The sequence below is a fragment of the Burkholderia sp. L-4 genome (assembly GCF_056856535.1).
In genome coordinates this window covers 1751267-1866609 of record NZ_JBXEOX010000001.1, presented here as the reverse complement: position 1 = coordinate 1866609, position 115343 = coordinate 1751267, and the positions used below count along the sequence as shown (strand labels likewise).

The window sequence follows — 115343 nt, the reverse complement described above, 5'->3', positions numbered from 1 at the left end:
GTCGCGCCGTTCGCCGCGGCGCGCTGGGGCTGGCTCGCCGCGCTGGCCGGCTGGGCGCTGCCGGCCGCGGTGGCCGCGCTCGCATGGCCGCTCGCCAGCCGCGGCGGCGACGGCTTCGCCGCCGGGCAGGTCTCGACGTCGAATGCACGACCGTCGCGTTCGGCGCGTGCGTGGCGGCTCGCGCTGTTCTTCGGGATCGCGACGGGCGCCTACACGCTCGTGCTCGCTTGGCTGCCGCCGTATTACATGCGGCTCGGCTGGTCGCCGACGGCGGCCGGTAGCCTGCTCGGCGGCGTGACGCTCGCGGAAGTTATCGCGGGGCTGACGATCTCGGCAACGATCGACCGCCTGCCCGACCGCCGGCCCGCGCTGCATGCGGCGATCGCGTCGCTGTTCGCGGGGTTGCTGGCGATGCTGGCCGCACCCGGCGCGTTCGCGCTGCCGGCCGCGCTGCTGCTCGGCGCGGGGATCGGCGCGCTGTTTCCGCTGTCGCTGATCGTCACGGTCGACCATGCGGCAACGCCGGCCGACGCTGCATCGCTGACAGGGTTCGTGCAGGGTGTCGGCTATCTGGTCGCCGGGTTGTTCCCGTTCGCGGCCGGGCTCGTGCGCCAGCATCTCGCGGACCTGACGCCCGCGTGGATCGCGATGGCGTGCCTGTGTGTCGCGCTGTTCGCGCTGGCGGCCGGGTTTGCGCCGCGGCTGGCGCGGCAGACGGCGCAGGCCTGAGCGGCCCGTCCGCCGGGCCGGCGTGATCAGCCCGCGCTCGCGTACAGCGTCGAATCCGCGAACCCGTCGGCATCGAGCACGCGCCCGATCAGGATCAATGCGGTGCGCTCGATCTGCGTGCCGCGCACCTTGTCGACGATGTCCGCCAGCGTGCCGGTCACGCGCTCCTCGTCGGGCCAGCTCGCGCGATAGATCACCGCGACCGGGCAATCCGCGCCGTAGTGCGGCAGCACTTCGTCGACGATGCGCGCGAGATGGCGCACGCCGAGATGGATCGCGAGCGTCGCGCGGTGCGCGGCGAGCGAACCGAGCGCCTCGCCTTCCGGCATCGTGGTCTTGCCCGCGAAGCGCGTGAGGATCACCGTCTGCGCGACGCCGGGCAACGTCAGCTCGACGCCGAGCGTCGCCGCGCACGCGGCCGTCGCCGTCACGCCCGGCACGATTTCGTACGGAATCCCGAGCGCCTTCAGCCGGCGGATCTGCTCGCCGATCGCGCCGTACAGCGACGGGTCGCCCGAATGCACGCGTGCGACGTCCCACCCTTGCGCATGCGCGTCCGCGAGCAGCGCGACGATCGCGTCGAGGTCGAGATCGGCCGTGTTGACGACCTGCTCCGCGCGATGACCGTCGAGCACGGCCGCGGGCACCAGCGAGCCCGCATACAGGATCACCGGGCACGTACGCACGAGGCGCTGGCCCTTCACCGTGATCAGCTCGGGGTCGCCGGGCCCCGCGCCGATGAAATACACCGTCATCGAAAATTCTCCGTCAATACGTTGGATGATCCGCTGCGCGGCGTCAAACGCGCGCGGCCGGATCGAGTGCGTCGAGCAGTGCCGCGACCGAATCGAACGCCCGGTCGGCATCGGGCAGCGACGGCCGGCGCAGCATCACGACCGGTACCCTGCGTTCGCGCGCGACATCGAGCTTGGCCTCGGTGGCCGCACCGCCGCTGTTCTTGCTGACGACGACGTCGATGTCCGTCAGCGCGAACAGCGCACGTTCGCCGTCGAGCGTGAACGGCCCGCGCGCGGCGATGACCTGCGCATGCGCATTGCCGGGATGTGCGTCGAGGCAGCGCACGAGCCAGAACTGGTGTGGCGGGATCGTATCGAGGTGCGCGAGCGGTTCGCGGCCGAGCGTGAACAGCGGCCGCCTGAACGGCGCGAGCGCGGCCTCGATGCCGGCCCAGTCGTCGACCATCCGCCAGTCGTCGCCCGGTTGCGGCGTCCAGGGCGCGCGGCGCAGCGCCCATAGCGGTACGCCCGCGTCGCGCGTCGCGGCAGCGGCGTTCGCGCTGATTTGCGCGGCATACGGATGCGTGGCGTCGATCACGAGGCTGATCTCGGCGTCGCGAAGATACGTGGCCAGGCCGGCGGCCCCGCCGAAGCCGCCGACGCGCACGTCGCAGCGCAGGTCGTCCGGCACCTTGCCGAGACCGGCCAGGCTGTAGACGTGATGCGGGCCGAGCGCGCGTGCGATCTTCAGCGCGTCGCCGGTGCCGCCGAGCAGCAGGATGCGCATGCTCATCGCGCTTCCCCGACGAAGCGGCCCTGCCGGTCGATCGCGAACATCTCGACGGCGACCGACGGCGGCACGATGTCGCGTGCGACCCGCAGCGCCTGCGCGCAGACGAGATCGCCGAGCGGCACGCCGTCGGCCAGGGCGAGCTTCAGCGCTTCCTGGCTCGTGTTCGCGGCGCGCATCGCGGCCTGCAGCGCCTCGCTCGCGCCGGCTTCTGCCGCCCATTGCGCGAGCAGCGGCAGGTCGATGCTCGAATGGCGGCTGTGCAGGTCGAGATGGCCCGCCGCGAGCTTGCTGAGCTTGCCGAATCCGCCGCACATCGACAACCGCGCGACCGGTGCGCGGCGCAGGTGCTTGAGCACCGCGCCCGCGAAATCGCCCATCTCGATCAGCGCCATGTCGGGCAGGCCGTAGTGTGCGCGCATCGCGTCCTCGCTCGCGTTGCCCGTGCACGCGGCGATATGCGCGATGCCGTTGGCGCGTGCGACATCGATCCCCTGGTGGATCGATGCGATATAGGCCGAACACGAGAACGGCCGCACGATGCCCGTCGTGCCGAGGATCGACAGCCCGCCGACGATGCCGAGGCGCGGGTTCATCGTCTTCAGCGCGAGCGCCTCGCCGCCCTCGACGCCGATCGTCACGTCGAAGCCGCCTGCGTAGCCGTGCTCGGCTGCGAGGGCCTCCAGATGCGTCGTCATCATCTGGCGCGGCACCGGGTTGATCGCCGGTTCGCCGACCGGCAGCGTCAGCCCCGCGCGCGTGACCGTGCCGACGCCCGGCCCCGCGTGAAAGCGCACGCCGGGCACGGCCGCGAGCGCGACACGCGCGAAGATCAGCGCGCCGTGCGTGACATCCGGATCGTCGCCGGCATCCTTGATCGTGCCGGCTTCCGCGCCTTCGGCCGTGAGGCGGCAGAACTCGAGCCGCATCATCACGCGCTGCCCTTTCGGCAGCACGATCTCGACCGCGTCGTCCGCCCGGCCCGCGAGCAGCAGCCGCGCAGCCGCGAGCGACGTCGCGGTCGCGCAGCTGCCGGTCGTGTAGCCGAACCGCAGCGGCGCGGGCTGTTCGGGGGTTTCGTCGCGCATCACGCGTCCGTTGCGTTCGCCGGGTTCGATGCGCCGGCTATGTCGATCACATCGGCCGTCTCGACCCTGTCGGCCGCGTCGGGCTTGCGCACGTCGTACAGCGTGACGGGCAGCGGCTGGCGCCACGTGTCGAAGCGGCCGAGCGGTTCCGCATGCGCGAGCGACACGCGCGTGAGCGTGCCGCCGTGCGCGTCGCGCCACGCGGCGAGCGCCATCTCGCCCTGCAGCGTGACCGCGTTCGCGACGAGCCGGCCGCCGGGTTTCAGCGAGGCCCAGCACGCGTCGAGCACGCCGGGCGCCGTCGCACCGCCGCCGATGAAGATCGCGTCGGGCGTGGCGAGCCCTGCCAGCGCGTCGGGCGCGCGGCCCGCGACGAGCTGCAGGCCCGGCACGCCGAGTGCGTCGCGGTTGTGTTCGATGAAGCGCTGCCGTTCCGCATGCGCCTCGACCGCGATCGCCTGGCAGGATGGATGCGCACGCATCCATTCGATGCCGATCGAGCCACTGCCCGCGCCGACGTCCCACAGCAGCTCGTCGGGTACGGGCGCGAGGCGCCCGAGCGTCATCGCGCGCAAGTCGCGCTTGGTGAGCTGGCCGTCGTGGCGGTATGCATCGTCGGGCAGGCCCGGTGTGAGCGCGCGGCGCGGCGCGTCGGGGCCGGCCCGGCAGTCGAGCGCGACGAGATTGAGCGCGGCCGTTTCGGCGACTTTCCAGTCCTGCGCGAGGCCGTCGACGCGCCGTTCGAGCGGGCCGCCCAGATGTTCGAACACGCTGATGCGCGTCGGCCCGAAGCCGCGTGCGGCGAGTTCGGCCGCGACGGCGGCCGGCGTGCGGCCGTCGGCGCTCAGCACGAACAGGCGCCGGCCCGGCAGCAGATGACGCGCGAGCGTCGCGAGCGGACGGCCGACGAGCGACACCGCGCCGACATCCTGCAGCGCCCAGCCGAGGCGTGCGGCCGCGAGGGACAGCGACGACGGCGCGGGCAGCACGCGCCATTCGTCGGGAGAAAGCTGGCGCGCGAGCGTCGCGCCGACGCCGAACAGCATCGGGTCACCGCTCGCGAGCACGCAGACGGGCGAGCCGCGCCGCGCGAGCACGCCCGCGAGATCGAACGGCGACGGCCACGCTTCGCGCGCGGCCGGCAACCGCGCGGGCAGCATGTCGAGATGCCGCTTCGCGCCGACCACGCGCGTCGCGCCGAGCAGCGCGCGTCGCGCATTGCGCCCGAGCCCCGCGTAACCGTCGTCGCCGATGCCCACTACCGTCAGCCACGCCGTCATGCACCCTTCCCCATCGTTCGATTTCATCCAGTGTGTTGCGATGCGCGGCCGTTGCGCCGCCGCGCGTCGATCCGGCGATTGCCGTCGGCGCCGACTGCCCGGCGCGGGACGCGCCAGCGGTGTCGGCCAGGCCCGCGCGATCCGCATGGCGAACAGCTGGCCCCGCCCAGTTTCATCGTCGCGGACACCGGCGTGTCGCCGATCCAGTGCCGAGCCGCCAATCGTACCATCCGCGCTGCCGCGCGCAGGTCGTCGCAGCCATGCTGCGACACGGTTGCGACGCACATGGCCGATGTCGGGCCGGTGCCGAAATCGGGTATCCTACGGCCGTTCGTTCGCCGGTGCCCTTCGGGGCCGAAGAGGGAACACAGGGCGCGCCGCGCGCCGCTGTGGCTGCCCCCGCAACTGTAGACAGCGAGCCGATCTCCCCCTCATGCCACTGGTTTCACCGGGAAGGCCGGGAGCCGGCGCCGACCTGTCAGCCAGGAGACCTGCCGGCCAGAAAGTGCGTGCGTGCCAGTCGGCGTCGGGCGGGGTGTACCGATGCGTTGGCCGCGGCGCGACACTGTCCCGGTATCCCGTTGAGTTCCGCCCCCGATTCGATTCCTGCGTCGCCCGTCGTGCGCCCGTCGGCCTGCCCGGGGCTCGTGCGCGTGGTCGCGGCCGCCGATGGCGGGCTGTGCCGGGTCAAGTTACCGGGCGGCCGGCTCGATGCGCGCCAGGCGCGTGCGATTGCCGCCGCCGCCCGCGCGTACGGCTCCGGCGCGATCGACGCGACCAATCGCGCGAATCTCCAGCTGCGCGGCATTCGCGACAGCGCCGCCGATGCGCTGACGCGCGCATTGCTCGAGGCGGGGCTCGGCCCGCGCGTCGACGCTGCCGCAGGCGCGGTCGACGAGACGGCCGCGCTCGCCGCGAGCGACGACGTCCGCAACCTCTTGCTCAGCCCGCTCGCCGGGCACGATCCCGCCGCGCTCGTCGACAGCCGCGCGCTCGCGATGCCGCTGCTCGACATGCTGGCCGGCGAGCCGCGCCGCGGCGAGCTGTCGCCGAAATTCTCGATCCAGCTCGACGGCGGCGAAGCGGTTGCGGCGCTCGATCATCCGCACGACATCTGGCTGGCCGCATGGCGCCGCGCAGACGGCGCGGTGCGCCTCGCGGCCGGGCTGGCCGGCTGCCCGCCGGCCGCGCGGGACGACCGGCCCGCATCGGTCGACGTGTCGCCCGATCAGGCCGTCGCACTGGTTCGCGCATTGCTGCTCGCGTTCCTCGATCTCGCACCGGCCGAGGTCACGCGGATGCGCGGGGTGCTCGCGACCGCCGGCGAATGCGCGTTGCTCGCACGCGCGCAGCACTACCTGCCCTTCCCGCTCACGGCCGATCCCGCGCTCGCCGGCTGGCGGCGCACGCGCACCGACCCGGCGCTGCGTTTCGGCATGCGCGCGTCGCGCGATGCGGCACGCTGCAGCGTCGGCGCGCAATGCGTGCTCGGGCGGCTCGACGCGACACGACTGGAACGGCTCGCCGCGCTGGCCGAAGCCGACGGCGACGGCACGTTGTCGATGACGCCGTGGCAAGGCGTGTTTCTCCACGGCGTGCCGAACGAACGCGCCCCGGCCACGTTGGCGGCACTGGCGTCGCTCGGCCTCGTCTGCGCATCGTCCGACCCGCTGGCGACCCTCGTCGCCTGCACCGGCAGCACGGGCTGCGCGAAAGCGCGGGCCGACACGAAACACGACGCGCTCGCCCTCGCGGCGTGCCTCGGCCATCCGGTCGACGTGCACCTGACCGGCTGCGAGCGCCACTGCGCGTTGCCGCATCCCGCGACGCACACGCTCGTCGCGGTGGCGCCTGCGCACTACGACCTTTACCGGCGCGACGCGGCCGCGGGCCTTGGCGCCCCGCTCGCGCGCCATCTGACGATTGACCAGGCCGCGGCCCGTTTGACGGACGCGCGGCACAGCCAGGACACCACCGATGCTTGACTACATTCGCGACGGGCAGGAAATCTACCGCCAGTCGTTCGCGACGATCCGCGCCGAGGCCGACCTGTCGCGCGTTCCGCCCGACCTCGAGAAACTCGCGGTGCGCGTGATCCATGCGTGCGGGATGGTCGACGTCGTCTACGACCTGCGCTTTTCGGCTGGCGCCGGCACGGCCGGCCGCACCGCGCTCGCGGCCGGCGCGCCGATCCTGTGCGACGCGAGAATGGTCGCCGAAGGCATCACGCGCGCGCGGCTGCCGGCCGACAACCGCGTGATCTGCACGCTCGGCGAGCCGGAGGTGCCCGATCTCGCGCGCCATCTCGGCAACACGCGCTCGGCGACGGCGCTCGAACTGTGGCGTCCGCATCTCGCGGGCAGCGTCGTCGTGATCGGCAATGCGCCGACCGCGCTGTTCCACCTGCTCGACATGATCGACGCCGGCGCGCCGCGTCCCGCGTTGATCCTCGGTTTTCCGGTCGGTTTCATCGGCGCGGCCGAATCGAAGGCGATGCTCGATGCCGACAGCCGCGGCGTGCCGTACGTCGCGCTGCTCGGCCGGCGCGGCGGCAGCGCGATGGCCGCCGCCGCGGTCAACGCACTGGCGACGGAGGTCGAATGACGACCATGCGCGGCCGGCTGTTCGGGGTCGGTGTCGGCCCCGGCGATCCCGAACTGATGACGATCAAGGCGCTGCGCGTGCTGCAGGCGGCGCCCGTGGTCGCGTATTTCGTCGCGAAGGGCAAGAAGGGCAATGCGTACGGCATCGTCGAAGCCCACCTGCTCGACGGGCAGACGCAACTGCCGCTCATCTATCCGGTGACGACCGAAGTGCTGCCGCCGCCGCTCTGCTACGAGACCGTGATCGCCGACTTCTACGACACGGCCGCCGAGATCGTCGCCGCCCATCTCGACGCGGGACGCGACGTCGCGGTGATCTGCGAAGGCGACCCGTTCTTCTACGGCTCGTACATGTACCTGCACGACCGCCTCGCGCCGCGCTACGACACCGAGGTGATCCCGGGCGTCTGCGCGATGCTCGGCGGCACGGCCGTGCTCGGCCAGCCGCTCGTCTATCGCAACCAGAGCCTGTCGGTGCTGTCCGGCGTGCTGCCCGAGCATGAACTGCGCGAGCGGCTCGCGCGCGCCGACGCGGCCGTCGTGATGAAGCTCGGTCGCAATTTCGACAAGGTGCGGCGCGTGCTCGACGAACTCGGGCTCGCGAAGCGCGCGCTGTACGTCGAGCGCGCGACGATGGCGAACCAGCGCATCGTGCCGCTCGACGCAGTCGATCCGATGGCGTCGCCGTATTTCTCGCTGCTCGTCGTGCCGGGGGAAAAATGGCAAGGATGACGACCCCGCCGGCCATCGTGATACTCGGTGCCGGCGCGCTCGACACCGCGCGACGCATCCAGGCGCGCTATCCGGGCGCTAGCGTGCATGGCCTCGCGTCGCGCGTCGATGCCGACGTGCGGTTCGACGAACTCGGTGCGCACCTGCGCGAACTCTACGCACGCGGCCTGCCGATCGTCGCGCTGTGCGCAGCCGGCATCGTGATCCGCTGCCTCGCCCCCGCGCTCGCGGACAAGGGCGTCGAGCCGCCCGTGCTCGCGGTTGCGGAAGACGGTTCGGCCGTCGTGCCGCTGCTCGGCGGGCTGACGGGCGTCAACGTGATCGCGCGCGAAATCGCCGCATGCGTGGGCGTCGCGCCGGCGATCACGACCAGCGGCGAACTGCGTTTCGGCGCATGCGTGCTCAATCCGCCCGACGGGTATGCGCTGGCCGATCTCGCGCAGGGCAAGCGCTTCGTGTCCGACCTGCTCGCGGGCGCATCGACGCGTGTCGACGGCCCGGCGGCGTGGCTCGACGATGCCGCGCTGCCGCGCGACGACGCGGCCAAGCATGCGATCCGCGTGACGCCCGACGCATGGCGCGGCACGCACGACGAACTCGTGATCCATCCTCGCAGCGTGGTGGTCGGCATCGCAGGCGATGCCATGCACGCGCACGAGGCGCTTGCCACACGCATCGCCGCCATGCTCGACGCACAAGGTCTCGCGCGGCTGGCACTCGCGGCCCTCGTCGCGCCGGCGTCGTCGATCGGCGAACCCGCGCTGGAGGAAGCCGCGCGGGCACTCGACGTGCCGCTGCGTTTCGCCGATGCCGACGGCAGCACGCCCGCCGATGCAGCCGCGCTGCTCGGCCGCACGTTGCGTGTCGCGCATACGCTGCGTCCGGTATCGAACGGTCTCGCGTGCGCGGTCGCCTCGCATCCGGTCGATCCCGCCACGCTCGGCCGCGCGCGCGGCCGCCTGACGGTGCTCGGCCTTGGCCCGGGCGGCGCCGCGTGGCTCACGCCGGCCGCTCGCGCCGCGCTCGCCGAAGCGACCGACATCCTCGGCTACACGACCTACGTGAACATGGCCGGCCCGTTCCGCGGCGACCAGCGCGTGCACGGCACCAACAATCGCGAGGAGATGCAGCGCGCGCGCCATGCGTTCGAACTCGCGGCCGAAGGCCGGCGCGTCGCGGTTGTGTCGTCGGGCGACCCCGGCGTGTTCGCGATGGCCGCAGCCGTGCTCGAAGCGCTCGACGAAACGCGCGACCCGCAGTGGGCCGCGGTCGACCTGCGCGTGGAGCCCGGCATCTCGGCGTCGCTCGCGACGGCCGCGCAGGCCGGCGCGCCGCTCGGTCACGACTTCTGCGCGATTTCGCTGTCGGACAACCTGAAGCCGTGGGACGTGATCGAGACGCGCCTGCGGCATGCGGCGCAAGCCGACCTCGTGATGGCGTTCTACAACCCGATCTCGCGTGCGCGGCCGTGGCAGCTCGACCGCGCGCTCGACCTCGTGCGTGCGCATCGCGCGGCCGATACGGTGGTCGTACTCGGCCGCGACATCGGCCGGCCGGGCGCGACGCTCGCGACGACGACGCTCGGCGCGCTGCGCGGCGACCAGGTCGACATGCGGACGATGGTGATCGTCGGCTCGTCGACGACGCGGCGCTTCGCGATCGGCAACGCGCGCGAATGGGTCTATACGCCGCGCTGGTATCGCTGATCGCGGTTACCGCGGCAGCGTGACGGTGCGCGCGTCGGCATGCGTAAGGCCGGATGCGCCGCCGGTACGCCAGAACCGGTACACGAGCACGCCGACCGCGGCCTGCGCGACGACTACGAACGCGACGCAGCCGGCCCAGCCCCAGCGATGCCAGCCGGGCACCGGCAGGATCGAGCCGAGACTGCCGCCGAAGTAATAGCAGGACAGGTAGATGCCGATCGCCGTCGAGCGTGCGCTCGACGCCGCCTGCGAAATGAACGTGTTCGCCGACGCCTGCTCGACGAATACGGCGGTCGAGCTGAGCGCGAGGCCGGCCAGGATCACCGGCACGCTGTCCGACAACGTCAGCAACGCTCCGCCGATCGCGAGCGCGGCCGCGGCGAGCCCCGGCGCGCGCGGGCCGCGATGCCGCGCGAGGCGCCCGGCCAGCGGCGTCACGACCACCGCGACCAGGAACACCGCATAAATTGCGCCGATCTCGACCGTGTCGAAGCCGAACGGTGCGCGCGTGAGCCGCAGGCCGATGAACGTGAACGTCGCGACCTGCGACGCGAGCACGCATGCGCCGATCGCGAATGACGCGAGCAGCGGGCCGCGCATGACGAGCCGCGACGACGGCCCCGCCTCCGCATCGTTGCCGGACGCCTGCCGCGCAACCGCACCGGATGCAGGCAGGCTCGCGTAGATCGCGACGCCCGTGACGAGACACAGCGCCGCGACGACATCGAGCGCATGCCGCCAGCCCCACATCGACGTCAGCAGGTTCGTGACGAAGCGGCCGGCGAACCCGCCGAGCGTCGTGCCGGCGACGAACAACGCACCGATCTCGGCCGACGTGCCGCGATCGAAGCGCTCTCCGATATAGGCGATCGACAGCGCGAAGATGAACGGCATGACCAGCCCGGCCGCAAAGCGCGCACCGAGAAACGACGCGAAACCCGCCGCATGCGCGGACCACACGACCGGCAGCGCGACGGCCACCGCCGCCAGCGAGATCGCGATGCGACGCTCGATGCGCGCGGCCAGCACGCCGACGAACGGCGCGATAATGGCGACAGCCGTCGTGGTCGCGCTGACGCCCTGCCCCGCGCGTTCCGCGCTGACGCCGAACGTCGCCGCGAGTGCGTGCAGGATGCCCTGCGTCGAATAGAGATTGAGAAACGCGGCGAAACCGCAGAGAAAGAACGCAATGCGTGTGGTCCTGTCGTTCATCGGAAATGCCTCGTCATCGATGCCGCCAGTCTGACGAGCGCGCCACGCGTGCGCCAATACCGTTTTCACCGCCATTGATACCGGAACGACAACAATGCTCGACCTGCGCCGCCTCCGCTATTTCGTGGTCGTCGCCGACGAACTGCACTTCGGCCGCGCGGCATTGCGCCTGCGCGTCGCGCAGCCACCACTGACGCGCCATATCGCCGCGCTGGAAAGCGAGCTCGGCGTGCGGCTGTTCGAGCGTTCGACGCGCGCGGTGCGGCTCACGCCGCAAGGCGAACTGTTCCTCGAGCATGCACGCCACGTCGTCAGCGCGGCCGCCGAAGCCGAGGCGAGCGCGCGCAAGATCGCGCAGGGCATCGCCGGGCGCATCGTGATCGGCTACGCGAGCGCGATTCCGATGTCGGACACGTTCCCTGATGTGATCCGCGCCGCGAGCCGCACGATGCCCGACGTCGAACTCGCGTTCCGTGAAGCAGCGACCGCCAGCCAGCGCCGGCAGATCGCCGACGGCGCGATGGACGTCGGCTTCGGCTGGGCGTGGGACGGCGCGCCCAGCGTGCCGGTCGCGTCGATCGTCGTGTCGCGCGAGCCGCTCGTCGCGGCCGTGCCGGCCGGCCATCCGCTCGCGGGCCGTGCGCGCCTCGACGTTGCGGAACTGGCCGACGCCACCTTTGTCACCTTTCCGCCCGGTTACGGTTCGGCGTTGACCGCCGCGCTGGACGACCTGTGCGCGCGTGCCGGATTCTCGCCGCGGATCGGCGCGACCGCCGCGCAAATCACGACGCTCGTGTCGCTGGTCGCCGCCGAACGGGGGATCGCGATCGTGCCGGCCTTCACGGCGACGCTGCAGCGCGCCGGTGTCGTCTACGTGCCGCTCGCCGGCGCGCGCGCGGTCGAGCAGATCGTGTCGTGGAACGCGCCGTTTTCGTCGGCGTGCGTCGAGCGCTTCGTTGCGCTGGCTCGTTCGCTGGCGCAGCCGGCATCGACGTAAGCGGCACGTATCGCGCCGCGGGCACCGATCGGGAAAATCGCCCGCCCCGCGTTGCACGACCGTGTCGAATCGGCAAGATCGTTACGTATCGGGAATCAAATAACAAAAAGAACACCTAACCATTCACTATTCGGCGCGAATCCTCCAAGATGAGCACGCTGCCGGCCGGGCACGCCCGGTCGCCCGGCCGGCAGCGATACGCAGGCCAGCGTATCCCTCTTCCACTCGGAGAACACAATGAACAACAATCTGTTGCCGCGTTTCATCCCGCGTGCACTTGCCGCGGGTTGTCTGCTTGCCGTGGCGAGCGTGTCCCAGGGTGCCGGCGTCTATGCGCCCTTCGTCGACGTGACGCTCTATCCGACGCCGCTCGTCGATCAGATCGGCGTCCGGCAAGGCATCCAGCAATTCACGCTCGCGTTCGTGGTCGCGGGCAACGGCTGCGTGCCGTCGTGGGGCGGCGTGCAGCCGATCGGCAACGGCGCGAGCGGCGGCCTCCTGACCGCGCTGTCGACGTCGATCGCGAGCTACCGCGCGAAAGGCGGCGAAGTCGCCGTCTCGTTCGGCGGCGCGAACGGCACGCCGCTGATGCAGGCGTGCTCGACGGTCCCCGCGCTGAAGGCGGCCTACCAGACCGTGATCGACACGTACGGCCTCACGCACATCGATTTCGACATCGAAGGCGCGTCGCAGCAGGACACGGCCGCGGTCGCGCGCAACTTCCAGGCCGTCGCGCAACTGCAGTCCGACTACGCGGCGAAGGGCAAGCCGCTACACGTCACGCTGACGCTGCCGACGATGCCGACCGGGCTCACGCAGGACGGCCTGAACGTCGTCAACGCGGCGCTCGCGAATCGGGCCGCGTTCGACGCGGTCAACGTGATGGCGATGGATTACGGCCCCGCGAACTTCGACATGGGCGCCGCCGCGATCAGCGCCGCGCAGGCGCTGTACGCGCAGCTCGACACGGCGTTCAAGTCGGCCGGCCAACCAAAAACCCATGCGCAGCTCTGGCAGATGGTCGGCGTCACGCCGATGATCGGCGTGAACGACGTGCAGGGTGAAACCTTCACGCTCGCGAATGCGCAAAGCGTGGTGAACGCGGCGATCGGCAACGGCTACGGTTTCTTCGGCAACTGGTCGGTCGGCCGCGATCAGGCGTGCCCGTCCGGTGGCACGTATGCGTCGCCGACCTGCTCGGGCGTCGCGCAGCAGCCGTACGCGTTCGCGACGATCTTCAAGCAGATCGACGGCAAGTGGGGCGCGGGCGTCACGCAGGATCCGAACTACGGCGGCGGCTCGGACGGCGGCACGCCGCAGCCCGGCGCGCCCTGGGCGGCCGGCCAGGTCTATACGGCCGGCGCGACGGTCACCTACCAGGGCACGACGTACCAGGCGCAGTGGTGGACCCAGGGCGACGTGCCCGGCCAGGCGGCCGTATGGAAGCCGGTCGGCGGCGGCTCGCCGGTGTGGTCGGCGACGACCGCCTACCCGGGCGGCACCTGCGTGATGTACCAGGGCGCGAAGTACTGCGCGAAATGGTGGACACAGGGCGACAACCCGAGTGCGGGCGGCGTGTGGGTGAAGTCGTGATGCCGCGACGCGCGCGCGCGTGACGCGCGGCGGGCCGCTTCCGGCGCAGCAGGATCGTGCGCCGGCGGGCGGCCCTACCCGCGCGCGTGCTCGGCCAGCAGCCGCGCCTTCGCGTCGACGAGCAGCGCCGCGTGCGCGTCGCGCTGCTGGCGGATCCGTTCGGTCGGCCCGACGACCGACAGCCCGTACCAGTCGCCGTCGAGCGTCAGCGCGACCGCGATCGCCGACAGCTCGGGCGCGCTCTCGCCGAAGTTCTCGGCCCAGCCGAGTTCGCGAAACCGCGCGGTCTGCGCGACGAGCGCCGGCAGGTCGGCCACCGTCGCGTCGGTAAAACGTTCGAACGGCAGTTGCATGCCGAGCGCCTGCTGCGCGTCGCCGGCGAGTTCCGCGAAGATCGCCTTGCCGATCGAGTTCGCATGCAGCGGGCGCAGCTCGCCCGGCTGGCGCGTATAGCGGATCGCCTGCTCCGACTCGACGACGTCGAGATACGTGACCGACACGCCCTGGATCTTGCCGAGCACGGCTGTCTCGCGGCTCGCGTCGCGCAGCGCGACGAGGTGCGGGTGCACGATGTCGACGACGGGATCGGTCGCGTCGATCGCGGCGGCGATCGTCTGCAGGCGCCGCGTCGGGTAGTAGCCGCCGCGCTTGCGCACTTCGTACAGATAGCCGCGGCTCACGAGCGTGCGCGCCATCGCGAGGCAGCTCGACGGCGGCACATCGAGCAGGCGCGCGAGTTCGGCGAGCGGCAGTGGCCGCCGTTCGGCGGCGAACAGCTCGAACAGGTCGAGCGTGCGGGCAACGAGTTTGACGTCCATGACGAGCGCTTGAATCGAAACGGGAAACCGCGCGCCGGGCGAGCCGCCGCGCGTCAGTACGACTTCGGCAGCCCGAGCACCTTCTCCGCGATGTAACACAGGATCAGTTGCGGACTCACGGGCGCCAGCCTCGGAATCATACACTCGCGCAGGTAGCGCTCGACATGGTATTCCTTCGCGTAACCCATCCCACCGAGCGTCGCGACCGCCGTCTGGCACGCCTGAAACGCCGCTTCCGCGCCGAGGTATTTCGCCGCGTTCGCCTCCGCGCCGCACGACTGCCCCGCGTCGTAGCGCGCCGCGGCCTTCATCACCATCAGCCACGCGGCCTCGAGCTGCATCCACGCCTGCGCGAGCGGATGCTGGATCGACTGGTTCTGCCCGATCGGCCGACCGAACACGACGCGCTCGCACGCATACTGCGTCGCGCGGCGCAGCGCGGCCTGCCCGAGCCCGATCGCCTCCGCCGCGATCAGGATCCGTTCGGGATTCAGCCCGTGCAGCAGGTAGCGGAAGCCGTCGCCTTCGTTGCCGATCAGGTCGTCGCGCGACACGCGCAGGTTGTCGATGAACAGCATGTTCGAATCGACGGCCTTGCGGCCCATCTTCTCGATCTCGCGTACCTCGACATGCGAACGGTCGAGGTCGGTGTAGAACAGGCTCAGCCCGTCGGTCGGCTTCGCGACCTGGTCGAGCGGCGTCGTGCGCGCGATGATCAGCATCTTGTTCGCGACCTGCGCGGTCGAGATCCAGATCTTGCGCCCGCTGAGCACGTAGTGGTCGCCGTCGCGGCGCGCCTGCGTGCTCAGGTGCGTGGTGTCGAGGCCCGCGTCGGGCTCCGTCACCGCGAAGCACGCCTTGTCGCGCCCGGCGATCAGCGGCGGCAGGAAGCGCGCCTTCTGCGCGTCGTTGCCGAACACCTGCACGGGATTCAGCCCGAAGATGTTCATATGCACGGCCGACGCGCCGGACAGGCCGGCGCCCGATGCGCTGATCGTGCGCATCATCAGCGCGGCCTCGGTCATCCCGAGACCGGCGCCGCCGTGGGCCGGGTCCATCGCGATGCCGAGCCAGCCGGCTTCGGCGAGCGCCGCGTGAAAGTCGGCCGGAAAGCCGCCCACGCGATCGCGTTCGAGCCAGTAGTCGTCGCCGAAGCGCTCGCAGATTTTCTCGATCGCGCTTTCGATCGCGCGCTGGTCGTCGGTCAGGTCGAACTGCATGGACTGCTCTCCCGGGAAACGTGAACGGCCCGGCCGTTCATAGCGGAAACACGCCCGTCGCGACCGCGGCGAACACCATCAGCACGGTGGCGGCGAACAGGAACGGAATCGTGAATTTCTGGTGCTCGGCGAGCTCGACGCCGGTCAGGCCGACGATCAGGAACGTCGCGGGCGTCAGCGGGCTCACCGGAAAGCCGGTCGTCATCTGGCCGAGCAGCGCGGCCTGCGCCATCTGGATCGGCGGCACGCCGAGCAGCTTGCCGCTCTCCGCGAGCACCGGCAGCACGCCGAAGTAGAACGAATCGGGATCGAACAACAGGCTGAGCGGCATCGACAGCAGCCCGAGTACGAACGGCATGTGGCGCGCATGCTCGACCGGCACGTGCGCGACGACGACCTCGGCCATCGCCTTCAGCATGCCGGTGCCGGACATGATGCCGGTGAATGCGCCGGCCGCGAGCAGCACGCTCGCCATCATCAGCGCGGCCTTCGCGTGCGCGTCGATCCGCTCGCGCTGCGCCTGCACGTCCGGGTAGTTGATCACGAGCGCGGCGACCGTGCCGAGCATGAACATCACCATCGGGTCGACGATGCCCGACACCAGCGTGACGAGCACGACGAGCGTCAGTACGACGTTGATCCCGAAGCGGCCCGGCCGGCGCAACGCGCGTTCGGCGTCGGTCAGCTCGCGCGGCGCGATCGCCAGCGACGCGGCGCCGGCGCGGTCGAGCCCGAGCCGTTTCGCCTCGCGCACGCCGAGCACGTAAGCGGTGCCGAACACGAACGCGAGCCCGACGATCTGCACCGGAATCATTGGCGTGAAGATCGCCGAGCCGGGGATGTGCAGCGCCGCCGAGGCGCGCAGCATCGGCCCGACCCACGGTAGGAAATTGACGCCGGCCGCTATCGACGCGACGCACGCGAGAATCCGCCGGTCCATCCCGAGGCGCGTGTAGAGCGGCATCATCGCCGGCAGCGTGACGAGAAACGTGACGGCGCCCGAGCCGTCGAGGTGGATCAGCAGCGCGAGCAGCGCCGAGCCCATCACGATGCGCGGCGGATGGCAGCCGATCAAGCGCAGTACGCCGGCGATGATCGGGTCGAGCATCCCCGCATCGGTGAGGATTCCGAAAAATAGAATCGCAAAAACGAACATCCCGGCGATCGGGCAGATGTTCTGTACGCCGTGCACGACGAACTTGCCGGTCGTCAATCCGAAGCCGGCCGCGAGCGACGCGGCCACCGGCACGACGATCAGCGCGACGAGCGGCGACAGCCGCTTCGTGATGATCAGGCCGAACAGCGCGACGATGGCGATCGCGCCGATCCATGCAAGCATGATGCGTCTCCTCTTCAGCCGGTACGGCGTCTTCCGTGCGCAAGCCGGCGTGATGTCCGAATGATGGCGTGCCGGCCCGCGCGGCCGGCGACCGCGATGCCGGTCAGTCCCCGCGATCGTCGTGGTGGCCGTCGCGGTCCGCAAACACCTGCGCCGCGTGCTCGTTCAGCGCGGGCGGCGGTCGACGGTACGTCGCCGGCGTGCGGCCGAGCTTGATCGGCGACGCGATGCCGCGATGCCGGCCCAGCGTCACCTTCATCTCCCGATGCGCGACATGCGGATGATCGAGCGCCGCATCGAGTCCGAGCACCGGCGCGCACGGCACGCCGCGGCGCATCAACTGCTCGGCGAGCGCCGCGCCGTCATGTCCGGCCAGCGCCGTTTCGAGCAGCGCACGCAGTGCGGCGCGGTGCGCGCTGCGCGCGCGGTTGTCCGCGAAACGCGGATCGTCGAGCCAGCCGCGCGTGCCGAGCACGTCGCACAACACGGCGAACTGCCCGTTGTTGCCGACCGCCAGGAAAATGTCGACGCTCGCCGTCGGAAAGCTGTCGTACGGCGTGATGTTCGGATGCGCGTTGCCGGTACGTACGGGTGCGTTGCCCGAATGAAAGAAGTTCGGCGTATGCGGATGCAGGATCGACAGCGCGCAGTCGAACAGCGTCGATTCGACGAACTGGCCGCGGCCGCTCGCATCGCGCTCGCGCAGCGCCATCAGCACGCCGAGCGCCGCGTTCAGACCCGTGACGAGATCGACGATCGGCACGCCGACGCGCAGCGGTGCGCCGCCCGCTTCGCCATTGACGCTCATCAGCCCCGCGAGCGCCTGGACGGCCGCGTCGTAGCCGGGCAGCCCGCCCAGCGGCCCGTCCGCGCCGAACCCCGACACGCGGCAATGGACGAGGCGCGGAAACCGCGCATGCAGCGCGTCGAAGCCGAGCCCCCAGCGCTCCATCGTGCCGATCTTGAAGTTCTCGACGATGGCGTCCGCGTGTTCGAGCAGGCCCAGCAGCCGCTCGCGGTCGGCCGGCTGCGTCAGGTCGAGCGCAACGCCGAGCTTGTTGCGGTTCACGCCGAGGAAATACGATGCGGTGTCGCCGTCGAACGGCGGCCCCCAGGTACGTGTCTCGTCGCCGGACGGCGGCTCGACCTTGATCACCTCCGCGCCATGGTCGGCGAGGATCTGCGTCGCGTACGGGCCGCCCAGCACCCGCGACAGGTCGATGATGCGCAATCCCGCCAGCGCGCCCTGCTGCTCGTGTTCCGCCATGCGTCCCGCTCCTGGTTCCGGTTGATCGGACTGTCGGCACCGGCGGGCCAATGCCTGCGGCGCGCCCGTCGGACTCGACGAATAATTCTTGTGTGTGAATTTATATTCACACTCAGGAATTTCATTGTCAAGCCCGGATACACCCGGCGTGCCGCGCGGATAACGTGGTCGAGCGCAAGTGGGGACGACACCGAATGCGGGCCGGTTGCGAGGTCGGCCCGCCCTTCGTTAAGCTGGCGGAAACGTTCATCCCGAAAATAGTCAGGCGAAGCATTCATGAAACGGATATGGCTGGCGGCCTTCATGCTGGCGTCGACGCTCGGCGCCGCGCGCGCGCAAACCCAAACTTTCCATTTCGGCGAAGGACAGACGCGCATGCCCGCCGCGGCACCGCAGGCCGGCGCGCCCACGGCCCGGCACGCGCCGTCGCCGCATCACCGGCGCGCCGTTCACAAACGTCGCCACTCGCGCCATGCGAAGCCGACGCGCAACGGCATCTATACGCACGCGTAACGCGGCGCCCGGCGCCATGCACGGAACTGTCACGAATGGGGGGTAACCTCCACGCGGCAGCTTGTACGCCGTCGCGCCCCGTTGCCGGACAACCCGCCGCCGCCGCGCACTTCCCCACGATTCATTACCTGCTTTGCCGAACATGAGCACCGGGCCGGATACCCTCGCCGTCACCAAGGAACGCGCCACCATCGTGTGCCGTCAGCGCGGCAGCGTGCTGCTGGTCGCCCGCACGGCATCGCGCTGGTCGCTGCCGGGCGGCACAATCCGGCGCGGCGAGACGCCGCTCGAAGCCGCGCGGCGGGAGCTTGCCGAGGAAACGCGGCTGGAAGGGCTCGCGCTCGACTACGCGGTGCAGTTCGGCGGGCTGACGAAGCTCCATCACGTGTTCGTGGCCGAGGTGCCGGCGCACCTGACGCCGCGCGCGAGCAACGAGATCGCCCGCTGCAAGTGGTTCGCCGCCGACCGGCTCGACACGCTCCATGCAAGCGTGCCGACGCGCAAGATCATCGAGCTGCTGCGTCTCGACTGTTTTTCGGCGATCGTCAACGGCCCGCTTCGTTGAGGGCCGTGCTGCGCACGCCGGTCACGCGCGCAGGAACGGCCCGGCCTTGCGCTCGAGCAGCGCGACGAGTTCGGGCTGCATGAAAGCGTAGCGGTCGGGAATCTCGAGGCAGACGATCTGCTTGCCCTTCAGATGCGCACCGAACAGCGTGGACAGCCTTGCCTTGTGCGCGCGCTCCATCACGAACACGATGTCGGCCCAGTCGAGCTGCTCGGCGGACAGGCGGGCGTCGGCATCGGGCGCGAGGCCCGCGGAGTCGGTTTCGATGCCCGGCCATGCGGCGAACATCGTTTCGGCCGTCGGGCTGCGCAGCCGGTTGCGGCTGCAGATGAACAGTGCCCGTGTCATGTCGCTTCGCGCTTGGCCGCGGGCGGCCCGCTTACCCTTGCGGAATGGTGTCCGGCCGCACGTACGCGAGCATGTGCGGCACGTAGTCGGCCTTGCCGAGATCGACGCCGTGATGGCGCAGGATCGCGTACGCGGCAATCGCGTGGAAGTAGAACTGCGGCAGCGCCCAGTCGCGCGCGTATTGTTCGCCCGTCATGTCGAACGCGGTCCCGTTCGGCAGTTCGAGCGCGATCGGCCGCGCGGCGCCCCCATCGAGCGCATCCGGCGCGAGTTCGCCGAGAAATGCGAGCGTGCCGGCGACGATCGACTGCGCGTCGCCCGGCGAACCCGGCTGCGCATCCGCGTTCCATCCCGCTTCACGCAACGACAGCAACGCAGCCGGCAACGCTTCGCCGCGCAGCCGGTAGACGGGTTCCATCGCCTGGAAACACGAGAAGCGCACCTGGGCGGCGAGCGGGTACATGTCGGGCGCGAGCTTCAACGTCGTCACCGCGTCGGGTTCGATCCCCGCGGCCTGCCGGTGCGCGACGGCCTTGTCGAGCCATGCGGACTGCGCGCGCAGCATCTGGGTGAAGGTCGGAACGAGAAGTTGGGTCGGTGACACGCGTGCGCTCCTGTATTGTGGTTTGCGTCACGATAGCAGCGTCGGCGCAACCCTGCATCCTGGACAGGCGCGAAGCGCGCGCACCGCTGCGCATCGGCGGACGATTCATACACCACGTGTGCGCGCTTCGGTTCCATCTGCGCATACGCGGCAACGCGTGCCTGCCGACATGCAGCCTCACGGCTTGCCCTGCCGCGCCAGGAACCGGTCGAGCTGCGACGCAAACGCCTTGCCGTCGCGCGCGCTGAACGGCGCCGGCCCGCCCGTGTCGATGCCCGCGCTGCGCAACTGGTCCATCATCGCGCGCGTCGACAGGCGCTCCTCGATGTTCTCGCGGCTGAACCAGTTGCCGCGCGGGTCGAGCGCATGCGCGCCCTTGTCGAGGACGGCGGCGGCCAGCGGGATGTCGGCCGTGATCACGAGGTCGCCGGCTTCCGCCAGCTCGACGATGCGCGCATCGGCCACGTCGAAGCCGGCCGGCACCTGGACGGCCTTGATGAACGGCGACGGCGGTGTGCGCAGGAACTGGTTCGCGACCAGCGTCACGCTGATTTCGGCACGACGCGCGGCGCGAAACAGCATGTCCTTGATGACGGCGGGACACGCGTCGGCATCGACCAGTACTTGCATGGCGGGGTTTTCCGGTAGGCATGAGCAGAAGCGGCGATCATAGCGCACCGCCGGCCGGCCCTCAGTGCGCGAGATCCGTGCGAAGCGCGTCGGCCGTCAGCCACTGCGCGCCCCAGGCGGCGGCGAGCCGCGCGCCCTGCCCGATCCGCACGGCCGCATCGTCGAAGTCGACGAACACGACGTGGTCGGCCGACGCGGGTTTCGGCGGCGTTTCGCGCGTGCGTCCGTCGGACAGCACCCACAGCCAGCGCTGCTTGCCGGGCTCGCGCCGTGCGTCGCGCGCGAGCAGCTGCGCGGCCGCGGCGATGCCGTCCGCGAGCGGCGTGCCGCCGCCGCCGTCGACCGGTTCGAGCCAGCGTGCGTTCCACCAGCGCGGGACGGCCGGGCCGAAACGCCGGGCGGCGCCTTGACCGCCGAAGCAGATCAGCGCGGTTTCGACCCGATCGCGCGCGGCCCGATCGAAATACGCGACGATCAGGCCCTTCGCGAGCGCGAGCCGGTCGTTCGACAGCATCGACGCCGAACAGTCGAGCACGAAGCAATGCAGTGCATGCGGCGTCCCTGCGCGTTTCCGGAACCGCACATGTTCGTGAAGCAGCGGGCCGCCGCGTTTCGCGGCGAGCGTCGCCGGCCACGCAACGGTCGTGCCCGCGCGGGCCGTGCCCGGTACGTGCGCGGCTGCGCCTGACTGCCATCGAGGACCGCGAACGGCGTTCGCGGCGGCGCCGGCTCGATGGCTCAGCGTTTTTTTAGCGGCAGCGGCACCACGCCTTTCACTTCGCGCAGGCCGGCCGGCTCGGGCGGCAGATAACCCCAGTCGCTCTGCGCGGCGGATGCCTCGCCTCGCGTCTCGTCCTGCCGGTTGTCGTCCCGCTGGCGCGCATCCGGCGGGGAACGTTCGTCGTGTTCGCCGCCGTGTTGCGACGACCCGTGCGACGGCGGCGTATCCGCATGGCGCCGGTGCCGCAGCACCGCTTGCGCCACACGCTCGACATGCGACACCGTCACCGCGTCGGCCTGCTCCAGCGCAGCCAGCGCGCGCGCGGCGCGCAGCATCACGAGGTCGGCGCGCAACCCGTCGACGGCCGCGTCGATGCACAGCGCGCTGACGCGCGCATGGACTGCATCGTCGAAATCGAGCGTCGCCAGCCGCGCGCGCGCCGCATGGATCCGGTCGCCGAGTTCACGCTGGACGGGCGCATGACGTGCACGAAATGCGTCCGGGTCGAGATCGAACGCGAGTCGCGCCTTCACGATCCGTTCGCGCTGCGCGGCGTCGAAACAGTTCTCCAGTTCGACCATCAACCCGAAGCGGTCGAGCAGTTGCGGGCGCAGTTCCCCCTCCTCCGGATTCATCGTGCCGACCAGCACGAAGCGCGCGTCGTGCGCGTGCGACACGCCGTCGCGCTCCACGATGTTCACGCCGCTCGCGGCGACGTCCAGCAACGTATCGACGAGCCCGTCGGCGAGCAGGTTCACTTCGTCGACATACAGCACGCCGAGGTGCGCGCGTGCGAGCAGGCCCGGCCGGAAGCGCACGCCGTTTCCGGCCAGCGCATGCGCGAGATCGAGCGTGCCCGTCACCTGCTCGTCGCTCGCCGACAGCGGCAGCGTGACGAACTGCCCTTCCGGCAGCAGTTCCGCGAGGCCGCGTGCGGCGGTCGATTTCGCGGTGCCGCGCGGGCCGCTCACGAGCACGCCGCCGAGCGACGGGTCGATCGCGGCGAGCAGCAGCGCCTGCTGCAGCGCGTCCTGCGCGACGAGCGCCGCAAACGGAAAGACCGCGCGGGCGCGGTGCGTCGTCGGATCGGTCATCGCCGCCCCCCTTCCTGAAGTTGTTCGCTCGCGAGCCAGACCGCTTCGATCCGCTCGCGATAGTCGCCCGGCTGCTGCCACAGGCCGCGCTGCATCGCCTCGACGAAGCGTTCGCAGATGCCGTGCAGCGCCTTCGGGTTGTGCCGTTCGAGAAATGCACGGGTGGCGTCGTCGAACAGGTACGCGTCGGCGACGAGCGCGTACTGGTGGTCGGACAGCACGCGCGCGGTCGCGTCATAACCGTACAGGTAGTCGACGGTCGCGGCCATCTCGGCCGCGCCCTTGTAGCCGTGACGCTTCACGCCGTCGAGCCATTTTGGGTTGACGACGCGCGAGCGGATCACGCGCGCGATTTCCTCGCGCAGCGTGCGCATCGTCGGCGCGACCGGGTTCGCATGGTCGCCGTGGTAGATGCTCGGCTGCTGCCCGGACAAGTGCCGCACGGCCGCCGTCATCCCGCCCTGGAACTGGTAGTAGTCGTTCGAATCGAGGATGTCGTGCTCGCGGCTGTCCTGGTTCTGCACGACGACGTCGATCGTCGCGAGCCGCTCGCCGAAGACGTCGGCCGCCGCGTCGCCGGCACTGTTCTGCGCATACGCGTGGCCGCCCCACTGGCGATACGCATCGGCGAGATCGGCGTCGGTCTGCCAGCGGCGCTGGTCGATCAGGTCCTGCAGGCCCGCGCCGTAGCTGCCCGGCCGTGCGCCGAACACGCGCCAGCCGGCGCGGCGCCGCGCTTCGTCGGGCGTCACCCCTTGCGCGATCCATTTCGCGCGCTCGCGCTCGACGCGCGCGCGGATCGGGTTCAGTTCCTCGGGCTCGTCGAGCGCGGCGACGGCCTGCACGGCCGCGTCGAACAGGTGCATCAGGTTCGGGAACGCGTCGCGGAAGAAGCCGGACACGCGCAGCGTCACGTCGATGCGCGGCCGGTCGAAGATCTCGATCGGCAGGATCTCGAAGTCGGTCACGCGATGGCTGCCGTGCGCCCATTTCGGCCGGACGCCGAGCAGCGCGAATGCCTGCGCGATGTCGTCGCCGCCCGTGCGCATCGTCGCCGTGCCCCATACCGACAGGCCGATCGCGCGCGGATAGTCGCCGTGATCCTGCAGATGGCGCTCGATCAGTTGCTGCGCGGATTTCAGGCCGAGCGACCACGCGGCCTGCGTCGGCACCGCGCGCGTGTCGACCGAGTAGAAGTTGCGGCCGGTGGGCAGCACGTCGGGGCGGCCGCGCGACGGCGAACCGCTCGGCCCCGGCGGCACGAAACGGCCGTCGAGCCCGCGCAGCAGCTGGCGCATTTCCTCGCCGCCGCACGCGTCGAGCGCGGGCAGCAGCGTCGCGCGAACGCGCCCGAGCACCGCGAGCGTGTGGGGCCATTCGCCGGGCGGCGTCGCGTCGGCACCCGTGTTTCCGCCGTCGGCCGCGCACAGCCCGTCCAGCCATTGTTGCGCGAGCCATTCGAGGCGCTCGCGCGTATCGCCCGCGTGGCGCCACGGCGATGCGTCGAGCGCCTGCAGGATCGCCGGGCGCGGGCCGACCCACGGCGCGGCCCAGTCCGCCGACAGCGGATCGAAGTCGTCGCCGAGCGCGAGATCGCGCGCCAGCGCGCCGATCAGCCCCGCCCGCGCGCCCTTGCCATCGCCGACCGGAAAACGCGCGAGCGCGAGCAGCGTGTCGCGGCGCTGGCGAGCGGCCGGCGATGCGCCGAACACGTGCAGCCCGTCGCGAATCTGCGCTTCCTTCAGTTCGCACAGCCACGCGTCGACGCGCGTGAGCAGCGCATCCTCGTCGCCCGCATCGCGCGGCGGCGACACGCTCAGTTCGTCGTGCAGGCGATGCTCGGCGATCGTCGCGAGGATCGTCTTGCGCAGCAGCTTCGCGCGCCGCGCGTCGACCATCAGCGCTTCGTAGTATTCGTCGACCTGCCGCTCGAGATCCTGCAGCGGCCCGTAGTTTTCCGCGCGCGTGAGCGGCGGCATCAAGTGATCGATAATCACGGCCTGCGCGCGGCGCTTCGCCTGGCTGCCCTCGCCCGGATCGTTGACGATGAACGGATAGAGATGCGGCAACGGCCCGAGCGTCAGGTCGGGCCAGCACGCGTCGGACAGCGCGACGCTCTTGCCCGGCAGCCATTCGAGGTTGCCGTGCTTGCCGAGGTGGATGACCGCGTCGATGCGATACGCATCGCGCAACCAGAAATAGAACGCGAGATACGCGTGCGGCGGCACGAGATCCGCATCGTGATAGCTCGCGTAGTCGTTCTCGCCGCGCGAACGCGACGGCTGGATGCCGACGAACACGTTGCCGGCGCGCCAGCCGGCGATCGTGAAACGTCCATGGCGCAGCGTCGGATCGGCTTCGGGCGGCCCCCAGCGCTGGTTCAGCGCGTCGCGCACGGCGGCCGGCAGCCGCGCGAAGCGCGCGATGTAGTCGGCCAGCGGGAAGCTCTGGAACGCGGGTCGCAATGCATGCACGGCCGCGTCGTTGGTCACGCCTTCGGTGAGGCGCGCGATCAGCGCGTCTCCATCGGGCGGCAGGTCGGCCAGCGTGTAGCCCGCGTCGCGCAGCGCCGCGAGCACGCGCAGCGCGGATGCCGGCGTGTCGAGCCCCACGCCGTTGCCGATCCGCCCTTCGCTTTGCGGGTAGTTCGCGAGAATCAGCGCAATGCGCTTGTCGGCGTTGTCGAGCGTGTGCAGCCGGCACCAGCCGCGCGCGAGCGCCGCGACGAACGCGATCCGCTCGGCGTCCGGCTGATAGCGCACGACGTCGACCTCGGTATGCGGGCAGCGATACGCGAGCCCCTTGAAGCTCACCGCACGCGTGACGATGCGCCCGTCGACTTCGGGCAGCGCGATATGCATCGCGATGTCGCGCGCATGCAGGCCCTGGTTGTCGGCCACCCACGCGTCGCGGTTGCCGCCGGACAGGATCACCTGCAGCACCGGTGCGTCGCCGGCGAGCACGTCGTGTTCGGGGCTGTCGATCGCGCCGGCCGCGAACGCGGTCGTGTTCAATACGAGCGCGACGCCGTGCGTGTCGCAAAGTTGCGTGATGACTTCGCGGCTCACCGCATCCTTCAGCGACGTCACCGCGATCGGCAACGGATTCAGCCCCTCGGCGATCAGTGCGTCGGCCAGCGCGTCGAACACGGCCGTGTTCGCGGCCTGCCAGTGCGCGCGATAAAACAAGATCGCGACGACGGGCGCGCCGGGCGTCCAGCGCGGCCGCCAGTCGTCGACGCTCGCGCGGTCGCGCGCCGGGTGATACAGCGCGGCGGCCGGCAGCGGGCGCGGCGGCTCGGGTTCGGCGCCGAAACCGAGCGTATGGAACGCGATGCTGCGCAGCAGCGCGTCGGCATTGTGCACGCCGCCCTCGCGCAGATAGCGCCACCACAGCCGGCACAGCGCCGGCGTGACGGTGCTCTTCGCGACGAGGTTCGGATCTTCCTGCAGGTCGCCCGAGAACATCGCGAGCTGCTGCCCGCGCTTCGACGCGAGCGACACGGCCTGCTCGATCCCGTACGGCCAGTACGCTTCGCCGCCGAGATGATCGATCACGACCGTTTTCGCATGACGCAGCACGTCGTCGACGTAGAAATCGACGGACGCCGGCTGCCGCAGGAACGTGACGTTCGCGAGCCGCACGCTCGGGAACCCGGCCGGCAACCGCGGCACGACGCTCGCGAGCAGCGACAGCGTCGTGTCGGCCGAACTCAGGATCACGATGTCGGCCGGCTGCTGGTCGATCCGGACGACGCCCTGCGTATCGTCGACGAAGCCGCCCGGCGTGGTGCGCAGCAGATGCATCGTGCGTTACGCCTGTTGCGGCTCGGCCGCGCACGCGGCGTCGAACGCGCGTTGCAGCGCGGCCGCGTCGAGATCCTCGCCGATCAGCACGAAGCGGCTCGCGCGCGTTTCGCCGTCCTGCCAGCGTCGGTCGAAATAGCTGTCGAAGCGGCGGCCGACGCCCTGGATCACGAGCCGCATCGGCGCGCCGGGCAGCGCGGCGAACCCTTTCGCGCGGTAGATCGTGTGCGCTTCGACCACGCGCTGCAGCGCGGCGATCGTCGCCTCGCGCGTGCCGGCGTCGCCGGACACGACCACCGAGTCGAAATCGTCGTGATGGTGATCGTGATCACCGTCGTCGGCCGAGCCGTGATGATCGTGACGCAGGTGGATCGTTTCTTCCGATGCCGATTCGAGGCCGAGCAGCATCGCGAGATCGAGCTCGCCGCGCGTCGCGCGCACGATCTTCACCTGCGGCGGAATCTCGTCGCGGATCGCGGTTTCGATCCGGGCGAATTCCGCGTCGCCGACCAGATCGGCCTTGTTCACAATCACCAGATCGGCCGACGACAGCTGATCGGCGAACAGTTCGTGCAGCGGCGATTCGTGGTCGAGATTCGGATCGGCGCGGCGCTGCGCGTCGACGGCCTGCGGGTTTTCCGCGAACTGGCCGCTCGCGGCGGCCGGCCCGTCGACCACGGTCACGACCGCGTCGACCGTGAAGCTGTTGCGGATCGTCGGCCAGTTGAACGCCTGCACGAGTGGCTTCGGCAGCGCGAGGCCCGATGTCTCGATCAGCACGTGGTCGATGTCCGCGCGCCGTTCGACGAGCGCCTCCATCACCGGGTAGAACTCTTCCTGCACGGTGCAGCACAGGCAGCCGTTCGCGAGTTCGTACAGCTGGCCCGACGCTTCGCCCTGCGCGCCGTCGGCGTCCTCGCAGCCGATGCCGCAGCCCTTGAGGATCTCGCCGTCGATGCCGAGCTCGCCGAATTCGTTGACGATCACCGCGATGCGGCGGCCCGCGGCGTGCTGCAGGATGTGGCGCATCAGCGTCGTCTTGCCGCTGCCGAGAAAGCCCGTGACGATCGTGACGGGAAGCTTGCGTAGGGTCATGGTAGGTCCGGTGTCGAAGAGGGAATCAGGACGGGATCGTCGCGTTGGCGGCGGCGAGGCCATTCATCGGGCGACGCGCAGGCAGACCGCCGCGCGATCCGCGCGAACAACCGCGCGACGGGCGGAACAACGAATCGGACATGGTGCTTCCTTGCGAACGGTCGACATCGTGAATGCCAACACGGCTGCCGCCGGCCCTGCCCGCGCCGCCTGCCGTTCGCCGTCTCGGCCCGGCGCGTTCGCGCGGGGGGCAGATCGGCGGAGGAAGCGGAACACCCCGGGCGTCGGGCCTGCTGCGGCCGTGGACGATGCGCCGCCTCCCCGCGGCGCTGAACCCCAACGTTTAGGCCGGTATCCGGGCTGGCGAACACGCCGCTTCGCCTTCCCGGATGCGCGCGGCATCCAGTGGCGGTCGTCCGCCTGCACGCGGCAGGCGGCGAAGCGGCGCTGCATCGCGCTCGCGCGCGACACGTTCGCTTACCGTTGCGGGGGCAGCACAGGTTGGCTCGACTGCGGTGCAGGCAGGCTCCCTGTTTCCCGTTTAACTGCGCGCGCCGGAGCGGCACGCGCGAGCACCAAAACGCGTGCGAGTGTAGGCGGCGGGGCCGGGAGCGTCAAGGCGGCACGGGGCGCCGGACTGCGTTGCGCACCGCCGGCGCACCGTGCCGGAGGCCGGCCGTGGCCGGTTCGCGCGGGCGAACCGCTGTGCTATCGTATGCGCCGCGTTCGGTGCTCGCATGCGCATTCCGCGCATGCAGTTAAACGGGAAACAGGAGGCGGACGACCGCCCGGCCTGTGCTGTCCCCGCAACGGTACGCCGCCCGCGCGCCGCGCTCCCCGCGCACGCGCCCAGGCCGCCCGCGATGCCACTGCCCTTCACCGGGCGGGAAGGCTGCGGCCTGGCAAGCGGCCAGCCCGGATACCGGCCGACGCAAGGGGCGAGCCCGATGCTCGCCGAACGCCCGATCCGCGGGGGACGGATGGGGTGCGCATTCCGCCCGCGTCCGCGCGGGCTTCGTCCGATCCGTCATGCACTGCCTGCCCGCCGGCCGCCGATGTGCCGCCCGCCTGTTCCTTTCCACTGTTTCGACACGGTGCGTGCCGTGCCGCGTGCGATGAGCCGCGCGTGGCTCATCGGCGCCGGCCCCGGCGATGCGGACCTGCTGACGCTCAAGGCCGTGCGTGCGATCGGCGCGGCCGACGTGCTGCTCGTCGACGATCTCGTGAATCCCGACGTGCTGCGCCATGCACGCGCCGACGCGCAGGTCGAGCACGTCGGCAAGCGCGGCGGCCATGCGTCGACGCCGCAGGAAGCGATCGTCGCGCACTTGCGGGCGGGCCGCAGCGTCGCGCGGCTCAAGGGCGGCGATCCATTCGTGTTCGGCCGCGGCGGCGAGGAACTGGCCGCGCTGGGCGCGGCGGGTTTTGCGGTCGAGATCGTGAACGGCATCACCGCAGGCATTGCCGCGCCGGCCGCGCTCGGCATCCCGGTCACGCAGCGCGGCGCCGCACAGGGCGTGATCTTCGTCACGGGCCACGGCGCGGGCGCCGACGAGCCCGACTGGCACGCGCTGGCGGCCACGCGCATGACGATCGTGATCTACATGGGCATTCGCCGGCTCGACGCGATCACCGCCGCGCTGCGCGGCGGCGGCCTGCCCGGCGATACGCCGTGCGCGGCGATCGAGCATGCGACCCGCCCCGAGCAGCGGCAGGTCCTCGCGACGCTCGACACGCTCGTCGAACGCGTCGGCGCAACCGGCATCGGTTCACCGGCCATCGTCGTGATCGGCCGCGTCGCGGCGCTTGCCGACGATCCGGCCGTGCGTGCGGCGCTCGGCGGCCGCGCATGATGCGCGTCGCGCTCGGCATCGGTTTTCGCGCGGGCGTCACGGCCGCGCAGCTCGATGCCGCGATCCGGGCGGCGCTGGCGCGTTACCCGGCCGCCGAACCGGCGCTCGTCGCGACGCTCGCCGACAAGGCGTGTGCGCGGGCGCTGCGCATGCTGTGCGCGCGCCGCGGCTGGCCGCTCGTCGCGTTCGACGCGGCGCAGTTGGCGAGCCGTCCCGAACTGGCCGCGAGCGGCCCGTCGGACGCCGCGCTGGCGCGCTTCGGGGTGGCGGGCGTGGCCGAACCCTGCGCGCAGCTCGCGGCGCCGCATGGCAGGCTGCTGGGCCCCAAATCCATCCGGGACGGCGTGACGGTTGCCCTCGCCGGCCCGCTCTGAACCCTTTGTTTCGCTTTCGACAGGACGATTTCCGATGAAGACCGATGCCGAATCCCATCAGCGAATGACCGAACGCCGCCGCGCCGGCCACGAGAAGAAGCAGGCCGCCGCCACCCTGGAAAAGGGCCTGCTGATCGTCAATACCGGCAACGGCAAGGGCAAGAGCACGGCTGCGTTCGGCATGGCCGTGCGCGTGCTCGGCCACGGCATGCGGCTCGGCGTCGTGCAGTTCATCAAGGGCGCGCTGCATACGTCCGAGCGCGACTTTCTCGGCGCGGTCGCGGAATGCGATTTCGTGACGATGGGCGACGGCTATACGTGGAACACGCAGAACCGCGACGCCGATATCGCGACCGCGCGCAAGGGCTGGAACGAGGCGCGCCGGATGATCGAGAGCGGCGACTACCGGATGGTGATCCTCGACGAGCTGAACACCGTGCTGAAGTATGAATACCTGCCGCTCGACGAAGTGCTCGCGACGCTCGTCGCGCGTCCCGCTTCGGTGCACGTCGTCGTCACGGGGCGGCACGCGCCCGATGCGCTGATCGACGCGGCCGATCTCGTCACCGAAATGCGGCTCGTCAAGCACCCGTACAAGGAGCAAGGCGTGAAGGCGCAGCGCGGCGTGGAGTTCTGAGCGTGCCGGCCTGCCCCGCGCTGTTCGTCAGCGCACCCGCGTCGGGCCAGGGCAAGACGTCGGTGACGGCCGGTCTTGCACGGCTGCACCGCCGGCTGGGCCGCCGCGTGCGCGTGTTCAAGACCGGGCCCGACTTTCTCGATCCGATGCTGCTCGAGCGCGCGAGCGGCGCGCCCGTGCATACGCTCGATCTCGGGATGGTCGGCGAAACCGGCTGCCGCGCGCTGCTCGCCGATGCCGCGCGCGACGCGGATCTGATCCTGATCGAAGGCGTGATGGGGCTGTTCGACGGCACGCCGAGCAGCGCCGATCTCGCGGCCGCGTTCGGCGTCCCGGTCGTCGCGGTGATTTCGGCGAAGGCGATGGCGCAGACGTTCGCGGCGATCGCGTTCGGGCTCGCCCGGTTCAGGCCGGCACTGCCGTTTCACGGCGTGCTGGCAAACCGCGTCGGCTCCGCGCGGCATGCGGAACTGCTGCAGCAGGCGCTGCCCGGCGACCTCCGCTGGCTCGGACACGTGCCGGCCGATGCGGGCATCACGCTGCCGGAGCGGCATCTCGGCCTGCATCAACCGGCCGACATCGACGATCTCGATGCGCGGCTCGAGCGCGCGGCCGACGTGCTCGTGCGGACGGCGCTCGCCGAATTGCCGCCGGCCGTCGCGTTCGCGGCACCGGACGCCGCGGCGCCGCTGCCGCGCGCGCTTGCGGGCAAGCGGATCGCCGTCGCACGCGATGCGGCGTTCTCGTTCATCTATCCGGCGAACCTCGCGCTGCTGGATGCGCTCGGTGCGGCGGTGCGGTTCTTCTCGCCACTCGCCGACGAACCGGTGCCCGACGATTGCGACGCGCTGTTCCTGCCGGGCGGTTATCCGGAACTGCATGCGGCGACGCTCGCGGCGAATGCCGGGACCGCGCGGACGATTCGCACGCACGCGGCGGCCGGCCGGCCGATCGTCGCGGAATGCGGAGGGATGGTGTATCTGTGCGAATCGCTGACCGACGTGGACGGCGTGACGACGCCGATGCTGGGCGTGTTGCCGGGTCATGCGACGATGCAGCGCCGGTTCGCGGCGCTCGGCATGCAGCAACTCGAGACGCGCAACGGGCCGATGCGCGGCCATACGTTCCACTATTCGCGGTTCGCGACGCCGCTGGTGCCGGTGGCGAGCGCCGCGCGCCCCGACGGCGCGCCGGGCAGCGGCGAAGCCGTCTACCGCTGCGGCGCGATCGTCGCGACGTACATGCACATGTACTGGCCGTCGAATCCGGAGATGGCGGCGGCCCTGTTCGGCGGCACGGCATTCTGACGGAACAGCCTGCGTGCGTGCCGCGACGTCAGGGCTTTTCGCGCCCCGGCGCCTCCGAGCGCGACGTCCGGATCACGGTGCCGTCGGGCGAGAAATGCGCGTTGAACATCGCGTCGCCCGATACGCCGCCCTCGGCCCAGTGCCAGCTCCACACCTCTTCATGGCTCAACGCGTATTGCGCGACTTCGGTCGGTTTGCCGAGCAGTTGCCGCACGTCGTCCTTCGACATGCCGGGCACGACCTTCGCGATGTTGGCCGCGGTCAGCGCCTGCGTGATCGACACGAGCCGGCCGTCCGGCCCGAAATCGAGCATGTAGGTACGCGTGCCGTACGGGCCGCGCGGGTACTCGAAGCGCTGCGAGCCGTCGTCGCCCTGCCTGACCATCTCGGGCTTGCCCGCCTGGCGGAGCACGTCCTCGGTCGTCGAGACACCCGGCTGCAGTTTGCCGAACGCGAGCGGGTCGGGCTTGATCGAATTCACCGCGTCCGCCACCTTCTGGTCGTCACACCCGGCCGCCAGAACGCCCACCGCACAGGCCGTCAGCACGGTCAGAAGCTGTTTTCGCATGTCATTCACACCTGTATTCATCGAGCCGATCCGGCGTCGCGCGCAGCGTAGCACGCGACCTGTCCCGCCGATGTCAAGGAGCGTCAAATCCGAGCACATCCGTCGCGGCCGGAAAAGCTCATGCGAGCCCGGCAACGACGACGTTCGCGAAACCGCGTCATACCAGAAACGCCTCGGCCAGCTTGACCCAGTACGACGCGCCGGTCGGCAGCGCCGCGTCGTTGAAGTCGTAGCCCGGGTTGTGCACCATGCAGCCGCCCTCCCCGTCGCCGTTGCCGATGATCAGGTAGCAGCCCGGCCGCTTTTCGAGCAGGAACGCGAAATCCTCGCTGCCGGTGAGCGGCACCATCCCGTCGATCAGGTTTGCATCGCCGACCCACTCGCGCGCCACGCCGCGCGCGAACGCCGTCATTTCCGCGTCGTTGACGAGCACCGGGTAGCGGCGCTGGTAGTCGATCGTCGCGGTCGCGCCGAACACGGCGGCCTGCGCGTGGACGACTTCCTTGATGCGCGTTTCGAGCAGGTCGCGCACGTCGGGCTTCAGCGCGCGCACCGACAGGCGCATCTGCGCGCGATCGGGAATCACGTTCGGCGCGTCGCCTGCGTGAATCGCGCCGACCGTGACGATCGCCATGTCGAGCGGCGATACGTTGCGCGACACGATCGTCTGCAGCGCCAGCACGATCTGCGCGCACACGACGACGGGATCGATCGCCTTGTGCGGCACCGCGCCGTGGCCGCCGCGGCCTTGCACGTCGATGACGACGGTATCCGACGACGCCATGAACGGCCCCGGCAGGAAACCGAATTGGCCGGTGGGGAAGCCCGGCATGTTGTGCATCGCGAAGATCGCATCGCACGGGAACTGCTCGAACAGCCCTTCGTCGAGCATCTTCTTCGCGCCGCCGAGCCCTTCCTCGGCCGGCTGGAAAATCAGGTTCAGCGTGCCCGAGAAACGGCGCTCGCGGGCGAGATGCTTCGCGGCCGCGAGCAGCATCGCCGTGTGGCCGTCGTGGCCGCACGCATGCATCTTGCCGGCGATCGTGCTCTGGTACGGCAGCCCGGTCGCCTCGTGGATCGGCAGCGCGTCCATGTCGGCGCGCAGGCCGAGGCGCCGCGCGCCATCGCCCACCTTCAACTGCCCGACGACGCCGGTTCCGCCGAGCCCGCGATGCACCGTATAACCCCACGACTGCAACTGCTCCGCGACGAGGTCGCTCGTCGCGAATTCCTCGAAACCCAGTTCGGGGTGGGCATGAATGCGGTGCCGGATCTGGATCATTTCGTCGGCCAGGCCTGCTGGGATCACGCTGTGCGTCACGGTGTCGTCTCCTGAAGTACGGTGCGGAACATGCAGGCAACGATAGTCGATTCGACGGCAACCGGACAGACGGAAAGTCGTCGCGGTGGCAACCTGGAGTTGCCGGATGCGGGCACGACTCGCGCCGCAGGGGCCCGACCATCCGGACGACTGCCCGGCGTGCCGTCGACACGCAAAACTGCGCGCTTCACATCGATGGTTCGTATGAGAGGAAAGCGTGGCCGCTCATGTAGAGAAAATAGTGCCTTTACATCAAAGGCTGGCGAAATCCTGTTCACTTTTTGACGCTTGTACGTTTTTTGTGTGCGCTGATGCAAAAGTGAACAAGCGATCCTTCCTGATGCGCAAGAACACCACGCTCCCGAGGTCGAAACAGCACCTTCTCGACGAAGCCTGCCCTGCGTTCGGCCGCGCAACCCGGCGCTTCGATGCGCGGCCCGTGCGCGTGCCGACGCCGCGCGCCCGTGCCGTCACGGCAAGCGGAAAGTGTCAAAGAACGTATCGCGCTCGATCACCGTGAGCGCCGCGCGCTTGTGCGGGAAATCGAATTCCTTCAGCGTGTAGAACCCGAGCCGGTGCATGTACGCGATGTGCCGCACGTGATCGACGCGCGGCTCGCCGACGAGCCGCTGCGTGCGCGGTTCGTCGACGAACATGTAGTGCAGCACCCCGCTCCACCACGCATGCAGCTTGCCGGCGCTCTGGAAGCGCGAGTCGCCGATCAGCAGGTGCAAGCCGCGGTCGTAGTCGTGCGCGTCGTAGAACGGCGCGAGGCGGTCCTCCTTCGCCCAGTAGAACTCGAAATAGCCGAACGGCGTATCGTCGAAATAACCGATCATCGGGTGCATGTGCGGATCGGCGAGCCGCTCGGCAAGGTAGGCCGCGTGCTCGTCGCGCGTGCCGCGCTGGTCCCAGAAATGCGCGACCCGATCGAGGTTCATCCAGCCGCTGAACAGGTCCGCATGCGCGTCGACGTCGACGGTGCGCAGGCTGAAGGTCATCCCGACCTGCGGCATGTAGCGCGCATAGATCTCGCCGGCCGGCGACGGCGGGCGCACCGGATGCCGGTGGCCGTTCGTGATCGCGTAGCGCAGCGGCATCCCGCCCGACGCGGGCGCCTTCAGCCACGGCCGCGGGTTCTGCCAGAACGTCGTGCGCGACACGGTGAGCCGCAGCGTGTCGCCCACGACCTGCGCGCCGTCGATCACGCCCTCGCGCACCGCGCGCGCGACGTACGACTCGACGGCTGCCGCCTCCGCGCCGGCGAGCGGCACCGAGATCGTCGCGATGTCGTACCGCGTGTCGGTGTTGAACAGCGCGACGAACGCCGCGAGCAGCTCGTCCGGCGCACCGTCGGGCCGCCAGGCGTCGAGCGTGTGCTCGACGACCGCCACGGCCTGCCCCTGCGCGGCGCCGTCGAGCGCGGCAGCCACTTCGCCTGCGACGGCGTCGGCGGCACCGGCCGGTTTCGTCAGCGTGTCTTCCATCACAGTACTCCCGCGTCGTGGCGGTCGGCGAGGACATGCAGCCCCCGCTCGAGCGCCGGGAACAGGCTGCGCTGGAAGTTGTTCCAGCGCAGTTCGAGAATCGTGTCGTCCGGCGCGATCGGCGTGTCGAGCACGTCGCAGATCACCTCGCCGGAATCGATGCCGTTGTCGACGTAGTGAAACGACGCGCCCGTCATCGTCACGGGCTCGACGGACGACGTCGTACCGCTCGCCCAGTCGACCCGTTCGCCGCGCGCGCCGTGCAGCGCATCGAGCGTCGCCCACGCGCCGCGCCGCTGGTACGGCGAATCGTCGGCCGTGATGCCGGGGTGGATGTTCGCGATGCGCCGGTGAAAGCGCGCGCCCGGCCGCACGAGCTCGTCGAGGATCACGAGCAGCCCGTCGAGCACGACGATGTCGGCGTCGAGGTCGAGCAGGCGCTCGAGCAGGCGGCGCTCGAACGCCTGTTTGCCGGCCACACGCTCGCGCGCGTCGCGCGGCAGCCGCCGGTACGTCGACGGAATCGCGCTGAACAGCGCGTCGACCGGCGTGCCCTGCACCGTCAACCCCTCCGGCAGGATCCACGGGCGGCCCGGCGTGCGCGCGAAGCCGTAGTCGGCCACTTTCGCGCGGTCGGCCGGCGAGCCTTCGTCGTCGTCGACGATCACGCCCTTGAGCGTGTAGCGCTCGCCGAGCGGCGAATCGTTCAGGCGTTCGACGAGGAATTCGAGCGGCGCCTTCATGTAGCGCGTGCCGCCCCGATAAGCGACCGGCTGGCCGGCGCGATCGGCCGCGCCGTTGCGCAGCGACTGGATGTAGACGAGATTTTTTTTCGGCATGGATGCGTCGAGGAAAAGCGGACGAAGGCGCCGCGGCCCGCCCGCGCCGGCCGCGAAGGCCGGCCGGCGGGCCGCGGCGCGCAACGTCACCAGTTGTATTTCGCGGTCGCGATCACCGTGCGGTCGGTTCCGAACACGCAGACGTTGTACGACTGGCAACCGCTGATGTAATGGCGGTTGAACAGGTTCGTCCCGTTCACGGCGAAGCGCCAGTTACGCACGTCGTAATGCAGCCCCGCGTCGAACAGGGTGACGCTCGACACCGTCAGCGAGTTGTCCGCCGCACCGGCCGACGCGCTCTGGTAGCGGATGCCGCCGCCGAGGCCGAAGCCCGCGAGCGGCCCCGTGTGCCACGTCCAGTCGGTCCACAGCGACGCCATCTGGCGCGGCCGCGGAATGTCGACCGGCCAGTTGTTCAGCGACACGTCGTTGGCCTGCACGTTCTTCACGTCCTGGTAGACGTACGACGCGATCACCGACAGGTTGCGCGTGACCTTGCCGGTCGCGCTCAGCTCGATCCCGCGCGAACGCACTTCGCCGGTCTGCACCGACTTCGTGCCCGTCGGGTCCTGGCCCGGCAACGCCGACGTGAGCACGTTGGTCTGGTTGATCTGGTAGATCGCCGCGTTCAGCATCAGGTTCTTGCCGGGCGGCTGCCAGCGCAGGCCGGCCTCGATCTGCTTGCCGCGCGTCGGCTGCGGCAAGCCGCCGCCGACCAGGTTCACGCCGATCAGCGGATTGAACGACGTCGCGTAGCTGACGTACGGCGACAGCCCGTAATCGCCCTGGTACGTGAGGCCGACGCGGCCGGTGAATGCCGTGACGTCCGCCTTCGTCGACGTGCCGCCCGCGCGGTCGTCCATCCGCATGTTGACCCAGTCCTCGCGGCCGCCGAGCGTCAGCGTCCAGCGGTTCCACTTGATCTGGTCCTGCGCGTACAGGCCGAACGTGTTCATCGTCGTGTACGTGTTCGTACGGAACGTGGTGTCCGGATTCGAGAACACCGACAGCGTGACTGGCGTATAGACCGGGTTGTAGATGTTCAGCGGCGACGCGGCGGCGAGCCATTCGCTGTCGGTCGCGGTCTGGCGGTTGTACTGGAAGCCGAGCAGCAGCGTGTGCTGGAGCGGGCCCGTTGCAAACCGGCCTTCCAGGTTGTTGTCGATGTCGAAGCGGCTGTAGTTCATCTGGAACACGCCGGCCCAGCGCGACACGTCGGTCGTGCTGCCGTCGACGAAGCCGTTGCCGAACACCGAACCGTTGTCGAGCGACAGGTGCATCAGGCGCGTGTTCTGGCGGAACGTCCACGCCGGCGTCAGGTTTCGTTCGAACTGGTAGCCGACCGACCACTGCTTCTTGCGGTAGTAGTTGAAGTTCGGGTCGCCTTCGTAGACGTCCTTGTTGATTTGCCCGTTCGGGTTCGGCAGCACCGTGCCCACCGCCGGGACGAAGTTCGACGAGATGTCGCCCCAGTCCTGCAGGTACGTCGCGGACAGCGTCAGCGACGTATCCGCGTCCGGGCGCCAGCGGAACGACGGCGCGAGCGCGACGCGCTGGTCGTTGTTCGGACCGGTCAGCGCGTTGCCGTCGCGCGCGACGCCGACGAACCGGTACGCGTACTTGCCGTCCGGGTCGAGCTTGTCGCCGACGTCGATCATGAACTGCTTGCGCGCGTAGTTGCCGATTTGCACCCCGGCCTCGCGCACGCGCTCGCCGTCGGCGAGCTTGGTCTGCACGTCGATGATCGCGCCCGGGTCGCCCGCGCCGTACAGTACCGAGGTCGGCCCGCGCAGCACGCTGATGCTGTCGATCATGTACGGATCGACACGCCAGCTGGCGAGGTTGATCGTGTTCGGCACCTGCAGGCCGTTCACGTAGGCCGTCGGCGTAAAGCCGCGCAGCGCCGCATACCAGTCCGAACGGTTGTCCGAACCGTACGACGAGAAGCCCGGCACGTAGCGCAGCGCCGCGTTCACGTCGGTCGCGCCGGTCATCTCGATCTGCTGCGCGGTGACGACGTTGATCGTCTGCGGGATCTCGTTGATCGGCGTGTCGGTCTTGGTACCGGACCGGCTGCGCTTCGCGACGAGCCCGACCGTGCCGTCGCCGGCCGAGGCCGCGTTGACGGTGATCGCCGGCAGCGTGCCGTTCTGCGCGCTGGTCGACGAACCGGCCGCCGCGCCGTTCTGTGCACTGCTGGCCGACGCCGCGACGCCCGCGTTCACGGCCGGCGCCGTCTGGGCGTATGCGTGCCCTGCCGCCGCCGTACCGAACGCCACGCTCGCCGCGGCTGCGATCGCACGCAAACGCGTGCCTGTTGCCCACTCCATCTTTCTCTGCTCCACTTTTTTCATGCGGTCTCCGACCGCGCCTTTGTCAAAGAGCGAAAGCCATCCGGCCCGCGCTCACCCCGTTTTCCGGTCGTTTTTCGTGCATTGCCCGGGCCGCGCCTTCGTCATGGGCGGGCGCGATCCCGTCTTCGAGCGACGCGCAGATTTCGTCCGCGCGGCGCGCCAGTACCGACAGCAGCGTGTCGGACAATCCGTGGCTGTCTTCGCAGCAGCCTTGCAGGTAGATGCGCGGCGCGAAGTCCGCGGGCGTCGCGAGCAGGTAATCGCGCGTGACGTCGCCGCGCGTGAGCGCATCGCCGAGGTGCGGCGCCAGCCCTTCGAGCAAGGCCGAGTGCGTGTCGCGGCGGTAGCCGGTCGCGAGCACCAGCGCGTCGAAGCGCTCGACGCGGGTGGCGCCGCTCAACCGGTCGCGCAGCGTCAGCTCGATGCGGCCGTCGGCCGTGCGCACCGCGGCCTCGATCGCGCTGTTCGCAAGCAGTGCATGGCGCGGCGTGCCGTCGATGCGCTGCAGGTACAGCATTTCGTAGATCTGCTCGATCAGCGGCCGGTCGACCACCGCGTAGTTGGTGTCGCGGTAGCGCTCGAGCAATGCGCGGCGCGCGTCGTGCGGCTGCGCATAGACGACGTCGGTGAACTCGGGACTGAAGATCTCGTTGACGAACGGGCTGTCGTCGGCCGGCTTCAGCGCGCCGGCACGCATCACGAGGCTCGCGTCGACATGCGGGAAGCGGCGCGCGAGATCGATGAACACCTCGGCCGCGCTCTGCCCCGCGCCGATCACCGCGACGCGGCGGCGCTCGCCGTCGGGCGATGCGACGAGCCGGTCGATGTCGGTCAGGTACGACGACGAATGGATCACGCGGTCGCGGCCGAGCGCGGCGAACGCGTCCGGAATCGCGGGCGTGCCGCCGACGCCGACCGACAGCGCGCGCGTGACGCGCTGGCGCTCGTGGCCCGCCGCGTCGCGCGACAGCACGCGCAGCGCGTCGATCTTCGCGCCGTCGCCACGTACCGGCTCGATTGCCAGCACGGTCTCGCTGTAGTGCACGCGGTCGTCGAATGCGTCGGCGACCCAGCTCAGGTAGTCGTGGAATTCGACGCGGGTCGGATAGAAGTTCTTCAGGTTGACGAATTCGTTCAGCCGGCCGCGCTCGAACAGGTAGTTGATGAACGTGTAGCGGCTTTTCGGATCGCGCATCGTGACGAGATCCTTCAGAAACGAAATCTGCATCCGGCAGTCGTCGAGCAGCATCCCGCGATGCCAGCCGAATTCCGGCTGGCGCTCGACGAAGCAATGGGCGAACGTGCGCGCGCCGCTGCGCTCCGCGAGGCGCACGGCCAGCGCCAGATTCGACGGCCCGAAGCCGACGCCGATCAGGTCGAATACGGTTTCTCTCTGCATGTCTCAGCTCCCTTGTCGGTGAATCCGGCCCGTCAGACGTGACGGCCGGAGAAGAACGTCTCGCGCAGCGTGCGCATCCACAGCGGCTGCGCGTCGGCCAGCGCGAGACGGCGCTGCCGCGCGAAGCCATGCCGCGCGAGATGGTCGGCAACCCGCGCGTGGCCGGCCGGAACGGCACAGCCGACCGCTTCGGTACGCGGGTCGTCGAGAAACAGGTAATGCACGACGGACGGCAACCAGCCGGCCACGCAATGCGGGCCGCGCCAGCGCGACTCGCCGACCAGCATCCGCAGCCCGCGGTCGTAGTCGCGCGCCGCGACGTGCGACGCGAGCGCGTCTTCCTTCAGCCAGAACGCTTCGAAATACGCGAACGGCTCGCCGTCGAAGCAGCCGACGAGCGGCGTCACGTGCGGATCGGCGTCGAGGGCGGCGCCTGGCGCGCCGTCCGTGCCGCGCGGCGCGGGGTGCGCACCCGGCCAGCCGTCGCGCACGCGCGGTTCGTCGAACCAGCGCGCGAGCCGCTCGGTGTCCTCCGCCGGCTGCCAGCCGCGCAGCGTGAAGCGCACGCCGAGCGCCGGCAGGTCGCGCGCGTAGACGTCGCCGCGCGGCGCGGGCGGTCGGCGCGGGTGGCGCCGGCCGTCGGTGAGCATCGGCAGCGTCGCGCACGGCAGATGCGGGCCGACGAGCCACAGGTCGGCCTGTTGCGCCCAGCCGTCACGCATGCAGCGGCCGCCGTCGGCGAGCACGCCGCTCGCGCGCAGCGCATCGAGCGCGACCGCCGGCCATGCGGCCGGGTCGAGCCGGATCGCCGCATGGCGCGCGCTGTCCGAAAACGCCGCGGCCAGCGCCGCCAGCAGCGCGCGCCGCTGGTCGGCCGGCGCCGCGCGATGGTTGTATGCGACGAGGCGCAGCGCACCGTCGTCGCCGAGTTGCGCGCGCAGCAGCTGCGCGCCGATGCCGTCGCCCTGCGCGACACGGATCTCCGTGCCGTCGCGCAGCGCGAACAGGCCGTCCGCGAATGCGAGGCGGTACGTATCGAGCATCGTGAATCCGTCCGGACGCACTTCAGCCAGCATGGCGCGCCTCCTGTGCTGTTTCCGCACGCGCATCCAGCCGTGCACCGAGGGCTGCGAGCGTCGGCGACGCGAACACGTCGGCGACCGTCAGCGCGTGACCGGCACGGCCGGCCGCGTCGACGAAGCGCACGACGTCGAACGACGTCGCGCCGGCTTCGAACAGGTCCGCATCGGGCTCGGGTGCGGCGGTCGCGAACGTGTCGGACCACAAGGCCGCCAGCACCGCCGCCGCATGCGACGACGGCGCGTGGCCCCGTGCTGCCGCGTGTGCATGCGCGCCGAACGCGGCGTCGCGTGCGTCCGGCACGCCGAGCGCCGCTTCCGACGCACCGGCGAAGCGGGCAACTTCATCGTGATAGACATCGACGAGCGCATCGACGAAACCGCGGTCGAGCAGTTCGTCCGCATACGAGAACGCAGCGCTGACGCGCCCGTCCGGATGCTCGACGACGTCCAGCTCCAGCGTGAACACGACGCGATGGCGCACGTCGTCGAATTCGGCGAGCGACAGACCGGCCCAGTCGCGCGCGGCCGCGCCGGTCGGACGCAGGTAGTTGAACATCACCTGGAACAGCGGATTGGCCTGCGCGGCACGCGGTGCGCGCAGCGCGGCGACGACGTCGGCAAACGGCACGTCGGCATGCGCATACGCGGCGAGCGCCGTATCGCGCACCTGCGCGAGCACGTCCGCGCGGCGGTCTGCCGGGTCGATCCGCGTGCGCACGACGACCGAGTTGATGAAGAGACCGAGCGCGTCGCGGGCCGCATCGCCGGTGAGCGCGCGCGTCGACGCCAGCACGCCGACCGGCTGGTCGGCCGCGCCCGTCACGCGGAACAGCGCGGTATTGAGCGCCGCGTGCAGCAGCATCGGCAACGTGGCGTGCGCGGCCGATGCGGCGTCGCGTGCGGCGCGGATCAGGTGCGCATCGAATTCGAATGCGAGACGGGCCGCTCGCCATTGCGGATGGGCCGGCGCGTCCGCACGCTGCGGCAGCACGCGCGACGGCAGATCGGCCAGCGCATCCTGCCAATACGCGACGCGGGCCGGATGGCACGGCGCGGGCAGCACGAGCGGCGCGGCCGGCTGGATCGCGTCCAGCGCCGGCCGCGCGTCGCCGTGCGCCCGAGCGACATAACGCGTGCGCACCGCATCGAGCCACAGCTCGATCGATTCGCCATCCGACACGATGTGATGGATCGTCACCGACAGCACGTGGTCGTCCGTGTCGAGCCGCAGCACGCGGGCACGCCACAGCGGCGCATCGGCCGCAAGGTCGAACGGCGCGAGGGCATCCTCGTCGGTCAGTGCGGCGGCTCGGACAAGCGCATCGGCCTGGGCCGACAGGTCGATCACGGGCAGTTCGACGCCAACATCCGCGTCGATCCGCTGGCCCGGCAGCGCGCCGTTGCGCGCCACGAGCCGCGCGCGCAATGCCGGATGAACGGCGGCGGCATCCGCGAACGCCGCGCGCAGCGCATCGACGTCGAGCGGGCCGCGCACGCGCAGCGCAACCGGAATGTTGTACGCGGCGCTGTCCGGCTGCGCGCGCCACAGGAACCACAGGCCGAGCTGCGCGGGCGACAGCGGCCACACGCCATGCGCGTCGGGCTTGGCCACCGCGACGCCCGGCGCGGCGGCGCCGGCATGCGCGGCGCGCGGCGCATCGGCTACCTGCCGCGCGTACTGTGCGAGCACGGGCGCCTCGAACAGCGCGCGTACCGGCACGTCGCGGCCGAGCCGTTCCGCCACGCGTGTCGCGACCCGCACGGCCGCGAGCGAATGGCCGCCGAGATCGAAGAAGTGATCGCCGCGGCCGACGCGCTCGAGATTCAGCACGTCGCACCAGATCGCCGCGAGCGCGGTTTCGTCGCCGTCGCGCGGCGCCTCGTACGCGCGTTCGACGCGCACCGGCGCCGGCAGCCGCCCACGGTCGACCTTGCTGTTCGCGTTGCGCGGCAGCGCGTCGAGCACGATCAGTTGCGCGGGCACCATGTAATCGGGCAGCGTGCGGCGCAGGTGCGCATCGAGCGTCGCGGCTTCGACCGGCTGCGCGGCGGCCCGCGCATCGGCGGTCAGCTCGACATACGCGACGAGCTGCGCGAGCGCACCCTGCCCGTGCACGACCGCGCACGCTTCGCGCACCGCATCGTGCGCGGCCAGCTGCGCCTCGATTTCGCCGAGTTCGATGCGCAGCCCGCGCAGCTTCACCTGGTGGTCGACGCGGCCGATGAAGTCGAATACGCCGTCCGCGCGGCGGCGCACGAGGTCGCCGGTGCGGTACAGCCGCGCGCCCGCCGCGCCGTACGGGTCGGGCACGAAGCGCTCCGCCGTCAGTGCCGGACGGTCGAGATAGCCGCGCGCGACGCCGATCCCCTCGCCACCCAGATACAGTTCGCCGATCACGCCGACCGGCAGCGGATGCAGCCGCGCGTCGAGCACATGCGCGGTGCGCGCGCCGACCAGCGTGCCGATCGGCAGGTACGCGGCGTCGCCGAGCTTCGCCAGATCGTCGCCGGGCCGGAACATCCACAGCGTCGGCGTGATGACCGTCTCGGTCGGGCCGTAGCCGTTGACCACGCGCACGTTCGGCAGCGCACGGCGCAGCATCGCGAACGCTTCGCGCGACGTCGCCTCGCCGCCGACGGTCAGCGAACGCAGCGTCGGCGGCGCACCGTGCTGGAGCGCCCATTCGGCGAGTTGCGCGGCGCAGCCCGGCGGCACATAGGTCATCGTCACGCCGTCGCGCACCATCATCGCGCAGGTCTGCGCGGGCGGCCACAGAACGTCGGCCGTCACCGACACGGCGGCGCCCGACATGTATTGCGAAAACCACCCTTCATGCGCGCCGTCGAAGTTCACCGACTGGAACAGCAGGAACACGTCGCGCTCGCCCGCGCCGTAGCGCTCGGCAATCGCGGCGCAATGCAGCGCGAACGATGCATGGTCGACGATCACGCCCTTCGGCTTGCCGGTCGAGCCCGACGTGTAGATCGCATAGGCCGCGTGGCCCGGCAGCACGTCCGGCAGCACCACGTGCCCGGCCTCGTCGAGCGCATCGATCGCATCGGCGCGCCAGACGCGCAGCGCCGGCAGTTCGGGCAGCGACGCGGCGCTCGCGCCGTCGGTCAGCACGTGCGCGATGTTCGCGTCGCCGACGATCTGCGCGAGCCGTTCGCGCGGATGCGCGGGATCGAGCGGCACGAACGCGGCGCCCGACTTCAGCACCGCGATCAGCGCGACGAGCAGGTCGACCGAGCGCTGCAGCGCGACGCCGACGCGCATCTCGGGCCGGACGCCGGCCGCGACCAGATGGCGGGCGAGGCGCGCCGCGCGTGCATCGACTTCGCCGCGCGTCAGCGCGCGGTCGATATCGGCGACACCGCGCGCGTGCGGCCGCGCTTGCGCATGTGCGGCGATACGCGCATGCACGGGCACGAACGGTTCGGCACCGGTCACGCCGGCCGGCGCGTTCCATGCAAAGAGCTGGGCACGCTCGTCGGCGGGCAGCCAGTCGAGATCGCCGACCGGCATGTCGGGACGTGCGAGCGCATCGGTCAGCAGCGTGACGAATCGCGCGGCCAGCCGCGCGATCGCGTCCGCGTCGAACAGGTCAAGCGCGTAGATGAAAGCGGCGTCGAATGTGCCGTCGGGCGTCGCCTCGACGGACAGCGTCAGGTCGAATTTCGCGGACGGCGTGCCGGACGGCAGCAACGCGGCCGACGCCGCGCCGAGCGCCGGCAGCGCGCGCCGCTCGCCATACGCGGCCATGACCTGGAACAGCGGATGATGGCTCGCGCTGCGCGGCACGCCGAGCGCGTCGACCACCTGCTCGAACGGCACGTCCTGGTGCATCTGCGCGTCGACGAGCGCGCGCTGCGTGCGTGCGACCAGCGACGAGAAATCGCCGTGCGCGGGCACGTCGACGTCGATCGCCAGCGTGTTGACGAAGAAGCCGATCAGGCCGGCGACTTCCGCGCGTTCGCGGTTCGCGGCCGGCACGCCGACGCAGATCCGCGCGTCGCCGGTCGCGCGCGCGAGCAGCGCATCGAGCGCGGCCAGCAGCACGGCGAACGGCGTCGCGCCCGATGCGGCCGCAAACGCGCGCAGTTGCGCGCCGACGCGCGCGTCGAGCGAAAACACATGACGCGCGCCGCGTGCGCTGCGGCGCGCCGGCCGCGCGGCCGCGCCCGGCAGCGTCAGCACGCCGCGCTGCGGGTCGAGGCGCTCGCGCCAGAACGCGAGCTGACGGTCGCGCTCGCCGGCATCGAGCCAGCGGCGCTGCCACAGCGCGTAGTCGGCGTACTGGATCGGCAGCGGCGCGAGCGGCACCGGCCGGTCGGACGCATACGCACGATAGAACGCCGCGAGTTCGTCGAGCATCACGCCGGACGACCAGCCGTCCGACACGATGTGATGGACGGTCAGCGCGAGCCAGTGATGCGTCGCGTCGAAGCGCACCAGGTGCGCGCGCACGAGCGGCGCCGTGCCGAGATCGAACGGCTCGGCTTCGTCGGCCGTCGCGACGGCCTCCGCGCGCGCCGCGCGCTGCGCGGCCGGCAACGCTTCCAGGTCGGTCTCGCGCCACGGGCAGCGCAGCGGCGCGTGGATCGTTTGCGCGACACCGTCCTGCGCTTCGTCGAAGGTCGTGCGCAGCGCTTCATGACGTGCGATCAGCGCATCGCACGCGAGACGCAGCGCGTGCACGTCGAGCGGGCCCGTCAGCGCGAGGCGCTCGGTGATGTGATACGCGTCGGGCGCGTCGATCAGCCGCGCGTGCAACCACAGCCGCGTCTGTGCAAACGAAGCCGGCACGCGCTCGCTGCGCGGCGCGCGCGGCGGAATCGGCAGCACGCGGAAATCGATGCCGGCCGCGCCGAGCTTGTCGATGAAGACCGCGCGCTGCGCGTCGGGCAGTTGCGCGAAACGCGTCGCGAGCGCGAGCCAGTCGGGTTGAGCCTTCGTCATCCGTCGTCCTTATTGGGTTTCCAGTTCGCCGAGCAGCGCGTCGATCGCGCTCGCCGCATCGGTCTCGCCGCGCGCCGCGCAGGCCGCGTCGATCGCTTCCGCGCAGCGCGCCAGCGTGCGCGTGTCGAACAGCGTGCGCAGCGGCAGCGCAAGACCCCAGTGCAGGTTGGCCTGCGCGTGGGCCTGCGTCGCGAGCAGCGAGTGGCCGCCGAGCAGGAAGAAATCGCCGTCGCGGCCGATCGCGTCCACGTGCAGCACGCGCTGCCAGATTGCCGCGAGCGCGCGTTCGGTGTCGGTCGCGAGTTCGACGGCTTCGGCCGTGTCGCGCACCGGCGCGGGCAGCGCATGACGGTCGCACTTGCCGTTCGGCGTGACGGGCAACGCGTCGAGCTCGATCAGTTGCGACGGCACCATGTACGCCGGCAGTTGCGCGCGCAGTGCGTCGAGCAGCGCCGCGCGGTCGAGCGGGCCCGCATCGCCGCGGGCCAGGTAGCCGATCAATTGCTCGTCGCGCACGATCACGACCGCATCGTTCACGCCGGGCGCCGCGCGCAGCAGCGCTTCGATCTCGCCCGGCTCGATCCGCTGGCCGCGCAGCTTCACCTGCGTGTCGACGCGGCCAAGGTAGTCGAACGCGCCGTCGGCGCGCCGGCGCGCGAGGTCGCCGGTGCGGTACATGCGCGCGCCCGGCACGAACGGATCGGGCACGAAGCGCTCGGCGGTCAACGCCGGGCGGCCGAGATAACCGCGCGCGAGACCGGCGCCCGCCAGGTACAGTTCGCCGGTCGCGCCGGCCGGTACCGGCTGCCACGCGGCGTCCAGCACGTGCAGCTGCAGGTTCGCGATCGGATGACCGATCGGCACCGCGACCGCATTCGCGTCGTCGGGGCCGCAAGTCCAGTGCGACACGTCGATCGCGGCTTCGGTCGGTCCGTACAGGTTCACGAGCGTGGCATTCGGCAGCAGCCGCGCCATCTTCGCGACGAGTTCGGGCGCGAGCGCCTCGCCGCTCGCGACGATCAGGCGCACGCTGTCGCATTGCGCGGCGGCCGAGAAGTCGTCGAGATGAGCGGCGAACGCGGCCAGCATCGACGGCACGAAATGCAGCACCGTCACGCCGTGCGCGTGGATCGCGGCCGCGAGACGCGCCGGGTCGCGATGGTCGCCCGGCGCGGCGATCGCGAGCTTCGCGCCGATCGCCAGCGGCCACACGAATTCCCAGACCGACACGTCGAAACCGAACGGCGTCTTGTGCAGCACGACGTCGTCGCGCGTCAGCCGGTACGCGTGCTGCATCCACGCAATCCGGTTCGCGAGTGCGCCGTGCGTGTTGCCGGCGCCCTTCGGCTTGCCGGTCGAGCCGGACGTATAGATCAGGTAGGCGAGCCGTGCGTCGTCGATCGCGGCGGAGCCGCTTGCGGGCGCGCCGTCCGCTTCGTCCGCCGCATCGGCAAGCAGGTCCGCCACCGTCAGCAACTGCGTGTCGGCGCCTTCACCCAGCGCGGCCTCGACCTGCTCGCGCAGATGGGCCTGTGTGATTGCGACGGCCGGCCGCGCGTCGCGCAGCAGGTACGCGATGCGCTCGGCCGGATAGTCGGGGTCGACCGGCAGGTACGCGGCGCCGGCCTTCAGCACGCCGACGAGCGCCATCACCATGTCGAACGAACGCTCGACGCACAGCGCGACCGGCGTGTCGGGCCGCACACCGCGCCGGCGCAGCGCGGCCGCGATGCGCGAGGTTGCCACGTCGAGCTCGCGATAGGTCGCACGATGCACGCCGCCATGAACGTCGGCGTATTCGAGTGCAATCGCGTCCGGCGTCGCCCGCGCCGCCTCGGCGAATTGCAGGTGCAGCGGCTGCCGTTGCGCGATCGGCCAAGCATGCGCGGTGTCTTGCGCATGCGCCAGTGCGTCGCGGGTGGCGGCGTCGGCGATCGACAGCGTGCCGAGCAGCGCGTCCGGCGTACGGGCCAGTGCATCGAGCGCACATGCGAACGCACGATGCCAGGTCTCGACCTGACGCGCATCGACACGTGCGGCGTCGTAACCGTAGTCGATCGTCAGTTCGGCGCCGCTTTCGATCACGAGCGTCAGCGCGAAATCGGTTGCCTCGATGCTGCGCACGCCGCTCAATGCCAGCGCGCGCGGATCGGCGTCGCGCGCCGTGTCGTCGACCGGGTAGTTTTCGAACACGACCAGCGTATCGAACAGTGCGCCGCCCGCCCCGCGCGCCCAGCGCTGGATGTCGGCCAGCGGCGTGTGGGCATGTTCGGCGGCGGCCGCGTTCTCGCGCTGCAGCGCCTGCAGCCAGTCGGCCGCGCGTTGCTGCGGCGCCGGTGCGGTGATGACCGGCAGCGTGTTGATGAACAGACCGAGCACCGAGTCGACGTCCGCGAGCGCGTCGGGACGGCCCGCGACGGTCGCACCGAACGCGACCGCCGGCTGGTGCGTCATCCGCTGCAGCGCGAGCGCCCAGGCGCCCTGCACCAGCGTGTTGACGGTCAGCTTCAGCGCACGCGCCGTCTGCGCGACGCGCGCCAGCGCGTGCGCATCGAGCGTCGCACGCCACGTGACCATCTCGGCCTCGGCGCGGTCGGCCGACCGGTCGGCAATCAGCGTCGGTGCATCCAGGCGGGCAAGACGCCCGGTCCAGAAACGCTCGTCGGCGTCGCGGTCGCGCGTGCCGAGCCATGCGATGAAGTCACGGTAGCGCAGCGCCGGACGACTCGCGAACGGCGACACGGCATCCGGGTCGCGATAGTCGCGCAGCACATCCGCGAGCAGGCGCGCCGTGCTCCAGCCGTCGAGCAGCACATGGTGACGCGTCCACACGACGCGCCATGCGTCGTCCGACACGCGAATCAGCGTCAGCCGCATCAGCGGCGGCTCGCGCCAGTCGAAGCCGCGCGTGCGGTCGGCCGCGAGCCAGGCGTCGAAATCGGCGTCGAGCGTGTCGCCGCGCTCGCGCCAGTCGAGCTGCTCGACCGGGATCCGCGCATGGCGGTGCACGCACTGCAGCGGCGCGGCTTCGTCCGGCATCACGCTCGTGCGCAGAATGTCGTGACGCGCGATCGACGCGTCGAACGCCGCCGCGAGCCGGTCGGCGTCGAGCGCGGTCGCGGTCGCGACGAGCTGGTTCACGTAGCTCGCGTGGCCCGGTGCGAACAGCGCGTGGAACAGGATGCCCTGCTGCATCGGCGACAGCGGATACACGTCGTCGATCGCGCGCCAGTCGAGCGGCGTGCGTTCGATCGCGGCCTGCGTGAGCCCGGCGGCCTGCGCGAGCGGGAAATCGCCCGGCGTCGCGCCGGCGCCGCGATGCGCGATGCGCGACGCGCACGCGTCGACGAGTTCGCGCAGTGCCGACGCGAAGCGTTCGGCCAACGCGTCGATCGTCGCGCGCTCGAACTGCGGCGCACCGTAGACCCAGTGCACCTTGAGCGTACGCGCGCCGTCGCGGTCCGTATCGAGGTATGCGTGGATCGCGAGCGTGTTGCCGAGCGGCCCCCGCGGATCGCGCTCGACGCCGGTGCCGCCGAAGCGCGGTACGAGCGTGGCATCGCGCGGCGCGTCGAACTGGCCGAGATAGTTGAACGTGACGCGCGGGCGCGGCACGGCGGCCAGCGCCGCGCGCGTCGCCGCATCGCCGTAGTGCGCGAGCACGCCGAAGCCGAGCCCCTTGTGCGGCACGGCGCGCAGCGTGTCCTTGACCGCGCATAGCGTGTCGCGCGCGGTCGCCGCGACCGGCAGCGTCACCGGGTAATGGCTCGTCAGCCAGCCGATCGTCCGGCTCGCGTCCGCATCGTCGAACAGCGCTTCGCGGCCGTGTCCTTCCAGTTCGACGCGGCACGCAGCGGCGTCGCGCGCGCCGGCCAGCGCCAGCGCGAGCGCCGCGCCCAGCAGCTCGATCGTCTGCGTGCGATAGGCGGCATGCGCGTCGGTCAACGCGGCGCGGGTCAATGCCGCGTCGATCGTCTGCACGACGACGGCCGCATCGGCGTTCGTGGCCGTTGCGTCCGGATGATCGGGGACGACGTCGTCGCCCTGCGCCATGCCGGCCCAGTATGCGGCCTCCGCCGTGAACGGCGAGCCCGGTTCCGTCGCGGCACGCGCGAGCCGCGCGGCCCATGCGTCTGCGCGCAGGCCCGGCTGCGACAGGCGGACCGGCGTGCGTTCGCATGCGGCGCGGTAGGCCGTGTCGAGGTCGTCGAGCAGGATGCGCCACGACACGCCGTCGACGATCGCGTGGTGAATCGCCAGATACAGCTGCGTCGAGCCGTCCGGCAGGCGCGCCGCGCATGCACAGGCGAGCGGCCCGCGGCCGAGGTCGAGACGGCGCTGCAGCGCGTCGAAGCGTGCGAGCCCGTCGGCTGCGTCGCGTGCGGCGACTTCGACGAACGGCAATGCGTCGTAGGGCTTGGCTGCCTCGCTTGCGCGCCAGACGCCGTCCGCGCCGCGCGCGAAGCGCTGGCGGAACACGTCGTGATGCGTCAGCAGCGCGTCAAATGCGCGCGCGAATGCGTCGGCGTCGAATGCACCGCGCACGTCGAACGCGACCGACTGGTTCCAGTGGCCCGGATGCGGAGTATCGAGCGCGAAGAAGCGCTGCTGCGCGGGCGTCAGGACCGATGCGGCCACCGGCGTCGCGGCAGCGCTCGCGGGCTGGACGGCGGCGGCCGCATCGTCGGTCTTCGCGATGCGCGCGAGTTCGGCCACCGTCGGGCCGTCGAACAACTGCTTCGGCGTGAAGCGCACGCCGCGCTTGCGGGCACGGGCGATCACCTGCAGCACGAGGATCGAATCGCCGCCGAGTTCGAAGAAATTGTCGTCGCGGCCGACCTTCGGCGCTTTCAGCACGGCCTGCCAGACGTCGGCGAGCACGGTTTCGACCGCACCGCGCGGCGCATCGCCGGACGCAACCGCAACCGGCGCGGCAGCCAGCTCGCGCAATGCCGCGCGATCGATCTTGCCGTTCGCCGTCACCGGCAGGCGAGCCAGCGCGACGAACTGCGCGGGCACCATATAGTCGGGCAGCTTCGCGGCAAGTGCCGCGCGCACGGCGGCTTCGTCGAAGGCCGCGTCGTCGCGCATCACGACGAACGTCGCGAGCCGCAGGCGGCCGTCGTGCTCGATCGCGAGCGTTTCGGCCTGCGCGACCGGCGCGGCCGCGCGCACGGCCGCACTCACCTCGCCCGGCTCGACGCGGTAGCCGCGGATCTTCACCTGGTCGTCGATACGGCCGAGGAAGGCGAGACGGCCATCCGTGCGCAGTCGCACGCGGTCGCCCGTGCGATACAGCCGCGCACCGGGCGTGAACGGATCGGGCACGAAACGCTCGGCGGTTTGCGCCGGGCGCCCGAGGTAACCGCGCGCGACGCCCGGCCCGCCCAGATACAGCTCGCCCGTCGCGCCGGCGGGCACGCAGGCGCCGAACGCGTCGAGCACGAGCGCGCGCGCATTCGGCAGCGGCAGCCCGAGCGGCACGCCGCTCGCGGGGTCGCGCGCATCGGCGGCGATCGACGCGGTGTCGCACGCGATCGCGCCGACCGTCGCTTCGGTCGGCCCGTAATGGTTGATCACGCGGCAGGCCGGCGCGAGCGCGGCCAGGCGCGCGACGAGCGCCCACGTGAGCGTCTCGCCGCCCGTCACGAGCGCGTGGCGCGGCAGCACGTCGGCCGGCACGCGCGCGTCGAGCAGCGCCTGCAGGTGGCTCGGCACGATCTTCAGCACGCCGACTTCACGGCGGCGCATTTCGTCCGCGAACTGGTCCGGATCGAACGCGCAGGCGGCCGGCAGCAGATGCAGCGTGCGGCCGGCGCACAGCGCGCCGAACAGCGTCGTATGGCCGAGGTCGGCCGCGACGGTCGACACCATCGCGAACGAGGCGTCGGGTGCGAACGCGAGTTCATCGAGCATCCCCTGCACGTAGTCGGCCAGTGCGCCGTGCGACACGACGACGCCCTTCGGCGTGCCGGTCGAGCCCGACGTGTAGATCAGGTACGCGCCCTGCTCCGGATGCGGCGCGACGCGCACGCCGGCCGCGTGGGCGAGCGTCGCATCCTGCGCGAGCGTGTCGACGTCGAGCGGCTGCGTATCGATGCCGGCCGGCCACGCGGCCGTGTCCGCCACGAGCGCCCAGCGTGCGCCGCAGTCGGCCGCCGCGGCACCGAGTCGTGCGGCCGGCTGCGCGGGATCGAGCAGCACGGCGAGCGCGCCGGCCTTCAGCGCGCCCAGCAGGCCGACGACGAAACGTGCCGACCGTTCGACGCAGACGATCACGGGCGCCTCGGCGGCCACGCCGCGCTGCGTTAGTGCGCGGGCGACGCGGTTCGACGCGTCGTCGAGCTCGGCGAACGTCAGCGAGGTCGATGCGTCGGACAGCACGACGCGATGCGGGTAGGCAGCCGCCTGCCGCGCAAACGCGGCGACGACGTCGGCATGCTCGATGCGCAGTGCGCGCCCGTCGCGCGGCTGGCGCGAGCTTGCCGACGCGTCGCACGGCAGTACGGCCGTCGGGTGTTGCGGATCGTGCGCGGCCGCGCCGACGAGCGCCGCATAGCTGTCGAGCCAGGCACGCGCGGTGTCCGCGTCGATGCAGTCGGTCGCGTACGCGGCGACCAGTTCGATCCCGTTCGCGTCGTCGGTGAAATCCACCGCGAAATCGAAGCGCGCGGCGAGATCGGGCCCCGGCGTCGCGACTGCCGTGGCGCCCGGCAGCACGCTGTCGTGCCGCGCATCGAACTGTTGCGCGAACTTCACCCGCAGCCATTCGTCGCCGCGCTTGACCGGCGGCTTCACCGCATCGATGACGCGCTCGAACGGCACGTCCTGGTGCGCGACCGCATCGAGCGCCGCCGTGCGCGCCGCGTCGACGAGCGCGCGGAACGGCAGCGTGGGCGCCACTTGCACGCGCAGCGCGACGGTATTCAGGAACAGGCCCAGCAGCGCGCGCGTTTCGGGGCGCTGGCGATGCGCGACCGGCACCGCGACGACGACATCCGTTGCGCCGGTCAGGCGCGACAGCCACGCGTCGAGCGCGGCGAGCAGCACCGTGAAGACGGTCGCCTGCGCATCGCGTGCGAGTTGCCGTACGTCGGCCGCGACCGCGTCGGGCAGGCGCACCGACACGCGCGCACCCTGCAGCGTGCGCACGGCGCCCGGCTGGCGGTCGACCGGCAGCGCAAGCGGGCCCGGCACGTCGCGCAATGCGCCGCGCCAGTAGTCGAGCTGGCGCTCGCCCTCGCCGCCGGCCAGCATGTCGCGCTGCCAGTCCGCGTAGTCGGCGTACTGGATCGGCAGCTCGGGCAGCGACGGCTCGCGGCCCTCGGCGTACGCGCGGTACGCGGCCGACAGTTCGTCGAACGCGCAGCGCGAGCTCCAGCCGTCGGTGATCGCGTGATGCGCGGTCAACAGCAGGCGGTGGCGGTCGTCGGCGAGCGCGACGAGCGTCGCGCGCAGCAGCGGGCCGCGCGCGAGGTCGAACGGCTCGGCCGCGTCGCGCTCGGCGAGGCGCGCGGCTTGTGCGTCGCGCGCGGCGGGCGGCTGGTCGCGCAGGTCGATATCGGCGATCGGCACCGGCAGATGCGCATGAATCCGCTGCATCACGATGCCGTCGTCGTTGTCGACGAGCGTCGTGCGCCACGCCTCATGACGCCCGATCACGTGATCGAGCGCGCGCTGCAGCGCGTCGCGCGCGAGTGCACCGTCGATCGTCCAGTGCGCGGCGATGTGATACGCGGCGCTCGCGTCACGCGTTTGCGCGAGCACCCAGAAGCGCTGCTGCGCAAGCGAGGCCGCACGGTCGACATGCGGCACGCCCGATGCCGCCGGATCGGCCGCGGCGCGACGCGCGGAAATCGCGGCCAACGGCTCGCCGGTCTCGCGTTCCGCCCGATCGACCGTCCCGGCCAGTTCGGCCAGCGCCGGATCGGCGAACAGCGTGTCGAGCCGCAGGTTCACGCGCAGGGTCGCCCGAATCGCGGCCTGCAGCTGCATCGCGGCGAGCGAATCGGCGCCCAGCGCGAAGAACCGGTCGTCACGCGACGGGATGACGTCAAGGCCCAGCAGCGTCTGCCACAGATCGGCCAGTTGTCGTTCGGTCGGCGTACGCGGCGTATCGCCCGCACCTTGCGTCGTGTCGCGCGCGGCGGCAATCCGTTCGCGCAGCGCGGCACGGTCGATCTTGCCGTTCAACGTATACGGCAACGCATCGACCCGCACGAAGCGGTGCGGTTGCCACGCGGCCGGCAATTGCGCGGCCACGTGCGCTTTCAGCGCCGCATCGTCGGCCGCCGCGCGCAGCGCGACGCACGCGATCAGCCGCGTCGGTCCGTTGCCGGTTTCGGCGACCACGGCCGCGTCGGCCACGGCCGGGTGCGAGCGCAGGCACGCGGCGATTTCCGCCGGCTCCACGCGCACGCCGCGCACCTGGACCTGATCGTCGAGGCGGCCGAGATAATCGAATGCGCCGTCGTCGCGCAGCCGCGCGAGGTCGCCGGTGCGGTAGACGCGCGCGCCGGGTTCACCCTGCGCATCGGGAATGAAACGTTCGGCCGTCAAGGCCGGGCGACCGTGATAACCGCGGGCGACGCAGACGCCGCCGAGCAGCAGCTCGCCCACGCCATCGGCCGCGGCGCCGTCGACGCGCGCGACGCGCGGGCCGATCACGCGGCCGATCGGCAGCGATGCATACGCGTCGTCGGCCGCCAGCACGGGCGTCTCGCCCGGCTCGACCGGCCACAGCATCGGCGAGATCACGGCCTCGGTCGGCCCGTAGCCGTTGATCAGTCGTACCGACGGAAATGTGCCGCGTACGAACTCGAATGCCTGTTGCGGCAGCGCTTCACCGCCGAACGCGAGCACGCGCAGCGCCGGCGGCACGCCGTCGCGCGCGGCGACGGCCGCGAATTCGCGCAGGTAGGCAGGCGGGAACGCGGCGACGTTGACCGACTCGCGCACGAGCAGCGCATGCGCGGCGTCCGGCGCGAACGGCTGCGGCGGCGCCACGACGATGCCGGCGCCGACGGCGAGCGGCGCGAGCCAGCATTCGTGCGCGGCGTCGAAATTGACCGATGCGAAATGCAGCAGGCGGTCGCCGGCCTCGATCGGCAGCGCGGCCGCGAGCGCGGCGCAATGCGCGGCGAGCGGTCCGTGCTCGACGACGACCGCCTTCGGCGTGCCGGTCGAGCCCGACGTATAGATCATGTAGGCGGCCGAACGCGGGTGAACCGTCACGGCTTCGTCGCCGGCGACGAGATCCTGCTCGCCCGATGCCGCCGCCGGATCAAACGCATGTTCGAACGGCGTGCCGAGCGCCGCGCGGCCGGCCGCGTCGACGATGCCGTGCCGCAGTTGCGCATCCTGGACGATCCAGTCGAGGCGCGCGGCGGGATGGCGCGGATCGAGCGGCACGAACACGCCGCCCGCCTTCAGCACGGCCAGCAGCGCGACGAACAGTTCGCACGAACGCTCGACGCAGACGCCGACCCGCACTTCCGCGCCGACACCGGCCGCGCGCAGTTGCCGGGCCAGGTACGCCGCCCGCGCGTCGAGCGCGCCGCGCGACAGGCGCAGGTCATTCTGGAAAGGAACCGCGATCGCGGGTGCGTCGGGCGCGATGCGCGCCAGTTCGCGGATTCGGTGATGCAGCGCAGTCGGGAAACTCGTCATGTGCGTGAAGTCCTTCGGTCCGGCCGCTTCGGCCAAGTCTCGGGGCCGCTTGGGGCGGCTTCACTGGTGTGACGAACGACGCGGCCGATTTTTTACCGTTTTGCACGCAAAGTGCGTGCGGCCGCATTTTTTTGACGGTGCCGCTAAATATTTGCGTGCCCCGTTCGTCTATCAGGGAGGAAGCCGGAACGGGGCCCCGCCTCGCCCGCCGCTTTCGCGTCAGATTCACCGTTTCCGCGTTTTTGCCTGCCTTCCCTTTACCGACGTTGCCGATGACAGCCGCCCACGAGCCTTCCTCCCCGCCGTCCCTCGACGCCTCTCCCGGCCGCCCCGCGGCGCGCCTGATCCTTGCGCTGCTGCGCGAAAGCCGCGTGTCGCTCACGCTTGCGCTCACTGCGTGCGTCCTGAATGGTGTCGCGAGCGTGCTGCTCGTCGCGACGCTGAACCGCGCGCTCTCTCAACCGGGCGCGGCCGATGCATCGCTCGCGTGGCGCTTCGCCCTGTGCGCGGTGATCGCGCTCGTCACGCGGATCGTGTCGGGCACGCTGTTCGCCCGCCTGTCGCAGGACACGATGGCGCGGTTGCGCGTCCATCTCGCGCGACGCGTCGGCGCCGCCGAATTGCGCGACATCGAGCGGATCGGCGCGGCGCCCGTGCAGTCGGTGCTGACCGACGACGCGACCAACGTGTCGATGCTGTTCTTCGCGCTGCCGAACCTGGTCATGCACGGTTCGATCGTGTTCGGCTGCCTCGGTTATCTCGCCTGGCTGTCGTGGCCCGTGTGCCTGCTGGCGCTGGCCGCGATCATCGCAGGCTCGCTCGGCTATCACACCGGCGACCGCCGCGCGATCGCGTCGCTCGAGGCGGCCGGCCACGCGCAGGACCGCCTGTTCGGCTATCTGGGCTCGCTGTTCTCCGGCGCGAAGGAACTGAAGCTGCACGACGCGCGTGCCCGCCAGTTCGTCGACGGCCAGCTCGGCGCCGCGATCGGCGAAGTGCGCGACCACCGCCGCCGCGCGTTCAGCGCATACGCGGTCGGGGTCGGCTGGATCATCTTCCTGTTCTACGTGTTCCTCGGCGTCGCGTCGTTCTGGCCACAGCTCGGCGTGCATGCCGACCCGGCCGCCGCCGCCGGCTACGTCGTCGTGTTCCTGTTCATGCTCGTGCCGCTCGACGGTCTGCTGAACAACCTGCCGACCGTCAACGCCGCGCGCGTGTCGCTCACGCGGATCGAAGGCGTGATGGCCGAATTCGGCGCGCTGCGCACGGTGCCGCCCGCCGCCGACGCACCCGACGTGCCGCCGGCCGGCGCCGTCACGCTGCGCGGCGTCACGCATGCGTACTTCCACGAACGCGACGAACGGATGTTCAGCATCGGGCCGATCGACCTGACGATCAAGCCGGGCGAACTCGTGTTCATCGTCGGCGGCAACGGCAGCGGCAAGACGACGCTCGCGAAGGTGCTGACGGGGCTCTACGAACCGGAGGAAGGCACGATCGAGGTCGACGGCCGCACGATCGGCTGGCGCGAGCGCGCCGCGTACCGGCAGCGCTTCAGCGCGGTATTCAACGACTTCCACCTGTTCGACGCGCTGCTCGGCATCGTCGATCCCGACGATCCGTCGCGCGCGCAGGCCGACGCACGGGCGAACGCGCTCGTCGCGAAGCTCGCGCTCGACCACAAGGTGAAGGTGGTCGACGGCGCGTTCTCGACGCGCGCGCTGTCGACCGGTCAGCGCAAGCGGCTCGCGCTCGTCGTCGCCTATCTGGAAGACCGGCCGTTCTACCTGTTCGACGAATGGGCGGCCGACCAGGACCCGTCGTTCAAGGCCGTGTTCTACGAGCAGCTGCTGCCCGAGCTGCGCGCGCGCGGCAAGGCCGTGATCGTGATCACGCACGACGACCGCTACTTCGATCTCGCCGACCGGCTGCTGAAGCTCGACAACGGGCGCATCGTCAGCGACACGATGCCGGCGCGCTCGCGTGCGCAGGATGGTGTCGATGCACTGAGCGCCTGAGCGACGGGCGACAAAAAAATCGCCGACGCGCTGCCATGGCAGTGCGTCGGCGATTTGCATTTCGGAAGCGAATCGTGCCGGCGGGCAATTCACTGATCGCGCCGATCGCGACACCCTGCCCGTCAGCTCTTGCGCACGGCCGGCAGCGTCAGCATCGTATCGGTCATCACGTCGGCCAGCTTCAGCGCCGACATCGGTCCGCCGAACCCCCAGATGTTGCGTTCGATCAGCGCGATCCGGCGCGCCTTCATCGCGGGCACGAAGCGCCACACCGGCGAATCGAGTTTCGCGGACAGCGGCACGTCCATCCCCGATGCGGTGACGAACATCACGGCCAAGTCGCGCTGACGAAGCAGATCGGCCGACGTCACGTACAGCGTGCCTTCCCGCGTCGGCTTGCGCGGCCACGGATCGAGCCCGAGCGCACGCGCGAGGCCCGCCGACGTGCTGTTGCCCGTGTAGGCCCAGTAACGATCGGGCAAGCCGAGATCCTGCAGCAGCGCGACGCGCTCGCCCGTGCGGCCCGCGGCCGCGAGCCGCGCCGCATTGCGCGCGATGCCGGCGTCGAGCTGCGCATCGACCGCCTGTGCACGCGCGTCGCGCCCCGTCACCGCGCCGATCGTCCGGAAGATCTGCCGCATCCAGTCGAGCTGCGTGACCGGTACGCCGCCGTCGGATACGTTCGGGCTGAACTGGAACAGGATCGTCGGCGCGATCCGGTCGAGCGCGTCGAAGATCGGCGCGTGGCGGAAGCCGACGCCGATGATCAGGTCGGGCTTGACCGCCGCGATCGCCTCGAGCCCCGGCTCCTGCCGCGAGCCGATGTCGGTCACGTGCGCGAGCCGCTCGCTCCGGTAGCCGAGCCAGCCCGGGTAGAACGCGGTATCGGCCATCCCGACCGGCACGAGGTCGAGCGCGATCACGCTTTCCGCGAACATGAAGTCGAGTGCGACCACGCGCTGCGGCCGCACCGGCATCTTCGCGCTCGCCTGCGACACGACGGGGTTGCCGGCGAGCGACGCGGTGCCCTGCGTGCCGCGCGCGCCGTCGGCAACGGAAGCCGCGGCAGCCGAGGCGGGAAACGCGCCGCAACACGCGGCGCCGAATGCCGCCGCGAGTGCGCCGAGCGCATGCCGGCGGCCGGCGTGCGTCACCGGATCGCGTCCTGCTCGGCCAGCGCCGCGTCGTCCATCGTCAGTAGCAGGGGGCAGCTTCCACACAGTTGCGTTTCTCCAGGAATTTCGTAGCGCAGGCAGCACACGCGGCGCGCGCGAAACGGCGTCGGCAGCAGTGCCGAGCGCGGCACGGCGTCGCGCACGGGCATCCGCAGCGGATTCGGTTCGCCGCGCACGCAGGTCGAGCCGAACAGCCAGTCCGCATCGCGGACGGGGTCGGCCGCGCACGGCAGCGAACGATACGTATCGAGCAGATAGTCGAGCAGGTTGCCCGCGTTGCTCCACAGCACGCGCGGCGTGACGCGGCCCATCGCCGCGAGCAGGTCGATCACCGCGCCGAGATGCGCGAGGAGCCCCGCATAGCGCGGCGCGGGATCGTCGCACGGCGCGCCGAGCGCGTCCGGCGCGAAATACAGCGCGGCCGGCATCCCGTCGTCGAGCGCGACGAACGTGCGCGCCGGGTTCATGTCGAGCGGCCGGCCGAGCGTCAACGCGGCGACGACACCGGCCGGCGCCGCGCGACCGAAATAGTATTTGCTCCATTGCGACATCAGCGCGCGCGCATGCCGCGCGGGATCGCCGCCGTAGTGGCCGACCATCGCGTCGAGCACGATGTCGCGATGCGCGGGCAATTCGGTGACGGGCACGACGATGCGGCCCGGCGGGTGCGCGTCGTCGGGCATGCCGAGCCAGACGACATCGAGAGGTTCGGCGAACGGTTGCGGCGCGAACGCCGAAAAGCGCGTGGCGCGCGTCTCGTCGAGCACCGGCGTCATCGCCCCGCGCGCCGGGCGCGGCGCCCCTCGAGGATCAGCAGCCCGAGCAGATACGGTGCGCCGATCAGCGCGGTCAGCACGCCTGCCGGCACTTCGCGCGGCGCGACGACCGTGCGCGCGGCCAGATCCGCGACACCGAGGATCAGCGCGCCGCACGCGGCCGCGAGCCACAGCCGCGTGCGATGCCGGCGCGCGCCGAGCATCGTCGCGACGTGCGGCGCCATCAGCCCGATGAAGCCGACCGGCCCGACCGCCGCGACGGCCGCACACGCGGCGAGCGTCGCGATCGTCAGTGCGAGCGGCCGCAGCACGGCCACCGGCAAGCCGAGCGCGGCGGCCTGGTCGTCGCCGAGCGCGAGCATGTCGAGCGGTTTCGCGAGCCATGCGAACACGGGCACCGCGAGCACGCACCACGGCAGCAGCATCGACACCTCGCCCCAACTGCGGCCATAGGTGCCGCCGACGAGCCACACGACGAAGCGCGCGGGCTGCACGCTTTCCTGCGTGATCAGCCATTGCGCGAGCGTGGTCCACAACGCGCCGATGACGATCCCGGTCAGCGCGACCGCGAGCGGCGCGTAGCGATGCCGGTGATTCAGCGCGAGCGTGATCGCGAGCGACAGGCCGCCGCCGATCAGCGCGGCGGCCGCGAGCGTCACGTGGCCCATCAGCGGCCACGTCGACAACGCGAACAACGTGACGAGCCCCGCGCCCTGCGTGACGCCGAGCACTTCGGGGCCCGCGAGCGGATTGCGCACGACGCTCTGCATCGCGACGCCGCTGACGGCGAGCAGCGCACCCGCGAGCAGCGCGCACAGCAGGCGCGGCATGCGCAGGTCGATCAGCATCCGCGCGAGCCCATCCTGCCCCGACAGCGCGGCCGACCAGCGCGCGGGCGACAGCCATTCGGGGCCGGCCGACACGCCGACCCACACCGCGAGTGCGCCGACCACGACGAACAGCGCCGTGCGCAGCGGCCAGCCGAGCCGTTCGAGCCAGCCGACGAGCCGCGCCGAGCCGCCGCCCGCCGCCGGTTCCGCCGCGGCATGGAGCACGCCCGACCAGGCGGCGCCGCGCCGGATCATCGCGAGCATCAACGGCGTGCCGACCAGCGCGATCGCGACGCCGGTCGACAGCGTCGCGTCGAGGCCCGACGCGAGTACCGCGCTGTCGGTGACGAGCACGAGCGCGCCGCCGGCGAGCGCCGACAGCGGCACCAGCACGCCGAGCCGCGCGGCGCGCGCGCCGCGCACCTGGCGCAGCAGGTTCGGCGCGACGAGGCCGACATACGACAGCGGGCCCGCGATACTGACGGCCACGCTCGTGAACGCGACCGCGACGATCGTCGCGGCGAGCCGTGTCGCATCGACACGCACGCCGGCCGCGGCCGCCGCGTCGTCGCCGAGCGTGAGCGGATTCAGCGGCCGGATCACGAACGGCAGCGCGACCAGCGGCACGACAAGCCAGCGCGCGGCGAGCGCGAGGCCCGTCGCGCCCGGCTGGTAAAGGCTGCCGTTGGTCCACAGCGCGGCGCCCGCGATGTTCTGCTCGAAAAACGCGAGCACGAGCGTCGACAGCGCGGCGAACAGCAGCATGCACACGCTGCCCGCAAGCACGAGCCGCAGCGGCGTCGCGCGCCAGCCGCCGGCCGCGGCGATCGCGCACGCGGCGGCGGCCAGCCCGCAGACGAACAGCAGCGGCACCGACGCGACGCCCGCCAGCGCCGGCACGAGCATCGCCGCGAGCAGGCCGAGCTGGGCGCCGCCCGTCACGCCCAGCAGGTCGGGCGACGCGAGCGGATTGCGCGTGAGCGACTGGAACAACGCGCCGGCGATCCCGAGGCAACCGCCCGCGACGAGCGCGGCCGCGACGCGCGGCAGGTTGAGGTCGAACAGGAACACGTGCGCGAGCGCCGCGGCATCGCTGCCGGGCGCCGCGTCCCACCACACGCGCAGGTCGGGCGCGACACGCAGCGCCGCGAGTACGACGATCAGCGCGACGAGGCCGAACGCGATCGCGCCGGCCCGCCCGGTAGCCGCGCCCTTGCCCGCCGCCGCGAGGCGCTTGCGCATCGCGAACGTCGTCATACGGCGAGATCCCGGTCGAAGACGCCGGCCGCCCGCGGCGCGCCGTCGGTGGTCGGACCGTAGGCCGGTACGCACATCGGCGCGCCCGTCTGCGGATGCGCGAGCTTCAGCATGTCGACGCCGAACGCCGCGCGCAGCCGCGCCGGATCGAGCATCGCGTCGGGCGTGCCCTGCGCGACGAGACGGCCCGCGCGCATCAGCACGATCTCGTCGCTGTACGCGGCCGCCTGGTTCAGGTCGTGCAGCACCCACACGATCGTCAGCCCGCGCGTGCGGTTCAGCGTGCGCAGTGCGTCGAGGATGTCGAGCTGGTGATGGATGTCGAGATAGGTCGTCGGTTCGTCGAGCAGCACGATCGGCGCCTGCTGCGCGAGCGCCATCGCGATCCACGCGCGCTGGCGTTCCCCGCCCGACAGCGCGCCGACGTCGCGCTCCGCGTCGTCGGCGAGGCCGCTCGTGTCGAGCGCCTCGTCGATCGCCGCATGGTCGGCCCGCGACAGGCCGCGCAGGAAGCCGCCGTACGCATAGCGCCCGTAGGCGACGAGTTCGCGCACCGTGAGGCCCGACGGAATCTGGTTGAACTGCGCGAGCATCGTCAGCTCGCGCGCGAGCGCGCGACGGCGAAACGATGCGAGCGGCCGGCCGTTCACCTCGACATGGCCGGCACGCGCGGGCTGCAGGCCCGCGAGCGTGCGCAGCAGCGTGCTCTTGCCGCAGCCGTTCGGTCCGCACAGCGCGGTGACGCGGCCGGCCGCGATCGACAGGTCCAGCCCGTCGATCACGACATGGTCGCGATACCCTACCGACAGCCCGCGCGCGGCAAGCGCGGCGGTACTACGCGTCATCAATCCTCCGTTCGGTCGCGCGGGACCGTATAGCTCTGCGCCATCGCGACGACGACCTTGCGCGGCCCCTCGAACGGGTCGCGCGCGTGCGCGGTCAGCATGTTGTCGAGCATCAGCACGTCGCCGGTGCGCCACGGGAACACGATGCGCTGCTGGTCGAGCACGCCGCGAATCTCCGCGAGCGCGTCGGCCTCGAGCGGTTCGCCGTCGCCGTAGTACACGTTGCGCGGCACGTTCTCGAGCCCGACCGCATCGACGAGCGCTTCCTGCATGTCGTCGTCGAGCGCCGACAGGTGGAACAGGTTCGCCTGGTTGAACCACACGCGGTCGCCGGTGCGTGGATGGCGCGCGACGGCCTGGCAGCGTTCGCGCGTGCGCAGCAGCAGCTCGCCGTCGTCGTCGGTGCGCCATGCGCATTCGATGCCGCGCGCCGCGCACATCCGCTCGACCTCGGCCGGCTCGTCGGTGCCGAACGACTGCTGCCACGGCAGGTCGAGCCCCTGGCCGAAATTGCGCACGTACAGCAGCTCGCGCTTCTTGAAACGCGCGACCAGCGCCGGATCGAGCGCGCGATACACCGCGCGGCTGTCCGCGATCGGCGTGGCGCCGCCCTTCGGCGCGGCGAGCGCGCAGTGGAACCAGATCCGCAGCGGCCATTCGCGCGTGTACGACTGCTCGTTGTGCAGCGGAATCGCGCGGTGCGGCGGATATTCGGTCGACGTGTAGACCGCGCCCTCGACCTGGCTGCGCGGCGTCGACGCGTATTCATAGCCGATCAGCGGATCGCCGAACGATGCCGCGAACTGCTGGAACGCGTCGATCGACGGCACGTGAAAACCCGTGAACAGCACACCGCCCGCCCGTTCGAGCGTGTCGGCCGCGATCTCGCGCGCGAGCGGCGCGACATCGTCGATCGACATCCCGTCGCCGCCGCGCGGCGACACGACGGTGGGCAGCCCCGGCTCGATACGCAGGTCGTCGAGCGTCGGCAACGAAAGCAGGGTCATGCAACGTCCTCTTCAGGTGGCGCGCCGGAGCACGGCGCAGCAGGTCACGATGCGCGCGTCGCGCGCTCGCCGTCCATCGCGCGGCGCAGGCTCGCCGGGCGCATGTCGGTCCAGACGGTCTCGATGTGCGCGAGACAGTCCGCCTTCGGGCCGCTCACGCCGACTTCGCGCCAGCCGGCCGGCACGGGCCGGAACGTCGGCCAGATCGAATACTGTTCTTCGTCGTTGATGACGACCGTGTAGACGAGATCGTCGGTGTCGGCGGTAGGCGTCGGGGCTTGCGTCATGATCGGAAATCGCTGAGGCGGTTGAAGGAGGCGAAGCGGCGGTTTCGGCCGCTCCTGTCTGATAGACGATTGGCCGGCGCGTTTTTTTACCGCCGCCGCGCGCGGCCGCCCAGGAACACCGGGCACGCGACGCCGCGATGGCACGCGTCGAGGCATTCCGCGCAGTGGCGCTCCGCGTCGCGCACCATGAAATGCACGAGCGTCTGCGATACGTTCAGCGCGCGCGCCGCGGTCTGCAGCGTTTCCTCGCGCAGCCGCACCATCTCGAAGGCCGCGCGGCTGCGCGCCGGCAGGTCGTCGAGCGCGGCCCACACGCGCCGTAGCGTGTCGCGCGTCATCAGCGCGGCTTCCGGTGTCGGCTCGGGCGACGGCACGTCGAAGCCGTCGTCCTCTTCCGTGTGATAGACGTTTTCGAGGCTTTGCCGGCGGCACGCGTCGATCGACGCATTGCGCACCATCCGCGTCACGTACGCGACCGGCTGGCGCACCGCGTCCTGGTTCGGGAATTCGACGAGCTTCACGAACACGTCGTGCACGACGTCCTCGGCGCGGCTCGCGCACCCGACGAAGCCGCGCGCGACATTGACGAGCATCGCGCGATGCGAGATCAGCACATCGAGCAGCGCGCCCTGCGCGCGGGGCTCCGACGCACGGCGCGTACGCGGCGCGGCGCGCGGCGGCAGGTCCGGACAACTGCCGAGGAACGGGTTCGCCGCTGCTGCCGCCGGTCGGTCGAGCACTTCCGCCATGGCCATCGATCTGCTCCGTCTAATTCCGAGATAGCGCAATTTAACGTAAACGCAAATCATTCTCAATCCGATTACAGGATGACCCTTTCAGTTGTCAGGATTTGTCTGAACAATCGACGGAATCGTTGTGCGGGCGGAGGGAGCGTGCGTTCGTCCGGCGTACCCGGCTTGCGGGCGGCCGACGCGATCTTTCACGCGCCTGACGAAACGCCTGCACGTGTCATGGGCGGTAGCAACTTCTTACTACGTGAAATTTTGGGGGCTCGTACGATCGACTTGCCGTTTCCAAGGGAGAAAACCATGAAATCCATCGTGTTGTCCGCTGTCATGGCTGGCGCGTTGTCGAGCGTGATGCTGACCGGATGCGTTGCCTACCCCGGCCCTGCCGAAGTCACGATCGGCTGGCATGGCGATCGGTACTGGGACGGCAATCGCTATTGGGAGCGCCGCGACTGGGAAGCCCGGCACCCCGGCCCGCGTGACGACCGCCGCGACGACCGTCGCGACGATCAGCGGCCGCAGTGGTAAAGAAAGGCCGCTCCCCTGATCCGCCATTCAACGACAGGAACTCGACATGAAAACGCTACTGAAAACCCTGACCGCCGCGGCCGTCGCCGCCGCCGTGCTCGTACCGGCCATGGCCGAAGCGCATCCGCATCGCGTATGCCACTTCGAGCATCACCACCACAAGGTGTGCCGCTGGGTGCGTTGAGCGCCGTGCGGCAGATGCGGAAAAGCGCCGGCAAGCCGGCGCTTTTTTATCGTCGCGACAGGAACGGACCGGATGGCCGGGCGCTAGCGCTGCCAGTGCTCCGGCGCCAGCCCTGCCTGAAACGACAGGATCACCGCGAGCCCGGCGCCGTTGATACCGTCCGCCAACTCGACCGCCCCTTCGCGAGACTGCGCGATTCGACATGGGAGAGCGACGCGTCGCGCTGGTGAAAGCCAGCGATCGTCTTCCCGGCCGCACTGACCGTCGCACCATAGTCGTGACCGCCGCGCGGCCCGCCGAGGTCGTCGAGTACCGTCAACGCATACCCGCCGACCGACATCGTCTGCGCATGCGCCGCGCCCATCGTCGAGACAACGAACAGGACGGCCATCGTGGTGCCCTTCAAGCGTATCCCGTCTCCTCCGGGACAAAACGCCCGGCTGTCGCCCCTCGCATTCGCCCGCGTCAGTAGATGAACAGCCGGATCGTCGCCGTCGCGTCGAACCGACCAATCTTCGGCGGCCCGAACGACTTCAGCACCGCGTCCATCAATACGCTCTGGTTCATGACGTTGGACGGGAATTGAGCCAGGTTGAACTGTTCGTTGAACGGAATCGCCTTGCCCTGACTGTCCTCGATGCCGATCCCGAAATTACTGTCCTTCGCGGGCACCAGCAAGCCGTTCTGCACCGGATAGCTCGTTTCGAAGTACCCGTCGACGCGTACCGCAACGTTGCATTTCTTCGTCAACGACAGCGAAAACCGCTTGCGCGGCACCGCCGGCAGGAAGCCGTTGCCCACCGCCTGCACCTGCCCGAAATTGACGATGCCCGGCTCGGGAGTCACGAGCACGTCGACGAAGCACGGTGTCGGCTTGAGATTGCGTAGCCCGCTCAGGCGGTACTGGAAGCTCGGGTTGTAAGCATTCAGCCCGAACTCGCCGTCGAACTGGAACACCGTATAGATGTCGCTCGGCGGTTGAACCCAGTTGCCCTTCTTGCGTACGACAACCTGATAGTCGATGCTGATTCGCGTCTGCTGGCAACGCTTACGGTCGAAGTCGTACCTGCTGCACGGCGGCACCGAATAGCCGGTGAACACCCCACCCCCGCGGTTGCTGGTCTTGTCGAAGTAATCGACCCCCTGGTAGCGGATACCGATCTCGAGCCCCCATGCGGCAGGATTCGTGCGGTTCGGATTCGCGTAGAAATAGATGTTGTCGACCACTTTCAGGCTGCTGTCGTCACCCAGGTCCTTGTAGCAATAACCCGAGGTTGTGCGCACGGGCGACACCCAGATCACATAGCCGTCCGGCGCATCGGTCGGATACGACGCCACGCCGCCGATTGGCTCCGTCAACGAAGTTGCGCCGCTGTTGGTCAGGCAGCGCAGCGCCCAGGCGGGCTGCACGGCCGCGACCAGCAGCAGGAGCACGATCCAGCGTAACCAGGCCGCGGAGGATGCCCGAAGATGCATTCGCCCGCTCATTTCTTCACGCTCTTGCAGGCACCGGCGTCGCACGCATACTCGACCGCCACCTGGCCGCCGTAATCGTCGATATGCGTGACGAACAGCGTCGACGGCGTCGCGGCCTTGAACGGCACGTCGGCCGTGCTCATCGGGCTCACCATCACCGGCTCGATCGGCACCGGCGTCTTCTGCGCGCCCGCGCTCACGTCGACCACCGTCACGTGATACGGCGTCGGGTTGTCGAACACCAGCTTGTGCGCGGCCGCGTCGACGCGCAGCGTCATCGGCAGCGTCCAGTCCTCGTCGCGCGCGGGCTGCACGGCCTTCGGCCGGTAAAACAGCTTCATCTGCGTATGCAGTGCGATCTGCAGCGTGTTCGGCGTGTCGGTCTTCGGCGGCACTTCGCGGATGTTCAGGTAGAACACCGATTCCCGGTCGGCCGGCAGCTCGGTGCCCGGCAGCTTCGCGATCCGCAGCACGTTGCGCTCGTTCGCCTCGACGCGCTGCAGCGGCGGCACGACCATCAGCGGCGTCGCGATCTTGTTGCCCTTCGTGTCCTCGAGCCACGACTGCACGAGATACGGATACGTCGTGCTCTTGTTGGTGATCGTGACGATCGCCGCCTGTTCGCCTTCGTTGAAGATCACGCGCGTGCGGTCGGGCACGATCGCCGCCTGCGCGGCGCCCGCGAGCAACGTACCGGCGGTCGCGAGCACGCACCACGCGCGCCGCGAAAAGGAAAGGGAGAAAGCGTTCTTCATCGCTGGATCCATGAAATCATCGTTCGACCCGCGCGGCCGCTGCATGCGACTCGCCGGACGTCTGGCACGTCACCGGGATCGGCGTGCCTTCGAGTTGAAGCTGATTCGGCAGTGCATCGACCGTGCAGAGCGTGCGTTCGCCCGCGCGCACCGCCAGCGTCGACTTCGGCTGAACCTGGGTCAGGAACGCCGCACCGCCCTCGCCGACGATGCCGAGCTCCTTGCCGTTCGCCGCGTCCTGCACCGACGCCCCGAACGGCAACGGCTTGCCGGCTGCATCCGTCAGCGTCAGGTACAGGTTGCTGCCGCGCGCGGCGGAGAACTTCACGAAGCCGATCGCACCATCGGTCAGCACCATGCGCTGGATCGGGTTCGTCACCTGCACTTCGAGCGGCAGCTTCTCGACGTTGACCGTCGCGTCGTACACGTTGTACGGCGAGATGCCGTCGAGCACCGCGTAGCCGCGCGAATCCGTACGCGCGAGCGTGCCGGACAGCGGCACGTCGGGCACGCCGTCGGTCGACACCAGCAGGCGCGTATCGCCCGCATTGCCGTTCGCGTGCGCGGACACGCCGTACTGCGTCGCGACGAACGAGCCGTCGACTTCGAGCGACGCGGCCGCGTAGGCATTCGCGAGCGTCGACGCCTGCGCGGTGAGCTGGTACGCCGACGTGCGCTGGCGGAAGCTCGCGTTCGCCGACGCGCGGCCGTCGGTTTCACCCGCATTGACCTGGTAGGTGCGGCCGGCCGGATCGTCGTAGATGTAGCCGGCGTTCACGCTCGTGCTGCCGCTGCCGGTCGTCAGGTTCGACGTGACCGTGTGGCGGCCGCCGATCGGCAGCGTCGCGGTCACCGAGAACTGGTTGCCGCTCGCGCCCGCGCTCTGCGTGCGAAACGCCGACACGCTGACGTTCAGGTTGCGCAGCGTGCCGATCGAGAACGCACGCGTCAGCGTGAGGCCGACACGCTGCTCGGACGAACGCGCCCAGTAGGTCGTCTGGTCGTATGAAAAATAGGTCGACGTGTCGCCGAAACGCTTCGACATCGTCGCCGAATAACGCTGCTTGCTGTTGGCAAGACCGTACGCGGTCGGGTCGCCCGAGAATTGCGCGAAGTTCGTGTACTCGCGCTCGGAAAAGCGATAGCCGAAGAAGCGCACGTCGGCATCGAGCCCGTCGAAGTGCTTCGAGTAGTTGATGCGATACGAGTTGCCGTTGCGCGTCGCGCCGCTCCACCACAGCCGTGCACGCGCATGCGTGACGTCGGCCGACACCGCGCCGAACGCGCCGAAATCGCGGCCGACGCCGAGCGCGACCGACGTATAGCCCGATGCCGCGATGAAGCCGCCGTAGGCGGTGATGTCAAACGGCAAGCCGTACGCGATTTCGCCGAAGCCGAAGAACGGCGTGATGCCGGCGCCGCCGAACAGGCGCGGCTTGCCGACCGCGGCCTTGTAGCGCAGCTGCCCGGTGCGCGCGAGAAACGGCACGGCGGCCGTCGTCACCTGGAAGCGCTGGACGCTGCCGTCCTCCTCCTCGACCGCGACGTCGAGCGTGCCCTGCACGCTCGTGTTGATGTTCTGCAGCGCGAATGCGCCGGGCGACACGCGCGTCACGTACAGCACGCGGCCCGCCTGCGACACCGTCACGGTCGCGTTGGTGCGCGCGACGCCCGAGATCAGCGGCGCATAGCCGCGCAGCGAAGGCGGCAGCATGCGGTCGTCGCTGCGGATCGACGCGCCGGTCAGCGCGAACGTGTCGAAGATGTCGGAGGTCAGGTAGTCGTCGCCGAACGTCACCGTCGACTGGATCGACGGCAGCGCGCGGAATGCATACAGCCGGCTGAAGCGGAACGTGCGGTCCGCGTACGCCGTGTTGCCCACGTTCGATTGCGCCTGGTAGTCGCCGCGAAAGCGCCATGCATCCCAGTTCGCGCCAACCGTCCCGTAGGCCTGGACCGAATTCGTCTGCCCGCCGCCCGCACCGAAGTTGCGGTTCGTGTTGGCGATCACGCGATAGTCGAGCATCGCGCCCGGAATCCCTTCGGACCAGCGCTCCGGCGGCAGATAGGTCGAATCGGTGAATTCGAGCGCGGCTTGCGGAATCGTGATCTTGAGCCGCCCGTCGCTCTTCAGGTAACGCACGGTCGCGCCCTCGATCGCGCCGAGGTCGACGCAACGTCCGCCCTGGAAGCGCGGCAGGTCCTTCGCGAGCGACGGTTTCAGCCCGAACTGCGCGACGAGTTCCGGGGGCAGGCACGGCTTGCCCGCGCCGGATGAGTCGAGCGCGATGAACTGGATCGCCTGCAGCCCGTAGAACAGGTCGTTGACCTGCACGTCGAGCATGTACTCGCCCGGTAACGTGAAGTCCGCCTGCGAGAACTGCGACAGATCGACATTGTTCGTGCCGTCGATGTTCAGGAACGACGAATTGAATTCCGTCGCATGGCTCTGGCTGCCGACGACCAGCACGGAGACGCAAAGGAAGGAATGTCTGATTCGCACGCGGCGCTACCGGAAGTCCAGGAAGAAGAAAACGGGAGAAAGGAAGAAGGAGGAAGGGATGCGCGCATCCCTCCTCCGGTACGGCCGCTTACTGGTAACGGACCGTGAAGTTGGCGACGCCGTCGGCGGTACCCGGCGTCACGCCGGCTGCCGTCGCTTCGTACATCGCTGCGAAGCGGGCGATGTTCGTGCCGTTCTGCAGCACGGTCGGTGCCTTTTGCTCGGCGCCGTTGTCGAGGTATTCGCCCGACGCCGCCTGCAGGCGGATGCCGACGTTGGTCGCCGAACCGATCGTGGCGAGCAGCTTCGGCTGGCCCGCGCTCGACGTGCCCGTGAACGTGAAGTACGCGTTCTGCGCGATGCTCGTGTCGCAGTCGGTCAGCTTGATGTCGAAGTTGGTCGGCGTGGACTTGTCGCCGGCTTGCTTGAACACGTTGGTCGGCACCTTGCCGAGGTTCACGGTCTGGTTGACCGAGCCCGAGTCGATGCCGCATGCGCCCGCGACGATCTCGCCCGTGAAGTTGATCGTGCCGGTGCCCGCTGCGAAGGCCGAGGTGGACAGGGCCGCGAGTGCGACAGCGGTCAGGATGGATTTTTTCATGACGTTTCCCGTAAGGAGTGCAAATGGAATGGACGACGTATCGGACACAAACGGCAGCGCATGGCGGCTCCCGTCCGACACGAGGCGGCATTATCGAGATAATCGTGAAAGTTTTCTGTAAATCATTGTCAAATGCTTATGACAATCTCCGATTTACCCCTCTTGAACCACATTCCTTCCGCTCGATTTCCAATCCCGTATTTTCCATCCGCAGTCCTTTTTTATTTCACGGAACCAATTGAAGATTAAGGGAAATTCTTTCCGATAACCGTCGACACCCCGCATCGCCCCGCCTGTATTGACCCCGGCAATCACCGCCAATCAAAAGACAAAATATTGTCCAATGCCGCCATCGTTGTCCGGAGACAACGGCAATCTCAAATCATTTTCAACTGACAGGAAATTAACCGAGGTATTGAGCCAATACGGAATCGCCGCGCAAACGATTGCGAAAAGATACAAACGTTTTACTGCGACACTTTGCCGCCATGATTAATTCCAATTCATTGATTAATCCATTCGTCAATTGCCCATTTGAAATCGCACGCTTGCGCGGTCATCGGAACGCGATTGGCCGGCCCGGAGGAACGAGACGAAGAGACGAGAATGCAGCGCATACGTTTGCGCCGGCAGGCGACACGAGCGGTCGCCGGATGCGGGTTGCCGCGGAAGGCGCGCGTGCGCCCCGCCGCGAAATGAATCACACCTGGAGGATTCGCCGGACAGCGAAAGGAAGTGCCGACAGCGACCGGCGATACGGCCGGCAGCACGACTGTCGCGGCGGCGGCCGCACGCCGGATCGTACGGCCGCCATCATGTCGTGCGGTGCGCCGCGGCACCGGGCGACGACACGCATGTCACGCGGAAATCGCCGCCTCGGCCGAGGCCGGTGTCCAGCCGCCACCGAGCGCGCGGTACAGCGCGATCGCATTCGCGAGCCTGAGCTGCTTGAGCCGGATCAGCTCCTGCCCCGACTCGTACGTGCTGCGCTGCGCGTCGAGCAGTTCGAGATACGTCGCGACACCGCCCGCATAACGACGCTCGGCGAGCTTCAGCCGCGCGCCGTCGGCCGCATACACCGCCTGTTGCGCGGCAAGCTGGCGATCGATCCAGTCGCGCGCGGCGAACGCGTCGGCCACTTCACGGAACGCGGTCTGCACCGCCTTCTCGTATTCGGCGACCGCGATGTGCTTGCGTGCGTTCGCGACGTCGAGATTCGCGCGATTGCGGCCGCCCGCGAAGATCGGCAGCGTGATGCGCGGCGCGAACGTCCATACGCTCGTGCCGGCGGAGAACAGGCTCGAGAACGCGTCGCTGACCGAGCCGTAGTCGGTGGTCAACGCGATGCGCGGAAAGAACGCCGCGCGCGCGGCGCCGATCTGCGCGTTGGCGGCCTTGAGCCGCGCCTCGGCCTGCCGGATGTCCGGCCGCCGTTCGAGCAGCGCGCTCGGCGCGCCCGGCGCCACCGGTGCGATCGACAGCGTGTCGAGCGCGCTCGCGTCGTCGGGCACGTTGCGTGCGAAGTCACCCGCCAGCAGCTGCAGCGCCCGCACGGCCTGCGCATGCTCGCGCTGCAGCGCGGCCTGCGAGGCACGCGCGGAGGCCACGAGCATCTCGGCCGAGCGCAGCTCGATCGCGTCGCTCGTGCCGGCCGCATAACGACGCTGCGTGAGCGCGGCCATGCGTTCGCGCGCATCGAGCGTGCGCTGCGCGAGCGCAAGCTGTTCGTGCAGCGAGCGTTCCGACACGTACGCGCCCGCCACTTCGGCGATCACGCCGATGCGAACCGTGCGCTGCGCATCGGCCGTCGCGAAATACTCGGCAAGCGCCGCATCGGACAGGTTGCGCACGCGCCCGAACAGGTCGAGCTCGTACGCGCTGACGCCGACGCCCGCGCGGTACAGCCCGCTGATCGCGCTTTCGCGCACGACCGGGTCGTACTGGCGGGCGCGCTCGTAGCCGAGATTCGCATCGACCGACGGCATCCGGTCCGCGCGCTGCACGCCGTACAGCGCGCGCGCTTCGTCGAGCCGGCCGGCCGCGATCCGCAGGTCGCGGTTGTTGGCGAGCGCGGCGTCGATCCACGCCTGCAGCGCCGGATCGGTGAAATACGCGTGCCAGTCGTCGAGCAGCGCGGCATCCCGCGCCGCAACCGGTTCGGCGGCCGGCGCCGCGCCGCCGTCGACCGGCGCATAGCTCGACGGCACCGGTGCAGCGGGCCGCTCGTAACGCGGGGCGAGCGAGCACCCGGCGAGCGCGAGCGCGGCGACCAGCGCGAGCCGAACCCGCAGCGCCGCGCGTGCATTCAGCGCAACCATCATTGCGAACCCTCCATCGCCGCCGGCCGCGCCCCGCCGCGCCGGCGCGGGCCGACGTCGAACAGGCGGCCGACGATCACGAAAAACAGCGGGACGAGGAACACCGCGAGCACGGTCGCCGTGATCACGCCGCCGAGCACGCCGGTGCCGATCGCCATCTGCGCGCCGGACGCGGCGCCCGACGCGAACGCGAGCGGCAGCACGCCGACGCCGAACGCGAGCGACGTCATCACGATCGGCCGCAGCCGCAGGCGTGCTGCCTCGAGCGCGGCGTCGACGAGCGACATGCGCTGCGCGACAAGATCCTTCGCGACTTCGACGATCAGGATCGCGTTCTTCGCGGACAGCCCGATCGTCGCGATCAGCCCCACCTTGAAATAGATGTCGTTCGGCATCGCCCGCAGCGTGACGCCGAGCACCGCGCCGATCACGCCGAGCGGGACGACCAGCATCACCGCGAACGGGATCGACCAGCTCTCGTAGAGTGCCGCGAGTGCCAGGAACACGACGAGCACCGACAGCGCGAACAGCATCGGCGCCTGCGCGCCCGACAGCCGCTCCTCGAACGATTGCCCCGACCACGCATAACCGATGCCGGCCGGCAGCTGCGCGGCGATCCGCTCGATCGCGGTCATCGCCTCGCCGCTGCTGTGGCCTGCCGCGGCCGAACCGTTGATCGTGAACGACGGATAGCCGTTGTAGCGCGTGAGCTGCGGCGGCCCGAGCGTCCAGTGCAGCGTCGTGAACGCCGCGAGCGGCACCATCTCGCCGCGCGCGTTGCGCACGCGCAACTTCTTCACGTCGTCCGGATCGAGCCGGTGCAGCCCGTCGGCCTGCACCATCACGCGCCGCACCTGCGTGCCGTGCATGAAGTCGCCGATATAGTCCGAACCGAACATCACCGCGAGCGTCGTATTGATCTCGTCCATCGACACGCCGAGCGCGGACGCCTTCGCGCGATCGATGTCGAGCTTCAGTTGCGGCGCATCCTGCGTGCCCGCGAACATCAGGTCGGTCAGCGCACGGTCCTTGCCGCCCGCGGCGAGCAGCTGTTCGCGCGCGGCGCTGAACGTCGCGTAATCGAGCCCGCCGCGGTTCTGCAGCCGGAAGTCGAAGCCGCTCGACGAGCCGAGATCGGGCAGCGCCGGCGCGTTCATCGCGAACACCGTGGTGTTCGGCGTGCCCGCGAATCGCGCGTTGATGCGCGCGACGATCGACTGCACGTGATCGCGTTCCGCCTGGCGCATCTTCCAGTTCTTCAGCGTGACGAAGATCATCCCGCCGTTCGGCCCTTCGCCGTACAGGTTGAAGCCGCCGAGCGCGAACGTATACGCGGCCGGCTCGTCCTTGCGGATATACGACTCGACCTCGCGCACGCTCTGCATCGTTTCCGCGAGCGGCGTGCCTTGCGGGCGGATCACCATCACCATGAAGTTGCCCTGGTCCTCGTCCGGCAGGAACGCGGTCGGCAGCTGCGCGAGCATCAGCACCGCGGCCGCGATCAGCGCGCCGTACACCACGAGCCAGCGCACGGGCTTCTTCAGCATCGTGCCGACCCGCGTCGCGTAGCGCTGCGTCGCACGCGCGACGAAACGGTTGAACCAGCCGAAGAAGCCGCGCTTCTCGTGATGGTCGCCGGACACGGGCTTGAGCAGCGTCGCGCACAGCGCGGGCGTCAGCGACAGCGCGAGGAACGCGGAGAAGCCGATCGACACCGCGAGCGACAGCGCGAACTGCCGGTAGATGTTGCCCACCGCGCCGCCGAAGAACGCCATCGGCACGAACACCGACGTCAGCACGACGGTGATCCCGACGATCGCGCCGCTGATCTGCTTCATCGCCTTGACGGTCGCGTCGTACGGCCCGAGCCCCTCCTCGACCATCAGCCGCTCGACGTTCTCGACGACGACGATCGCGTCGTCGACGAGGATGCCGATCGCGAGCACCATCCCGAACATCGTCAGCACGTTGATCGAGAAGCCGGCCGCATACATCACGCCGAACGTGCCCGCGAGCGCGACCGGCACGACGAGCGTCGGGATCAGCGTCGCGCGCAGGTTCTGCATGAACAGGAACATCACGAGGAACACCAGCACGCCGGCCTCGATCAGCGTCGTGACGACCTTGTTCATCGACACGCGCACGAACGACGAGGTCTCGTACGGGATCTGGTACTTCACGCCCGGCGGGAAGAACCGGGACAGCTCGTCCATCGTCGCGCGCACGCGTTTCTCGGTCGATACCGCGTTCGAGCCCGGCGCGAGCTTGATGCCCATCCCGGTCGCGACCTTGCCGTTCACGTACGACGGGTAGTTGTAGTCGTTGCCGCCGAACTCGACACGCGCGACGTCGCGCAGGAACAGCGCGGAGCCGTCGGCCTGCGTGCGCAGCGCGATCGCGCCGAATTCGGCCGGCGTCTTCAGCGGTGCATCGGCGAACACGGTCGCCGCGATCGGCGCGCTGGCCGGCACCGCGCCGCGCCCGATGTCGCCGATCGTCACGCGCGCGTTGTGCGCGCGCACGGCCGACGCGATGTCCGACGCGGTGAGGCCGTGCCCGGCCATCTTCACCGGGTCGGGCCAGATCCGCATCGCGTACTCCGCGCCCCAGAACTGCACCCGGCCGACACCCTCGACGCGACGCAGCGCCTGCACGACGTTCGCCGATGCATATTCGCCGAGCTGCACGTCGGTCATCCGGCCGTCGTCGGACGTGAGCGACACGACGAGCTGGATGTTGTCGGCGGCCTTCTCGACCTGGATGCCGTCGCGGCGCACCGGTTCGGGCAAGCGCGCCTCGACCGTCTTCAGCCGGTTCTGCACTTCGACGGCCGCGAGATCGGCGTTCACGCCCTGCTTGAACGTCAGGTACAGCGACGCCATCCCGACGCTGCTGGTGGCCGACGTATACATCAGCCCCGGCGCGCCGTTCATCTCGCGCTCGATCAGCGCGGTCACCGATTCCTCGACGACCTGCGCGGACGCGCCCGGGTACGTCGCATAGATACTGACGACGGGCGGTGCGATGTCCGGGTACTGCGCAACGGGCAGCGCGCGGATCGCGAACATGCCGCCCAGCATGATGAAGATGGCGATCACCCACGCGAAGACGGGGCGATCGATGAAGAAACGTGCCATGTTGGTTTGAACCGGTCAGGTTTGACGGGCGGCCGCCTGCGAAGCGGCCGCGGCCGGCGCCGCCTTCGACGGCGGCGACTTCTCGACGGGCTTGACGGCCGTATCGGGCGCGAACTGCGACGCGTCGTCGACGATCACGCGTTCGCCGCCCGCGAGGCCGCGCGTGATGCGCCAGTCACGGCCGCTCATCTGGTCGGCCGTGACCTCGACGTCCTTGACCTTGCCGTTCGTGCCGACCACGCGTACCGACGTACGGTCGGCGGTGCGCAGCAGCGCATCGCGCGGCACGAGGATCGCGCGCTGGTCGACCGCCGTGTCGAGCGCGATCCGCACGTACGCGCCCGGCAGCAGTTCGCGCTCCGGATTCGGGAACAGCGCGCGCATCGCGACGGTGTCGGTGGTCGGATCGACCGCGAGATCGCTGAACAGCAGCTTGCCCTTCAACGGATACGCGGTGCCGTCGGCGCGCAGCAGCGTCACCGCGACGTCGTGCTGCGCGATGCCCGTCGCGCGCCCGCTCTTCACCGCGCGGCGCAATGCGTCGACATCGGCGGCCGGCTGCGAGAAGTTCACGTAGATCGGATCGAGCTGCTCGACGGTCGTGAGCGGCGTCGCCTGGTCCTGGCCGACGAGCGCGCCTTCGGTCACGAGCGCGCGTCGCGCGCGGCCCGCGATCGGTGCGGTGACGGTGGCATAGTCGAGCTGCAGTTGCGCACGCGCGAGCTCGGCCTTCGCCGATGCGACCTCGGCCTTCGCCTGCGTATCGGCCGCAACGGCTTCGGTATGGTCGCGCTCGCTCACCGCGCGGTCGCGCACCAGATCGTCGTAGCGGCGGCGCTTGTCGCTCGCCGCGAGCGCCGCGGCCTGCGCTTTCGCGAGCGCGCCCTGCGCGGCGTCGCGGGCGGCCTTCAGCGGCGCGGGATCGATGCGGAACAGCACCGCGCCCTGCTTCACTTCCTGACCTTCCTCGTAGGTGCGCGCGGTGACGATGCCCGCGACCCGCGCGCGCACTTCCGCCTGCCGGTACGCGTCGAGCCGGCCCGGCAGTTCGACGGTCATCGGCACGGCCGTCGGCCGTACCGTCACGACGGTGGCCTGCTTCGCGGTCTCCGGCACGGCGTCCTTGTCGCCCTTTCCACATCCGGCCAGGGCCAGCACGGCCGCCAGCGCGAACGGCGCCAGCCCGTGGCGCGACAGGGAGCGATTGTTGTTCATGTGTGACCTCGGATCGTTCGCCGCCGATACAATGCGGCGGCTCAGGGTGGCCGATTATAATCAGTCACGACTGATTAAATACTTGCCGTTTCAATCTGACCGACACACTGTCTCAATAAAACGACAGCGAATTGTAAGGAGCTTCACGACATGGCCCGCAAGACCCGGGAAGAATCGCTCGCCATCAAGCACCGGATCCTCGACGCCGCCGAGCTCGTGCTGCTCGAGAAAGGCGTCGCGCAAACCGCGATGGCGGACCTCGCCGAGGCCGCCGGGATGTCGCGGGGTGCCGTCTACGGCCATTACCGCAACAAGATGGAAGTGTGTCTCGCGATGTGCGACCGCGCGTTCGCGCGCACCTCGGAAGGCTTCGACGCGGGCGACGGCCTGCCGCCGCTCGCCACGCTGCGGCGCGCGGCGTCGCACTACCTGCAGGAATGCGGCGAACCGGGCCCGATGCAGCGCGTGCTGGTGATCCTCTATACGAAGTGCGAGCAAAGCGAGGAAAACGGCGCGCTGCAGCGGCGCCGCATGCTGCTCGAACTGCAGATGCTGCGGATCACGAAGGCGCTGCTGCGCCGCGCGATCGCGGCCGGCGAAATCGCCGCCGATCTCGACGTGCACCTGGCCGCCGTCTATCTCGTGTCGCTGCTCGAAGGCGTGTTCGCGTCGATGATCTGGACCAACCGGCTGCGCGGCAATCTGTGGAACGACGCCGAAGCGATGCTCGACGCCGGTTTCGACACCGTCCGGACATCGGCCGCGTTGCGCGCTCGCGCGCAAAAATTGCCAGGCCAGTGAAAAACGTCGTAACAAATGCTGATTTAGCCCGATTTACCGCACTGCGAAACGAATGAGCTGACCCTCTTTAAAATTTTTAACGTTTCCCGGAACATCGGTAGACTGACGCTGTCATCTTTCTTTAGCGTCTTCGTGATAACCGGGTTCGACCCGGTATGCACGCCGCCGTTCGAAGCGGGCTCGCCCCGTGTGTTGGGTCGAACGGAAACGACACAGGCCCCTGGCGGGGCCTGTTTTGTTGCACGCCCGCCGCCCGCCCCGTCGCCGTTCGACGGATGAGCCGCCGGCGGCCCCTGCCCACACCCCTTTGAACCGCTTTCCTGGATGTGGACACCTTGGTCAAGTCTGCCGCTACCCCTGATGCTTTCGCGCCCGGCCGCGCGCAGCGCATCGCGCGCGCGCAGCGCATCGCGCGCGCGCTCGTGCCGGCCGCCGTGCTCGGCGCCCTCGCCGCATTCGGTCTCGCCGCCGCGCTGCCGGCCGTATCGCAACTGCCCGGCGCCGTCGATTCCGGCACGGCCGCGCTGCCGCAGCGCGTACTGTCCGACACGCCGTTTCCCACCGCGCAGCATTTCGTGACGAGCGAACTCGCCCGCACGATCGGCGAGCGCAACGAGCATGTCGATCTCAACGACCGCAGCCAGCAGCCGGGCCTGTTCGCCCCGCTCAGCGCGCACCGCAACGACATGCTCGGCTATGCGAGCCTGTTCCAGTTCGCTGCGCCCGAGAACCAGAACGGAATGCGCGCGGGCGACATCGAACTCACGCTGTCCGACACGCTGAACCGCCTCGACGTACCGCCCGAAGTGCGCATCCAGCTCGGCGATCTCGTCACCGGCAAGGTCGCGATGCGCGCGAGCGCGCAGCGCGGCGACTACTACCGCGTCGCGTTCGACACGAACGACGGCACGCCGCGCCTCACCGCGCTCGAGCTGCGCGTCGCCGGCCGCACGTTCGGCGCGATCTGGTTTCGTGCGCCGGGCGCCCAGCACGGCGCGTACTACACGCTCGACGGCGCGCCGCTCGAAGCGGCCGCGTTCACGATGCCGGTCAAGTGGACGCGCATCAGCTCGTTCTTCGGCGAGCGCATCCATCCGTTGTCGCAGGCGATGGCGTTCCATACGGGTGTCGATCTCGCCGCGCCGAGCGGCACGCCCGTCGATGCGGCGGCCGACGGCGTCGTATCGTTCGCCGGGTTCGATCCGGGCGGCTACGGCCGCTACGTGATCGTCGATCATGCGGACGGCTACTCGACCTACTACGCGCACCTGTCCGCGTTCGCGCGCGGGCTCAAGGTCGGCGAAACCGTCAAGCAGGGCCAGCGCATCGGCTCGGTCGGGATGACGGGCGCCGCCACGGGCCCGCACCTGCATTTCGAGGTGCGTGTCGCGAACGATCCGGTCGACCCGCTCGTCACGCTCGCCAGCGCGCAGACGGCGCTGTCCGACATGCAGCTCACCGCGTTCCGCCAGGAAGCCGCGCAATGGCGCTTCCGCCTCGCGTCGATCAATACGGCGCCGTTCGCGTTCGCGCAGAACGACGGGCCGCTGTGGGGCGATTTCGCGACCGACAAATCGACGCTGCGCGCGGTCTTCAATACGCACTACTCGGCGTCGTAACGCGCGTGCCGCGGCGTGCGGCGCGCCGTTACTGCGCGGGTTCCGTGCACTCCGCCGCCTGCACGGCGCGTTGCGCGCGCGGGCGGTGCGACAGCAGCCAGCGTGCCGCGCCGTCGAGCGACGTGCACAGCACCAGATAGATCACCGCGACGAACAGGAAGATCGGTGCCGGATACACCATCAGCCGGTTGTTCACCTGCGTCGCGACGAACGACAGCTCCGGCACGCCGACGATATACGCGAGCGACGTGTCCTTCACGAGCGCGACCCACTGGTTGACGAACGACGGCGTCATGATCCGGATCGCCTGCGGCAGCAGCACGTAGCGCACCGTCTGCCAGCGCGTGAGCCCGAGCGACAGCCCGGCCTGCCATTGCCCGTCACCCGCCGCGACGATGCCCGCATGCACCGCATGCGCGAGATACGCGCCGCCGATCAGGGCAAGCGCGCACACGACCGTCGCGAGCCCCGGCACGTCCATGTGCAGCAGCACGGGCATCAGGAAATACGTCCAGAAGATCAGCATCAGCACCGGAATCGCACGGAAGAAACCGATGAACGCGAGCAACAGCACGCGTGCCGGGCCGCGTGCGAGTGCCATCGCGACGCCGAGCGCGACACCGAGCACCGCCGACGCGATGGCGGACGCGATCGCCAGCACCAGCGACAGCGCGGCACCGCCCAGCGGGCCATCGGGATATGCGCCGACGAGCAGGTACGGCAGGTTGGAGAGGAGCAGCGAAAGGTCCATCGTCACCGCCCCGCGCCGAGCCGGTCACGCCATTGCGTGGCCGCGTACGCACCGGCCTCGATCGCGGCCACCGCCGCGACGTACAGCAGCGTCGCGACGCCGAACGCGGCGAAGGTCTTGAACGTCTCGGTCTCGACCTGCCTGGACGCATACGACAGCTCGGCCACGCCGATCGCCATCGCGAGCGACGAGTTCTTCACGAGATTCATGTACTGGCCGAACAACGGCGGCAACGCGATCCGCACGGCCTGCGGCAGCACCACGTAGCGCAGCGACTGCATCGGCGTGAGGCCGAGCGCGGCGGCCGCGTCATGCTGCGCGTGCCGCACGCCGCGCAGGCCGGCTTCGCACTCCTCGGCGACGAACGCGGCCGTGTAGGCGCTCAACCCGACCCAGCCCGCGACGAATTCGAACGACGGCCACGCGAGCGTGAACGGACCGGCGCTCACCGCATGGCGCGCATTCAGCCACGCGATCCACGTGTCGGGCAGCAACGACGCGACGCCGAAATACCAGAACAGCAACTGCACGAGCAGCGGCGTGTTGCGAAATGCGACGATGTACGCGGCGGCGGCCGCGCGCGGTGCCGCGCCGCGTGCATGACGCATGACGGCGAGCAGCAGCCCGCCGACGGTCGCCGCAACGGCCGACGCGGCCGCGAGGCCGAGCGTCAGCAGGAAGCCCTGCCAGAGCCAGGACAGATATTTGGGAGCCAACCCGAGCATGTCGTATGACGGGCGCGAAACGCGCGATCGAAAGAAAACGAAAAGCGCCGCGACGCCGGTATCCCGGCGCTCACGCGGCGCGCGTGCGGCCGGAGCCTGAATCAGGTCTTGTCGCCGATGCGGAAGATGCGCGTGAGCGGCGTCTTCGTCGTCGGCCCGAACCACGCGTCGTAGATCTGCGTCGCGCGGCCGTTCGCCTCGAGGCCCTTCAGCGTGTCGTTGACGAAGCCGAGCAGGCGCGTCTCGCCCTTCGGCACGCCGACGCCCATGTAGTCGTTCGAGATCGTGAATGCCGGGATCTCGTAGTTCTGCTTGTCGGGCACATTCGCGAGCAGGCCGATCAGCTTCGGGCCGTCCTGCGTGATCGCCTGCACGTTGCCGGCGCGCAGCGCGGCGAATGCGAACGGCGTATCGTCGTACGCGACGATCGTCGCCTTCGGGAATTTCTCGCGCAGCGTGATCTCGTTGGTCGTGCCCTTGTCCGCGCCGACGCGCAGGCCGTTCAGCTGGTCGGCCGATTTCAGCACGCCCTTCTTCGCGAGAAACTGCTGGCCCGACGAGAAATACGGAATGCTGAAGTCGACCTGCTTCGCACGCTCGTCGGTGATCGTGAAGTTCGCGAGCACGAGATCGACCTTGCCGGACGTCAGGAACGGGATGCGGTTCGCGGGATTGGTCGGCTGCAGTTGCAGCTTCACGCCGAGCTTGTCGGCGAGCGCCTTCGCGTAGTCGACGTCGAGGCCGACGATGTGGTTGTTCTTCGCGTCGACATAACCGAACGGCGGGTTGCTGTCGAACGTCGCGACGCGCAGCACGCCGGCCTTCTTGATGTCGTCGAGCCGGTCCGCATGCGCGACGGTGCCTGCGGTGATGAGCGCGGCCCCGACGAGCCACGTAGCGAGAGTGTGGAATTTCATGAGCACGACCTGATTTGTTATGAAGGCCGCCGCGGATCGCGCGGCGGCCCGGTTCGAAGAACATCGCGACGCAGTGTGTCGCCGCGAAGCCGCTAACGTAGCAGCGCGTGCGGCGAATCCGAACCAACAAATGGTGCTTTGCTCTGCGGGTTTCGTGATGAGGCGCGCGGTACGGCGCACAAAAAAAGACGCCCGCTGCACGCAGCGGGCGCGAATCCCAGTCAAGGAGGTGTCACACGAACTACAGGCCCAGATTAAGGAATTCGCGTGAAACGGACAACGAATCGATTTCCATATCGATATGACGCGACATGCTCACGCCGGTACTTCCCGGGTCGCGCAGTGGATGCCGCCGCCGCCCGACGCGATGCCGAGGATGTCGACCTGCACGATCGCGCGACTGCCCGCATATGGCCGGATCGCGGCGACCGCGGCCGCGTCCGCCGCCGCATCGTTGAACTTCGGCATCACGATCGCGCCGTTGCACGTATAGAAGTTGATGTAGCCGGCCGCGAAATGCGACATCTGCCGCTCGCTCAGCGTCGTGCCGGCCGAGGTCCCGAAGCTGACGGGCGGCACGAGCTCGACGATCCGCAGCGGCCGGCCGTTCGCGTCGGTCTGGCCGGCCAGACGCTTCCGGTTCGCGTCCGTCAACGCACGCTCGCCGGTCGAATTCCACGCGTCGTAACAGCAGGCGACCACCCCGGGCGCGAGAAAACGCGCATAGAAATCGACGTGACCGTTCGTGATGTCGCTCTCGCCGGCCGGCGTCGCCGCGCCGCCGGCACCGCCCACGCCGCTGCCGCGCGGATAGGTCGGCGTGCCCGGCAACCAGATGATCTTCCGCACCCCGAGCGTGCGCTGCAGTTCGGCGAGCACGACCTCGCGGGCCGTCGGCAGCAGCGTGGCGTTGGCGATCACGCCATTCGGGATGTCGAACAGCTGCGGATTGCGGTTCACGTGCAGCACGGCCGATTCGGTGAGGATCGCCGTCGCGTCGCCGTCGAATTCGATCGCGCCGCCTTCGAGCGTCAACGTGCTGCGGACCAGGGTCGCGCCTTGGGTCTGCGCCATCCAGCCCGCCACCCTGCCGTCCTGGCTGAATGGCTGGAAGAACTTGCCGGCCTTCGACCGGTTGCTCGCGGCCAGGATCGCCGGCGCAATCGTGCCCGCGCTCTGGCCGGCGCCGTCGGTGTTGGCGTTGCCCCAGCCGTTGAAATTGAAACCGATCGCGTTCAGTGCATTGCCGTTCGCCGTGTCGCGGACGAACACGCACCCCGTGTCGCGCACCCAGAAATCGTTGAAACCGTCGGCGAGCGGCACGAGGGTGATTCCGCCCGTGCCCGCGGCGCGCGCCGCATAGCGCGCATGCAGGTCCGGATTCGCGACACTCGCGCTCGCGAGCAGCGCGCGGGCCGCGTCCAGATCGACCGGCAGCACCAGCATGGTGACCGGTTCGGTCGCGCCGATCGCCTTCGCGACGTCCATCAGGTCGGCCCGCACGCGATCGATGCCGGCATCCGTACTCTGTGACGTGACGGGCGACCAGATGCCGTCCACGCCGGACGCGAAGGTCATGTAGGTCGACGCGTGCGGCACATCTTCCGCCGGCAGCCGGTACACGGCCTGCCGTGCCGACGGTGTCGGGCGCGACGCGGACGCCGCGTCGGCCGTACCGCCGTCGCCGCCGCCGCATGCGGCCAGTCCACCCAGCAGCGGCATGCCGAGCCAGGCGGCCGAACAGCGGATGAATCCGCGTCGGCCGGCATCCGGCATGGGCGACGCGTTCGGGTTCGTGATCACGTCGTTTCGTTGCTTCGCCATGTATTCCACTCCATTGCGCGGACGGCGCGCATGCGTACGCGCCGGAATCCGTTCCACGAAACGGATTCCGCATTGTTATTCAGTAATCCGAAAATATATAAAAATGGCAGCGGCAATCGAACCGGTCACGCGGACCGGTCCGCGCCCCCGCTCAGGCCGGCTGCTGCTGCGTCGTACAGTGAATGCCGCCGCCGCCCGCGGCGATGCCGTCGATGTTCAACTGGATGACTTCGCGGCCGGGAAACAGGTCGACGAGCGTGTCGCGCGTGTTGCGGTCGGCGCGGCTGTCGCCGAATTGCGGCGCGATCACCGCGCGATTGCATACGTAGAAATTGATGTAGCCGGCCGCGAACTCGTCGTTCTCGTACGCATGCCGGACGGTCCTCGGCCCCGGCAGCACGACGACCTTCAGCGGGCGCCCCTTCGCATCGGTGGACTTGCGCAGGATCTCGAGGTGCTGCCGCGTCACCGCATGGTCGTACGACGCCGGATCCGTGTCGAGCCCGGCCACCACGACACCCGGGCTCGTGAAACGCGCGTAGAAGTCGGTATGCCCGTCGGTGATGTCCTTGCCGGCAATGCCGGGCAGCCAGATGATCTTCTTCAGCCCGAGCAGGCGGCTCAGCTCGGCTTCGCACTGCGCCTGGCTGACGCCCGGATTGCGGTTCGCATTGAGCACGCAGCTGCGCGTGATGATCGCCGTGCCCTCGCCGTCCACCTCGATGCCGCCGCCTTCCAGCACGAGCTTCGTGTCGATCGGCCGCGCGCCGGCGCGTTCGGCCACGAACGGCGCGACTTCCGCGTCCTGGTCGTGTTCCTGCTTGTTGCCCCAGCCGTTGAAATTGAAGCTCACGCCGCCGAGCTGGCCCGACGCGTTCTTCACGAACACGGGCCCCGTATCGCGCATCCACAGATCGTCGACCGGATGCTGGACGAGCTCGACCGACGCACCGCACAGCCGCGATGCGAGCGCGTAGTCCTGCTCCCGCACCAGCATCTTGAGCGGCTCGTGCGCGGCGATCGCCTTCGCGACCGCGGCCAGGTTCTCGCGCACCACGGGCAACAGCCGTGCGCCCCAGATGTCCGCGCTCGGGCCGAACGCCATCCAGGTCGCCGTGTGCGGCGCGCCTTCGTCCGGCATGTGCCAGGTCGCGCCCTGCTGCGCGTGCGCGGCGCGGCCGAACAACCCGCCCATCGCGCCGGCGGCCAGCGCCGCGCCCGATACGGACAGGCCGCGTTTCAACAGTTGACGTCGTGTGGTCATCGCATTCCTCTTTCGCTTGCCGGTTATTTCGATTGTTTCTGCGCGGGCCGTCACGGCCGCGCGGTCTTGAAGCCGAGCCAGGTGCGGCCTTCCAGGCGCATCGCGGCCGGCGATTCGGCGATCGGCGTGAACAGTGTGCGCCGCGTCGCCTCGTCCGGATAGATGCCCGGATCGCGCACCAGTGCCGGGTCCATCAGCTTCAGCGCGCCCCGGTTCGCGTTCGCGTAGCGCATCGCATTCGAGATCTTCGCGATCACGTCCGGACGCAGGATGTAGTCGATGAACGCGTGCGCGTTGTCCGGATGCTTCGCCGATGCCGGAATCACCATCGCATCGAACCACATCAGGCTGCCGATGCGCGGGATGTCGTACACGATGTCGCGCTTCGGATCGCGCGCCTTCGCCTTCTGCGCGGCCAGGTTGATCGCACCGGAGAAGCCGACCGTCACGCACAGCTCGCCGTCGATCAGCGCGTCGGCATCGGACGAGCCGACGAACTGGCGGATGAACGGCCGCACCTTCATCAGCATCGCCTGCACGGCCGCGTAATCCTGCGCGGACGGCCGCATCGGGTCGCGGCCGACGTAGCGCAGCGCGAGCGGCAGCACCGTGCTCGCGGAGTCCTGCAGGCCGAGCCCGCATTGCGCGGCGACGCGCGCCGCGATCGCCGGGTTGAACAAGAGGTCGAGGCTGTCGGCCGGCATGTCCTTGCCGAGGATCGCGCGCACCTTCGCGCGGTCGTAGCCGACGCCCACGGTGCCCCACATGTACGGCACGCCGTACTGGTTGCCGGGATCGGACTGCGCCATCTGCTTCAGCAGCGACGGGTCGAGATACTTCAGGTTCGGCAGCCGGCCCTTGTCGAGCTTGCGGTACACGCCGGCCTGGATCTGCCTGGCCATGAAGTCGTTGGTCGGCCACACGAGGTCGTAGCCGCTGTTGCCGGTCAGCAGCTTCGACTGCAGCGTCTCGTCGCTGTCGTACGCGTCGTAGCGCACCTTGATGCCGGTTTCCTTCTCGAACGCGGCAATCGTGTCCGGCGCGAAATAGTTGCTCCAGTTGTACAGGTTCAGCACGTTCTCTTCGTCGGCGCGGGCCGCACCGGCCAGCACGCACAGCGCGAGGCCCGGCACCGCGATGCGCAGCCATCCTTGGTGTTTCATCGCGAATCCCTCATCGATAACAGGACGACACGCCGTCGCTGGTCAGCAACGTGCGGTACATCTCGGGGCGGCGATCGCGAAAAAAGCCCCACGATTGCCGGTCGGCGCGGATCGCGTCGAGGTCGAACGTCTGCACGAGCACGGCTTCGTCGGTGCGGTTCGCCTCGGCCCGCTTCTCGCCGGTGTGATCCGCGATGAAGCTCGACCCGTAGAACACGCCGGTCAGCCCCTGCTGCCGCGGATTGCCGTTGCCGATGCCGACTTCGCGACCGATCCGGTTCGCCGCCACGACCGGCACCATGTTGGCCGCCGCGTGACCCTGCATCGTGCGCTGCCAGTGGCCGGCCGAATCGAACGCGCTGCTGAACGGCTCCGAGCCGATGATGGTCGGAAAGCACAGGATCTCCGCGCCCATCAGCGCGAGGCTGCGCGCCGTTTCCGGATACCACTGGTCCCAGCAGATGCCGATGCCGATCCGCCCGAAACGCGTGTCCCACACCTTGAAGCCGGTGTCGCCCGGTGTGAAATAGAACTTCTCCGTATAGCCCGGCCCGTCCGGAATATGCGTCTTGCGATAGACGCCGAGGACGCGCCCGTCGGCGTCCGCCACCGCGATCGAGTTGTACGCGGCATTGCCCGCGCGCTCGAAGAAACCGATCGGCAGCACGATGCCGAGCTCGCCGGCCAGCGCCGCGAAACGGGCGATCTGCGCGTTGCCTTCGAATGGCTGCGCGTGTTCGAGATGACGCACGTTCTGGTCGAGGCAGAAGTACGGCATCGCGAACAGTTCCGGGCACAGCACGAGATTCGCGCCCTGTGCGGCAGCCGCGCGGATCAGGCGCTCCGCGGTGGCCATGTTGTCTTCGAGATTCCAGCTGCCCGACGCCATCTGCACGGCGGCGACGGTAATGTGTTTGGACGGCATTGCGTTGCTCCTCGGTGAAACCGGAAACTGCTGACGAAACGTCGCTCAGTGCGCGACGGACGGCTGCTGCTGCGTCGAACAATGAATGCTGCCGCCGCCGATCGACAGCGTCGGGATCGGCAGCATCTGCACCTTGCGCGTCGGGAACGCGCGGCTGAACGCATCGCGTGCGGCCTCGTCCTGTTCGACGCCGAACGCGGTCACGATCACCGCGCCGTTCACCAGGATGTAGTTCGCGTAACAATCGCAGTAGCGCTCGGAGCCGAAGCGTTCGCCGACGATCGGCGACGGCAGGTCGAGCAGCTCGAAACGGCGCCCCGCCGCATCGGTCGCGAGTTCCAGCGCACGGCGGTTTTCGCGCATCACGCGGAAATAGTCGCCCTGCTCGGGCGCCGCGGTCTGGCACAGCATCCGCCCCGGCGCGACGAACGACGCGATGCCGTCCACGTGCCCGTTCGTCTCCACTTCGTCGGGGTTGCCCGGCAGCCACACGATCTTCTCGACGCCCAGCATCCGGCGCAGCTCCCCCTCGATCTCCGCGCGGCTCAGGTGCGGGTTGCGATTGGGATGCAGCAGGCAGCTTTCGGTCGTGACCAGCGTACCCTGCCCGTCGACGTAGAACGAACCGCCCTCCAGCACCATGTGCGAATTGAAGATCTCGGCGCCGGCCGCACGCGCGATGTCCTGCCCGGCCTGCTGGCAGCCGTCGTACGGCTGGTACTTCTCGCCCCAGCAGTTGAAGCGGAACACGGCCGCGCCGAGCCCGTGCCGTTCGCTGACGAGGAAGATCGGCCCACAATCGCGCAGCCAGTTGTCCTCGGCCGCGACCGGCAGCACGTCGACGCTCGGGCCCACCAACTCGCGCGCGGCATCGGCCTGGCTGTGGTGTACCGCGACCACGCAGCGCTGGTAACGCGCGATCGTCCGCGCGACCAGCGCGAATTCGCGGCAGACCTGCGCGTAATGCGCCCCCCAGAGGTCCTCGCGATTGTCGAGCACCGGCCATCCGAGCCACGTGGCGTGCATGGATTCCCATTCCGCGGGCATCCGGTAACCGCGCTGGCGAGCATCAAAGCGACCCATCGATCCGACTCCGTTGTGATTGATGAGCGATTTTCCGTCAGGTTAAACTTGATGAATATTGATATTTATTGGCTTGATCAATCAATTCACCTCATATCTCGATGCAACGCGTTCCGTCCCTGAAACTGCTGAGCGGCTTCGAAGCCGCGGCCCGGCTGGGCAATTTCTCGCGCGCAGCCGATGAACTGCACCTGTCGCAATCGGCGATCAGCCATCAGATCCAGCAACTCGAAGCGCAGCTCGGGCAGCCGCTGTTCCGCCGGCGCGGCCGCGGCGTCGAGCTGACCATTGCCGGCGAGGTCCTGCAGCGCAGCGTCCAGCGCGCGATGGACACGTTGCGCGGCGGCCTCGACCGCATCGCGACCTACCTGAACCCGGGGCTCGTCGTGCTGGTGTGTCCGGCGCCGTTGCTGCACGGCTGGCTGCAGCCGCGCCTCGAGCAATTGCAACAGGCACTGCCGGACCTGTGCCCGCTGTTGTCGACCGACGAAACCGCGCGCTACGTCGACGAGATCGACGTCGACATGACGATCGGCACGCGGCCGATGCTGCAGCCGGGCCTGGTCGATATCCCGTTCATGCGCGACGAGTGGGTGACCGTGTGCGCGACACCGCTCGCCGAGACGCTCGCCCGCGTGCCGCGCGCCGAACACGCGCGGCACGCGGGGCTCGTCTGCCTCGAAGCGAGCCTGACCGACGAGCGCATGGCGACCGTCTTTCGCGAACGACTGTCGGACTTCCGGATGCAGGCGATCTATGACGACCAGCGGCTCGTGCTGGACGCCGTGCAGCGCGGCCGCGGCATTGCGTGCCTGCCGCGCCTCGTCGCGCAGGCCGGCCTCGACCAGCACGCGCTGACCGTGCTGGCCGACTACCCGCGCCTGCCCGGCACCACGTGGTGGCTGTCGCGGATGGAAGGCCCGTCGCGCTCGCCGATCGTCGGGCAAATGTTCGACTGGCTGGTCGAGCAAGGCATCCGGTCGAGCGTGGCGGCCCCGGCGCCCGACCACGCGAAGCCGCCGTCCGCGTAAGCGCGCGCACAAAAAAAACGTCCCGCCGATGGGCGGGACGTTCGTCACGATGCCGGGGTGCGCAACGCGCCGCCGATCACGGCTCGTGACGCAGATACCCTTCCTTGCTCGGGTCGCGCATCCGCCACGACACGATCAGCGAGATCGCGCACAGGGCGGTCACGTACCAGTAGAAGGTTTCCTCGCTGCCGATCGACTTGAACCACAGCGCGACGTACTCGGCCGAGCCGCCGAAGATGGCGTTCGCCACCGCATACGACAGGCCGACGCCCATCGCACGCACTTCGGGCGGGAACATCTCGGCCTTGATGAGGCCGCTGATCGACGTGTAGAAGCTGACGATCGCCAGCGCGACCGTGATCAGCACGAATGCGGCCACCGGGCTCGTCACGTCCTTCAGCGCATGCATCAGCGGCACCGTGCCGATCACCGCGAACGAGCCGAACAGGATCATCGACGTACGACGGCCGATCTTGTCGGACAGCGCGCCGAACACCGGTTGCATCAGCATGTAGACGAGCAGCGCGACGGTCATCACGTTGCTGGCCGTCTTCGCATGCATGCCGGCCGTGTTCACGAGGTATTTCTGCATGTACGTCGTGAACGTGTAGAAGATCAGCGAGCCGCCGGCCGTGAAACCGACCACCGTGAAGAACGCGCCCTTGTGCTGCCACACGCCGCGGATCGTGCCGGCGTCCTTCTTGTCGCGCGAAGCGCTCGTCGACGTCTCGTCGAGCGATTTCCGCAGGTACAGCGAGATCAGCGCGGCCGCCGCGCCGACGACGAACGGAATGCGCCAGCCCCACGCCTTCAGTTCGCCGGCCGACAGCGTTTGCTGCAGGATCACGAGCACGAGCAGCGCGCACAGCTGGCCGCCGATCAGCGTCACGTACTGGAACGACGCGAAGAAGCCGCGGCGCCCCTTCAGCGCAACCTCGCTCATGTAGGTCGCGCTCGTGCCATATTCGCCGCCCACCGACAGGCCCTGGAACAGGCGCGCGACCAGCAGCAGCGCCGGCGCGAGCGCGCCGATCTGCGCGTAGGTCGGCAGCACCGCGATCACCAGCGACCCGCCGCACATCATCAGCACCGAGATCATCATCGCCGCGCGACGGCCGTGACGGTCGGCGATGCGGCCGAACAGCCAGCCGCCGATCGGACGCATCAGGAAGCCGGCGGCGAACACGCCGGCCGTGTTCAGCAACTGCGTCGTCGTGTTGCCGCTCGGGAAGAATGCCGGTGCGAAGTACAGCGCGCAGAACGAGTAGATGTAGAAGTCGAACCACTCGACGAGGTTGCCCGATGAGGCGCCGACGATGGCGAACACGCGCCGCCGGGTGTCGTGCGCGGACAGCGCAGCTTGGTCGGTCTGGACATCCATGGGTTGGTCTGTTCCTTTTAGTGCTTTCTGGGCGAGACGGCTGTGGGCCGCCGCGTGCGGTCGCATGTGGCACCGGTTCCGGTGCCCGACGCTACGGGATTTTAGCGAAATGTAAAGTAACAGGCGCTCCGGGTTCGTCCGGATGTAGAAAAATTTTCTCCCGCCGCGCGTTCGTCATATGAAAACGCCAGCCGTCAGGCTGGCGTCCGATGCAAACATTGCCGAAGACACCGGTCAAACGCGGATCTCCGGCGGCACGTAGCGGCACTCGTAGCGCTTGCGCACGGTGCCGGCCTCGTCGACGCTTTCGAGATACACGTCGAACTGCCAGAGCCGCGCCATGTGCTTGAGCACTTCGTCGCTGTCGCTGGACAGGTGGCGGTTGTCGGTCATGAAGTGACGCAGCGTGAGGCTGCGGTCGCCGCGCGTGTTGACGGCCCACACCTGGATGTTCGGCTCGCGGTGATGGATGTCGTACTGCCGCGACAACGCCTGCCGCACGTACTGGTAGCCGGAATCGTCGTGGATCGCCGAAACCTCGAGCGAATCGCGCATGTCGTCGTCGAGCACCGAGAAGAGGCGCATCTCGCGGATCAGGTTCGGCGACAGGTACTGCGCGATGAAGCTCTCGTCCTTGAAGTTGCGCATCGCGTAGTGCATCGCCGGCAGCCACGGGGTACCCGCGATCTCCGGGAACCACTTGTAGTCCTCCTCCGTCGGCGCCTCACAAATCCTTCGGATGTCGCTCATCATCGAGAAACCGAGCGCATACGGGTTGATCCCGCTGTAGTACGGCTTCGTGACGGGCGGCTGGTAGACCACGTTGCTGTGCGAATGCAGGAACTCCATCATGAAGCCGTCTTCCAGCTTCCCCTGGTTGTACAGCGTGTTCAGCAGCGTGTAGTGCCAGAACGTCGCCCAGCCTTCGTTCATCACCTGCGTCTGCCGCTGCGGGTAGAAATACTGGCCGATCTTGCGCACGATGCGGATCACTTCCCGCTCCCACGGCTCGAGCAGCGGCGCATTCTTCTCCGCGAAATACAGCAGGTTCTCCTGCGGCTCGGGCGGATAACGCTCTTCCTGCTCCTCCATCAGCTCGGGCTTCTTGCCCGGCAGCGTGCGCCACAATTCGTTCACCTGCGACTGCAGGTACGCCTCGCGCTCGCGCCGCAGCGCCGCTTCCTTCGACAGCGACGGTTTTTGCGGGCGCTTGTAGCGGTCGACGCCGTAATTCATCAGCGCATGGCACGAATCGAGCAGTTCCTCGACGCGATCGAGGCCGTAGCGCTCCTCGCATTCCGCGACGTAGTTCTTCGCATACACGAGATAGTCGATGATCGCGTGCGCGTCGGTCCACAGCCGGAACAGGTAGTTGCCCTTGAAGAACGAGTTGTGCCCGTACGCCGCGTGCGCGATGACGAGCGCCTGCATCGTCATCGTGTTCTCTTCCATCAGGTACGCGATGCACGGATTCGAATTGATGACGATTTCGTACGCGAGGCCCATCTGGCCGCGGCGATAGCTCTTCTCGGTCGCGAGGAAGTGCTTGCCGAACGACCAGTGACGGTAGTTGACGGGCATCCCGACCGACGCGTACGCATCCATCATCTGCTCGGCGCTGATCAGTTCGAGCTGGATCGGGTAGATATCGAGCTCGTACTGTTCGGCGACCTGCGAGATGTGCGTGTCGTACTCCTCGAGCAACTCGAACGTCCAGTCGGACGGGCACGGCAGCGGCTTGCGTTCGGCAACGTTCATACGCGCTTCCTTCTGCCCGGAACCGGGCAAGTCGGCGGCCGGCGGCGGCGGTTCGGCCTGCGCGCGTTGCTGCACTGCGTCAGGGCCGGCCGGGGCGTCGCCGGAAGGGCGCGGCTCGTAGCCGCGCGACTCGTTGTGCAGATGGCGGGTTGTCATGACGTTTCCACCTGCTTTTCGAACAATTCGCGAAACACCGGGTAAATGTCGGCAGCCGATTCCACTTTTTTCATCGCGAGATGCGGCTGCGACAACGCCAGTTGCGCGTATTCCAGCCACAGGTTCTGCTCTTCCGGCGCGACCTGGATATACGCGAAGTAACGCGTCTTCGTGAGGATATCCTCTTCCAGGATTTTGCGACACTTGGGCGAATCGTCGGTCCAGTTGTCGCCGTCGGACGCCTGCGCGCCGTAGATGTTCCACTCGGTCGGCGAGTAGCGTTCGTCCATCACCTTGCGCATCAGTTCGAGCGCGCTCGACACGACCGTGCCGCCGCTCTCGGTCGAATGGAAGAAGGTGTCCTCGTCGACCTCCTCGGCGCGCGTGTGGTGACGGATGAACACGACCTCGATCCGTTCGTAGTTGCGCTTGAGGAACAGGTACAGCAGGATGAAGAAGCGCTTCGCGAGATCCTTGCGCTGCTCGTCCATCGAGCCCGACACGTCCATCAGGCAGAACATCACGGCCTGGCTCGACGGCTGCGGCTGCTTCACGCGGTTGATGTAGCGCAGGTCGAACGGATCGATGAACGGAATCCGCCAGATGCGCCCTTTCAGGTGATGGATCTCGGCCTCGAGCGTCGCGATTTCGGTGCGGCGGTCCTCGGGGTCGTTCTTCAGTGCCTCGAGTTGCGCTTCGAGTTCGCGCAGTTCGTTGACGAGCGGCGAGCCGAGCGCGATGCGCCGGCCAAGCGCGCTGCGCAGCGAACGCACGACGTCGATGTTGTTCGGCGTGCCTTCCGCCGACCAGCCCGCGCGCACGTTCTTCCAGCTCGGCACCGTCAGCAGATGCGTCTTCACGAGGCGCGGCAGTTCGAGATCGTCGAAGAAATACTGCATGAACTCGTCGCGCGACAGTTCGAACACGAAGTCGTCCTGCCCTTCGCCTTCGTTGCTCGCCTGACTACCGCCGCCGCCCGAGCCGCCCTGCGGGCGCGGGATCTTGTCGCCGCGCACGTAGTCCTCGTTGCCGGGGTGCACGTACTCACGACGCCCGCCAGGCGCGTGCCGGAAATTCGGCTCCGCGATGTCCTTGCGCGGGATCGTGATGCTCTGCGTGCTCTGGATATCCTTGATGCTACGGTCGCGCACCGCGTCGGACACGGCACGACGAATGTAGTTCTTGACGCGACGCAGGAAGCGTTCGCGATTGGCGATGCTCTTGTTCTTGCCGGCCAGCCTGCGGTCGATGATTTGATGAAGCACTCCCGGTCTCCCGCTCGAATGTCGATATGCCGGGACGCTCGCCGCACATGCCGTCTCCCGTCATGCGGGCGGCGTCTCTGAAAGTGCCCGTACGGACTCGCCGTACGGGCGCGGAACCGCGCGCGTCATGACGACTTGCGCACGCGCAGGTACCAGTCGCAAAGCAGCCTCACCTGCTTCGGCGTATAGCCCTTCGCGACCATCCGGTTCACAAAGTCCTCATGCTTGCGCTGCTCTTCCGCCGAGCCCTTGGCGTTGAACGAAATCACCGGCAACAGTTCCTCGGTGTTCGAGAACATCTTCTTCTCGATCACGACGCGCAACTTCTCGTAGCTCGTCCACACCGGGTTCTTGCCGGCGTTCGCCGCCCGCGCGCGCAACACGAAGTTCACGATCTCGTTGCGGTAATCCTTCGGATTGCTGATGCCCGCCGGCTTCTCGATCTTCTCCAGCTCCGCGTTCAGCGCGGCGCGGTCGAAGCTTTCGCCGGTATCGTGGTCGCGGAATTCCTGATCCTGGATCCAGAAATCCGCATACGTGACATAACGGTCGAAGATGTTCTGACCATATTCCGAATACGACTCGAGGTAAGCCGTCTGGATCTCCTTGCCGATGAACTCCGCGTAGCGCGACGCGAGCACGTCCTTCACGAAGGACAGGTACTTCTGCTCGATTTCCGGCGGGAACTGCTCGCGTTCGATCTGCTGTTCGAGCACGTACATCAGGTGCACGGGGTTCGCCGCGACCTCGCTCGAATCGAAGTTGAACACGCGCGACAGGATCTTGAACGCGAAGCGGGTCGACACGCCGGTCATCCCTTCGTCGACGCCCGCGTAGTCGCGATACTCCTGGTAAGACTTCGCCTTCGGATCGGTGTCCTTCAGGTTTTCACCGTCGTACACCTGCATCTTCGAGAACAGGCTCGAATTCTCCGGCTCGTGCAGGCGCGACAGCACCGAGAACTGCGACATCATCTTCAGCGTGCCCGGCGCGCACACGGCTTCGGCCAGCGACGAGTTGCGGATCAGCTTCTCGTAGATCTTGGTTTCTTCCGACACGCGCAGGCAATACGGCACCTTCACGACGAAGATCCGGTCGAGCAGTGCCTCGTTGTTGCGGTTGTTGCGGAACGCCTTCCACTCCGACTCGTTCGAGTGCGCGAGGATCACGCCGTCGAACGGAATCGCGCCGAAGCCTTCGGTGCCCTTGAAGTTGCCTTCCTGTGTCGCGGTGAGCAGCGGATGCAGCACCTTGATCGGCGCCTTGAACATTTCGACGAATTCGAGCAGGCCTTGGTTCGCGAGACACAGGCCGCCCGAGTAGCTGTAGGCGTCGGCATCGTCCTGCGCGTACTGTTCGAGCTTGCGGATGTCCACCTTGCCGACCAGCGACGAGATGTCCTGGTTGTTCTCGTCGCCCGGCTCGGTCTTCGCGATGCCGATCTGCCGCAGGATCGACGGATAGCGGCGCACCACGCGGAACTGGCGGATGTCGCCGTTGTATTCGTGCAGGCGCTTGACGGCCCACGGACTCAGGATGCTTTTCAGGTAGCGGCGCGGGATGCCGTACTGTTCCTCGAGGATCGGGCCGTCTTCGTCGTAGTCGAACAGCCCGAGCGGCGATTCGTTGACGGGCGAGCCCTTCAGCGAATAGAACGGCACGCGCTCCATCAGTTGCTTCAGACGCTCGGCGATCGACGACTTGCCGCCGCCCACCGGGCCCAGCAGATAGAGGATCTGCTTCTTCTCTTCGAGCCCTTGCGCGGCATGGCGGAAATACGCGACCACCTGCTCGATCACTTCCTCCATTCCGTAGAACTCACGGAACGCCGGATAGACCTTGATGACCTTGTTCGCAAAGATGCGCGACAGGCGCGGATCGTTGCGGGTGTCGATGTGTTCAGGTTCCCCGATTGCTGCCAGCATGCGTTCACCAGCCGTCGCGTACGCGGATGGATCGTTCTTGCAGAGCGCGAGATACTCCTCCAGCGAGAGCTCTTCCTCTCGCGTTTTTTCGAAGCGGTTCGCGAAGCTGCTGTAAATATCCATGCTACCTCCCTCGCCTAAGTCTGAAGACGTGCCTGCCTTCGTACGACTGCGCAGAAGCAAGCGCGTTCGAATTCATCCTAAACCCTTTCTTATTTTTTTTCACGAACTCTTCGTATGAAGTTCGTCATTCTCGACAACATCGCTTTGACAACGCATTTCGTCGTTTTACAATCGATCTCCCGAGCCGCAGAAACTGCATCCGCCACCTCTCGTCGAACGACGAAACGTCTTGTGCGTTGGAGACATCCGACGTCGTCACCGCCTCCCTTCATCCCTATACGTTCGAGCAGCCGCGTGCGATGACACGCCGCGTGCACCGTTACAAATTTTTTTCGCAGCGCCCTTACGGAGATACCCGTACGACGAATGCGGGAACATGACGCGCACGCCGCCGCGCATCCATCGATGCGGGCCGCGCGATGCACGCGGCGATACGCGATCGTGCGTTCGCACCGTCACGTCGCGTCCGCCGCGCAAACGACGACGCCCGCATGTCGCGGGCGTCGTTCGTCACCAAATGGGGATAGATGCGCGGCACGCGCGAATCAGAAGGTTTCCCAGTCGTCACCGCCGGCGGTGGCGGCAGCCGGTGCCGGCGCGGCAGCGGCCGCGACGGGCTTGCGCGCGGGCATCGGGGCGGCCGTGCGCTGCGGCGGTGCATCGCGATCGTCGCGCGCGGCCGGCTGCACGGGCGCGGCAACCGCGGCGGAAGGCGAGCGCGGAACGTGCGTCACGCGACGCGCCGCAACCGGCGCGACGGCGCGCGCCATTTCGTCGTCGAGCTGGAATACCGCCGCCGTTTCGCGCAGGCGCCCGGCCTGCTCGTCGAGCGACTGCGCGGCGGCGGCGGCTTCCTCGACGAGCGCCGCATTCTGCTGCGTGACTTCGTCCATCTGCGCCACGGCGCGCGCGACCTGGTCGATCCCGCCGCTCTGCTCCTCCGACGCCGCCGCGATCTCGCCCATGATGTCGGTCACGCGCTGCACCGCGCCGATCACGTCGCTCATCGTGCGCCCGGCTTCGTCGACCAGCGTCGAACCGGTGCGGATGCGCTCCACCGACGCGTCGATCAGCGCCTTGATTTCCTTCGCCGCGCTCGACGAGCGTTGCGCGAGGCTGCGCACCTCGCCGGCGACGACCGCGAAGCCGCGGCCCTCCTCGCCCGCGCGCGCGGCTTCGACGGCCGCATTCAGCGCAAGAATGTTGGTCTGGAACGCGATTCCCTCGATGATCGCGATGATGTCGGCGATCTTCGCCGAGCTGTCGTTGATCTCGCCCATCGTGCCGACGACCTGGCCGACCACCGTATTGCCCTTGTTTGCAATCTCCGACGCATTCGCGGCCAGCGCGCTTGCCTGGCGCGCATTGTCCGCGTTCTGCTTCACGGTGCCGGTCAGCTGTTCCATGCTCGACGCGGTTTCCTGCAGCGCGGCGGCCTGCTCCTCGGTGCGCGACGACAGATCGATGTTGCCGGCCGCGATCTGGCGCGCCGCGGTCGCGATCGACTCGCTGCCGCCGCGCACGGTGCGCACCGTGTCGACCAGCCCACGCTGCATCTTCGCGAGCCCTTCGAGAAGCTGGCCCATCTCGTCGCGCCGTTCCACGACGATCGGCCGGCGCAGGTCGCCGGCGGAAATCGCGTCGAAATGCGATAGCGCGTCGGCGATCGGGCGACCGATCGCGCGGCTCAGCGCCACCCATGACAGCAGTGCGGCGCCGACACCGGCCAGCAGCGCGACGATCGACAGTACGCGCAGCGTGTCGAACACCGATTCCGCTTGATCGAAGAGCACTTGCGCATTGGTGAACTGGAAGTTGCGCAGCGCTTCGCCGGCCACCGAGAGGTCGGTATAGAGCGCCTGGAGCTGCTTGGCGCCGTCGCCGAAGCGATCGCGCTGGTCCGCCCCGAGCAGGCTCGCGAACGCGTCACAGGCGCGCTGCAGCGCCACGCGCTTCGCGGCGACGTCCTGCGCGAGCCGGTCTTCCTCGGGGCCGCGCGGCAGCGCGAGGTATTTCTGCCACCATGCGTCGGACTGCGCGCGCATCGCGCGGCTGCGCTCGACGGCGGCCGCCGACTCGGGCGTGCCAGCCAGCAGCGCCGCGCGGTCGAGTGCGAGCCGTTCGCGTGCCGAAAACATTTCCGCGACCGCCACGTCGACCGCGCTCGGCATCTGGTTCGTGAAAATCTCGCGCGTCGACACGTTCGAACGCGTCATCCCGTACAGCCCGAGCACGCCGGTTACGCCCAGCAGCATCGCCAGAAACGCCATCGTCAAACCGATGCGCGCACGAATCGTCAGGTTCCTGAACACCATCATCCATCCTGTATTGCGTCGTCATGAACGGGCCGGGCCCGTTGGCTGGAAGCATTGCTTCACTGGTTGCATTTACGACTGCGCGACGCACAACTTGATGGTTTTGGCGTGATTTTTTCGAATTATTCGTCTGTATATTACAAATAGCTGAACTAATGATGCAAATTCGGGCCAATTCGAGAAATGGATGGGCGGGAAGACCCGGCGACCTGCGGGCACGTTGCCGCAAGCGCGACCGGCCGGCTGGCCCGTCGCATGAGACGGCCGGCCGAGATCGGGAAACGGAAACCGGCGATCCGGCCCTAGTCGGCCAGTTCGGCGCGCGTCGGAATCGACGGCTGCGCGCCCGCCCGCGTGACCGACAGCGCCGCCGCGCGTTGCGCGAAGCGGATGGCCGCATCGACATCCGCGCCGGCCGCGAGCCGTGCGGAAAAACCGCCGATGAAGGTATCGCCCGCCGCCGTCGTGTCGACGGCCTGCACGACCGGCGCCGGATAGTGCCGCGCGACGCCGTCGGCCGTCAGCGCGAGCACGCCGCGCGCGCCGAGCGTGACCAGCACGTTGCGCGCGCCGCCGGCCTGCAGCGCACGCGCGGCGGTTTCCGCCTCCGCCGGGTCGCGCACCGGCAGCGCGGTCAGCGCGGCCGCCTCGACCTCATTCGGGATCAGGTAATCGACGAGCGGCAGCCAGCCCGCCGGCAGCGGCGCGACGGCCGGTGCCGGATTGAGCACCACCGTGCGGCCGAGCCGCCGCCCGGCCGACAGCGCCGCGAATACGGCGTCCGGCGGCGTTTCGAGCTGGCAGATCAGCACGTCGGCCGACGCCAGCGCGGCCTCGTGCCGTGCAACCGTCGCGGGCGTGACCTCGCCGTTGCCGCCCGCGACGATCACGATCGCGTTCTGGCTCGCGTCGTCGACGACGATCAGCGCGACGCCGGTCGACGCCGACGCGCTCGTCGCGAGCCCGGTGCAGTCGATGCCCTCGGCTTCCAGGCCCGCGCGCAATGCCGCGCCGTGCGCATCCGCGCCGACGCAACCGATCATCGCGACCTGCGCACCGAGCCGCGCGGCGGCGACGGCCTGGTTGCCGCCCTTGCCGCCGGCCGCCTGGGCAAACGCATGCCCGGCGAGCGTTTCGCCCGGCAGCGGCAGCCGCGGCGCCCGCACGACGAGATCCATGTTGAGGCTGCCGACCACCGTGACGCGGCCGGCACCCGCTGCGGGCGCCGTCATGCGCGGCCGCCCGACGCGGGCGGCTCGCGATAGACCGCCGTCGACTCGCGCAGCACGAGGCGCGGCGACACCACACGACGACGGCTCGGCACGGCCGTCGAGCCGCCGCCGATCCGCTCGATCAGCGTCTGCGCGGCCATTTCGCCGAGCGCGCGCACCGACTGGCCGACCGTCGACAGCGCGGGATACGTGTAGCGGGAAAACTCGATATCGTCGAAACCGATGATCGAGCAGTCGTCGGGCACGCGCAGCCCGCGCTCGGCCGCCGCGCGCAGCGCGCCGACGCCCATCAGGTCGTTGCCCGCGAAGATCGCGCTCGGCCGCACCGATTCGAACAGCCGCGACGCCGCGTGATAGCCGCCGAGGCACGAGAAGTCGCTTTCCGCGATCGCGCCCGGCACGATGTCGACGCCGCGCTCGGCCATCGCGCGGATGAAGCCGTGCACGCGCATCGCGCTGACGGCGGTGTCGGTCGGCCCCGTGATGCAGCCGATCTTCGCGTGCCCGAGCTCGAGCAGGTGGCGCGTCGCGAGGTACGCGCCGCGCTCGTGGTCGATCTGCACGAGGTCGGCCGCAAGCCCCTCGATGTTGCGGTCGACGACGACGAGTGGCGCATGGATATCGGCGAGCGTCTGCGCGAGCACCGCATCCTCGCCGGCCGATGCGACGATCAGCCCGTCGATGCGCTTTTCCTGCAGCACGCGCAGGTAGTTGCGCTGCTTCACGGGATCGTCGTCCGAATTGCAGAAGAACACGCAATAGCCGTTGGCCGCGCACTGATCCTCGATGCCGCGCGCAAGCTCCGCGAAGTACGGATTCGTGCTGTTCGGCACGACGAGGCCGATGGTCGCCGTCGCCCGCGCCTTCAGCGAGCGCGCCACGGCCGACGGCACGTAATTGAGCTCGCGGATTGCGCCCTCGACCTTCGCACGCACATCCGCGGACACCGGCCGCGAATTGTTCACCACGTGCGAGACGGTCGTAAACGACACGCCCGCCATGGCTGCCACATCCTTGATCGTCGCCATTTCCCGTTTCTCTCTGGTCTGTTCTGTCTGTCTTTCTACCGCGCGCGCGCCCGCCGGCTGCGATACGTATCGAGCACGACGGCCACCACGATCACCGCGCCGGTGATGATCCGTTTCGTCGGCTCGTTCGCCCCGATCTGCGCCAGCCCCGCGGCCAGCACGGAGATGATCAACACACCGAAGAACGTGCTGATCACCGAGCCGCGCCCGCCCATCAGGCTCGTGCCGCCGATCACGACGGCCGCGATGACCTGCAGTTCGAGACCCGCGCCCGCGTTCGGATCGGCCGCCTCGAGCCGCGAAATCTGGAACAGCGACGCAAGCCCCGCGAGCGCCCCCATCAACGCGAATACGAGAATTTTATACGGACGCGGGTTAACCCCGGCAAGTCGGACGGCTTCTTCGTTCGTGCCGATCCCGACGAGGTAGCGCCCGAACACCGTGCGCGTGAGCACGAACTGGGCTGCGATCATCACCGCGACCGCGATCAGGAACGCCGGCGAGATGCCGAGCGCGATCGGGTTCGACAGGAAATCGAACGCGTCGCCGATATACGCCGTCCGCGAATTCGTCAGCTGGTACGCGAGGCCGCGCGCGGCCTCCAGCACGCCGAGCGACACGATGAACGACGGAATTCGCCAGCCGACCGTGACCGCCCCCGTCAGCGCCCCCGTGATGGTCGCGACCGCGATCCCGATCAGCGCGGCCGGCAGCGGCCCCCACTGCCATTTCAGCGCGGCGACGCTGACCATCGACGCGGCGAGCGCGAGCACCGAGCCGACCGACAGGTCGATCCCGGCGATGATCAGCACGAAGGTCATCCCGACCGACATCACGACGAGATCGGGAATCTGGTTCGCGATCGTGCTGAACGTATCGTAGGTCAGGAAATGCGAGCTCAACACCGAAAACAGCGCAATCATCGCGGCGAGCGCACCGGCGAGCCCGAGATAGTTCGACAGGCCGAGGCGCGTGCCGGACAGCGTGCGCGCGCGGCGTCCCGTCACGTCCTGCTGGGCGCCTGCGTCGGTCGGGGATACGGGAGGCTGGGTCATTGCTGGGGTCCTGTCGTCGAATTGCCGGGGGCGGCGCCTGGCGCCTGCCCCGCGTCCGGATGTTGCGCGCCGCCCGGCGGCGTCTCGCGGCCGAAGCCGGCGAATGCCGCGGCCAGCAGCGCATCCTGGGTCCAGTTGCCGCGCTCGAGCACGGCGGTCATGCGGCCGGCCGACATCACGCCGATCCGGTCGCAGATCAGCATCAGCTCGCGCAGGTCGCTCGACACGACGACGAGCGACCGGCCTTCGCGCGCGAGCGCGCCCATCAGCGTGTAGATCTCGAATTTGGCGCCGACGTCGATCCCGCGCGTCGGCTCGTCGAACAGCAGCACGCCCATGTCGCGGGCGAGCCAGCGGCCGATCACGACCTTCTGCTGGTTGCCGCCCGACAGCTCGCCGACCGCCTGCGCCGCACCGTGCGTGCGGATCCGCAACGCGTCGATCTGCCGCTCGGCAAGCGCCGTCTCGCGTGCGGCATCGACGATGCCGCCGCGCGCGAGCCGGTCGAGCTGGCCGAGCGACACGTTCGCGGTGATCGACTGCGACAGCAGCAGCCCTTCACCCTTGCGATCCTCGGTAATCAACGCGATGCCCAGCTTCACCGCGTCGACGGGGGAATCGATCTTCGCCGGCTTCGGCGGCTGGCCGACCGCGATCATCCCCGCATCCGGCGTATCGGCGCCGTAGATCAGCCGCAGCAACTCGGTGCGCCCCGCGCCGATCAATCCCGAAATGCCGAAGATCTCGCCCGCGCGCACCTCGAGCGACACGTCGCGCACGGCCGTCCCGCGCGTGAGCCCCGATACGACGAGCCGCGGCGCGCCGATGTGGCGCTCGCCGAGCTCGATCTGCTCGCCGATCTCGCGCCCGACCATCAGCGTGACGAGCCCGTCGGACGTCGTCGCGGCCATGTCGCCCGCGTGCACGAGCCGGCCGTCGCGCAGCACCGCGACGCGCTCGGCGACACGCGCGAGCTCCTCGAGACGGTGCGAGATATAGACGATCGCGACGCCGCGCGCCTTCAGCCGGTCGATCTGCTCGAACAGCAGCTCGACTTCGCGCGCGGTCAGCATCGCGGTCGGCTCGTCGAGAATCAGCACGCGGCAGTCGCCGATCAGGTTGCGCGCGATCTCGACCATCTGCTGATGGCCGATGCCGAGTGCGCCGACCGGCGTATCGGGATCGACCGCATCGAGCCCGACCTGCGCCATCGCGGCCCGCGCGTCCTCGCGCAGCCGCGCGCGATCGATGATCCCGAAGCGCCGCGGCAGGCGGTTCAGGAACAGGTTTTCGGCGACCGTCAGCGTCGGCAGCAGGTTCAGCTCCTGCATCACCATGCGCACGCCGAGCGCCTCGGCCTGCGTGCGGCTCGCCGGCGCGTAGGCGTGGCCGCCGAGCTGCATCGTGCCGGTGGTCGGATCGACGAGCCCGCCGATGATCTTCGACAGCGTGCTCTTGCCGGCACCGTTCTCGCCCGTCAGCGCGAGCGCCTGGCCCGCCTCGAGCGTCAGCGTGACATCGGCGAGCACGGGTTCGCCATAGGTCTTGCCGATGCCGGATACGGACAGCACGGGTTGGGCTGAACGGGAGGGTTGGAAGGTCGGTTCCATCGCGATCCTGATTGCGGCCGCGCGCACGCGGCGCGCGGGTATGACGCTCACAAGTGCATGTGCATGCAGTGGCCGTGATCGCGCTCACTCCGGATAACGGCCGCCACGCCGGATTCTTGAGGGCGGCGGCCGGACCGGAGCCGCGTTACTTCGTCACGAGATCCACCGGCGTCTCGACCACGCCGGACATGTCGGCCTGCTTGCGATGCTCGGCGATCGCCTTCAGCGCCGTGTCGATGCCGAATACGGCCTGCTTCGCCGCGTACTGGTCGGCGGTCGCGAGCACGCGGCCGTCCTTCAGCATCGGCTTGATCGCGTTGATGTTGTCGTAGCCGACCACGAGCACCTTGCCCTGCTTGCCGGCCGCGCGCACGGCCGACACGGCGCCGATCGCCATGTTGTCGTTGCCGCACAGCAGCGCCTTCAGGTTCGGGTATTCGTTGAGCATCGCGGCAGCCACCGCATTGCCCTTGTCGATTTCCCATTCGCCCGACTGCACGGACACCACCTTCATCCCGCCCGCCTTCATCGCGTCCTGGAAGCCGGCCGTGCGCTGCTGTGCGTTGGTCGTCGTCGACACGCCTTCGACGATGCCGACCTGGTCGCCCGCCTTCAGCCGCTTCGCAAGGTAGTCGCCGATCTTGCGCGCCCCCTTGCGGTTGTCCGGGCCGACGAACGGCACGTTCAGGTTCTTCGACTTCAGCACGTCGGGATCGAGCCGGTTGTCGATGTTCACGACGACGATGCCCGCATCGACGGCTTTCTTCACGACCGGCACGAGTGCCTTCGAATCGGCCGGCGCGAGCACGATCGCATCGACCTTCGACACGATCATCTGCTCGACGATGCGGATCTGGTTCGCGGTGTCGGTCTCGTCCTTGATGCCGTTGGTGATCAGGTCGAACTGATTCGCGTTGTGCTTCTGGTAATCCTTCGCGCCGGTTTCCATGGTCAGGAAGAACTCGTTGGCGAGCGACTTCATCACGAGCGCGACCTTCGGCTTGGCCGCGGACTGCGCGTGGACGGCCGGGGCGGCGGCGACCGCGACGGCGGCGAGCGCGGCGGTCAGGAAGCGACGGCGAAAGCGGACATTCATACACATCTCCTGGCGACTGGCCCGTCGGGCCGGACTGTTGTTTTAATGTGAGCAAACGTTTGCGCCACACTACCCGGGCAATGGCCATCAATGCTGCTGTCGGTACCACGGAATGGAAGCGAGGCAGACGGCCGACTGCCTGGCGCGTGCTGTCGTTGACGCGCCACCGCCGGCGGGACGCCGGCGGAGTGAAGGCTATGCTGTACCGATTCGCTTCGCCGCGCAACCTGTCTGATCAATATTTAAGGGTTTATTCGGAGTGTGCGATCGGGCTGCACGACGCGCAAATGCGACAGTCGCGGCTTGCCGCGCATCACGCAGGGTCCTGCGGCGCAGGCGTCGCTTCATCGACCGACGGCGGCTCGCCGAAACGGTTCGCATGCGGCGTACCGGCGATGAAACCGTTCATCACGAACAACGCGATCGCACCGACGATCGGCACGACGAGCAGCAGCACCCACCATCCCGACTTGTCGATGTCGTGCAGCCGCTTCACGGTAACCGCCAGCCACGACCACGTTGCCACGACGGCGATCGCGCCGGCGACGAGCACCACTGCCAGCGGCAGATCGTCGTCCGGTGAGCCGCGCGAACCGGCATCGAGGAACGCGCCGATCAACCCGGAAACCAGCGAGTAGATCCACCACGGCAGGCGCTCGGTCCGGCCTTTGAAGGAAAAGAGAAACCATGTCGGATTCATTGCTCGCCCCTTCGTCGTGCGGCGTGAACGCCCGCCATCAGACCATGCACGCGCATTGAATCATATCTTCCGAATCATGGCCCGGCCGGGAGGCCGAAACCGGATCGACCCGTTCGCCCGTGCCGTCTCTGGTTGTTCTGTCGGCAGGAGAACGCATGCTGAACGCCGCATCCGGCGAAGGGCCCGGCCGGGAGCGGCGGGCACAGCCGATGGTTCGATGAATCAGGCCATCGCGCCGGCGGCCATTTCGCCACCGCCGGATGTTCGGCGCCGTGCGCGCACGGCGCGCGAGGCGCGCAACCGTCAAACGGCTTCGCGCAACAGCCCCGCGATTTCCGCTTCGTTCAGGTGCGGCGCGAACATCTCGATCAGCCGATACGCATAGGCGCGCAGGAACGCGCCCTTGCGCAGCCCGACGCGCGTCGTGCTCGCCTCGAACAGGTGCTGCGTATCGAGCGCGACGAGCCCTGTGTCGCGCTGCGGATCATAGGCCATCGCGGCGACGACGCCGATCCCCATCCCGAGTTCGACGTAGGTCTTGATCACGTCCGCGTCGATCGCGGTCAGCACGACGTCCGGCACGGCGCCCGCCTGCGCGAAAGCCTGGTCGATGTGCGAACGGCCCGTGAAGTCCTGGTCGTACGTGATGATCGGATACTCGGCGATTTCCTCGAGCGTCAGGTTCTCGCGGCCGACGAGCGGATGCCCCTTCGGCACGACGACCGTGTGATGCCACGAATAGCACGGGAACGTCACGATGTCCGGATAGCGGTCGAGCGCCTCGGTCGAGATGCCGAGATCGGCTTCGCCGTTCAGGATCATCTGCGCGATCTGCTGCGGGCTGCCCTGGCGCAACGCCAGATGCACCTTCGGGAACACCTCGGTGAACTGCCGGATCACCTTCGGCAGCGCGTAGCGCGCCTGCGTGTGCGTCGTCGCGACGACGAGGTGGCCGCTGTCCTGGTCGGCGAACTGGCGCGCGACGCGGCGCAGGTTCTCGGCGTCGAGCAGCATCCGCTCGATCAGCTGGTGCACCGCCTTGCCGGGCTCCGTGAGCCCCGTCAGCCGTTTGCCGCGCCGAATGAAGATGTCGACGCCCAGTTCATCCTCGAGATCCTTGATCTGCTTCGACACGCCCGACTGCGACGTATACAGCACGTTCGCGACTTCCGTCAGGTTCATGTTCTGGCGCACCGCTTCGCGCACGAACCGCAATTGCTGAAAATTCATGGGTATGCCTCTTAGGCTGTCGTTGTTTGATTGTCGATTCGGAGCATGTCCCGCCCCCTGCCCTGTATTGTCTCGTCAACGCGCGGGAAAGACACGCACCGCGCGCGGCACGGCCGTCGCACCGTCGCCGACCTGCAGCGACAGCGCACGCCATGCATCGCGATCCAGTTCCGCCTCGAGCGCGCCGCCCGCGCGCGCCTCGAGCTCCACGCGCACCGAACCGCCGAGCGGGATCACGCGGCGCACGTCCACCGCGATGCCGTCCCGGTGCCCTTCGCCCGCCGGCCACAGCTGCAGGTCGTGCGGTCGCACGTAGGCATTCGCGGGGCCGGCGAAATCGGCGTCGACCTCGATCGGCGCGGCCGCGCCCTCGGCCACGAAGCCGCGCCCGGCCACCGTGCCCGGCAGCCGGTTCGCCGCGCCGAGGAACTCGTACACGAACGCGCTTTGCGGATGATCGTAGACGTCCTGCGGGCTGCCGACCTGCTCGACGTGGCCGCGGTTCAGCACGACGATGCGGTCCGCGACTTCCAGCGCCTCCTCCTGGTCGTGCGTGACGAAGATCGTCGAGATGTGCAGGTCGTCGTGCAGCCGGCGCAGCCAGCCGCGCAGCTCCTTGCGGACCTTCGCGTCGAGCGCGCCGAACGGCTCGTCGAGCAGCAGCACCTTCGGCTCGACCGCGAGCGCGCGGGCGAGCGCGATACGCTGGCGCTGGCCGCCCGACAGTTCGGACGGATAGCGCTGCGCGAGCCAGTCGAGCTGCACCAGTTTCAGCAACTCGTGCACCTTCTCGCGGATCACGGCTTCCGACGGCCGCTCGCGGCGCGGCTTCACGCGCAGCCCGAACGCGACGTTCTCGAATACGGTCATGTGGCGGAACAGCGCGTAGTGCTGGAACACGAAGCCGACCTGGCGGTCGCGCGCGCCGACCGACGCGACGTCGAGCCCCTGCAGCACGACCTGGCCGGCGTCCGCGTGCTCGAGGCCCGCGATCACGCGCAGCAGCGTGGTCTTGCCGCAGCCGGACGGCCCGAGCAGCGCGACCAGCTCGCCCGGCGGAAAGTCGAGCGAGACGTTGTCGAGCGCCGTGAAATCGCCGAAGCGCTTCTGAAGGTTACGGACGGTGATACCCATTCTGGTTGCCTCTTTACGATTTCGACGAAACGGCGGCGGGGCCGGCATGTGCGGGCGCGGTGTCGCTCGCGCCGGCCAGTTCGGCGGCGAGATGACGCTCGGCGATCAGCTTCAGCGCGAGCGTGACGAGCGCGAGCAGCGCGAGCACCGACGCCACCGCGAACGCCGCCGCGAAGTTGTATTCGTTGTACAGGATCTCGACGTGCAGCGGCATCGTGTCGGTCTGGCCGCGGATATGGCCCGACACGACCGACACCGCACCGAACTCGCCCATCGCGCGCGCATTGCACAGGATCACACCGTACAGCAGGCCCCACTTCACGTTCGGCAGCGTCACGCGGCGGAAGATCTGCCAGCCCGACGCGCCGAGCACACGCGCGGCCTCCTCCTCGTCGGTGCCTTGCGCCTGCATCAGCGGGATCAGCTCGCGCGCGACGAACGGGAACGTGACGAAGATCGTCGCGAGCACGATGCCCGGCACCGCGAAGATGATCTGCACGTCGTGGTTCTGCAGCCACGGCCCGAGCCAGCCCTGCGCGCCGAACAGCAGCACGTACACGAGGCCCGAGATCACCGGCGACACCGAGAACGGCAGGTCGATCAGCGTCGTCAGCAGCGCCTTGCCGCGGAATTCGAACTTCGCGATCGCCCACGACGCGCACACGCCGAACACGAGGTTCAGCGGCACGGCGATCACGGCGACGGTCAGCGTCAGCTTGATCGCCGACCACGCGTCGGGATCGGCCAGCGATTCGAGATAGAAGCCGACGCCCTTGCGCAGCGCCTCGACGAACACCGCGGCGAGCGGCACGACGAGGAAGAACGCGAGGAACGCCAGCGCGATGCCCGTGAGCAGCCAGCGCACGACGCGCGACTCGCTGACGGGATCGAGCCGTTTCGTGGCGCGCACGGCCGGCGACGGGGTTTTCAGCACGACGGTGGCCTCCTGGCTCATTGCTGGCCTCCTGCCGCGACGGCGGCGACGGTGACGGGCGCGGGGCCGCTTGCGCCCTTGCTCGTCCGCCGCTGCAGATACCACTGCAGCGTGTTGATCAGCAGCAGCATCAGGAACGACACGACCAGCATCACGACCGCCAGCGCGGTCGCGCCCGCGTAGTCGTACTGCTCGAGCTTCGTGATGATCAGCAGCGACGTGATCTCGGATTTCATCGGCACGTTGCCGGCGATGAAGATCACCGAGCCGTATTCGCCGAGCGCACGCGCGAATGCGAGCGCGAAGCCGGTGAGGAGCGCCGGCAGCACGGCCGGCAGCACGACGCGGCGGAACGTGAGCCAGCGCGACGCGCCGAGGCATGCGGCCGCTTCCTCCTGCTCGCGCTCGAAATCCTCGAGCACCGGCTGCACGGTGCGCACGACGAACGGCAGCCCGATGAAGGTCAGCGCGACCAGCACGCCGGCCGGCGTGAACGCGATCTTGATGCCGAGCGGCGCGAGATACTGGCCGACCCAGCCGTTGGTCGCGTAGACGGCCGCGAGCGAGATGCCGGCGACCGACGTCGGCAGCGCGAACGGCAGGTCGACGATCGCATCGACGAGGCGCTTGAACGGGAACGTGTAGCGCACGAGCACCCACGCGACGAGGAAGCCGAACACGGCGTTGATCAGCGCGCCGCCGAGCGCGGCCGAGAACGTCAGCCGGTACGACGCGAGCACGCGCGGCGACGTGACGGCGGTGACGAACTGGTCCCACGACAGCGTCGCGGTCTTCAGGAACGTGGCGGCGAGCGGGATCAGCACCACGAGGCTCAAATAGGCCACCGTGATGCCGAGTGTCACGCCGAAACCGGGCAGCGCGCTCGGCTTGCGAAAGGTGTACGTCGTCATCGGATGCTCTTGCTGGGTCGATGCTGCTCACGGGTCCGACGCAAACGCCGGCGCAGTGAATCGCGCCGGCGGGCCGTCGGGGAGGCGGCGCGCTGCGTGGCGCGCCGCTGTCGTTATGGCGTTACTGCGGCTTGTAGATCGAGTCGAACACGCCGCCGTCCGCGAAATGCGTCTTCTGCGCATTCGTCCAGCCGCCGAACGTGTCGTCGACCGTGTACAGCTTCAGCTTCGGGAACTGCTTCGTCAGTTCCGCCGGCACGTTCTTCGAACGCGGCCGGTAGTAGTTGCGCGCCGCGATCTCCTGGCCCTGCGGGCTGTACAGGAAGTTCAGGTACGCTTCGGCCAGCTTGCGCGTGCCCTTCTTGTCGACCACCTTGTCGACCACCGCGACGGGCGGCTCGGCCAGGATGCTCACCGACGGCACGACGATCTCGAACTTGTCGGTGCCGAATTCCTTCACCGACAGGAATGCCTCGTTTTCCCACGCGATCAGCACGTCGCCGATGCCGCGCTGCACGAAGCTCGTCGTCGCGCCCCGCGCGCCCGAATCGAGCACGCCGGCGTTCTTGTAGAGCTTCGTGACGAATTCCTTGGCCGTCTGCTCGTTGCCGCCCGGCTTGTGCACCGCGTACGCCCATGCCGCCAGGTAGTTCCAGCGTGCGCCGCCCGACGTCTTCGGGTTCGGCGTGACGATCGAGATGCCCGGCTTGGTCAGATCGTCCCAGTCCTTGATCCCCTTCGGATTGCCCTTGCGCACCAGGAACACGATCGTCGACGTGTACGGCGACGCGTTGTCGGGCAGGCGCTTCTGCCAGTCCTTGTTCACGAGCCCCTTGTTCGCGAGCGCGTCGATGTCGTACGCGAGCGCCAGCGTGACGACGTCGGCCTGCAGGCCGTCGAGCACCGAGCGCGCCTGCGCGCCCGACCCGCCGTGCGACTGCTTGAAGTTGACGGTCTCGCCCGTCTTCGCCTTCCACTCCTTGCCGAACGCCTGGTTGAAGTCCTGATACAGCTCGCGCGTCGGGTCGTACGACACGTTCAGGAACGTCGTATCGGCCCGGGCATGCGTCGCGACGCCCAGCGCCGCCGCCGCGCCCAGCGCGAGTGTTGCGATCAGGCGGCCCACTCCGCCCACCAGCCCCGTATTGCGCTTCGCCATCCTTGGTTCTCCAGTGTTGTCGGTATTGCGATGTCGGGCCAGTCTAGCGAACGGGTTACATGATTAAAAATAATCGTTCCTCATTTTTTAATACTCAAAAGTGCTAACGCAGACGGGACGGACGGTTGCGGCAGATAAACCGCCGTCGGGGCGTCGCAAAATCACGCCGGAACCGGCGCGATCGCGTCGAACCTCACGTAACACTTGAAATTCGCGAAGTACTGTATAAAAATACAGCTCACTGTCTATCCATACAGTTGAGCCATGACCAAACTCACCGCCCGTCAGCAGCAAGTGTTCGACTTGATCCGTCGCGCGATCGAGCGCTCCGGATTCCCGCCCACCCGTGCCGAGATCGCGGCCGAGTTGGGCTTCAGTTCGCCGAATGCGGCCGAGGAGCACCTGCGCGCGCTGGCGCGCAAGGGCGTGATCGAGCTGGCCGCCGGCGCGTCGCGCGGCATCCGCCTGCTCGGCATCGACGACGCCCCGCATCAGTTCACGCTGCCGCACGCCGGCCTGATGCAGCTGTCGCTGCCGCTCGTCGGCCGCGTCGCGGCCGGTAGCCCGATCCTCGCGCAGGAGCACATCTCGCAGCACTACGCGTGCGATCCCGCGCTGTTCACGAGCAAGCCCGACTACCTGCTGAAGGTGCGCGGCCTGTCGATGCGCGACGCCGGCATTCTCGACGGCGACCTCCTCGCCGTGCAGAAGCGCACGGAGGCAAAGGACGGCCAGATCATCGTCGCGCGTCTCGGCGACGACGTCACGGTCAAGCGCCTGATGCGCCGGCCTGGCGGTCTCGAGCTGATCGCGGAGAACCCGGATTACGAAAATATCTTCGTCAAGGCCGGCAGCGCGGAGTTCGCGCTGGAAGGCATCGCCGTCGGACTGATCCGATCAGGCGAACTCTGACATTCCGTCTCGCTGAGGAGAACATCATGGAACGCCTTGCCCGTCTGCTGCCTTTCCGTCAATTCGGCCGCCTGCGTCATCTGCGCGGCCGCACGCCCTGCGCACCGCTGTCCGCGGCCGCGCCCGTGCAAGAAGAAGTCGCAGTCGAACGGCAGGCGTCCCTGCTGCCGTCGGCGCTCCCCGCGTTCGCGCGGGTATCGCTGAACGCCGGCCTGAATCATGCGGAACCCGCGCGCCGGGCGCCGGTGCGCGTCTATCACGGCCGTTCGCGGCTGATCATGGTCGGCACGATCGACGCCGTATGCCGGATGATCGACCGCTGCATCGCGGAGGAACGATCGGCTACGCCGGGTGGTCTCTGATTGCGGAACATCCCCGCACCGGAGGCAACGTGACTGGATCGTCGGGCCGCGCATGGCGGCTCAAGCCCCTGCTGATCGTCGTGCTGGCCGTCGCCGTCGTGGCGGCGGTCGGCTACGCGTACGCGTCGCCGTACGTCGCGCTCGGTCGCCTGAAATCGGCGATCGACGCGCGCGACGCGCAGGCCATCAGCGAATACGTCAATTTTCCGTCGCTGCGCATCAGCCTGAAGCAGCAGGTGACGGAAGAGTTGATGCGCCGGATCGACGCGGTGAAGAAGAACAATCCGTTCGCGGTGATCGGCGCGCTGATCGGGTCCGCACTGATCGGCCCGCTGGTCGATGCGTACGCGACGCCGGAGGGCGTGGCCGCGCTGATGAGCGGATTGCCGCCGCGCGGCAATCCGGGCGAGCGTCCGCCCGAATGGTCGAATCAGCCGCAAGTCGATGCGTCAGCCGACACGCCCGCCCGTCCGGCGCCGGCGAGCGCCGCCGGCCCCGTCAGCAACGCGGCCGCAACAGCTGCGTCATCACCCGCATCCACGTCTGCCGCGCCGGCCAGCGCGGGCGATGCAACGCATCCGCCGCATCAGCAGCAAACCAGCGCGGGATACCGGAATATCGATGAATTCGTCGTCACGTACCAGCGCACCGCCGACGGCACGCGCTATGCGGCGATATTCCACCGCTTCGGCCTGTTCTCGTGGAAATTGTCCGCGATCGACCTGCACGCGTAGCAGGCTGCGCGGTACCCGCACCGCTGATGCAGCGGCGCCCGACCGGCTCGCAGCGCCGGTCGGGCCGTCATCGCATCATTCGATCATTTGCCGTTCGCGATGGCCGCTTCACGCTCGCGCGCGATTTCTTCCTTCTGCTCCTGCGCGGACGAACACGCCACCAGGATGCTGCAGTTCACGCGATCGAGCAGCTGCGTATTGCCCGACCCCATCCACCATCTCGACAGCCCGCTGCGGCACCGGTGGCCGACGACGACGAGATCGACCTTCAGTTCCGTCGCGAGATTCGCGATTTCGTCGATCGGATAACCGAATGCGAAATGGCCTTCGGCCTGCACGCCGCGCTCACGCAGCCAGTTCACGCCTTCCTGCAGGATTTCCCGCGCGGTTTCCTCGAACCGGCCGCACGCGACGTCCGTCAGCAGACCTGCGCTTTGCGCAATGCTCGAACGCATGTCGACAACCGACAGCAAGTGCGTCTCCGCCTTCAGGTCCATTGCGAGATTGGCACCGCAGCGCAGTGCCTTGCGCCCTTCGAGCGTGCCGTCGTAACACAGCAAAATCTTGTTGTAACTGGCCATGAAACCTCCCTATCGCGACAACGAGCCTACGCATTCATCATGGTGCGCCGCAATTCAGGATGCAAGGGATGGAAAACGCTGATTCGCCCCGCTCGGCGCGTGCGCGATGATGCAGTGCACGATCGGTGCCCGCATGCATCGCACCGTGCAGGCATGCCCTGAAGAGACGCAGCCGATGCACTAGAATGGCCCGTTCGTACTCCAGCGGGCCATCGCCACGCCGGCGTCGCGCGCTTCGGTCATGCCCGTGTGACACGCATTCGCGCGATCCGTTCGCTTGCCGGCCACGCATCGGATAGCCACGCGCGCCCGCTTACAACGACAACATGCCCATGTCCGTCGCACCGATCGATTTCCGCAACGTCGAAAAACGCTATGGCGACAAGCTCGTCGTCAACGGCCTGTCCTTCAACGTGCAGGCCGGCGAATGCTACGGCCTGCTCGGCCCGAACGGCGCCGGCAAGACCACCACGCTGAAGATGCTGCTCGGCCTCGCGCATCCCGATGCCGGCACCATTTCCCTGTGCGGCGAACCGGTTCCGTCGCGTGCGCGGCATGCACGCCAGCGCGTCGGTGTCGTCCCGCAGTTCGACAATCTCGACCCCGACTTCACCGTCCGCGAGAATCTGCTCGTGTTCAGCCGCTATTTCGGGATATCGGCGCAAGCCGCGCGCGCACTCGTGCCGCCACTGCTCGAATTCGCGAAGCTCGAGAGCAAGGCCGAGGCGAAGGTCGGTGAACTGTCGGGCGGCATGCGGCGTCGCCTCACGCTCGCCCGCGCGCTCGTCAACGATCCCGACGTGCTGGTGCTCGACGAACCGACGACGGGCCTCGATCCGCAAGCGCGGCACCTGATGTGGGAGCGCTTGCGCTCGCTGCTCGCGCGCGGCAAGACGATCCTGATCACCACGCACTTCATGGAAGAAGCCGAACGCCTGTGCGACCGGCTATGCGTGATCGAGGAAGGCCGCAAGATCGCCGAGGGCGCGCCGCACGCGCTGATCGAATCTGAGATCGGCTGCGACGTGATCGAGATCTACGGGCCGGATCCGGCCGCGCTGCGCGACGAGTTGTCGGCATTCGCGAAGCGCACCGAGATCAGCGGCGAGACGCTGTTCTGCTATGTGAGCGACGCGGAGCCGCTCAGCGCGAGACTCAAGGGTCGCACGGGGTTGCGCTATCTGCACCGCCCGGCCAATCTGGAAGATGTATTCCTGCGGCTCACGGGCCGCGAAATGCAGGACTGATCGATCATGGACGTGCGCAACTATTCCGCCGCCACACCGTCCGCGCCTTCGCGCGAATCACGCTTCGCGATCGCGATGCCCGCGAACGCCACCAACTGGATTGCCGTCTGGCGCCGCAACTATCTCGTCTGGCGCAAGCTCGCGCTCGCATCGATGTTCGGCAATCTTGCCGATCCGATGATCTATCTGTTCGGGCTGGGTTTCGGGCTCGGCCTGATGCTCGGCCACGTCGACGGGGTGTCGTATATCGCGTTCCTCGCGGCCGGCACGGTCGGGTCGAGCGTGATGATGTCCGCGAGCTTCGAGTCGATGTATTCGGGTTTCTCGCGGATGCACGTGCAGCGTACCTGGGAAGCGATCATGCATACGCCGCTCGCGCTCGGCGACATCGTGCTCGGCGAGATCGTCTGGGGGGCCAGCAAGGCGATGCTGTCGGGGGTCGCGATCATGCTGGTCGCGGGTGCGCTCGGCTATGCGCGATTTCCGTCGATGCTCGCGGCGCTGCCCGTGATCGCGCTCGCGGGCCTCGCGTTTGCCAGCGTCGCGATGATCGTGACGGCGCTTGCGCCGTCCTACGATTTCTTCATGTTTTATCAGACGCTCGTGCTGACGCCGATGCTGCTGCTGTCGGGCGTGTTCTTCCCGATCACGCAGTTGCCGCCGGTCGCGCAGCACGCCGCCCAGGCGCTGCCGCTCGCGAACGCGGTCGAACTGATCCGGCCCGCGATGCTCGGCCGCCCGGCAACCGACATCGCGTTGCACGTCGCGGTGCTCGCCGGCTACGCGGTCGGCGGATTCGTGCTGTCCGCGTGGCTGTTCCGGCGGCGGATGATGCGCTGACGGCCGGCGCACCAGGCGCCGGTCTGATGCGACGACGTTACTCGTCGTCGTCGCTCCACGGGATCTCGACGTCGGTCAGGAACGCGACGGTCGCGAGCGGGCCGCCTTCCTGGCGACCGAGCTTGCCGTCCGCGCGATGCCATTCGACGCGGAACTGCGTACCCGGATCGTCGGCCACCAGATAGACCGAGCGCAGCTCTTCCTTGTCGGCCTCCTCCACCGGGCCGTCGAACGACACCAGCATCTTCTGCGGCCACACGCCATTGACGGGATCGTAAATGCGGTCGCCCTGCGGAATGTCGATGCTGGCCTCGACGCCGATCGTTGCGGAGGCCTCGATGATCATCGTGCCGAGTGCGTTCAACACGGCAGTCGCCCGCGCGGAATTGGCCTGGCGGATCGCGAGATCGCCGCGCGTCAGCGCCTTTTCGAGTCGAGGATGAATCTTCGGTTGGGTCATGCGTTTTCCTGTTTGCTTCTTGTAAAGGGCACCGCGCGCGTGAAGCGGCGGCGCCGGATGAATATGAATACGGCTATCGCACCGGGCCTGCGCG

General features: G+C 69.1%; 90 protein-coding genes and 3 riboswitches (1 of these 93 cut by a window edge). Of the genes, 24 read left to right on the top strand and 66 right to left on the bottom strand.

The annotated features are described in order from the left end of the window. Positions 1 to 729 carry the 3' portion of an MFS transporter gene (locus AC1VVG_RS08660; RefSeq protein WP_482835504.1) on the top strand. The gene continues 450 nt to the left of window position 1, outside the view, so the window shows 729 of its 1179 coding nt (coding positions 451-1179); its start codon lies beyond the left edge, outside the window; the stop codon is at positions 727 to 729. Between the two features lie 26 nt (positions 730 to 755). Here the strand turns inward: AC1VVG_RS08660 and cobM are convergent, their stop codons facing one another. The 4 genes from cobM to cbiE are packed head-to-tail and all read right to left on the bottom strand — an operon-like array spanning position 756 to position 4624. Beyond that, positions 756 to 1484, bottom strand: coding sequence for a precorrin-4 C(11)-methyltransferase (gene cobM / locus AC1VVG_RS08655; protein ID WP_482835503.1), 729 nt, complete (start codon positions 1482 to 1484; stop codon positions 756 to 758). A 43-nt stretch (positions 1485 to 1527) separates the two neighbouring features. Next, on the bottom strand, positions 1528 to 2259 hold the full coding sequence (locus AC1VVG_RS08650) for a cobalt-precorrin-6A reductase (protein WP_482835502.1): 732 nt from the start codon (positions 2257 to 2259) through the stop codon (positions 1528 to 1530). Further along, entirely contained in the window at positions 2256 to 3344 is a 1089-nt protein-coding gene (locus AC1VVG_RS08645; RefSeq protein ID WP_069705141.1) for a cobalt-precorrin-5B (C(1))-methyltransferase, read from the bottom strand. The genes AC1VVG_RS08650 and AC1VVG_RS08645 overlap by 4 nt, the downstream gene beginning before the upstream one ends. Further along, positions 3344 to 4624, bottom strand: coding sequence for a precorrin-6y C5,15-methyltransferase (decarboxylating) subunit CbiE (gene cbiE / locus AC1VVG_RS08640; RefSeq protein WP_482835897.1), 1281 nt, complete (start codon positions 4622 to 4624; stop codon positions 3344 to 3346). Before cbiE ends, AC1VVG_RS08645 begins: the two co-directional genes overlap by 1 nt. 322 nt (positions 4625 to 4946) lie before the next feature. Next, positions 4947 to 5137, top strand: a riboswitch (cobalamin riboswitch). Between the two features lie 107 nt (positions 5138 to 5244). Between cbiE and cobG the strand changes: the two genes are divergently transcribed. The 4 genes from cobG to cobJ are packed head-to-tail and all read left to right on the top strand — an operon-like array spanning position 5245 to position 9665. Further along, a complete protein-coding gene (gene cobG, locus AC1VVG_RS08635) occupies positions 5245 to 6609 on the top strand; it encodes a precorrin-3B synthase (protein ID WP_482835896.1) in 1365 nt (454 codons plus the stop codon). After that, positions 6602 to 7228, top strand: coding sequence for a precorrin-8X methylmutase (locus AC1VVG_RS08630; protein WP_482835501.1), 627 nt, complete (start codon positions 6602 to 6604; stop codon positions 7226 to 7228). The genes cobG and AC1VVG_RS08630 overlap by 8 nt, the downstream gene beginning before the upstream one ends. Beyond that, positions 7225 to 7959, top strand: coding sequence for a precorrin-2 C(20)-methyltransferase (locus AC1VVG_RS08625; RefSeq protein WP_482835500.1), 735 nt, complete (start codon positions 7225 to 7227; stop codon positions 7957 to 7959). The genes AC1VVG_RS08630 and AC1VVG_RS08625 overlap by 4 nt, the downstream gene beginning before the upstream one ends. Next, positions 7956 to 9665 carry a precorrin-3B C(17)-methyltransferase gene (cobJ, locus tag AC1VVG_RS08620; RefSeq protein ID WP_482835499.1) on the top strand — a complete coding sequence of 570 codons (1710 nt, stop codon included), beginning with the start codon at positions 7956 to 7958 and terminating at the stop codon, positions 9663 to 9665. The genes AC1VVG_RS08625 and cobJ overlap by 4 nt, the downstream gene beginning before the upstream one ends. A gap of 6 nt (positions 9666 to 9671) precedes the next feature. On the opposite strand, the gene AC1VVG_RS08615 is transcribed toward cobJ, so the two are convergent. Beyond that, positions 9672 to 10877: an MFS transporter gene (locus AC1VVG_RS08615; protein WP_124607941.1), complete on the bottom strand. Its 1206-nt coding sequence runs from the start codon at positions 10875 to 10877 to the stop codon at positions 9672 to 9674. Positions 10878 to 10971: 94 nt separating this feature from the next. Between AC1VVG_RS08615 and AC1VVG_RS08610 the strand changes: the two genes are divergently transcribed. Together AC1VVG_RS08610 and AC1VVG_RS08605 are read left to right on the top strand one after the other, a co-directional pair. Beyond that, positions 10972 to 11874: a LysR substrate-binding domain-containing protein gene (locus AC1VVG_RS08610; protein ID WP_482835498.1), complete on the top strand. Its 903-nt coding sequence runs from the start codon at positions 10972 to 10974 to the stop codon at positions 11872 to 11874. Between the two features lie 237 nt (positions 11875 to 12111). Next, positions 12112 to 13467, top strand: a complete 1356-nt coding sequence (locus AC1VVG_RS08605; RefSeq protein WP_482835497.1) for a chitinase — start codon at positions 12112 to 12114, stop codon at positions 13465 to 13467. A gap of 74 nt (positions 13468 to 13541) precedes the next feature. On the opposite strand, the gene AC1VVG_RS08600 is transcribed toward AC1VVG_RS08605, so the two are convergent. From AC1VVG_RS08600 to AC1VVG_RS08585, 4 genes are all read right to left on the bottom strand, one after another. Next, entirely contained in the window at positions 13542 to 14285 is a 744-nt protein-coding gene (locus tag AC1VVG_RS08600) for an IclR family transcriptional regulator (protein WP_034186898.1), read from the bottom strand. Between the two features lie 53 nt (positions 14286 to 14338). Beyond that, positions 14339 to 15505, bottom strand: coding sequence for an acyl-CoA dehydrogenase family protein (locus AC1VVG_RS08595; RefSeq protein ID WP_482835496.1), 1167 nt, complete (start codon positions 15503 to 15505; stop codon positions 14339 to 14341). A 37-nt stretch (positions 15506 to 15542) separates the two neighbouring features. Next, positions 15543 to 16844, bottom strand: a complete 1302-nt coding sequence (locus AC1VVG_RS08590) for a CitMHS family transporter (protein WP_482835495.1) — start codon at positions 16842 to 16844, stop codon at positions 15543 to 15545. 103 nt (positions 16845 to 16947) lie between these two features. Beyond that, positions 16948 to 18111: a CaiB/BaiF CoA transferase family protein gene (locus AC1VVG_RS08585; protein WP_482835494.1), complete on the bottom strand. Its 1164-nt coding sequence runs from the start codon at positions 18109 to 18111 to the stop codon at positions 16948 to 16950. Positions 18112 to 18387: 276 nt separating this feature from the next. On the opposite strand from AC1VVG_RS08585, the gene AC1VVG_RS08580 reads away from it, so the two are divergent. After that, positions 18388 to 18624 (top strand): hypothetical protein, encoded by a 237-nt coding sequence (locus AC1VVG_RS08580; protein ID WP_049028297.1) that lies wholly within the window; start codon positions 18388 to 18390, stop codon positions 18622 to 18624. A gap of 142 nt (positions 18625 to 18766) precedes the next feature. Then, positions 18767 to 19189 (top strand): NUDIX hydrolase, encoded by a 423-nt coding sequence (locus AC1VVG_RS08575; RefSeq protein WP_034186902.1) that lies wholly within the window; start codon positions 18767 to 18769, stop codon positions 19187 to 19189. 21 nt (positions 19190 to 19210) lie between these two features. Here the strand turns inward: AC1VVG_RS08575 and AC1VVG_RS08570 are convergent, their stop codons facing one another. From AC1VVG_RS08570 to cobW, 7 genes are all read right to left on the bottom strand, one after another. Further along, positions 19211 to 19537, bottom strand: coding sequence for a low molecular weight protein tyrosine phosphatase family protein (locus AC1VVG_RS08570; protein WP_482835493.1), 327 nt, complete (start codon positions 19535 to 19537; stop codon positions 19211 to 19213). A gap of 31 nt (positions 19538 to 19568) precedes the next feature. Beyond that, positions 19569 to 20141, bottom strand: a complete 573-nt coding sequence (locus AC1VVG_RS08565) for a DUF1993 domain-containing protein (protein ID WP_482835492.1) — start codon at positions 20139 to 20141, stop codon at positions 19569 to 19571. A gap of 177 nt (positions 20142 to 20318) precedes the next feature. Further along, positions 20319 to 20771 carry a YaiI/YqxD family protein gene (locus AC1VVG_RS08560; RefSeq protein WP_049028295.1) on the bottom strand — a complete coding sequence of 151 codons (453 nt, stop codon included), beginning with the start codon at positions 20769 to 20771 and terminating at the stop codon, positions 20319 to 20321. Between the two features lie 61 nt (positions 20772 to 20832). After that, positions 20833 to 21369 (bottom strand): vWA domain-containing protein, encoded by a 537-nt coding sequence (locus tag AC1VVG_RS08555; RefSeq protein WP_482835895.1) that lies wholly within the window; start codon positions 21367 to 21369, stop codon positions 20833 to 20835. 140 nt (positions 21370 to 21509) lie between these two features. Continuing rightward, positions 21510 to 22586 carry a magnesium chelatase ATPase subunit I gene (locus AC1VVG_RS08550; RefSeq protein ID WP_059557717.1) on the bottom strand — a complete coding sequence of 359 codons (1077 nt, stop codon included), beginning with the start codon at positions 22584 to 22586 and terminating at the stop codon, positions 21510 to 21512. Further along, complete coding sequence (cobN, locus tag AC1VVG_RS08545; RefSeq protein WP_482835491.1) at positions 22583 to 26392, bottom strand: cobaltochelatase subunit CobN; 3810 nt, start codon at positions 26390 to 26392, stop codon at positions 22583 to 22585. The genes AC1VVG_RS08550 and cobN overlap by 4 nt, the downstream gene beginning before the upstream one ends. Before the next feature lie 6 nt (positions 26393 to 26398). Next, complete coding sequence (gene cobW / locus AC1VVG_RS08540) at positions 26399 to 27487, bottom strand: cobalamin biosynthesis protein CobW (RefSeq protein WP_034186908.1); 1089 nt, start codon at positions 27485 to 27487, stop codon at positions 26399 to 26401. 329 nt (positions 27488 to 27816) lie between these two features. After that, positions 27817 to 28082, bottom strand: a riboswitch (cobalamin riboswitch). 114 nt (positions 28083 to 28196) lie between these two features. Further along, positions 28197 to 28432, top strand: a riboswitch (cobalamin riboswitch). A 110-nt stretch (positions 28433 to 28542) separates the two neighbouring features. Here cobW and cobA point away from each other — a divergent pair. From cobA to AC1VVG_RS08520, 4 genes are read left to right on the top strand one after another with little or no spacing between them, the layout of a single operon-like run. Next, positions 28543 to 29340, top strand: coding sequence for a uroporphyrinogen-III C-methyltransferase (cobA, locus tag AC1VVG_RS08535; RefSeq protein ID WP_482835490.1), 798 nt, complete (start codon positions 28543 to 28545; stop codon positions 29338 to 29340). Next, positions 29337 to 29714, top strand: coding sequence for a cobalamin biosynthesis protein (locus tag AC1VVG_RS08530; protein ID WP_059557720.1), 378 nt, complete (start codon positions 29337 to 29339; stop codon positions 29712 to 29714). The genes cobA and AC1VVG_RS08530 overlap by 4 nt, the downstream gene beginning before the upstream one ends. Before the next feature lie 34 nt (positions 29715 to 29748). Further along, positions 29749 to 30351 (top strand): cob(I)yrinic acid a,c-diamide adenosyltransferase, encoded by a 603-nt coding sequence (gene cobO / locus AC1VVG_RS08525; protein ID WP_482835489.1) that lies wholly within the window; start codon positions 29749 to 29751, stop codon positions 30349 to 30351. Between the two features lie 2 nt (positions 30352 to 30353). Continuing rightward, entirely contained in the window at positions 30354 to 31658 is a 1305-nt protein-coding gene (locus AC1VVG_RS08520; protein ID WP_482835488.1) for a cobyrinic acid a,c-diamide synthase CobB, read from the top strand. A 28-nt stretch (positions 31659 to 31686) separates the two neighbouring features. On the opposite strand, the gene bamE is transcribed toward AC1VVG_RS08520, so the two are convergent. The 9 genes from bamE to AC1VVG_RS08475 form a co-directional block, all read right to left on the bottom strand. Then, entirely contained in the window at positions 31687 to 32226 is a 540-nt protein-coding gene (bamE, locus tag AC1VVG_RS08515) for an outer membrane protein assembly factor BamE domain-containing protein (protein ID WP_034186913.1), read from the bottom strand. Between the two features lie 157 nt (positions 32227 to 32383). Next, a complete protein-coding gene (locus tag AC1VVG_RS08510) occupies positions 32384 to 33547 on the bottom strand; it encodes a M20 aminoacylase family protein (RefSeq protein WP_034186914.1) in 1164 nt (387 codons plus the stop codon). A gap of 470 nt (positions 33548 to 34017) precedes the next feature. Continuing rightward, entirely contained in the window at positions 34018 to 35034 is a 1017-nt protein-coding gene (locus AC1VVG_RS08505) for a GNAT family N-acetyltransferase (protein WP_124607952.1), read from the bottom strand. Then, entirely contained in the window at positions 35034 to 35873 is an 840-nt protein-coding gene (locus AC1VVG_RS08500) for a formyl transferase (RefSeq protein ID WP_034187026.1), read from the bottom strand. Before AC1VVG_RS08500 ends, AC1VVG_RS08505 begins: the two co-directional genes overlap by 1 nt. A gap of 86 nt (positions 35874 to 35959) precedes the next feature. Continuing rightward, positions 35960 to 38203 (bottom strand): TonB-dependent siderophore receptor, encoded by a 2244-nt coding sequence (locus AC1VVG_RS08495; RefSeq protein WP_482835894.1) that lies wholly within the window; start codon positions 38201 to 38203, stop codon positions 35960 to 35962. Positions 38204 to 38249: 46 nt separating this feature from the next. Further along, the gene (locus AC1VVG_RS08490; protein WP_059557730.1) at positions 38250 to 39626 is read right to left on the bottom strand and encodes a lysine N(6)-hydroxylase/L-ornithine N(5)-oxygenase family protein; all 1377 of its coding nucleotides are present in this window, start codon (positions 39624 to 39626) and stop codon (positions 38250 to 38252) included. 32 nt (positions 39627 to 39658) lie between these two features. After that, positions 39659 to 40702 (bottom strand): GNAT family N-acetyltransferase, encoded by a 1044-nt coding sequence (locus tag AC1VVG_RS08485; RefSeq protein ID WP_482835487.1) that lies wholly within the window; start codon positions 40700 to 40702, stop codon positions 39659 to 39661. Next, the gene (locus tag AC1VVG_RS08480) at positions 40692 to 45668 is read right to left on the bottom strand and encodes an amino acid adenylation domain-containing protein (protein ID WP_482835486.1); all 4977 of its coding nucleotides are present in this window, start codon (positions 45666 to 45668) and stop codon (positions 40692 to 40694) included. The genes AC1VVG_RS08485 and AC1VVG_RS08480 overlap by 11 nt, the downstream gene beginning before the upstream one ends. Positions 45669 to 45677: 9 nt before the next feature. Continuing rightward, the gene (locus tag AC1VVG_RS08475) at positions 45678 to 55337 is read right to left on the bottom strand and encodes an amino acid adenylation domain-containing protein (RefSeq protein ID WP_482835485.1); all 9660 of its coding nucleotides are present in this window, start codon (positions 55335 to 55337) and stop codon (positions 45678 to 45680) included. A gap of 272 nt (positions 55338 to 55609) precedes the next feature. Here AC1VVG_RS08475 and AC1VVG_RS08470 point away from each other — a divergent pair, with 272 nt between their 5' ends. Beyond that, positions 55610 to 57355, top strand: a complete 1746-nt coding sequence (locus AC1VVG_RS08470; protein WP_034186920.1) for a cyclic peptide export ABC transporter — start codon at positions 55610 to 55612, stop codon at positions 57353 to 57355. Positions 57356 to 57477: 122 nt separating this feature from the next. Here the strand turns inward: AC1VVG_RS08470 and AC1VVG_RS08465 are convergent, their stop codons facing one another. The 7 genes from AC1VVG_RS08465 to AC1VVG_RS08435 all read right to left on the bottom strand — a co-directional run bounded on the left by AC1VVG_RS08465 (position 57478) and on the right by AC1VVG_RS08435 (position 64287). Continuing rightward, entirely contained in the window at positions 57478 to 58509 is a 1032-nt protein-coding gene (locus tag AC1VVG_RS08465) for an ABC transporter substrate-binding protein (RefSeq protein ID WP_069705156.1), read from the bottom strand. Beyond that, positions 58506 to 59306 carry a siderophore-iron reductase FhuF gene (fhuF, locus tag AC1VVG_RS08460; RefSeq protein WP_200087524.1) on the bottom strand — a complete coding sequence of 267 codons (801 nt, stop codon included), beginning with the start codon at positions 59304 to 59306 and terminating at the stop codon, positions 58506 to 58508. Before fhuF ends, AC1VVG_RS08465 begins: the two co-directional genes overlap by 4 nt. Further along, entirely contained in the window at positions 59303 to 61393 is a 2091-nt protein-coding gene (gene fhuB, locus AC1VVG_RS08455; RefSeq protein ID WP_482835484.1) for a Fe(3+)-hydroxamate ABC transporter permease FhuB, read from the bottom strand. Before fhuB ends, fhuF begins: the two co-directional genes overlap by 4 nt. Then, entirely contained in the window at positions 61390 to 62238 is an 849-nt protein-coding gene (locus tag AC1VVG_RS08450; protein ID WP_069705159.1) for an ABC transporter ATP-binding protein, read from the bottom strand. The genes fhuB and AC1VVG_RS08450 overlap by 4 nt, the downstream gene beginning before the upstream one ends. After that, positions 62238 to 63245: a TauD/TfdA family dioxygenase gene (locus AC1VVG_RS08445; RefSeq protein WP_034186925.1), complete on the bottom strand. Its 1008-nt coding sequence runs from the start codon at positions 63243 to 63245 to the stop codon at positions 62238 to 62240. Before AC1VVG_RS08445 ends, AC1VVG_RS08450 begins: the two co-directional genes overlap by 1 nt. 44 nt (positions 63246 to 63289) lie before the next feature. After that, positions 63290 to 63532 (bottom strand): MbtH family protein, encoded by a 243-nt coding sequence (locus AC1VVG_RS08440; protein WP_034186926.1) that lies wholly within the window; start codon positions 63530 to 63532, stop codon positions 63290 to 63292. A gap of 86 nt (positions 63533 to 63618) precedes the next feature. Beyond that, on the bottom strand, positions 63619 to 64287 hold the full coding sequence (locus AC1VVG_RS08435; protein ID WP_124669093.1) for an RNA polymerase factor sigma-70: 669 nt from the start codon (positions 64285 to 64287) through the stop codon (positions 63619 to 63621). 294 nt (positions 64288 to 64581) lie between these two features. On the opposite strand from AC1VVG_RS08435, the gene AC1VVG_RS08430 reads away from it, so the two are divergent. Both AC1VVG_RS08430 and AC1VVG_RS08425 read left to right on the top strand, forming a co-directional pair. Continuing rightward, the gene (locus AC1VVG_RS08430) at positions 64582 to 64809 is read left to right on the top strand and encodes a hypothetical protein (RefSeq protein ID WP_034187028.1); all 228 of its coding nucleotides are present in this window, start codon (positions 64582 to 64584) and stop codon (positions 64807 to 64809) included. A 46-nt stretch (positions 64810 to 64855) separates the two neighbouring features. Next, on the top strand, positions 64856 to 64993 hold the full coding sequence (locus AC1VVG_RS08425) for an HHHH-motif protein (protein ID WP_167361868.1): 138 nt from the start codon (positions 64856 to 64858) through the stop codon (positions 64991 to 64993). A 130-nt stretch (positions 64994 to 65123) separates the two neighbouring features. Here the strand turns inward: AC1VVG_RS08425 and AC1VVG_RS08420 are convergent, their stop codons facing one another. From AC1VVG_RS08420 to AC1VVG_RS08385, 8 genes are all read right to left on the bottom strand, one after another. Continuing rightward, on the bottom strand, positions 65124 to 65399 hold the full coding sequence (locus tag AC1VVG_RS08420) for a hypothetical protein (RefSeq protein WP_482835483.1): 276 nt from the start codon (positions 65397 to 65399) through the stop codon (positions 65124 to 65126). A gap of 59 nt (positions 65400 to 65458) precedes the next feature. After that, positions 65459 to 66469 carry a fimbrial protein gene (locus AC1VVG_RS08415; RefSeq protein WP_167361867.1) on the bottom strand — a complete coding sequence of 337 codons (1011 nt, stop codon included), beginning with the start codon at positions 66467 to 66469 and terminating at the stop codon, positions 65459 to 65461. An 8-nt stretch (positions 66470 to 66477) separates the two neighbouring features. Further along, entirely contained in the window at positions 66478 to 67224 is a 747-nt protein-coding gene (locus tag AC1VVG_RS08410) for a fimbrial biogenesis chaperone (protein ID WP_034187029.1), read from the bottom strand. A gap of 16 nt (positions 67225 to 67240) precedes the next feature. After that, positions 67241 to 69727, bottom strand: coding sequence for a fimbria/pilus outer membrane usher protein (locus AC1VVG_RS08405; protein ID WP_455578894.1), 2487 nt, complete (start codon positions 69725 to 69727; stop codon positions 67241 to 67243). Positions 69728 to 69815: 88 nt separating this feature from the next. Then, entirely contained in the window at positions 69816 to 70328 is a 513-nt protein-coding gene (locus tag AC1VVG_RS08400) for a fimbrial protein (RefSeq protein WP_034186931.1), read from the bottom strand. 857 nt (positions 70329 to 71185) lie between these two features. Continuing rightward, positions 71186 to 72646 carry an efflux transporter outer membrane subunit gene (locus AC1VVG_RS08395; RefSeq protein ID WP_482835893.1) on the bottom strand — a complete coding sequence of 487 codons (1461 nt, stop codon included), beginning with the start codon at positions 72644 to 72646 and terminating at the stop codon, positions 71186 to 71188. After that, the gene (locus tag AC1VVG_RS08390; protein ID WP_482835482.1) at positions 72646 to 75783 is read right to left on the bottom strand and encodes a multidrug efflux RND transporter permease subunit; all 3138 of its coding nucleotides are present in this window, start codon (positions 75781 to 75783) and stop codon (positions 72646 to 72648) included. The genes AC1VVG_RS08395 and AC1VVG_RS08390 overlap by 1 nt, the downstream gene beginning before the upstream one ends. A gap of 15 nt (positions 75784 to 75798) precedes the next feature. After that, positions 75799 to 76998 (bottom strand): MexX/AxyX family multidrug efflux RND transporter periplasmic adaptor subunit, encoded by a 1200-nt coding sequence (locus tag AC1VVG_RS08385; RefSeq protein ID WP_059557753.1) that lies wholly within the window; start codon positions 76996 to 76998, stop codon positions 75799 to 75801. Positions 76999 to 77148: 150 nt separating this feature from the next. Here AC1VVG_RS08385 and AC1VVG_RS08380 point away from each other — a divergent pair, with 150 nt between their 5' ends. Both AC1VVG_RS08380 and AC1VVG_RS08375 read left to right on the top strand, forming a co-directional pair. Beyond that, entirely contained in the window at positions 77149 to 77799 is a 651-nt protein-coding gene (locus AC1VVG_RS08380; protein ID WP_343726772.1) for a TetR family transcriptional regulator, read from the top strand. A 335-nt stretch (positions 77800 to 78134) separates the two neighbouring features. Then, a complete protein-coding gene (locus tag AC1VVG_RS08375) occupies positions 78135 to 79418 on the top strand; it encodes a M23 family metallopeptidase (RefSeq protein WP_482835481.1) in 1284 nt (427 codons plus the stop codon). Between the two features lie 28 nt (positions 79419 to 79446). Here the strand turns inward: AC1VVG_RS08375 and AC1VVG_RS08370 are convergent, their stop codons facing one another. The 8 genes from AC1VVG_RS08370 to AC1VVG_RS08335 form a co-directional block, all read right to left on the bottom strand. Then, entirely contained in the window at positions 79447 to 80169 is a 723-nt protein-coding gene (locus AC1VVG_RS08370; RefSeq protein ID WP_343726812.1) for an amino acid ABC transporter permease, read from the bottom strand. Positions 80170 to 80171: 2 nt separating this feature from the next. Continuing rightward, positions 80172 to 80894, bottom strand: coding sequence for an amino acid ABC transporter permease (locus AC1VVG_RS08365; RefSeq protein ID WP_482835480.1), 723 nt, complete (start codon positions 80892 to 80894; stop codon positions 80172 to 80174). Between the two features lie 101 nt (positions 80895 to 80995). Then, positions 80996 to 81811 (bottom strand): ABC transporter substrate-binding protein, encoded by an 816-nt coding sequence (locus AC1VVG_RS08360; protein WP_034186939.1) that lies wholly within the window; start codon positions 81809 to 81811, stop codon positions 80996 to 80998. A gap of 315 nt (positions 81812 to 82126) precedes the next feature. Continuing rightward, positions 82127 to 83635 carry an agmatine deiminase family protein gene (locus AC1VVG_RS08355; protein WP_482835479.1) on the bottom strand — a complete coding sequence of 503 codons (1509 nt, stop codon included), beginning with the start codon at positions 83633 to 83635 and terminating at the stop codon, positions 82127 to 82129. Positions 83636 to 83786: 151 nt separating this feature from the next. Further along, a complete protein-coding gene (locus tag AC1VVG_RS08350) occupies positions 83787 to 84899 on the bottom strand; it encodes an agmatine deiminase family protein (RefSeq protein ID WP_034186940.1) in 1113 nt (370 codons plus the stop codon). A 50-nt stretch (positions 84900 to 84949) separates the two neighbouring features. Continuing rightward, positions 84950 to 86062 carry a polyamine ABC transporter substrate-binding protein gene (locus tag AC1VVG_RS08345; RefSeq protein WP_482835478.1) on the bottom strand — a complete coding sequence of 371 codons (1113 nt, stop codon included), beginning with the start codon at positions 86060 to 86062 and terminating at the stop codon, positions 84950 to 84952. A 10-nt stretch (positions 86063 to 86072) separates the two neighbouring features. Further along, positions 86073 to 86987, bottom strand: a complete 915-nt coding sequence (gene aguB, locus AC1VVG_RS08340) for an N-carbamoylputrescine amidase (RefSeq protein WP_059557758.1) — start codon at positions 86985 to 86987, stop codon at positions 86073 to 86075. A 45-nt stretch (positions 86988 to 87032) separates the two neighbouring features. Further along, entirely contained in the window at positions 87033 to 88034 is a 1002-nt protein-coding gene (locus AC1VVG_RS08335; protein WP_482835892.1) for an agmatine deiminase family protein, read from the bottom strand. Positions 88035 to 88171: 137 nt separating this feature from the next. On the opposite strand from AC1VVG_RS08335, the gene AC1VVG_RS08330 reads away from it, so the two are divergent. After that, positions 88172 to 89101, top strand: a complete 930-nt coding sequence (locus AC1VVG_RS08330) for a LysR family transcriptional regulator (RefSeq protein WP_034186944.1) — start codon at positions 88172 to 88174, stop codon at positions 89099 to 89101. A gap of 76 nt (positions 89102 to 89177) precedes the next feature. On the opposite strand, the gene AC1VVG_RS08325 is transcribed toward AC1VVG_RS08330, so the two are convergent. The 16 genes from AC1VVG_RS08325 to AC1VVG_RS08250 form a co-directional block, all read right to left on the bottom strand. Beyond that, complete coding sequence (locus tag AC1VVG_RS08325) at positions 89178 to 90482, bottom strand: MFS family transporter (RefSeq protein ID WP_034186945.1); 1305 nt, start codon at positions 90480 to 90482, stop codon at positions 89178 to 89180. A 234-nt stretch (positions 90483 to 90716) separates the two neighbouring features. After that, complete coding sequence (locus AC1VVG_RS08320; RefSeq protein WP_049029302.1) at positions 90717 to 92396, bottom strand: SpoVR family protein; 1680 nt, start codon at positions 92394 to 92396, stop codon at positions 90717 to 90719. Beyond that, positions 92393 to 93661, bottom strand: a complete 1269-nt coding sequence (locus tag AC1VVG_RS08315) for a YeaH/YhbH family protein (RefSeq protein ID WP_034186947.1) — start codon at positions 93659 to 93661, stop codon at positions 92393 to 92395. Before AC1VVG_RS08315 ends, AC1VVG_RS08320 begins: the two co-directional genes overlap by 4 nt. A gap of 125 nt (positions 93662 to 93786) precedes the next feature. Continuing rightward, positions 93787 to 95709: a PrkA family serine protein kinase gene (locus tag AC1VVG_RS08310; protein ID WP_034186948.1), complete on the bottom strand. Its 1923-nt coding sequence runs from the start codon at positions 95707 to 95709 to the stop codon at positions 93787 to 93789. A gap of 545 nt (positions 95710 to 96254) precedes the next feature. Beyond that, positions 96255 to 98024: a methyl-accepting chemotaxis protein gene (locus tag AC1VVG_RS08305; protein ID WP_482835891.1), complete on the bottom strand. Its 1770-nt coding sequence runs from the start codon at positions 98022 to 98024 to the stop codon at positions 96255 to 96257. A gap of 302 nt (positions 98025 to 98326) precedes the next feature. Continuing rightward, positions 98327 to 99256, bottom strand: coding sequence for a ribokinase (rbsK, locus tag AC1VVG_RS08300; RefSeq protein WP_059557763.1), 930 nt, complete (start codon positions 99254 to 99256; stop codon positions 98327 to 98329). Continuing rightward, positions 99253 to 100284, bottom strand: a complete 1032-nt coding sequence (locus AC1VVG_RS08295) for a LacI family DNA-binding transcriptional regulator (protein WP_034186950.1) — start codon at positions 100282 to 100284, stop codon at positions 99253 to 99255. Before AC1VVG_RS08295 ends, rbsK begins: the two co-directional genes overlap by 4 nt. Before the next feature lie 35 nt (positions 100285 to 100319). Then, the gene (locus AC1VVG_RS08290) at positions 100320 to 101339 is read right to left on the bottom strand and encodes an ABC transporter permease (RefSeq protein ID WP_367189560.1); all 1020 of its coding nucleotides are present in this window, start codon (positions 101337 to 101339) and stop codon (positions 100320 to 100322) included. After that, positions 101336 to 102949 carry a sugar ABC transporter ATP-binding protein gene (locus tag AC1VVG_RS08285; protein ID WP_482835477.1) on the bottom strand — a complete coding sequence of 538 codons (1614 nt, stop codon included), beginning with the start codon at positions 102947 to 102949 and terminating at the stop codon, positions 101336 to 101338. Before AC1VVG_RS08285 ends, AC1VVG_RS08290 begins: the two co-directional genes overlap by 4 nt. Positions 102950 to 103094: 145 nt before the next feature. Further along, positions 103095 to 104045, bottom strand: a complete 951-nt coding sequence (locus AC1VVG_RS08280; protein WP_034186953.1) for a sugar ABC transporter substrate-binding protein — start codon at positions 104043 to 104045, stop codon at positions 103095 to 103097. A gap of 313 nt (positions 104046 to 104358) precedes the next feature. Then, positions 104359 to 104745 carry a DUF805 domain-containing protein gene (locus AC1VVG_RS08275; RefSeq protein ID WP_059557770.1) on the bottom strand — a complete coding sequence of 129 codons (387 nt, stop codon included), beginning with the start codon at positions 104743 to 104745 and terminating at the stop codon, positions 104359 to 104361. A gap of 303 nt (positions 104746 to 105048) precedes the next feature. After that, entirely contained in the window at positions 105049 to 105975 is a 927-nt protein-coding gene (locus AC1VVG_RS08270) for a CysB family HTH-type transcriptional regulator (RefSeq protein ID WP_301742550.1), read from the bottom strand. 75 nt (positions 105976 to 106050) lie between these two features. Next, entirely contained in the window at positions 106051 to 107109 is a 1059-nt protein-coding gene (locus tag AC1VVG_RS08265; protein ID WP_034186955.1) for a sulfate/molybdate ABC transporter ATP-binding protein, read from the bottom strand. A 13-nt stretch (positions 107110 to 107122) separates the two neighbouring features. Continuing rightward, a complete protein-coding gene (gene cysW, locus AC1VVG_RS08260; RefSeq protein WP_034186956.1) occupies positions 107123 to 108064 on the bottom strand; it encodes a sulfate ABC transporter permease subunit CysW in 942 nt (313 codons plus the stop codon). Beyond that, positions 108061 to 108954, bottom strand: a complete 894-nt coding sequence (cysT, locus tag AC1VVG_RS08255; RefSeq protein WP_059557772.1) for a sulfate ABC transporter permease subunit CysT — start codon at positions 108952 to 108954, stop codon at positions 108061 to 108063. The genes cysW and cysT overlap by 4 nt, the downstream gene beginning before the upstream one ends. A gap of 121 nt (positions 108955 to 109075) precedes the next feature. After that, positions 109076 to 110113, bottom strand: coding sequence for a sulfate ABC transporter substrate-binding protein (locus AC1VVG_RS08250; protein WP_175026918.1), 1038 nt, complete (start codon positions 110111 to 110113; stop codon positions 109076 to 109078). A 264-nt stretch (positions 110114 to 110377) separates the two neighbouring features. Between AC1VVG_RS08250 and lexA the strand changes: the two genes are divergently transcribed. Genes lexA through AC1VVG_RS08235 form a run of 3 tightly spaced genes read left to right on the top strand, consistent with a single transcriptional unit; the run spans position 110378 to position 112121 of the window. Next, a complete protein-coding gene (lexA, locus tag AC1VVG_RS08245; protein ID WP_006754655.1) occupies positions 110378 to 111025 on the top strand; it encodes a transcriptional repressor LexA in 648 nt (215 codons plus the stop codon). Between the two features lie 26 nt (positions 111026 to 111051). Beyond that, positions 111052 to 111387: a hypothetical protein gene (locus tag AC1VVG_RS08240; RefSeq protein ID WP_006476078.1), complete on the top strand. Its 336-nt coding sequence runs from the start codon at positions 111052 to 111054 to the stop codon at positions 111385 to 111387. Between the two features lie 29 nt (positions 111388 to 111416). Then, complete coding sequence (locus AC1VVG_RS08235; RefSeq protein WP_482835476.1) at positions 111417 to 112121, top strand: DUF2939 domain-containing protein; 705 nt, start codon at positions 111417 to 111419, stop codon at positions 112119 to 112121. Positions 112122 to 112204: 83 nt separating this feature from the next. Here AC1VVG_RS08235 and AC1VVG_RS08230 read toward each other — a convergent pair whose 3' ends face one another. Next, complete coding sequence (locus tag AC1VVG_RS08230; protein WP_034186961.1) at positions 112205 to 112702, bottom strand: universal stress protein; 498 nt, start codon at positions 112700 to 112702, stop codon at positions 112205 to 112207. A 332-nt stretch (positions 112703 to 113034) separates the two neighbouring features. Between AC1VVG_RS08230 and nodI the strand changes: the two genes are divergently transcribed. Together nodI and AC1VVG_RS08220 are read left to right on the top strand one after the other, a co-directional pair. Next, positions 113035 to 113949 carry a nodulation factor ABC transporter ATP-binding protein NodI gene (gene nodI / locus AC1VVG_RS08225; RefSeq protein WP_034186962.1) on the top strand — a complete coding sequence of 305 codons (915 nt, stop codon included), beginning with the start codon at positions 113035 to 113037 and terminating at the stop codon, positions 113947 to 113949. Between the two features lie 6 nt (positions 113950 to 113955). Next, entirely contained in the window at positions 113956 to 114789 is an 834-nt protein-coding gene (locus tag AC1VVG_RS08220) for an ABC transporter permease (protein ID WP_034186963.1), read from the top strand. A gap of 37 nt (positions 114790 to 114826) precedes the next feature. On the opposite strand, the gene AC1VVG_RS08215 is transcribed toward AC1VVG_RS08220, so the two are convergent. Further along, positions 114827 to 115249 (bottom strand): hypothetical protein, encoded by a 423-nt coding sequence (locus AC1VVG_RS08215; protein ID WP_034186964.1) that lies wholly within the window; start codon positions 115247 to 115249, stop codon positions 114827 to 114829. Positions 115250 to 115343: the final 94 nt, after the last annotated feature.

Coding starts and splice junctions, on each gene's coding strand:
- cobM (WP_482835503.1), bottom strand. CDS start 1,484: ATGACGGTGTATTTCATCGGCGCGGGGCCCGGCGACCCCGAGCTGATC.
- AC1VVG_RS08650 (WP_482835502.1), bottom strand. CDS start 2,259: ATGAGCATGCGCATCCTGCTGCTCGGCGGCACCGGCGACGCGCTGAAG.
- AC1VVG_RS08645 (WP_069705141.1), bottom strand. CDS start 3,344: ATGCGCGACGAAACCCCCGAACAGCCCGCGCCGCTGCGGTTCGGCTAC.
- cbiE (WP_482835897.1), bottom strand. CDS start 4,624: ATGACGGCGTGGCTGACGGTAGTGGGCATCGGCGACGACGGTTACGCG.
- AC1VVG_RS08630 (WP_482835501.1), top strand. CDS start 6,602: ATGCTTGACTACATTCGCGACGGGCAGGAAATCTACCGCCAGTCGTTC.
- AC1VVG_RS08625 (WP_482835500.1), top strand. CDS start 7,225: ATGACGACCATGCGCGGCCGGCTGTTCGGGGTCGGTGTCGGCCCCGGC.
- cobJ (WP_482835499.1), top strand. CDS start 7,956: ATGACGACCCCGCCGGCCATCGTGATACTCGGTGCCGGCGCGCTCGAC.
- AC1VVG_RS08615 (WP_124607941.1), bottom strand. CDS start 10,877: ATGAACGACAGGACCACACGCATTGCGTTCTTTCTCTGCGGTTTCGCC.
- AC1VVG_RS08610 (WP_482835498.1), top strand. CDS start 10,972: ATGCTCGACCTGCGCCGCCTCCGCTATTTCGTGGTCGTCGCCGACGAA.
- AC1VVG_RS08605 (WP_482835497.1), top strand. CDS start 12,112: ATGAACAACAATCTGTTGCCGCGTTTCATCCCGCGTGCACTTGCCGCG.
- AC1VVG_RS08600 (WP_034186898.1), bottom strand. CDS start 14,285: ATGGACGTCAAACTCGTTGCCCGCACGCTCGACCTGTTCGAGCTGTTC.
- AC1VVG_RS08595 (WP_482835496.1), bottom strand. CDS start 15,505: ATGCAGTTCGACCTGACCGACGACCAGCGCGCGATCGAAAGCGCGATC.
- AC1VVG_RS08590 (WP_482835495.1), bottom strand. CDS start 16,844: ATGCTTGCATGGATCGGCGCGATCGCCATCGTCGCGCTGTTCGGCCTG.
- AC1VVG_RS08585 (WP_482835494.1), bottom strand. CDS start 18,111: ATGGCGGAACACGAGCAGCAGGGCGCGCTGGCGGGATTGCGCATCATC.
- AC1VVG_RS08580 (WP_049028297.1), top strand. CDS start 18,388: ATGAAACGGATATGGCTGGCGGCCTTCATGCTGGCGTCGACGCTCGGC.
- AC1VVG_RS08575 (WP_034186902.1), top strand. CDS start 18,767: ATGAGCACCGGGCCGGATACCCTCGCCGTCACCAAGGAACGCGCCACC.
- AC1VVG_RS08570 (WP_482835493.1), bottom strand. CDS start 19,537: ATGACACGGGCACTGTTCATCTGCAGCCGCAACCGGCTGCGCAGCCCG.
- AC1VVG_RS08560 (WP_049028295.1), bottom strand. CDS start 20,771: ATGCAAGTACTGGTCGATGCCGACGCGTGTCCCGCCGTCATCAAGGAC.
- AC1VVG_RS08550 (WP_059557717.1), bottom strand. CDS start 22,586: ATGACCGATCCGACGACGCACCGCGCCCGCGCGGTCTTTCCGTTTGCG.
- cobN (WP_482835491.1), bottom strand. CDS start 26,392: ATGCATCTGCTGCGCACCACGCCGGGCGGCTTCGTCGACGATACGCAG.
- cobW (WP_034186908.1), bottom strand. CDS start 27,487: ATGACCCTACGCAAGCTTCCCGTCACGATCGTCACGGGCTTTCTCGGC.
- cobA (WP_482835490.1), top strand. CDS start 28,543: ATGTGCCGCCCGCCTGTTCCTTTCCACTGTTTCGACACGGTGCGTGCC.
- AC1VVG_RS08530 (WP_059557720.1), top strand. CDS start 29,337: ATGATGCGCGTCGCGCTCGGCATCGGTTTTCGCGCGGGCGTCACGGCC.
- cobO (WP_482835489.1), top strand. CDS start 29,749: ATGAAGACCGATGCCGAATCCCATCAGCGAATGACCGAACGCCGCCGC.
- bamE (WP_034186913.1), bottom strand. CDS start 32,226: ATGCGAAAACAGCTTCTGACCGTGCTGACGGCCTGTGCGGTGGGCGTT.
- AC1VVG_RS08505 (WP_124607952.1), bottom strand. CDS start 35,034: ATGGAAGACACGCTGACGAAACCGGCCGGTGCCGCCGACGCCGTCGCA.
- AC1VVG_RS08500 (WP_034187026.1), bottom strand. CDS start 35,873: ATGCCGAAAAAAAATCTCGTCTACATCCAGTCGCTGCGCAACGGCGCG.
- AC1VVG_RS08495 (WP_482835894.1), bottom strand. CDS start 38,203: ATGGAGTGGGCAACAGGCACGCGTTTGCGTGCGATCGCAGCCGCGGCG.
- AC1VVG_RS08490 (WP_059557730.1), bottom strand. CDS start 39,626: ATGCAGAGAGAAACCGTATTCGACCTGATCGGCGTCGGCTTCGGGCCG.
- AC1VVG_RS08485 (WP_482835487.1), bottom strand. CDS start 40,702: ATGCTGGCTGAAGTGCGTCCGGACGGATTCACGATGCTCGATACGTAC.
- AC1VVG_RS08480 (WP_482835486.1), bottom strand. CDS start 45,668: ATGACGAAGGCTCAACCCGACTGGCTCGCGCTCGCGACGCGTTTCGCG.
- AC1VVG_RS08475 (WP_482835485.1), bottom strand. CDS start 55,337: ATGACGAGTTTCCCGACTGCGCTGCATCACCGAATCCGCGAACTGGCG.
- AC1VVG_RS08470 (WP_034186920.1), top strand. CDS start 55,610: ATGACAGCCGCCCACGAGCCTTCCTCCCCGCCGTCCCTCGACGCCTCT.
- fhuF (WP_200087524.1), bottom strand. CDS start 59,306: ATGACGCCGGTGCTCGACGAGACGCGCGCCACGCGCTTTTCGGCGTTC.
- fhuB (WP_482835484.1), bottom strand. CDS start 61,393: ATGACGACGTTCGCGATGCGCAAGCGCCTCGCGGCGGCGGGCAAGGGC.
- AC1VVG_RS08450 (WP_069705159.1), bottom strand. CDS start 62,238: ATGACGCGTAGTACCGCCGCGCTTGCCGCGCGCGGGCTGTCGGTAGGG.
- AC1VVG_RS08445 (WP_034186925.1), bottom strand. CDS start 63,245: ATGACCCTGCTTTCGTTGCCGACGCTCGACGACCTGCGTATCGAGCCG.
- AC1VVG_RS08440 (WP_034186926.1), bottom strand. CDS start 63,532: ATGACGCAAGCCCCGACGCCTACCGCCGACACCGACGATCTCGTCTAC.
- AC1VVG_RS08435 (WP_124669093.1), bottom strand. CDS start 64,287: ATGGCCATGGCGGAAGTGCTCGACCGACCGGCGGCAGCAGCGGCGAAC.
- AC1VVG_RS08430 (WP_034187028.1), top strand. CDS start 64,582: ATGAAATCCATCGTGTTGTCCGCTGTCATGGCTGGCGCGTTGTCGAGC.
- AC1VVG_RS08425 (WP_167361868.1), top strand. CDS start 64,856: ATGAAAACGCTACTGAAAACCCTGACCGCCGCGGCCGTCGCCGCCGCC.
- AC1VVG_RS08415 (WP_167361867.1), bottom strand. CDS start 66,469: ATGCATCTTCGGGCATCCTCCGCGGCCTGGTTACGCTGGATCGTGCTC.
- AC1VVG_RS08410 (WP_034187029.1), bottom strand. CDS start 67,224: ATGAAGAACGCTTTCTCCCTTTCCTTTTCGCGGCGCGCGTGGTGCGTG.
- AC1VVG_RS08400 (WP_034186931.1), bottom strand. CDS start 70,328: ATGAAAAAATCCATCCTGACCGCTGTCGCACTCGCGGCCCTGTCCACC.
- AC1VVG_RS08395 (WP_482835893.1), bottom strand. CDS start 72,646: ATGGTTGCGCTGAATGCACGCGCGGCGCTGCGGGTTCGGCTCGCGCTG.
- AC1VVG_RS08390 (WP_482835482.1), bottom strand. CDS start 75,783: ATGGCACGTTTCTTCATCGATCGCCCCGTCTTCGCGTGGGTGATCGCC.
- AC1VVG_RS08385 (WP_059557753.1), bottom strand. CDS start 76,998: ATGAACAACAATCGCTCCCTGTCGCGCCACGGGCTGGCGCCGTTCGCG.
- AC1VVG_RS08380 (WP_343726772.1), top strand. CDS start 77,149: ATGGCCCGCAAGACCCGGGAAGAATCGCTCGCCATCAAGCACCGGATC.
- AC1VVG_RS08370 (WP_343726812.1), bottom strand. CDS start 80,169: ATGGACCTTTCGCTGCTCCTCTCCAACCTGCCGTACCTGCTCGTCGGC.
- AC1VVG_RS08365 (WP_482835480.1), bottom strand. CDS start 80,894: ATGCTCGGGTTGGCTCCCAAATATCTGTCCTGGCTCTGGCAGGGCTTC.
- AC1VVG_RS08360 (WP_034186939.1), bottom strand. CDS start 81,811: ATGAAATTCCACACTCTCGCTACGTGGCTCGTCGGGGCCGCGCTCATC.
- AC1VVG_RS08355 (WP_482835479.1), bottom strand. CDS start 83,635: ATGGCGAAGCAACGAAACGACGTGATCACGAACCCGAACGCGTCGCCC.
- AC1VVG_RS08350 (WP_034186940.1), bottom strand. CDS start 84,899: ATGACCACACGACGTCAACTGTTGAAACGCGGCCTGTCCGTATCGGGC.
- AC1VVG_RS08345 (WP_482835478.1), bottom strand. CDS start 86,062: ATGAAACACCAAGGATGGCTGCGCATCGCGGTGCCGGGCCTCGCGCTG.
- aguB (WP_059557758.1), bottom strand. CDS start 86,987: ATGCCGTCCAAACACATTACCGTCGCCGCCGTGCAGATGGCGTCGGGC.
- AC1VVG_RS08335 (WP_482835892.1), bottom strand. CDS start 88,034: ATGCCCGCGGAATGGGAATCCATGCACGCCACGTGGCTCGGATGGCCG.
- AC1VVG_RS08330 (WP_034186944.1), top strand. CDS start 88,172: ATGCAACGCGTTCCGTCCCTGAAACTGCTGAGCGGCTTCGAAGCCGCG.
- AC1VVG_RS08325 (WP_034186945.1), bottom strand. CDS start 90,482: ATGGATGTCCAGACCGACCAAGCTGCGCTGTCCGCGCACGACACCCGG.
- AC1VVG_RS08320 (WP_049029302.1), bottom strand. CDS start 92,396: ATGACAACCCGCCATCTGCACAACGAGTCGCGCGGCTACGAGCCGCGC.
- AC1VVG_RS08310 (WP_034186948.1), bottom strand. CDS start 95,709: ATGGATATTTACAGCAGCTTCGCGAACCGCTTCGAAAAAACGCGAGAG.
- AC1VVG_RS08305 (WP_482835891.1), bottom strand. CDS start 98,024: ATGGTGTTCAGGAACCTGACGATTCGTGCGCGCATCGGTTTGACGATG.
- rbsK (WP_059557763.1), bottom strand. CDS start 99,256: ATGACGGCGCCCGCAGCGGGTGCCGGCCGCGTCACGGTGGTCGGCAGC.
- AC1VVG_RS08295 (WP_034186950.1), bottom strand. CDS start 100,284: ATGGCGACGATCAAGGATGTGGCAGCCATGGCGGGCGTGTCGTTTACG.
- AC1VVG_RS08290 (WP_367189560.1), bottom strand. CDS start 101,339: ATGACCCAGCCTCCCGTATCCCCGACCGACGCAGGCGCCCAGCAGGAC.
- AC1VVG_RS08285 (WP_482835477.1), bottom strand. CDS start 102,949: ATGGAACCGACCTTCCAACCCTCCCGTTCAGCCCAACCCGTGCTGTCC.
- AC1VVG_RS08280 (WP_034186953.1), bottom strand. CDS start 104,045: ATGAATGTCCGCTTTCGCCGTCGCTTCCTGACCGCCGCGCTCGCCGCC.
- AC1VVG_RS08275 (WP_059557770.1), bottom strand. CDS start 104,745: ATGAATCCGACATGGTTTCTCTTTTCCTTCAAAGGCCGGACCGAGCGC.
- AC1VVG_RS08270 (WP_301742550.1), bottom strand. CDS start 105,975: ATGAATTTTCAGCAATTGCGGTTCGTGCGCGAAGCGGTGCGCCAGAAC.
- AC1VVG_RS08265 (WP_034186955.1), bottom strand. CDS start 107,109: ATGGGTATCACCGTCCGTAACCTTCAGAAGCGCTTCGGCGATTTCACG.
- cysW (WP_034186956.1), bottom strand. CDS start 108,064: ATGAGCCAGGAGGCCACCGTCGTGCTGAAAACCCCGTCGCCGGCCGTG.
- cysT (WP_059557772.1), bottom strand. CDS start 108,954: ATGACGACGTACACCTTTCGCAAGCCGAGCGCGCTGCCCGGTTTCGGC.
- AC1VVG_RS08250 (WP_175026918.1), bottom strand. CDS start 110,113: ATGGCGAAGCGCAATACGGGGCTGGTGGGCGGAGTGGGCCGCCTGATC.
- lexA (WP_006754655.1), top strand. CDS start 110,378: ATGACCAAACTCACCGCCCGTCAGCAGCAAGTGTTCGACTTGATCCGT.
- AC1VVG_RS08240 (WP_006476078.1), top strand. CDS start 111,052: ATGGAACGCCTTGCCCGTCTGCTGCCTTTCCGTCAATTCGGCCGCCTG.
- AC1VVG_RS08230 (WP_034186961.1), bottom strand. CDS start 112,702: ATGGCCAGTTACAACAAGATTTTGCTGTGTTACGACGGCACGCTCGAA.
- nodI (WP_034186962.1), top strand. CDS start 113,035: ATGTCCGTCGCACCGATCGATTTCCGCAACGTCGAAAAACGCTATGGC.
- AC1VVG_RS08220 (WP_034186963.1), top strand. CDS start 113,956: ATGGACGTGCGCAACTATTCCGCCGCCACACCGTCCGCGCCTTCGCGC.
- AC1VVG_RS08215 (WP_034186964.1), bottom strand. CDS start 115,249: ATGACCCAACCGAAGATTCATCCTCGACTCGAAAAGGCGCTGACGCGC.